Source organism: Nocardia sp. NPDC047038, assembly GCF_040644075.1.
GTDB classification, from domain to species: domain Bacteria; phylum Actinomycetota; class Actinomycetes; order Mycobacteriales; family Mycobacteriaceae; genus Nocardia; species Nocardia sichangensis.
On the sequence record NZ_JBEYVQ010000020.1, the window covers coordinates 1 to 101,965 of the forward strand.

General features: G+C 69.4%; 88 protein-coding genes and 1 riboswitch. Of the genes, 51 read left to right on the plus strand and 37 right to left on the minus strand.

Annotated features, from left to right (window positions below; genetic code table 11):
- Positions 1–15 precede the first annotated feature (15 nt).
- Together ABZ824_RS34750 and ABZ824_RS34755 are read left to right on the plus strand one after the other, a co-directional pair.
- Complete coding sequence (locus tag ABZ824_RS34750; RefSeq protein ID WP_356968644.1) at positions 16–10,308, plus strand: amino acid adenylation domain-containing protein; 10,293 nt, start codon at positions 16–18, stop codon at positions 10,306–10,308.
- Positions 10,305–10,982, plus strand: coding sequence for a DUF6875 domain-containing protein (locus tag ABZ824_RS34755; RefSeq protein ID WP_356968528.1), 678 nt, complete (start codon positions 10,305–10,307; stop codon positions 10,980–10,982). Before ABZ824_RS34750 ends, ABZ824_RS34755 begins: the two co-directional genes overlap by 4 nt.
- A gap of 70 nt (positions 10,983–11,052) precedes the next feature.
- Here ABZ824_RS34755 and ABZ824_RS34760 read toward each other — a convergent pair whose 3' ends face one another.
- The 5 genes from ABZ824_RS34760 to ABZ824_RS34780 all read right to left on the minus strand — a co-directional run bounded on the left by ABZ824_RS34760 (position 11,053) and on the right by ABZ824_RS34780 (position 16,998).
- Positions 11,053–11,955 carry a trypsin-like peptidase domain-containing protein gene (locus tag ABZ824_RS34760; RefSeq protein WP_355078544.1) on the minus strand — a complete coding sequence of 301 codons (903 nt, stop codon included), beginning with the start codon at positions 11,953–11,955 and terminating at the stop codon, positions 11,053–11,055.
- 167 nt (positions 11,956–12,122) lie between these two features.
- Positions 12,123–12,491: a nuclear transport factor 2 family protein gene (locus tag ABZ824_RS34765; protein WP_356968530.1), complete on the minus strand. Its 369-nt coding sequence runs from the start codon at positions 12,489–12,491 to the stop codon at positions 12,123–12,125.
- Between the two features lie 140 nt (positions 12,492–12,631).
- Positions 12,632–13,570: a CorA family divalent cation transporter gene (locus tag ABZ824_RS34770; protein ID WP_356968532.1), complete on the minus strand. Its 939-nt coding sequence runs from the start codon at positions 13,568–13,570 to the stop codon at positions 12,632–12,634.
- Between the two features lie 608 nt (positions 13,571–14,178).
- A complete protein-coding gene (locus ABZ824_RS34775; protein WP_356968534.1) occupies positions 14,179–15,975 on the minus strand; it encodes a TerD family protein in 1,797 nt (598 codons plus the stop codon).
- A 246-nt stretch (positions 15,976–16,221) separates the two neighbouring features.
- Positions 16,222–16,998: a helix-turn-helix domain-containing protein gene (locus ABZ824_RS34780; protein ID WP_356968536.1), complete on the minus strand. Its 777-nt coding sequence runs from the start codon at positions 16,996–16,998 to the stop codon at positions 16,222–16,224.
- Between the two features lie 587 nt (positions 16,999–17,585).
- Between ABZ824_RS34780 and ABZ824_RS34785 the strand changes: the two genes are divergently transcribed.
- The 6 genes from ABZ824_RS34785 (at position 17,586) to ABZ824_RS34810 (ending at position 23,528) form a co-directional block, all read left to right on the plus strand.
- Positions 17,586–18,074 carry a hypothetical protein gene (locus ABZ824_RS34785; protein ID WP_356968538.1) on the plus strand — a complete coding sequence of 163 codons (489 nt, stop codon included), beginning with the start codon at positions 17,586–17,588 and terminating at the stop codon, positions 18,072–18,074.
- Positions 18,071–18,469: a hypothetical protein gene (locus ABZ824_RS34790; protein WP_356968539.1), complete on the plus strand. Its 399-nt coding sequence runs from the start codon at positions 18,071–18,073 to the stop codon at positions 18,467–18,469. The genes ABZ824_RS34785 and ABZ824_RS34790 overlap by 4 nt, the downstream gene beginning before the upstream one ends.
- Positions 18,470–18,846: 377 nt before the next feature.
- Positions 18,847–20,151 carry a hypothetical protein gene (locus ABZ824_RS34795; protein WP_356968541.1) on the plus strand — a complete coding sequence of 435 codons (1,305 nt, stop codon included), beginning with the start codon at positions 18,847–18,849 and terminating at the stop codon, positions 20,149–20,151.
- 39 nt (positions 20,152–20,190) lie between these two features.
- Positions 20,191–20,640 (plus strand): helix-turn-helix transcriptional regulator, encoded by a 450-nt coding sequence (locus ABZ824_RS34800; protein WP_355078458.1) that lies wholly within the window; start codon positions 20,191–20,193, stop codon positions 20,638–20,640.
- Positions 20,641–20,645: 5 nt separating this feature from the next.
- Positions 20,646–21,056: a VOC family protein gene (locus ABZ824_RS34805; protein ID WP_355078459.1), complete on the plus strand. Its 411-nt coding sequence runs from the start codon at positions 20,646–20,648 to the stop codon at positions 21,054–21,056.
- A gap of 78 nt (positions 21,057–21,134) precedes the next feature.
- Complete coding sequence (locus ABZ824_RS34810; RefSeq protein ID WP_356968543.1) at positions 21,135–23,528, plus strand: excinuclease ABC subunit UvrA; 2,394 nt, start codon at positions 21,135–21,137, stop codon at positions 23,526–23,528.
- A 38-nt stretch (positions 23,529–23,566) separates the two neighbouring features.
- Here ABZ824_RS34810 and ABZ824_RS34815 read toward each other — a convergent pair whose 3' ends face one another.
- Entirely contained in the window at positions 23,567–24,094 is a 528-nt protein-coding gene (locus ABZ824_RS34815; protein WP_355078461.1) for a TetR/AcrR family transcriptional regulator, read from the minus strand.
- 93 nt (positions 24,095–24,187) lie between these two features.
- Between ABZ824_RS34815 and ABZ824_RS34820 the strand changes: the two genes are divergently transcribed.
- The gene (locus ABZ824_RS34820; protein WP_356968545.1) at positions 24,188–25,138 is read left to right on the plus strand and encodes a zinc-binding dehydrogenase; all 951 of its coding nucleotides are present in this window, start codon (positions 24,188–24,190) and stop codon (positions 25,136–25,138) included.
- Positions 25,139–25,285: 147 nt separating this feature from the next.
- Here the strand turns inward: ABZ824_RS34820 and ABZ824_RS34825 are convergent, their stop codons facing one another.
- Genes ABZ824_RS34825 through ABZ824_RS34835 form a run of 3 tightly spaced genes read right to left on the minus strand, consistent with a single transcriptional unit; the run spans position 25,286 to position 26,559 of the window.
- The gene (locus tag ABZ824_RS34825; protein ID WP_356968547.1) at positions 25,286–25,729 is read right to left on the minus strand and encodes an SRPBCC domain-containing protein; all 444 of its coding nucleotides are present in this window, start codon (positions 25,727–25,729) and stop codon (positions 25,286–25,288) included.
- 39 nt (positions 25,730–25,768) lie between these two features.
- Entirely contained in the window at positions 25,769–26,110 is a 342-nt protein-coding gene (locus ABZ824_RS34830; protein ID WP_356968549.1) for a metalloregulator ArsR/SmtB family transcription factor, read from the minus strand.
- The gene (locus ABZ824_RS34835) at positions 26,107–26,559 is read right to left on the minus strand and encodes an SRPBCC family protein (protein ID WP_356968646.1); all 453 of its coding nucleotides are present in this window, start codon (positions 26,557–26,559) and stop codon (positions 26,107–26,109) included. Before ABZ824_RS34835 ends, ABZ824_RS34830 begins: the two co-directional genes overlap by 4 nt.
- Positions 26,560–27,172: 613 nt before the next feature.
- Between ABZ824_RS34835 and ABZ824_RS34840 the strand changes: the two genes are divergently transcribed.
- Positions 27,173–28,765: a phosphatase PAP2 family protein gene (locus ABZ824_RS34840; RefSeq protein ID WP_356968551.1), complete on the plus strand. Its 1,593-nt coding sequence runs from the start codon at positions 27,173–27,175 to the stop codon at positions 28,763–28,765.
- 7 nt (positions 28,766–28,772) lie between these two features.
- Here the strand turns inward: ABZ824_RS34840 and ABZ824_RS34845 are convergent, their stop codons facing one another.
- Positions 28,773–29,339, minus strand: a complete 567-nt coding sequence (locus tag ABZ824_RS34845; RefSeq protein WP_356968554.1) for a hypothetical protein — start codon at positions 29,337–29,339, stop codon at positions 28,773–28,775.
- Positions 29,340–29,472: 133 nt separating this feature from the next.
- On the opposite strand from ABZ824_RS34845, the gene ABZ824_RS34850 reads away from it, so the two are divergent.
- Complete coding sequence (locus ABZ824_RS34850) at positions 29,473–30,015, plus strand: YaeQ family protein (protein WP_356968556.1); 543 nt, start codon at positions 29,473–29,475, stop codon at positions 30,013–30,015.
- 26 nt (positions 30,016–30,041) lie between these two features.
- Here ABZ824_RS34850 and ABZ824_RS34855 read toward each other — a convergent pair whose 3' ends face one another.
- The 6 genes from ABZ824_RS34855 to ABZ824_RS34880 all read right to left on the minus strand — a co-directional run bounded on the left by ABZ824_RS34855 (position 30,042) and on the right by ABZ824_RS34880 (position 34,656).
- Complete coding sequence (locus tag ABZ824_RS34855; protein ID WP_356968558.1) at positions 30,042–30,494, minus strand: hypothetical protein; 453 nt, start codon at positions 30,492–30,494, stop codon at positions 30,042–30,044.
- A gap of 289 nt (positions 30,495–30,783) precedes the next feature.
- On the minus strand, positions 30,784–32,505 hold the full coding sequence (locus tag ABZ824_RS34860; protein WP_356968560.1) for an urease subunit alpha: 1,722 nt from the start codon (positions 32,503–32,505) through the stop codon (positions 30,784–30,786).
- 59 nt (positions 32,506–32,564) lie between these two features.
- On the minus strand, positions 32,565–32,876 hold the full coding sequence (locus ABZ824_RS34865) for an urease subunit beta (RefSeq protein WP_355078470.1): 312 nt from the start codon (positions 32,874–32,876) through the stop codon (positions 32,565–32,567).
- 50 nt (positions 32,877–32,926) lie between these two features.
- Entirely contained in the window at positions 32,927–33,229 is a 303-nt protein-coding gene (locus ABZ824_RS34870) for an urease subunit gamma (RefSeq protein ID WP_039797870.1), read from the minus strand.
- Positions 33,230–33,305: 76 nt separating this feature from the next.
- On the minus strand, positions 33,306–33,695 hold the full coding sequence (locus ABZ824_RS34875; protein ID WP_355078546.1) for a PaaI family thioesterase: 390 nt from the start codon (positions 33,693–33,695) through the stop codon (positions 33,306–33,308).
- Between the two features lie 253 nt (positions 33,696–33,948).
- On the minus strand, positions 33,949–34,656 hold the full coding sequence (locus ABZ824_RS34880) for a hypothetical protein (RefSeq protein ID WP_356968562.1): 708 nt from the start codon (positions 34,654–34,656) through the stop codon (positions 33,949–33,951).
- Positions 34,657–34,805: 149 nt separating this feature from the next.
- On the opposite strand from ABZ824_RS34880, the gene ABZ824_RS34885 reads away from it, so the two are divergent.
- From ABZ824_RS34885 to ABZ824_RS34945, 13 genes are all read left to right on the plus strand, one after another.
- The gene (locus ABZ824_RS34885; protein ID WP_356968564.1) at positions 34,806–35,834 is read left to right on the plus strand and encodes an iron ABC transporter permease; all 1,029 of its coding nucleotides are present in this window, start codon (positions 34,806–34,808) and stop codon (positions 35,832–35,834) included.
- Entirely contained in the window at positions 35,831–36,922 is a 1,092-nt protein-coding gene (locus ABZ824_RS34890; RefSeq protein WP_356968566.1) for an iron chelate uptake ABC transporter family permease subunit, read from the plus strand. The genes ABZ824_RS34885 and ABZ824_RS34890 overlap by 4 nt, the downstream gene beginning before the upstream one ends.
- Complete coding sequence (locus ABZ824_RS34895; protein WP_356968568.1) at positions 36,919–37,818, plus strand: ABC transporter ATP-binding protein; 900 nt, start codon at positions 36,919–36,921, stop codon at positions 37,816–37,818. The genes ABZ824_RS34890 and ABZ824_RS34895 overlap by 4 nt, the downstream gene beginning before the upstream one ends.
- Before the next feature lie 71 nt (positions 37,819–37,889).
- Positions 37,890–38,282: a BlaI/MecI/CopY family transcriptional regulator gene (locus ABZ824_RS34900; protein WP_039797864.1), complete on the plus strand. Its 393-nt coding sequence runs from the start codon at positions 37,890–37,892 to the stop codon at positions 38,280–38,282.
- A gap of 43 nt (positions 38,283–38,325) precedes the next feature.
- On the plus strand, positions 38,326–39,264 hold the full coding sequence (locus ABZ824_RS34905) for a M56 family metallopeptidase (RefSeq protein WP_355078475.1): 939 nt from the start codon (positions 38,326–38,328) through the stop codon (positions 39,262–39,264).
- Between the two features lie 182 nt (positions 39,265–39,446).
- Positions 39,447–41,048 (plus strand): DEAD/DEAH box helicase, encoded by a 1,602-nt coding sequence (locus ABZ824_RS34910; RefSeq protein ID WP_356968570.1) that lies wholly within the window; start codon positions 39,447–39,449, stop codon positions 41,046–41,048.
- Between the two features lie 3 nt (positions 41,049–41,051).
- A complete protein-coding gene (locus ABZ824_RS34915) occupies positions 41,052–41,897 on the plus strand; it encodes a DMT family transporter (RefSeq protein ID WP_355078477.1) in 846 nt (281 codons plus the stop codon).
- 110 nt (positions 41,898–42,007) lie between these two features.
- Positions 42,008–43,444 carry a GuaB1 family IMP dehydrogenase-related protein gene (locus ABZ824_RS34920; protein WP_356968572.1) on the plus strand — a complete coding sequence of 479 codons (1,437 nt, stop codon included), beginning with the start codon at positions 42,008–42,010 and terminating at the stop codon, positions 43,442–43,444.
- A gap of 244 nt (positions 43,445–43,688) precedes the next feature.
- A complete protein-coding gene (locus tag ABZ824_RS34925) occupies positions 43,689–45,071 on the plus strand; it encodes a hemolysin family protein (RefSeq protein WP_356968648.1) in 1,383 nt (460 codons plus the stop codon).
- Positions 45,064–46,128: a hemolysin family protein gene (locus tag ABZ824_RS34930; protein ID WP_356968574.1), complete on the plus strand. Its 1,065-nt coding sequence runs from the start codon at positions 45,064–45,066 to the stop codon at positions 46,126–46,128. Before ABZ824_RS34925 ends, ABZ824_RS34930 begins: the two co-directional genes overlap by 8 nt.
- Before the next feature lie 37 nt (positions 46,129–46,165).
- A complete protein-coding gene (locus tag ABZ824_RS34935; RefSeq protein WP_356968650.1) occupies positions 46,166–47,080 on the plus strand; it encodes a 3-methyladenine DNA glycosylase in 915 nt (304 codons plus the stop codon).
- 153 nt (positions 47,081–47,233) lie between these two features.
- Positions 47,234–48,808: a hypothetical protein gene (locus ABZ824_RS34940; protein ID WP_356968576.1), complete on the plus strand. Its 1,575-nt coding sequence runs from the start codon at positions 47,234–47,236 to the stop codon at positions 48,806–48,808.
- Between the two features lie 14 nt (positions 48,809–48,822).
- Positions 48,823–49,452, plus strand: a complete 630-nt coding sequence (locus tag ABZ824_RS34945) for a DUF305 domain-containing protein (RefSeq protein WP_356968578.1) — start codon at positions 48,823–48,825, stop codon at positions 49,450–49,452.
- 12 nt (positions 49,453–49,464) lie between these two features.
- On the opposite strand, the gene ABZ824_RS34950 is transcribed toward ABZ824_RS34945, so the two are convergent.
- Positions 49,465–50,223, minus strand: a complete 759-nt coding sequence (locus ABZ824_RS34950) for an NAD(P)H-dependent oxidoreductase (RefSeq protein WP_356968580.1) — start codon at positions 50,221–50,223, stop codon at positions 49,465–49,467.
- Between the two features lie 165 nt (positions 50,224–50,388).
- Between ABZ824_RS34950 and ABZ824_RS34955 the strand changes: the two genes are divergently transcribed.
- Positions 50,389–51,123 carry a hypothetical protein gene (locus ABZ824_RS34955; RefSeq protein ID WP_356968582.1) on the plus strand — a complete coding sequence of 245 codons (735 nt, stop codon included), beginning with the start codon at positions 50,389–50,391 and terminating at the stop codon, positions 51,121–51,123.
- A gap of 27 nt (positions 51,124–51,150) precedes the next feature.
- Here the strand turns inward: ABZ824_RS34955 and ABZ824_RS34960 are convergent, their stop codons facing one another.
- Positions 51,151–51,666, minus strand: coding sequence for a hypothetical protein (locus ABZ824_RS34960; protein ID WP_355078484.1), 516 nt, complete (start codon positions 51,664–51,666; stop codon positions 51,151–51,153).
- A 620-nt stretch (positions 51,667–52,286) separates the two neighbouring features.
- Complete coding sequence (locus tag ABZ824_RS34965; RefSeq protein ID WP_356968584.1) at positions 52,287–54,467, minus strand: malate synthase G; 2,181 nt, start codon at positions 54,465–54,467, stop codon at positions 52,287–52,289.
- 242 nt (positions 54,468–54,709) lie between these two features.
- Between ABZ824_RS34965 and ABZ824_RS34970 the strand changes: the two genes are divergently transcribed.
- From ABZ824_RS34970 to ABZ824_RS34980, 3 genes are read left to right on the plus strand one after another with little or no spacing between them, the layout of a single operon-like run.
- Entirely contained in the window at positions 54,710–55,450 is a 741-nt protein-coding gene (locus ABZ824_RS34970; protein WP_356968586.1) for an SDR family oxidoreductase, read from the plus strand.
- Positions 55,447–56,496, plus strand: coding sequence for an alcohol dehydrogenase catalytic domain-containing protein (locus ABZ824_RS34975; protein ID WP_356968587.1), 1,050 nt, complete (start codon positions 55,447–55,449; stop codon positions 56,494–56,496). The genes ABZ824_RS34970 and ABZ824_RS34975 overlap by 4 nt, the downstream gene beginning before the upstream one ends.
- On the plus strand, positions 56,493–57,131 hold the full coding sequence (locus ABZ824_RS34980; RefSeq protein WP_355078488.1) for a TetR/AcrR family transcriptional regulator: 639 nt from the start codon (positions 56,493–56,495) through the stop codon (positions 57,129–57,131). Before ABZ824_RS34975 ends, ABZ824_RS34980 begins: the two co-directional genes overlap by 4 nt.
- Before the next feature lie 206 nt (positions 57,132–57,337).
- Here the strand turns inward: ABZ824_RS34980 and ABZ824_RS34985 are convergent, their stop codons facing one another.
- Positions 57,338–58,036 carry a helix-turn-helix domain-containing protein gene (locus ABZ824_RS34985; RefSeq protein WP_356968589.1) on the minus strand — a complete coding sequence of 233 codons (699 nt, stop codon included), beginning with the start codon at positions 58,034–58,036 and terminating at the stop codon, positions 57,338–57,340.
- An 89-nt stretch (positions 58,037–58,125) separates the two neighbouring features.
- On the opposite strand from ABZ824_RS34985, the gene ABZ824_RS34990 reads away from it, so the two are divergent.
- The 8 genes from ABZ824_RS34990 (at position 58,126) to ABZ824_RS35025 (ending at position 63,725) form a co-directional block, all read left to right on the plus strand.
- Positions 58,126–59,265 (plus strand): acyl-CoA dehydrogenase family protein, encoded by a 1,140-nt coding sequence (locus ABZ824_RS34990; RefSeq protein ID WP_356968591.1) that lies wholly within the window; start codon positions 58,126–58,128, stop codon positions 59,263–59,265.
- Positions 59,266–59,344: 79 nt separating this feature from the next.
- Positions 59,345–59,881 (plus strand): DM13 domain-containing protein, encoded by a 537-nt coding sequence (locus ABZ824_RS34995; protein WP_355078492.1) that lies wholly within the window; start codon positions 59,345–59,347, stop codon positions 59,879–59,881.
- Positions 59,882–59,915: 34 nt separating this feature from the next.
- A complete protein-coding gene (locus tag ABZ824_RS35000) occupies positions 59,916–60,143 on the plus strand; it encodes a hypothetical protein (RefSeq protein WP_355078493.1) in 228 nt (75 codons plus the stop codon).
- Positions 60,144–60,197: 54 nt separating this feature from the next.
- Positions 60,198–60,743: an HNH endonuclease gene (locus ABZ824_RS35005; protein WP_356968594.1), complete on the plus strand. Its 546-nt coding sequence runs from the start codon at positions 60,198–60,200 to the stop codon at positions 60,741–60,743.
- 28 nt (positions 60,744–60,771) lie between these two features.
- Positions 60,772–61,044, plus strand: coding sequence for a WhiB family transcriptional regulator (locus tag ABZ824_RS35010; protein ID WP_355078495.1), 273 nt, complete (start codon positions 60,772–60,774; stop codon positions 61,042–61,044).
- A 178-nt stretch (positions 61,045–61,222) separates the two neighbouring features.
- On the plus strand, positions 61,223–62,827 hold the full coding sequence (locus ABZ824_RS35015) for a VWA domain-containing protein (protein ID WP_356968596.1): 1,605 nt from the start codon (positions 61,223–61,225) through the stop codon (positions 62,825–62,827).
- Between the two features lie 77 nt (positions 62,828–62,904).
- Positions 62,905–63,246, plus strand: coding sequence for a metalloregulator ArsR/SmtB family transcription factor (locus tag ABZ824_RS35020; protein ID WP_356968598.1), 342 nt, complete (start codon positions 62,905–62,907; stop codon positions 63,244–63,246).
- Positions 63,243–63,725, plus strand: coding sequence for an SRPBCC family protein (locus ABZ824_RS35025; RefSeq protein WP_356968600.1), 483 nt, complete (start codon positions 63,243–63,245; stop codon positions 63,723–63,725). Before ABZ824_RS35020 ends, ABZ824_RS35025 begins: the two co-directional genes overlap by 4 nt.
- Before the next feature lie 25 nt (positions 63,726–63,750).
- Here ABZ824_RS35025 and gcvP read toward each other — a convergent pair whose 3' ends face one another.
- From gcvP to ABZ824_RS35065, 8 genes are all read right to left on the minus strand, one after another.
- Entirely contained in the window at positions 63,751–66,561 is a 2,811-nt protein-coding gene (gene gcvP / locus ABZ824_RS35030; RefSeq protein WP_356968602.1) for an aminomethyl-transferring glycine dehydrogenase, read from the minus strand.
- Between the two features lie 157 nt (positions 66,562–66,718).
- Positions 66,719–66,819, minus strand: a riboswitch (glycine riboswitch).
- Positions 66,820–66,921: 102 nt separating this feature from the next.
- The gene (locus ABZ824_RS35035) at positions 66,922–68,274 is read right to left on the minus strand and encodes a M14 family zinc carboxypeptidase (protein ID WP_356968604.1); all 1,353 of its coding nucleotides are present in this window, start codon (positions 68,272–68,274) and stop codon (positions 66,922–66,924) included.
- A 112-nt stretch (positions 68,275–68,386) separates the two neighbouring features.
- Entirely contained in the window at positions 68,387–68,944 is a 558-nt protein-coding gene (locus tag ABZ824_RS35040; RefSeq protein WP_067811025.1) for a MerR family transcriptional regulator, read from the minus strand.
- 187 nt (positions 68,945–69,131) lie between these two features.
- A complete protein-coding gene (locus ABZ824_RS35045) occupies positions 69,132–69,605 on the minus strand; it encodes a bifunctional nuclease family protein (protein WP_039797829.1) in 474 nt (157 codons plus the stop codon).
- A 159-nt stretch (positions 69,606–69,764) separates the two neighbouring features.
- A complete protein-coding gene (locus tag ABZ824_RS35050; RefSeq protein ID WP_356968651.1) occupies positions 69,765–70,568 on the minus strand; it encodes a MerR family transcriptional regulator in 804 nt (267 codons plus the stop codon).
- Between the two features lie 93 nt (positions 70,569–70,661).
- Positions 70,662–71,147: an FHA domain-containing protein gene (locus ABZ824_RS35055; protein ID WP_043690204.1), complete on the minus strand. Its 486-nt coding sequence runs from the start codon at positions 71,145–71,147 to the stop codon at positions 70,662–70,664.
- Positions 71,148–71,315: 168 nt separating this feature from the next.
- Positions 71,316–71,714 (minus strand): glycine cleavage system protein GcvH, encoded by a 399-nt coding sequence (gene gcvH / locus ABZ824_RS35060; protein WP_355078501.1) that lies wholly within the window; start codon positions 71,712–71,714, stop codon positions 71,316–71,318.
- A gap of 42 nt (positions 71,715–71,756) precedes the next feature.
- Positions 71,757–72,350 carry a CDP-alcohol phosphatidyltransferase family protein gene (locus tag ABZ824_RS35065; RefSeq protein WP_355078550.1) on the minus strand — a complete coding sequence of 198 codons (594 nt, stop codon included), beginning with the start codon at positions 72,348–72,350 and terminating at the stop codon, positions 71,757–71,759.
- 219 nt (positions 72,351–72,569) lie between these two features.
- Here ABZ824_RS35065 and ABZ824_RS35070 point away from each other — a divergent pair, with 219 nt between their 5' ends.
- From ABZ824_RS35070 to ABZ824_RS35080, 3 genes are all read left to right on the plus strand, one after another.
- The gene (locus ABZ824_RS35070; RefSeq protein ID WP_355078502.1) at positions 72,570–74,264 is read left to right on the plus strand and encodes a GMC family oxidoreductase; all 1,695 of its coding nucleotides are present in this window, start codon (positions 72,570–72,572) and stop codon (positions 74,262–74,264) included.
- A gap of 50 nt (positions 74,265–74,314) precedes the next feature.
- Positions 74,315–75,712, plus strand: coding sequence for a DUF2252 domain-containing protein (locus ABZ824_RS35075; protein WP_356968607.1), 1,398 nt, complete (start codon positions 74,315–74,317; stop codon positions 75,710–75,712).
- 108 nt (positions 75,713–75,820) lie between these two features.
- Complete coding sequence (locus ABZ824_RS35080) at positions 75,821–76,717, plus strand: nuclease-related domain-containing protein (protein ID WP_356968609.1); 897 nt, start codon at positions 75,821–75,823, stop codon at positions 76,715–76,717.
- A 31-nt stretch (positions 76,718–76,748) separates the two neighbouring features.
- Here the strand turns inward: ABZ824_RS35080 and ABZ824_RS35085 are convergent, their stop codons facing one another.
- Positions 76,749–78,701 carry an acyl-CoA dehydrogenase gene (locus ABZ824_RS35085; RefSeq protein WP_356968611.1) on the minus strand — a complete coding sequence of 651 codons (1,953 nt, stop codon included), beginning with the start codon at positions 78,699–78,701 and terminating at the stop codon, positions 76,749–76,751.
- Positions 78,702–78,803: 102 nt separating this feature from the next.
- On the opposite strand from ABZ824_RS35085, the gene ABZ824_RS35090 reads away from it, so the two are divergent.
- From ABZ824_RS35090 to ABZ824_RS35100, 3 genes are read left to right on the plus strand one after another with little or no spacing between them, the layout of a single operon-like run.
- Positions 78,804–79,457: a TetR family transcriptional regulator gene (locus tag ABZ824_RS35090; RefSeq protein ID WP_356968613.1), complete on the plus strand. Its 654-nt coding sequence runs from the start codon at positions 78,804–78,806 to the stop codon at positions 79,455–79,457.
- Complete coding sequence (locus tag ABZ824_RS35095; RefSeq protein ID WP_356968615.1) at positions 79,457–80,389, plus strand: ABC transporter ATP-binding protein; 933 nt, start codon at positions 79,457–79,459, stop codon at positions 80,387–80,389. Before ABZ824_RS35090 ends, ABZ824_RS35095 begins: the two co-directional genes overlap by 1 nt.
- Entirely contained in the window at positions 80,386–82,020 is a 1,635-nt protein-coding gene (locus ABZ824_RS35100) for an ABC transporter permease (RefSeq protein ID WP_356968617.1), read from the plus strand. The genes ABZ824_RS35095 and ABZ824_RS35100 overlap by 4 nt, the downstream gene beginning before the upstream one ends.
- 492 nt (positions 82,021–82,512) lie before the next feature.
- Here ABZ824_RS35100 and ABZ824_RS35105 read toward each other — a convergent pair whose 3' ends face one another.
- Positions 82,513–83,367, minus strand: coding sequence for an LLM class F420-dependent oxidoreductase (locus tag ABZ824_RS35105; RefSeq protein WP_355078551.1), 855 nt, complete (start codon positions 83,365–83,367; stop codon positions 82,513–82,515).
- Between the two features lie 260 nt (positions 83,368–83,627).
- Here ABZ824_RS35105 and ABZ824_RS35110 point away from each other — a divergent pair, with 260 nt between their 5' ends.
- The 4 genes from ABZ824_RS35110 (at position 83,628) to ABZ824_RS35125 (ending at position 89,903) form a co-directional block, all read left to right on the plus strand.
- Positions 83,628–85,025, plus strand: coding sequence for a threonine/serine exporter family protein (locus ABZ824_RS35110; RefSeq protein ID WP_356968654.1), 1,398 nt, complete (start codon positions 83,628–83,630; stop codon positions 85,023–85,025).
- 106 nt (positions 85,026–85,131) lie between these two features.
- A complete protein-coding gene (locus ABZ824_RS35115; protein ID WP_355078510.1) occupies positions 85,132–85,788 on the plus strand; it encodes a biliverdin-producing heme oxygenase in 657 nt (218 codons plus the stop codon).
- 85 nt (positions 85,789–85,873) lie between these two features.
- Positions 85,874–87,577: a 5'-nucleotidase C-terminal domain-containing protein gene (locus ABZ824_RS35120; RefSeq protein ID WP_356968620.1), complete on the plus strand. Its 1,704-nt coding sequence runs from the start codon at positions 85,874–85,876 to the stop codon at positions 87,575–87,577.
- Positions 87,578–87,878: 301 nt separating this feature from the next.
- Positions 87,879–89,903 (plus strand): SDR family oxidoreductase, encoded by a 2,025-nt coding sequence (locus tag ABZ824_RS35125; protein WP_355078512.1) that lies wholly within the window; start codon positions 87,879–87,881, stop codon positions 89,901–89,903.
- Positions 89,904–89,972: 69 nt separating this feature from the next.
- On the opposite strand, the gene ABZ824_RS35130 is transcribed toward ABZ824_RS35125, so the two are convergent.
- Both ABZ824_RS35130 and ABZ824_RS35135 read right to left on the minus strand, forming a co-directional pair.
- On the minus strand, positions 89,973–90,629 hold the full coding sequence (locus ABZ824_RS35130) for a cutinase family protein (RefSeq protein ID WP_356968622.1): 657 nt from the start codon (positions 90,627–90,629) through the stop codon (positions 89,973–89,975).
- A gap of 147 nt (positions 90,630–90,776) precedes the next feature.
- Positions 90,777–91,775 (minus strand): zinc-binding alcohol dehydrogenase family protein, encoded by a 999-nt coding sequence (locus ABZ824_RS35135; RefSeq protein WP_356968656.1) that lies wholly within the window; start codon positions 91,773–91,775, stop codon positions 90,777–90,779.
- Positions 91,776–91,972: 197 nt separating this feature from the next.
- On the opposite strand from ABZ824_RS35135, the gene ABZ824_RS35140 reads away from it, so the two are divergent.
- Both ABZ824_RS35140 and ABZ824_RS35145 read left to right on the plus strand, forming a co-directional pair.
- A complete protein-coding gene (locus ABZ824_RS35140) occupies positions 91,973–92,611 on the plus strand; it encodes a TetR family transcriptional regulator (protein WP_356968624.1) in 639 nt (212 codons plus the stop codon).
- Positions 92,608–94,287, plus strand: coding sequence for an FAD-binding dehydrogenase (locus ABZ824_RS35145; RefSeq protein WP_356968626.1), 1,680 nt, complete (start codon positions 92,608–92,610; stop codon positions 94,285–94,287). The genes ABZ824_RS35140 and ABZ824_RS35145 overlap by 4 nt, the downstream gene beginning before the upstream one ends.
- A gap of 3 nt (positions 94,288–94,290) precedes the next feature.
- Here the strand turns inward: ABZ824_RS35145 and ABZ824_RS35150 are convergent, their stop codons facing one another.
- The 3 genes from ABZ824_RS35150 to ABZ824_RS35160 all read right to left on the minus strand — a co-directional run bounded on the left by ABZ824_RS35150 (position 94,291) and on the right by ABZ824_RS35160 (position 96,524).
- Positions 94,291–95,157, minus strand: coding sequence for an expansin EXLX1 family cellulose-binding protein (locus ABZ824_RS35150; RefSeq protein WP_356968628.1), 867 nt, complete (start codon positions 95,155–95,157; stop codon positions 94,291–94,293).
- A 226-nt stretch (positions 95,158–95,383) separates the two neighbouring features.
- Complete coding sequence (locus ABZ824_RS35155) at positions 95,384–96,121, minus strand: IclR family transcriptional regulator (protein WP_356968630.1); 738 nt, start codon at positions 96,119–96,121, stop codon at positions 95,384–95,386.
- Between the two features lie 142 nt (positions 96,122–96,263).
- Positions 96,264–96,524, minus strand: a complete 261-nt coding sequence (locus tag ABZ824_RS35160) for a three-helix bundle dimerization domain-containing protein (RefSeq protein ID WP_356968632.1) — start codon at positions 96,522–96,524, stop codon at positions 96,264–96,266.
- A gap of 251 nt (positions 96,525–96,775) precedes the next feature.
- Here ABZ824_RS35160 and ABZ824_RS35165 point away from each other — a divergent pair, with 251 nt between their 5' ends.
- Positions 96,776–97,252 (plus strand): nuclear transport factor 2 family protein, encoded by a 477-nt coding sequence (locus ABZ824_RS35165; protein ID WP_356968634.1) that lies wholly within the window; start codon positions 96,776–96,778, stop codon positions 97,250–97,252.
- Positions 97,253–97,325: 73 nt separating this feature from the next.
- Positions 97,326–98,378, plus strand: a complete 1,053-nt coding sequence (locus ABZ824_RS35170; protein ID WP_356968636.1) for an aminotransferase class V-fold PLP-dependent enzyme — start codon at positions 97,326–97,328, stop codon at positions 98,376–98,378.
- Positions 98,379–99,019: 641 nt separating this feature from the next.
- Here the strand turns inward: ABZ824_RS35170 and ABZ824_RS35175 are convergent.
- Both ABZ824_RS35175 and ABZ824_RS35180 read right to left on the minus strand, forming a co-directional pair.
- Positions 99,020–100,093: a diacylglycerol kinase gene (locus ABZ824_RS35175; RefSeq protein WP_356968638.1), complete on the minus strand. Its 1,074-nt coding sequence runs from the start codon at positions 100,091–100,093 to the stop codon at positions 99,020–99,022.
- 1 nt (position 100,094) lies between these two features.
- Positions 100,095–100,886, minus strand: a complete 792-nt coding sequence (locus ABZ824_RS35180; protein WP_356968640.1) for an SDR family oxidoreductase — start codon at positions 100,884–100,886, stop codon at positions 100,095–100,097.
- Positions 100,887–100,984: 98 nt separating this feature from the next.
- On the opposite strand from ABZ824_RS35180, the gene ABZ824_RS35185 reads away from it, so the two are divergent.
- Positions 100,985–101,866 (plus strand): helix-turn-helix domain-containing protein, encoded by an 882-nt coding sequence (locus ABZ824_RS35185; protein ID WP_356968642.1) that lies wholly within the window; start codon positions 100,985–100,987, stop codon positions 101,864–101,866.
- The last annotated feature ends 99 nt before the right edge of the window (positions 101,867–101,965 follow it).

The window sequence follows — 101,965 nt, forward strand, 5'->3', positions numbered from 1 at the left end:
CCCCTCGAACACACCATCACCCAAGCATTCACCGACATACTCCACACCAACACCATCGGACTCGACGACTCCTTCTTCACCCTCGGCGGCGACAGCATCATGTCGATCCAGTTGGTCAATCGAGCCAGGGCGGCGGGTGTGGTGTTCACCCCGCGCGACGTGTTCGACCGCAAGACGGTCGCCGGGCTGGCCGAGGTCGCCGTCCGCGGCGGCACCGCGGCGACCGCGCTTGCGGCCGAACTGCCCGGCGGAGGCGTGGGGCCGGTGCCGGTCACGCCGATCGTCCGGTGGCTGCTCGAGCGGGCCGGGTCTGGGTTCGGCCGCTTCTCGCAGGCGGTGTTGCTCGGACTGCCGCCGGGGATCGACCGGCAGCAGCTGGTGGGCACGGTGCAGGCGGTACTCGATCGGCACGACATGCTGCGCGCACGGCTGCGCCCGACCGACGACGGAAGTTGGGCGTGGGAAGCCTTGCCCGCCGGGGCGATTCGAGCCGAGGACGTCATCCGTCGGGTGGCGATGCCGGAAGCCCCGGGAAGCGCCGAGTTCCGTGCTTCTGTGGCGGCGGAGTTGGACGCCGCCGCGGACCGGCTCGATCCGGGCGCCGGGGTCGTGCTGCAGGTGGTCTGGTTCGACCCGGTAGCCACGACGGAGCCGGGCCGGGCGCTGGTGGTGGCGCACCATACGGCCGTCGACGGAGTGTCCTGGCGGGTGCTGGTGCCGGATCTCGCGATCGCGTGGGCGCGGATCGAGTCCGGCGAACCACCCGAGCTGGCCCCGGTCGGGACGTCCATGCGCAGGTGGGCCCACGGGCTGGTCGAATCGGCCGGAAGCGCCGAGCGGCGCGCCGAATTCGGATTCTGGAAAGCGATGGCCGCCGGAGACGATCCGGTGATCGGATCCCGCTCCCTCGACCCCGCGATCGATGTCGCCGCCACTGCCCGCACGGTCGAGATCGATGTTCCCCCCGAGGTGACCGAGGCGTTGTTGACCACCGTGCCCGCGGCATTCCACGGCGAGGTGAGCGACGGGCTGCTGGCCGCGCTGGCGGTGGCGGTGACGAAGTGGCGGCGCGAGCGCGACACGGTAGCGTCCGGCGATCTCGCGGACGTCGTGATCGGTTTGGAAGGGCACGGCCGCGAGGAGCGCGCGGTCCCCGGCTCGGATCTGGCCCGGACGGTCGGCTGGTTCACCACGAGTTTCCCGATGCGCCTCGACCTGTCCGCCATCGATGTCGACGACGCGACCGCGGGCGGGCCCGCGCTGGGGGCAGCGGTCAAGTCGGTGAAGGAACAGTTGCGCAAGGTCCCGGACCACGGGATCGGCTACGGCTTGCTGCGGTATCTCAACACCGATACCGGACCGGAACTCGAGAGCATGCCGACACCGCAGATCGGATTCAACTACCTCGGCCGCGTCGCCACGAAGGTGCCCGGAGGAGCACCGTCGGCCGGATGGCTACCGGTGGACGACGGCGGGGACCTCTCGGGCGCCGAGTTCACCGGTGCGCTCGATCCGGACCTGCCGATGTCGGCGGTGCTCGACATCAACGCCCTCGTCCTGGACGACGGCGACCGGCGGCGGCTGCGGGCGAAGTGGTCGTATCCGGCCGGGGTGCTCACCGCCGACCAGGTGCACGAGGTGGCGGAGTCGTGGCGCCGGGTACTGACCGCGTTGGCGGCATACAGCCGCCGCGCCGGGACCGGCGGACGGACGCCGTCGGATCTGGACCTCGTCGATCTCACCCAGTCCGACATCGAGCGGCTCGAGACCGGATATCCGGCGCTGAGCGATGTTTGGCCGTTGACTCCGTTGCAGGAGGGATTGCTGTTCCATGCGGTGTTCGCCGAGGAGTCGGTGGACGCCTATGTGGTCCAGCTGGTCCTCGAACTGGGTGGGCGAGTCGATGCGCAGCGGCTGCGCCGAGCCGGGCAGGCGCTGCTGAACCGGCATGCGAATCTGCGCGCGGCGTTCGTCACCGACACCGGGCCGGTGCAGGTGGTCGACGAAGACGTCGAGGCGCCATGGACGGAGCTGGACCTGTCCGGGCTGGACGACGGGGAACGGGATCGAGAGTGGACTCGGTTGATGGCCGAGGACCGCGCGACCCGGTTCGACCCGTCGCGCGCCCCACTGCTGCGCTGGATGCTGGTCACCATCGGGCCGGAGCGCTTCCGGCTGGTGCTGACCAACCATCACCTGCTGCTGGACGGCTGGTCGATGCCGCTGCTCCTGAGGGAGTTGCTGGTGCTCTACGCCACCGACGGCGACGACGCGATGCTCCCTCGTGTCCGGCCCTATCGGGACTTCTTGGCGTGGCTGGTGCGGCAGGACCCGACCGCTTCGCTCGACGCCTGGGCCCGTGCGTTCGACGGCGCCGACGAGCCGACTCTGATGGCTCCGTCCGACCCCCGCCGCCGCTACACCGAATCACGTGATGTCCTCGGCGAATTGACCGAGGAACAGACCGCCGACTTGACGAACCTGGCGCGGGCACGCGGAGTCACCCTCAACACCGTGGTCCAGACGGCATGGGCGATTGTGTTGGGCGCCTTGACATCCCGGACGGATGTCACCTTCGGCACCACTGTCTCCGGACGGCCTCCGCAACTTTCGGACGTCGAATCGATGATCGGGCTGTTCGTCAACACGCTGCCGGTGCGTGTCCGGCTCGACCGCACCGAGAGTTTGGGGCAGCTGCTCGACCGGATCCAGGCCGAACAAGCCGCGCTGCTCGATCACCACTACGTGGGCCTGACCGACATCGAACGGGTGGCCGGGCCGGGAGCGGTGTTCGACACGATGACGGTGTTCGAGTCCTATCCGGTCGATCGTGGCGGGCTCACCGCGGACACCGACATCGCGGGCATGCGGCTGCTCGATGTGAGCGGCACCGACGCGGCGCACTATCCGATCGGCGTTGTCGCCCAGGTCGACACGCGATTGCGTCTCCACATCAAGTACCTGCCCGATCTCTTCGACCACGACATGATGGACGCGACGCTGCGTCGAGTTCTGCGCGTGCTGGGCGCGGTCGCCGCCGACCCGGATCTACCACTGTCCCGGCTGGATCTGCTGTCCTCCGCGGAATACCGCGAGTTGGCGCCCGTGTCGGGTCGTCCGACGGTATCGGCGCAGGTCTTGCCGGATCTGCTGGCCGCGGCGGTGGCGAACGATCCGGGTGCGGTCGCGGCGGTGTGCGGCGATCGCCGGTGGACTTACGGTGAACTTGATGCGGAGTCGAATCGACTGGCACGCATGCTGATCGGCCTGGGAGCGGGGCCGGAGACGAGCGTCGCGGTCGGATTGCCGCGGTCGGTCGAGTCGGTGCTGGCGGTCTGGGCCGTGGCGAAGTCCGGGGCGGCGTTCGCGCCGATGGATTCCGAGTATCCGGCCGGCCGCATCGCGGACATGCTCACCGATTCGGGTGTGGCGGTGGGGATCACGCTGTCGCGATGGCGGGATCGTTTCCCCGGATCGGTGCGATGGCTGGTGCTCGACGAACCGGCGGTCGAAGCGCAGCTGGCGGAATTCCCGGCAGCTCCGGTGCGCGACGAGGAGCGAACACGGCCGGTGCGGCCCGACCACGCGGCGTACGTGATCTACACGTCCGGGTCGACGGGAGAGCCGAAAGGCGTGGTGGTGTCGCACAGGGGGCTGGCGAATCTGGTGGATGATCAATGCACGCGTTTGGGTGTCGGGCCGGGCACGCGGGTGCTGCACGCCGCATCTCCGAGTTTCGACGCGGCGGTACTCGAATACCTCTGGGCGTTCGCGACGGGCGGACAACTGGTGATCGCGCCGCCGACTGTCTACGGCGGGGACGAGCTGGCGCAAATCCTGGCGCGGGAGCGGGTTTCGCACGCGGCGCTGACGCCGACGGCCTTGGCGACGGTCGATCCGGCCGGGCTCGGAGGCCTCGGGACGGTCGTGATCGGCGGCGAGGAGCCCCCACCGGAGTTGGTGTCGCGGTGGGCGCCGGGCCGCAGATTGTTCAACACCTACGGTCCTGCCGAGGCCACGATCCAGACCGACGCCGGGCGCCCGCTGGTGGCGGGTGAGGCCGTGACGACCGGCAGCCCGATCCGCGGGGTGCAGGAAATCGTGCTCGACACCTGGTTGCGGCCAGTACCGGTCGGAGTCGTCGGCGAGTTGTATCTGGCGGGGCCCGCTTTGGCGCGCGGCTATCGCAACCGGTTGGGCACGACCGCGTCTCGGTTCGTCGCCAATCCGTTCGCGGGGCCGGGGCAGCGCATGTACCGGACCGGTGACCTGGTGCGGTGGCTGCGGTCGCCGACCGGACATCTGACGCTGGACTACATGGGCCGGACGGATTCTCAGGTGAAGATCCGTGGTTTCCGCATCGAGCTCGGCGAGGTCGAATCGGCGCTGCTCGCGTACGCGGGTGTGGCGAACGCGGTGGCAGCCGTGCGCCGAGGCGCGGTCACCGGCGACCGGTTGATCGGGTACGTGGTCCCCGAGTCCGGCGCCGAACTCGACACGGACGCGGTCCGCGAGTTCGCCGCGGAGCGGTTGGCCTCGCACATGGTGCCCGCGACCGTCGTGGTGATCGACGCGCTACCGAGGACGGCGAACGGCAAGCTGGACCGCACCGCTCTGCCCGAGCCGGACTTCACCCCCCGTGCCGGATCCCGGGCACCGGCCACCGAGGTCGAGACGACGCTGGCCGGACTGTTCGCGGAGGTACTCGGACTCGACGAGGTCGGGGCGGACGATTCGTTCTTCGCCATGGGCGGCGACAGCATCATGGCGATTCAGCTGGTCGCGCGCGCCAAGGCGGCGGATCTGCTGTTCTCAGCGCGCGATGTGTTCGAGCACGGAACGGTCGCCGAACTGGCCCGGGTCGCCGTGCGCGACAGCACCGAGGCCGCCGCCCTGCCCGCCGAACTGCCCGGCGGAGGCGTGGGACAGATACCGCTGACGCCGATCATGTGCTGGATGTTCGAACGCGGTGGCTTCGACCGTTTCAGCCAGTGGGCGATGCTCACGCTGCCTGCCGGTATCGACAGCGCCGGAATCGGCGCCACCGTCCAAGCGGTGCTCGAACGCCACGACATGCTGCGGGCGCGGCTACGCCCGGACCCCGCGCACGCGTCCGGCTGGGCGCTGTACGTATCGCCGACCGCCGCACCCGCCGCGGGGCTGATCCGGCGCGTGCCGGTAACCGCGGCGCCGGACAGCAGCGACTTCGCCGCGATCGCCGACGCCGAGGCGAACGCCGCGGCCGAGCGCCTCGACCCCGCGGCAGGAGTCGTGCTGCAACTGGTCTGGTTCGAGTGGGCGCGACAGCCGGGACGGCTGCTGATCGTCGCGCATCACCTGGTCGTCGACGGCGTCTCGTGGCGCATCCTGGTTCCCGACCTCGCGATCGCGTGGGCGCAGATCAGCGCGGGGCAACCGCCGCGGCTCGCGCCTGTCGGTACCTCGATGCGACGCTGGGCGCATGCCCTGAACACCGCCGCCGCGCGCCGGGACGAACTCGACTCGTGGCGCTCCACACTCGACGCCGCGGACCCGCCGATCGGCGCACGCCCGATCGACCCGGCCGTGGACGTGCAGGCCACCGTCGCGACTGTCGAGGTGAAGCTGCCCATTGCGGCGACCCGCGCGGTGCTCACCACGCTGCCGGAGGCCTTCCGCGGCAACGTGGACGACGCGCTGATCGCGGGGCTCGCTCTGGCGCTGACCCGATGGCGGCGCGAGCACGGCGACACCGTGCCGGAAACGCTGCTCACCCTCGAAAGCCACGGCCGCCACGACACGGTGCTCCCGCACGCCGACCTCTCGCGCACCGTCGGATGGTTCACCACCACCTATCCGGTGCGACTCGACCTGTCCGGCATCGACATAGACGACGCGTTCGCAGCCGGACCCGCCGCCGGGGCTGTCGTCAAATCGGTGAAGGAACGTTTGCGGCAGGTCCCCGATCACGGGATCGGCTACGGACTGCTGCGATACCTCGACGCCGATACCGCCCGCATCCTGCGTGCGCTGCCCGCGCCGCAGGTGAGCTTCAACTATATGGGCAGATACGACACCATTCCCGCCGCGTTGCGCGAGGCAGGGTGGATGCCCGCCGGAGGCGGCGGCGTTCAGAACCCCGACGCGGCCGCCGCATCCGTGCTGGGTGTCAACGCGGTCGTCACCGACACCCCGGAAGGGCCGGCTCTCACCGCCGCCTGGGACTATCCGACCGGTCTGTTGACCTCCGACGAGGTGACCGGCCTCGCGGAACTGTGGCGCGACGCGGTGACCGCGCTGGCCGACTATGCGTCCCGGCCCGGCGCCGGCGGGCTCACCCCCTCCGACCTCGACCTCCTCGATCTGAGCCAGGACACGATCGACCGGCTGGAGCGCCTGCACCCGGCCCTGGACGACATCTGGCCGCTCACGCCGCTGCAGACCGGGTTGCTGTTCCACGCTCAGCTCGCGGACGGCGCCCTCGACGCCTATATCGTGCAACTCTGCATGGAACTCGGCGGGCACGTCGACGCCGAGCGGCTGCGCCGCGCCGCGCAGGCGCTCGTCGGACGGCACCCCAATCTGCGGACCGCGTTCGCGCGCGACGGCGCGGGTGAAGCGGTCCAGGTCGTGCATAAGCACGTCGACGTGCCGTTCACCCTCATCGACCTGGCCGAGCACGACGATTCCGCCGCCGCGCTGGATCAGCTCATGGCCGCCGACCGGCGCGCCAGCTTCGACGTGGCCGCGGCGCCGTTGCTGCGAATGACGTTGGTGCGCATCGCCCCCGAGCGATACCGGCTGGTGTGGAGCATGCATCACATCCTCATCGACGGCTGGTCCACGCCACTGCTCATCCGGGAGCTGCTGACCCTCTACGCCTGCGACGACGACGCCACGGCGCCCGCTCCGGGCCGTCCCTTCCGTGATTACCTGACGTGGCTGCACGCCCAAGACCGGAACGCGGCGGAAACCGCGTGGACGCGGGCACTCGACGGCGTGTCGGAGCCGACTCTGCTGGCGATCGCGGACCGCGGCCGCAGGCACACCACCGCCACGCGCGACGTACAAGTTCAGCTCGGCGAAGACCGCACCTCGGCGCTGGTCGCCACCGCCCACCGACAGGAGGTCACGCTCAACACCCTCGTTCAGGCCGCCTGGGGAATCGTGCTGGCCAACGCGACCGGCCGCGACGACGTGGTGTTCGGCACCACCGTCTCCGGGCGCCCGCCCCAGATCTCCGGCATCGAATCGATGATCGGGCTGTTCATCAACACGGTGCCGGTGCGGGTTCGGCTGGACCACCGCGAAACCCTCGCCCAACTGGTGCGGCGAATCCGGACCGAACAAGCCGCGCTGCTCGACCATCACCACCTGGGCTTGGCCCAGATCCAGCACATCGCCGGTCCTGGCGCGATGTTCGACACCGTGACGGCCTTCGAGTCCTACCCGATCGACTCGACCGGGTTGTCCGAAGACACCGACATCGCGGGAATGCGTGTCCTGGGTGTGCACGGACGCGATGCCGCGCACTACCCGCTCGGCCTGATCGTGCACCAGGACAATAGATTGCACCTGACCTTCAAATACTTGCCCGACCTGCTGACCCGGCAGCAGATCGACGCCATCGCCGACCGCGTGCTGCGCGTGCTCGACACCGTCGCGGACCACATCGACCTGCCGCTGACCCGGCTACAGCTGCTGTCGCAGGCCGAGCAAGCCGCGCTGGTGCCCGTTCGCGGGCCACACGGGGCGGTGATGTCGGTGCTGCCGCAGGTGCTGACCGCCGCGATGGAACCGGAGACCGAAGCGGTGGTCTGCGACGGCGCACGACTGTCCTACCGCGAACTCGACGAAACCTCGAACCGGTGGGCGCGGGTGTTGATCGACACCGGGATAGGACCGGAATCGTTCGTAGCCATAGCGCTACCTCGCTCCATCGACGCCATGATCGCCGTGTGGGCGGTCGCCAAGACCGGCGGCGCGTTCGTCCAGGTGGAACCCAGCCATCCGCGCGAACGCAGCACGACCATCCTGACGGATTCCGGTGCCATGGTCGGGCTTACTCGCGAGCCCTACCGAAATCAGTTGCCGGACACCATCGAATGGCTGACCGTCGACAGCCCCTCCTTCGCGGCGACGTCGGCAGAAGTTTCCTCCGCGGCGATCAGCGATGCCGACCGAACAGCCCCACTACGACCGCAGCACCCGGCCTACCTGGTCTACACCTCCGGCTCCACTGGAACCCCGAAGGGCGTCGTGGTCACACATACCGGGATAGCGAACCTGGCCGCGGACACGCGGCAACGGTTCGGCATCACTCCGTCCTCTCGGATACTGGCTGTCGCCTCGCCGAGCTTCGATGTCTCGATCCTCGAATGGATCAGCGCCGTCTGCGGCGGGGCCACGCTGATCCTCGCCCCCACACCGGTCGGCGCCGGGCTGTCCGAGCTGGTCCGGGCGGAACACGTCACCCATGCCGCGCTCACCCCGACGATGCTCGCCGCGATGAATCCCGACGGACTCGAAACCCTGGTCATCGGCGGTGAGCCGTGTCCGCCGGAGCTGGCGGCGCGGTGGACGCCGGGCCGCACGGTGCTCATCAGCTACGGGGCCACCGAGACCACGGTCGTGAGCTGCGCAGGCACTCCGCTGTCCACCACCGTCGACGGCCCGATCGCCATCGGCGGCCCGATCCGCGGATTCACCGCCGTCGTACTCGATCGCAAGCTCCGCCCCGTTCCGTTCGGAGTGGTCGGCGAACTCTATCTGTCCGGACCGGGCCTCGCCCGCGGCTACCACAAGCAACCCGCGACCACCGCGAGCCGATTCGTCCCCGCCCCGTACGGGCGACCCGGGACGCGGATGTATCGCACGGGCGACCTGGTGGCCTGGACCGCCGACCGAAGACTGCAATACAAGGGCCGCAGCGACCTGCAGTTGAAGGTCCAGGGCAACCGCGTCGAACCCGGCGAGGTCGAATCCGCGCTGAGCGGCTATCCCGACATCGCCTATGCCGCGGTCACCGTGCACACCCGCCCCGACGGCACCGGCCAACTCACCGGCTACGTCGTACCGACGCCGCACACCACACCCGACACCGGCGCCATGACCACCTACCTCGCAACCCGCCTGCCCACCCACATGATCCCCACCGCCATCGTCGTCCTCGACCGGATCCCGCTCACCAGCACCGGCAAATTCGACTACAAAGCCCTGCCCGCGCCGGACCGCCCCCCGTTCCGCGCGCCGTCCACGCCGCTGGAGGCCACCGTCTGCGCGGCGTTCGCGCGAACGCTCCAGCTCGAACGAGCCGGTTGCGACGACGGTTTCTTCGCGCTCGGCGGCAATTCGCTCGCCGCGACCCAACTGGTGGCGCGACTGGAGGAGTCGACCGGGGTACCCGTGCCGATTCAGTGGGTCTTCAGCGACCCGACACCGGAATCGCTGGCCCGCCGCATCGAGGCTCGGCTGCGCGGGTTCGAGGAACCCGACCCTCATGACGCGCTCGCGGTGCTGCTCCCCCTGCGCGCGACCGGCGTCGAACCGCCACTGTTCTGCGTCCACCCGGCCATCGGTTTGGCTTGGGGTTTCAGCGGACTCGTGCAGCACCTCGGCTCGCAGCGACCCGTCCACGGGCTGCAATCCCCGGCGCTGACCGACCCCACCACGCGGTTCGACACGCTCGACCAACTCGCCGCCCGCTACGTACAGGAGATCCGATCGGTCCAGCCGCACGGCCCCTATCACCTGCTCGGCTACTCGTTGGGCGGCACCATCGCGCACGCGATCGCCGTGCGACTTCGTCGCGAGGGCGAACCCGTCGCCACCTTGGCGATGATGGACACCCGCGTTGTCGACGCGGGCAGCGCGCAAGCTCCCCTACCCACCCTCCGCGACATGCTCACCGAGTTCGGCGGCGCGGCCGGTTCCCGAATTCCGGCCGACCTCACCGTCGAGGCCGCGACCGACTTGCTGCACCGGCAAGGCGGTCTCTTCACCGCCCTCACACCCGAGCATCTCGCGACCCTGCACGGCGACTACACCCGGCTCGTCGACCTCACCCGAGATCATCGACCGGCACTCTTCGACGGTGATCTGCTCTACTTCAGCGCCGTCGACGGCCACCCGGACGACGGCCCCTCTCCGTCTCTCGCGTGGCAGGAGTACCTCACCGGCAGCATCTTCGAACACCGTGTTGCCGTCGCGCACGAAAGGATGACCGACCCTGAGGCGCTACATGTTATCGGATCAACCCTGACCGAGCATTTCCGCCGCACCCCCGTCCCCTCACCGGAGCCTCCGATCTCAGCAAGGACCAGCCGATGATGAACACCGACCCCATAGTCGGGACACGCTCCGGCCTCCAGCCGGTCAACCTCTTCGCTCCCGACGCGGAAACAGGCCTCGCCGACCACCCCCGGTTCGCCGAACTCCGTCGGTGGACCCGCGAATACCTGTGCCATTCCCACCCGGATCTCGGCCGGCCCGGTCCTGTCTGCCCCTACACCAGCCACGCCATCACGCACAGGTACCTGTGGGCCGCCTACTTCGATGGGCACGACATCGATATCGGGCGCATCACCGCGATCGCCGACGATCTGTACGACCTTTTCCCGGCCCTGCCACCGCGGGAGGCGCCCGAGTCGCTGTTCAAAGCCGTTCTCGCGGTCTTTCCCGACCTCACCGACTACCCCTCGATCGACTCGGTGCAACGACAACAGAAAACCAAATTCGTCGACAAAGGCCTGATGATCGGGCAGTTCTATCCGGGCTGCACCTACCCCGGACTGCACAATCCGGCGTTCCCGGCGCTCGACGCGCCCCTGCCCATCCTCGCGGTACGCCACATGGCCCCTACCGACTATCCGTTCCTCGTCGCGCGCCACGAATGGATCGACACCTACCTCAGGCTCTTCGCCCCTACCATTCCCGGATTCGTCGCCACGGCCATGTCCGTCAGACTCGAACAGGCGATCGACGCCCAGAAAGACATTTCGTGAGTCGGTGGTGTGGGCGGTGCGGACCCGGTGACCACCGCCGAGCCGGTCCCGGCGACCGGCTGGACAGCGCTCAGTCCGCCACCAGTTCCACCGGGACCGCGAAGACGTCGACCATGGCTCCGTTGCGCAGCACGGTGACCGGCAGTTGCACGCCGATCGACTCGGCGAACAGCTGCCGCTGAATCCCCTGCGCGTCACGCACTTGCGACCGCGCCACGCTCAGCACCAGATCGCCGCGGCGCAGCCCGGCCAGCTCGGCGGGGCCGCCACGGACCACCTCCACGATGCGCACCCCGGCGGCCTGCCCGGTGCGCGCGGCGACCGGCTCGGGCAGCGGCGCGGGCACACCGACCAAGCCGAGGTATGCGCGCCGGACGCGCCCCTCGGTGTGCAGCGTGCCGATGATCCGGCGCGTCGTCGCGTTGATCGGGATGGCGAGGCCGAGCCCGATGCCCGCGACCGCGGTGTTGACGCCGACCACCCGGCCTGCCGAGTCCGACAGCGCGCCACCGGAATTTCCGGGGTTGAGCGCGGCGTCGGTCTGGATCACGTCCTCGATCACGCGGCCGGCGCGGCGGGATGCCACCGGAACCGCGCGCCCGAGCGCGCTCACCACGCCCGCGGTGACCGAACCCGCCAGGCCGAGCGGACTTCCGACCGCCACCACCAGCTGGCCGACCACCAACTGGTCGGCATCTCCGAGCGGCACCGCGTCCGGCGCGCCGCCGCGTGCGCGCAACACCGCGAGATCCGACAGGGGATCCACCCCGACGACGTGGAAGCGGGATTCCACCCCGTCGGCGAAGACCACCTCACCCTCGCGGGCCGCGCCGACGACGTGCGCGTTCGTCAACAGGAACCCGTCGTCGGTGAAGACCACCGCCGATCCGCTCCCCCGCCTGGTCCGCACGCTGGCCACGTGCGGCGTCACCGACGCCGCCACCGCGATCACCGTGCGGGAGTAGGCATCCATCGCGGCGTTGTCCACGCCGACCACCACCCTGTTTGCCGGAATTGCACTACTGCGTCCAGGATGCCCTCGCGCCGCGGACGACGCACGGTGTTCGCCGCAGGCGCAACCGGGCCGCGGGTGCGCCGGGCGTGTCGCCGGGATACGGATCGCAGGTCCGGCACCGGGCGCTATGCCGTGGGCACCCGGTCGAGGAAACCGTGCACACTCGTGATCCGGTCGTCGGCTCCGAGGGAGATCACGTCCGAACCCGCGACCGGGGCGCTGCCGTCGGTCGCGGAGACCAGCTCCCAGGAGAAGCGGGCGATGTCGTGGTGGCCGTCGACCGCGCCGAGGCGACGGAACTCGAACCCGGGGAACTGCGCCTGCACGCCCCCGATGGCCGCCGCCAGCTGGGCGTGCCCGCGCACCTCCGCGAGCGGATCGGTGTACGCGCCGTCCTCGGCCCACGCGGCCGCCACCGCCGCGGCCCTGGCGTCCTCGTCGGTGGCGTTCCACGCGGCGAAGTACCGATCGACCGCTTCCTCGTAGCGCGACATAATGAATCCTCCTGTGCGGTAATGATTTTCGGCAACCGTTCGGGTCTTCCGATCGGCTGTCTCCAACCTTGCCGCGCCGCGCGCCCAGAGTCGATTACGCGCGAGGTAATGATCGCCGGAAAAGGCGCGCGCCCGAGGGCTCAGCGCAGTAGCCCCCGCTTCTCGAGATAGGCCGATGGAATCACCGCCACCGCCAGAGCCAGCAGCACGGTGATCAAAAGGCTCAGCTGCCAAGGCAATTCGGCGATGTCGAGCAGACCTGCGGCGTAGCAGCCGACGACCAGAACGGGCGGCAGGACGACCGCGGTGGTGACGGTGAACACCTTGACGATCTCGCTCTGCCGCACATTCAGGCAGATCGTCACGGATTGCTGCAAGAAGCGGACGTTGTCGTACGCCGAGCCCGCATACTGCCCCACCCCGTCGATGTCGGCGAGCAGGATGCCGATCGCCTCGTCGAGTTCCGCCTTCCCTGACGACGTGTCGGCCATCAGATGCCGCGCGGCGCGGGCCAGCTGCCGCTGGGTCTCCTGAGTGCGCGAGACGATGCGTTCGGTCGCGTTCATCCGCGACATCACGCCGCGCAGGTCGGCGAGCTCGATCTCGCGCCGGTCCCGGCCCGTGATCGTCCGCTCGATCTCGTCGCGCAACGCCTCCATGGCGTCACCCGCATGATGTAGCACCCGCTCCGACGCCTCGTTCAGTGCCCACAGCAGCGCGTACATCACGCCGTGCGCGGAGCCGGCGAGCGCCGGGTCGCGCCGCATCTTCGCGACCGCCTTGTCGAAGGGGACGAAATGCTCGGACGGCTGCAGCGTCACGAGGAATTCACCGCCCAGGGCGAAGACGATCGTCTCCTGTTCGATGTTCTCGCCACGCTGGAATCCGGCCGTCACCGGAAAGTAGCGAAAGCTGTCGGTCTCCAGGACCTGATCGCGTGCGGACGTGAAGTCGATGCCGAGCCGTTCCCGCAGCACCGCCGCAGTGTCGGCGTCGTCGGCGGCGAGCGGAATCCAATGCTGCTGGAGCACCTCGGTATCGAAGTGGTCGGCGGTCACGGCACCGAGAAAGGTCGTCATCGACTACCGCTGCCCGCGGAAGGAGCGCACCGCGGATCCGGCCTGCTGTCGCCGTTCCGGATCTGTTGTGCGAGGCAATGTTTCGGCCTTCTCGGGCAATGTGGCCATAGTGGATGCTCCAATACTTGCTATCGTGCGGGGCTGGCGCGCTCCTCCGGTACCGAGGACGCACGCAGGGGCGAGCAGCGACGTGATCGGGCGGCGCCTCGGGTCGGGGGCCACGTATCGGCCGAACCCGGACGCGCCGCTCTTACGCGCCGGAGAGATGACGAAGGTTGCGGGTCCGTACCGCGTCGGCCGATGGGCGCCGTTGCCCGGCCGGGCGATCACGCACCCGGATCAACGACGCGTCGGCGCAACCTGTTTCGCGAGAGCGGCCCGGCTGTAGACGTCGATACTGTCATCCGGCATCTGCCGCTCACCTCGCTTCGTCGGTCGACCGGCGCACGAATTGCGCCATCCATCATTAGAAACCCGCCCATCGGGGTACGTCAATCAGTTGCGCAAGTGTTCGACAGCGCGCCACCCGATGGAAATCCAGCGACAGTGGCGAAGCCGGACGACAGCGGACGACAGCGGTTTTCGGCATGCTCGCCGCCACCGCGACGTCACTCCGCCACATCCACCCCGTACCGGCGCGCCAGCACCGCGAGATCCGTCGGATAACCCTGGCCCACCGCACGCAACCGCCAGACGTCGCCACGCAGGTAGACCTCGGCGAGCACCAACGTCCGTTCCTCGGTGGCCGCGTCCATCGTCGCGCGCGCGACAACGCCTGCCTCCGCGCCAGGCATCGCCTCGACCTCGATCGCGCCGACATCACCGAAGGTGGCCTCCGCGTCGTCCAACGCGGCGGCCAGCACGATCCGGCGGCAATATCGCGGCAGCTGATCCAGCCGTATCGCGACGGACTGCTCGTCGGGCCCCTCGGCGACGAGACGCACGCCCCGCGTCTCGGGCTGGTTGTAGAAGACGAAGTCGTCGTCGCCCGCCACCTGCTCGTCACCGTCGACGAGGAACGCGACCAGGTCAACCGCCCCGCTGCCGCTGTAGGCCCACGACGCCCGGATCGTCCAATCGATGCCGAAGTCGTCGATCGGTAGATCGATCACCTGACCACGAATCAGCGCAAGAGGCTCGGCGACCGCGCGACGCGATGCCGGCGACGCGTCGGAAGGCTGCGGCGCCGAGAGCAATTCGGCGCCGTGCACCGGGATGCCGAGTTCGGCGGCCCGTACGCAGCGCCGGTCGGCGTGGCCTCCGGTCAGCGCGAGCACGTCGGTTACCCGCCCGGACATGTTCACCGCCGCGGAGCCGCCGAGCTCGGCGATCCGTGAGCGGGCTGCGGCGGCACCGCCATGCGTTCCACCGAGCACCAGCACCCGGCGTCCAGCCAAGGGGCCACCGGGTGCAACCGGCACACGCGACGGTCGACGACGTGTCGAAGAAGTTCGCGCCACCTGATCGCCCTTGCGCTCACCCGGCTCGACACGCTCCAGCAACAACAGGAATCGGTTCTCGCTGACGATCGGGGTGCCGACCTCGACGGCTTTGCGAGCCTTGCCGCTGGTCGAATTCGGCGCGTTGGTGACGAGCACACTGGTGCGACCGCTCACCGCGCTGGTCACCTCTAGTCCGGCCGCTTCGGCACGGGCGACCAGGACGTCCCGATCGGTCGCGGTATCGCCGGTGAAGGCGACTTTCATTCCCTGGACGAGAGCGCCACCGGTCTCGTACCGGCCCGGATACGTATAGGGACACGGTGTTTTCGGGCCCGTCCGCTCGGTCGGCAGACCCCACGCGCTCTGGTAGTTCTCCTTCGGCGGGCAGCGCAGCAGAGGCGGCGTGATGCCGAGCCGCGCCGCATCGGCGATCAGCGCTCTGAGCACACCGGCCAGGACGCGGGTGTCGTCCAACGCGTCGTGCGCTTTCGAACGTGGAATACCGTAATAGGCCGCGAGCGTGCCGAGTTTGCAATCCGGCGTCGGCGGCGCGACCCGCCGCGCGAGGGCAAGCGTGCACAATCGGCGACCCACCGGCAGATCGGCGCCGGTCCTGCCGAATTCGCCGGCGAGGAACCGGTAGTCGAAGTGCGCGTTGTGCGCGACCATCACCCGGCCGGCCAGCAGGGCCGAAAGAGGTTCGCGCACATGCTCGAATCGCGGTGAGCCGCGCAGGATCTCGGCCGTCAGGCCATGGATGTGCACCGGCCCCGGGTCGCAGCCCGGATCGACCAGCGTATGGAATTCATGGACGACCTGGCCGTCGGCGTCCAGGACCAATGCCGCTACCGAAAGCACCCGATGCTCTTCGGCCCGCAGACCCGAGGTCTCCACGTCGACAACGGTGTAGGCGCCGAAACCCGCCGTTGAAGGCGCTTGGCGCACAATCGCATTCCCTTGCACGGCCAACTCATCGTGACCACGGTCCCGAACGTTGCATTTTCCGGATACGCCGCACTCACCATGAACGAGGTCGCCGCACGGGCCGGAACCGACACGAACGCCATCTGCCGACGCCGGCCCCATGGCCGGCCCTCCTGGGCCGCGCGATCGCCCGAGGTGAAGCCTTCCCCGAAGCCCTGCATCCCCGGGTGCCACCGTGGCCCTGGTCCTGCTCCGCAACGAGTTCGTGGTCCGCGGGGCGCCGCGCTACGGGTTCGCGGCGCCGCAGATCGGCAACTCCAGCAGCGCGCTGGGAGCGCGTTGTGGCACCGAGGTGCCCAGGTAGTACTGAATCCACCCCGGATAGTTGCCCGAGTCCAGACGGAAGACTTGAACATGCACCGCGTGCTGTGTTCCGGTCTCGTTATCACGGAAATGCATCGCGGACCGTTCTCTGCCGTAAACGGCTATTCCTTCCGCCCACATCCGGCGAAAGTCGGCGTACTCGGCGAGTTCGGCGAGCAGATCCGCAGGCCATTCCGATTCCGCTGCCGGTCCGATGAGGCCGCGCAGCCAGCGGACCATCAGACCGGCCTCCCGCTCCCATTCCACGATCACCCGGCGCGACAGCGGGTTGCCGAAAAACCATCGCAGGATGTTCATGTCGTCCACCAGGCCGGGAAACGCGCGCGCAAACGGCCTGTTACAGGCGAGAACATTCCATGGGGTATCGACGAAGCCCGCCAGGCCCGGCTCCTGCGCGACGAGCGCCTGCCGCATGTCCTCGGTGATCTCGGCGCACAACTCGGCTATCGACGGCGACCTGCTGATCGAGAGACCGGCCAACTCGTACAAGTGGCGGCGCTCCGCATCGGTCAGCGCTTTCACGCGTTTCAGATAACCGACCAACGCCTCCACGACGACCATGGTGGGACGGGCGCGCTCGCCGCTTTCCAGGTGCGCGACATAGCTCGCGCTCACTCCGGCCGCGAACGCGAGTTTCTCCCGCGACACCCGGCGTTCGTCACGTAGCCGGCGCAGCATACTTCCGAAGCTGGGCGGCTCGGGGCGGCCACTGTCGATTCTGCCCGATACTCGGTGCGTCACTGATCCACTCCTCTGACAACTGTGTTGAACGACGGGACACATCGAAGGAAAAGGTGATGCCGGCGAGGACGGCGACCGCAATCCCCTCCGGCGTCCGGATCGTTGAAAAAACAAGCCAGGGCGACATTGCCGCATCAACCCCCGGGAAGATCTTCTGCGCACCGATGTTAAATGCATTCGATCACGATATGAAACCAACTGGACCGGCATGTTAGACAGATCACACACCGCAAGTGCACTGCGGTAACAGGTTGGCCTACAGTACTTTTCATTCCTCCCGGCGACCGGCACCGCCGCAACTTCCGTTCCTCGCCGACCGGATCACCACTCGCCGAAGAAATCCTCGCCAGGGCGGACACTGCGCGGTATGTATCCGCAAAAGGGTGCGTCGGGAAGATGGACATACCCGAGCGGATTGCATTAGATCTTGGTCGAGAAATTCCCCGGAACGATCGACGATTTCATTTTCGAGCCGATCACCGGCGGATCGAACTCCGTCATCACTAGAACAGGAGCATTCCGACTTGTCCGCACACGCTCATCCCACGCCGCGCATCACACTGGCGGCCAGCGGCGACGACGAACGAAGAACATTCGCGGTGTGCGCCGCCGAAGGCAGGCCGCTGTGGTACGGCCCCCTCGAACCACCGCCGGACGACATGGTGGCAGGCAGGCCCGCCTCCGCCCCGACAACCGCCGCGGCGCGCGGCATCTGGCTCGCGGCCCAGGCGAAGACGCAGGCAGGTCTCGGCCATGCGCTGCTGCGCCTGATCGTCACCGACCGGCAGCTCGACATCAGGGCGCTGCAACGTACCGCCGTGCTCACCGGCCTCGCCCTCGAATTCATCGTCACCAAAGAGAATCCGGCGCGTGGCTGGTGCAGTACCTACGGATGGCTCGAGTGGAGCACCGCTTCGCTGGCCGGTCTCGTAGACCGCCGCTCCGGTTTCGGCGTACGCCCTTACGTGGCGTCGGCCCCTGTTCGCCAGAGTCCGAGGAGGACACGCCGATGATCGGCGACATCGCATCCACCGACACCGTCCGGCACATCGATGCGGGCGCGACGTTGCGCACCGCGCTGGAAGGGCTGTTGGTCCACGATGGCGGCGAACTCGACGCCCGGCTACGCCACGCCGTCGCCGCCGTCGTACACCTGGCGGTCGACGCCCGCCCTGGACCACCCGACAGCACCGACGAGTTCCTGGGCAGGCTGGACACGGCGTGGCTGCTTGCCGCGTGGGCGGGGCACGATGTCGAACTCTCGCTGATCGCGACCCTCGCCGGAGGGACCGTGCCCGCGCTGTCGTGGTGTGAGTTGATGTTCACGACGGCGCTGGCGCCGTGGTCGGCTACCGACTCCGCACGACATGCCCGACAGATCTTCACCGCCGACACTCCGGGTGCCTGACCGCACCGGAAGCCGGCCACAGTCCCCACCCGTTGCTGAAGTGGTCAGACGTCCAGCTCGAGCCGTCGCGGGTTCGGCCGCCTCGCCCCCTCCGGCGCCTTCCGCAGGTCGGCCGGACAGCGGGCGGCTCAGCCGTTCGCGCTGGACAGCGAAGGCGTCCGCGGCCGAACCCGCTCGCGCGGCGCATCGCCGGGTGCCGTGATCACCGAACCCGCCAGTAGGGTTGACCACGGCGTTGCCAGGCCGGATGCTCTTGGTTGGCCGAACAGCTCGAAACCGGACATTCGAACGATCTTCATCGTCGTAGCGCCGAGTTGTGGCGGCGACGACGCCGGTGCGGACCCGCCCCGGTGTCCGGTACTCGAGGGGAGATTCGCGTGACCTACCGCCTGACCGATATCGATTGCGTGAGTGCCCGTGGGCACTCCGCGCTAGGGGGAACCCTCGCGATACAGGCGGTCTGGCGCTACGACCGTGCGGTGGATCTGGCGGCGCTCGAGCATTTCCACGAGGCGTTGCGGCACGGCAGGCTGGGCAGAGCGGTCGCGCCCGCGATGATCCCCGCCGCCGGGGACCGGTGGACCACCCGAGTCGAATTCAGCCCGCTCGAGGTCGCCGACGAGCCCATTCCCTCGGGCGATCTGGAGGCCTGGATCGCCGAACAGGGAAATGCCGAGTTGCGTACCTTCGGCGGGCCCGCGTGGCGGTTGGCGGCGACCCACCTCGACAACGGGGAAAGCGTGGTGTCGCTGCTGGTTTCCCACACGCTCGCGGACGGCCACGCGTTCTGCACGGCGGTCACGGACGCCGTCGCGGACAAGCGACTCGACTTGTCCTACCGCACAGATGAATTCGGCCGGATGCGCCTGCTCGCCGGTGATCTCCGCGATGCCGCGCGGCGAGCCAGGTCGTTACCCTCCGCCGCCGGTCTGGCGCTGCGGTTGGCCGTCGCCGGGCGCGGCGGCGGGACCGGGCCCGCCGGCGACGCGCCGGACTTCCGGCTTCCGACCGTCACCGCGACGGTCCCGGCGCAGCTGTGGCATGCGGCGGCACGGGCCCGAGGCGGAACTGGCACCACCTTGGCGGTGGCGATGATGACCGCCATCGCGACGGAGGTCGGCCGCACCGACGAAGAGGGCCGGGTGCGCATGATGATGCCGGTCAGCACCCGCACCGCCGACGATCTTCGGGCGAACGCTCTGACCTCCATCGCCTTCGAAGTGGACGTGCACGACGGCGCACCGGCCGATCTCGCTCCGCTGCGCGCGGTGATGAAGGAAAAGCTCACCGCGGCCGCGGCCAGCGGGCAGGACGTCCCGCCGCTGATCCCGGTCGCGGTGGCGCTGCCGCGCGGACGGTATGCCCGGCTGGCCCGGCAAGCCGCCACCGACCCCGCCTCCACGGTGTGCTCCAGCCTCGGCAAGCTCGACCCCGAAATCCTGCGCATCGACGGCAGCCCGGCCTCGGCGATGATGATCGGCCTGGTCAATCAGAGCCTCGACGCGCGGAGCGTCGTGACCGAACGCGGCGGCAATCTGTACGTCGCGCTGGTCGAGGCCGCGGAGAAGATCACGATGCGCGTCATGGGGTTCCACCCGCCTGCCCTGCTGGACACCGAGCAGCTCACCGAGCTGGTGCGGTCCGCGCTCGCCGAGTACGAGCTCTCGGCGACCTTCTGGTAGCACCTCGGCTTGTCACCGCCATATGGCACGATCGCGTAAGTGACCAGCCGACCCGCCGCCACGCAGCACCTGCACGACCTCGCGCGGCTGCGCCGCGTTCGCGACCGCATCGATCGCGAGTACGCGCAGCCGCTGGACGTGGAGGCGCTCGCGCGCGACGCGCACATGTCGGCCGGGCACCTCAGCCGCCAGTTCCGGCTCGCCTACGGCGAGTCGCCGTACTCCTATCTGATGACGCGGCGCATCGAACGAGCGATGTCGCTGCTGCGGCGGGGCGACCTCAGCGTCACCGAGGTGTGCTTCGCGGTCGGCTGCTCGTCGCTGGGCACCTTCAGCACCCGCTTCACCGAGTTGGTCGGTGTGCCGCCGAGCGTCTACCGGCGCGAGGCGGCGCGCGCCACGGCGGGGATCCCCTCGTGCGTGTCGAAACAGGTGACCAGACCGATCAGGAATCGAGAAGCACCGGTTACCGAGCCGCAATTAGCCTGACTGCCATGGACATCACCATTCACGCGAGCTTCCTGCCGCACGACGACGCGGACGCGGCCCTCGCCTTCTACCGCGACATCCTCGGCTTCGAGGTCCGCAACGACGTCGGGTACGAAGGGATGCGCTGGCTCACGGTCGGCCCCGCCGGCCAGCCGGAAACATCCATCGTCCTGCATCCGCCGGGCGCGGATCCCGGCATCACCGACGACGAGCGCCGCACCATCACCGAGATGATGGCGAAGGGCACCTATGGCGGCATCCTGCTGGCAACCAAGGATCTGGATGGCGCTTTCGAACGGCTGGCGGCCAACGACGCGGAGATCGTCCAGGAGCCGACCGAGCAGCCGTACGGGGTGCGCGACTGCGCCGTCCGCGATCCCGCGGGCAACCTGATCCGCATCCAGCAGCTGCGCTGACCGCCCGGCGGGAACCGATCGAACCGAGCCCGGCGACGCCGACCGCGCAGGCGGCCCCGCCCGACAGATGGAGACACGATGAGCACGGCCACGACGACGGACACGCAGTCGCCCGCGCCGCACGCCGCGGACAGCCACGATTTGATCCGCGTGCACGGCGCGCGCGAGAACAACCTCAAGGATGTCAGCATCGAGATTCCGAAGCGAAGGCTGACGGTGTTCACCGGCGTCTCCGGCTCGGGCAAGAGCTCACTGGTGTTCAGCACGATCGCCGCGGAGTCACAGCGGCTGATCAACGAGACCTACAGCGCGTTCGTCCAGGGCTTCATGCCGACGCTGGCACGGCCCGAGGTCGACGTGCTCGAGGGGCTGACCACCGCGATCATCGTCGATCAGCAACGCATGGGTTCCGACCCGCGCTCCACGGTCGGCACCGCCACCGACGCCAATGCCATGCTGCGCATTCTCTTCAGCAGGCTCGGAAAGCCGCACATCGGCTCGCCCCAGGCTTTCTCCTTCAACGTCGCCTCGATCAGCGGGGCGGGCGCGGTCACGACCGAACGTTCCGGAAGGACCGTGAAGGAGCGCCGCAGCTTCAGCATCACCGGCGGGATGTGCCCGCGCTGCGAGGGCCGGGGCTCGGTGTCCGATATCGACCTCACCCAGCTCTACGACGATTCCAAGTCGCTCGCCGAAGGCGCGTTCACCATCCCGGGCTGGAAGTCGGACAGCTTCTGGACGGTGCGGGTCTACGCGGAGTCGGGTTTCGTCGATCCGAACAAGCCGATCCGCAAGTACACCAAGAGGGAGATGCAGGACTTCCTCTACAAAGAGCCCACCAAGGTGAAGATCGAGGGGGTCAATCTCACTTACGAGGGGCTGATCCCCAAGATCCAGAAGTCGTTCCTGTCCAAGGACCGGGAGGCGATGCAGCCGCACATCCGGGCGTTCGTGGACCGCGCGGTCACCTTCACGACCTGTCCCGAGTGCGACGGCACCCGGCTCACCGAGGCGGCGCGCTCATCGAAGATCGCGGGCATCAGCATCGCCGACGCCTGCGCGATGCAGATCAGCGACCTCGCCGAATGGGTCGGCGGCCTCAGCGAGCCGTCGGTAGCGCCGCTGCTGGGCGCGCTGCGGCACACTCTCGACTCGTTCGTGGAGATCGGGTTGGGCTACCTCTCGCTGGACCGGCCCTCCGGCACACTGTCGGGCGGTGAGGCCCAGCGCACCAAGATGATCCGCCACCTCGGCTCCTCGCTCACCGACGTCACCTACGTCTTCGACGAGCCGACCATCGGCCTGCATCCCCATGACATCCAGCGGATGAACAACCTGCTGCTGCGGCTGCGGGACAAGGGAAACACGGTGCTCGTCGTGGAGCACAAGCCGGAGACGATCGTGATCGCCGACCATGTCGTCGACCTCGGTCCGGGAGCGGGCACGGCGGGCGGCACCGTCTGCTTCGAGGGCAGCGTCGAGGGGCTACGGGCCAGCGGCACCGTCACCGGCCACCATTTCGACGACCGGGCCGCGCTCAAGGCCACCGTGCGCGAGCCGAGCGGCAAGCTCGAGATCCGCGGCGCGAAAGCGAACAACCTGCGCGATGTCGACGTCGACGTTCCGCTGGGTGTGCTCGTCGCCATCACCGGCGTGGCGGGGTCCGGCAAGAGCTCGCTGGTGCACGGGTCCATCCCCGCGAGCGAAGGCGTGGTCGCGGTGGATCAGGCGCCCATCCGCGGCTCGCGGCGCAGTAATCCGGCGACCTACACCGGATTGCTCGAGCCGATCCGCAAGGCGTTCGCCAAGGCCAACGGGGTGAAGCCCGCGCTGTTCAGCGCCAATTCCGAAGGAGCGTGCCCCACCTGCAACGGCGCGGGCGTCGTCTACACCGACTTGGGGATGATGGCAGGTGTCGCCACCACTTGCGAGGAGTGCGAGGGCAAGCGATACCAGGCGTCGGTGCTGGAATACCACCTCGGCGGCCGCGACATCAGCGAAGTGCTCGCGATGTCGGTGCTCGATGCCGAGGAGTTCTTCGGCACCGAGGCCGCCCGCACCCCGGCCGCGCACGCCATCCTGAGCAGGCTCGCCGACGTCGGGCTGGGCTATCTCAGCCTCGGTCAGCCGCTCACCACGCTGTCCGGCGGCGAGCGGCAACGGCTCAAGCTGGCCACGCACATGGCCGAGAAGGGCGGCGTCTACGTCCTCGACGAGCCGACCACCGGCCTGCATCTCGCCGATGTCGAGCAGTTGCTCGGCCTGCTCGACCGGCTCGTCGACTCCGGCAAGTCGGTCATCGTCATCGAGCACCACCAAGCGGTCATGGCGCATGCGGACTGGATCATCGACCTCGGTCCTGGGGCGGGACACGACGGCGGCCGGGTCGTCTTCCAGGGCACTCCCGCCGACCTCGTCGCCGCCCGCTCCACTCTCACCGGCGAACATCTCGCGGCCTACATCGGCGCCTGACCGGGCGCTCGCGAGCAGGGTGGCGGCGATCGACGCCGCTACCCTGACCCGAGAACGCGAGCCGTCAAGGCGAGCACGCCCTCCCGATGGCGTTGCGGGGAGGTCATGTCGGTGATCTCCGGACGCATGCTCGCGAAGATCGCCATGGCCAGGAACTCCGCGTCGGCATCCGGGACGACCTGGGCGATCAACTCCGCCAGCAGCGCCCGCCACGGCGCCCAGGTCTCGGACCGACAGCCGTCGGGCAGGGCGCGCGTCAACGGTTGCAACTCGACCACCGTGAGGTCGAACACCGTGGCGACGAAGGTCTGTATCCGCTCGTCCACCGGCACGGCGGGATCCGCGGCGAGGTCGCGGACGGCCGCCCAAGCCCGGCCGGTCCGGTCGTCGAACAGCGCGCGAATCAGCCCTTCGCGGTCGGTGAATCGGCGGAACAGCGTGCCCTTCCCGACTCCGGCGGCTGCCGCGATCTCGTCCATGCAGACGTTGTCGCGCTGCTCATCGCAGATCAGACGCCCGGCTACGGCGAGAATCGCGGCCCGGTTGCGTTCGGCGTCGGCGCGCATCGCTGACCTCCAGTTGACATAAGCGGACCCACAGTCCGTATCATAGCGGCACGCTAAACGGACCGATAGTCCGTATCCGGAAAGGTGAATCCCATGCGCGCAGTCCGCTATCACGAGTACGGCGGCCCGGAAGTGCTGCGAGTCGAGGAGGTCGACGATCCCACGCCGGGCGAGGGCGAGCTGCTCGTCCGGGCCACGGCCACCGGAGTCAACTACTTCGAGGTGCAGGTGCGCGCCGGGGTGACCCCGGATCCGCTCGGCCTGCCGCTGCCGCACACGCCCGGCATCGAAGTAGCCGGGACGGTGGCCGCGGTCGGTCCCGGCGTCGAGACCCGCCGCATCGGCGAAAGAGTGGTCGGCACGGTCGCCTCCGGCAGTTACGCGGAGCTGGTGCGCATTCCGGCAGCGGCGGCCGTACCGCTCGACGATCGCCTCGGCGAGCATCAAGCCCTCGCGCTGCTCGGCCAGGGCGCGACGGCCGTGGGATTGATCGAAGCCGCGGAGATCGGGCCCGAGGACACGGTTCTGGTGGAGGCGGCAGGCGGAGGAATCGGAACCCTGTTGATCCAGTTGGCCAAACGAGCCGGAGCCCGGGTCGTCGCCGGTGCGAGCGGGGCCGCGAAGCGGCAGCTGGCCGCCGACCTCGGCGCCGATGCCACCGTGGACTACACGCGACCGGGATGGACCGAGGAGGCCGGTCCGGTGTCGGTCGTGCTCGAGACCGTCGGCGGACAGACGGCTCGGGAGGCTTACAGCCTGCTCACGAAACCGCGCGCCCGCATGGTGGTCTTCGGCTCGGCCAGCGGCGTCGCGGTCGAGATCAGCTCGGAGCAACTCCTACCGGTCGGCGCCTCGCTGATTCCCTTCAGCCTCGGATATCGCCCGCAACGGTGGCCGGAGCTGGCCCGCCGAGCCGAGGACCTCACGGTGCGCGGTGAACTCACCCCCGTCATCGGCACGGTGCTGCCCCTGGCCGAAGCGGCGGCCGCCCATCGGGCGTTCGAAGACCGCACGGCCATCGGGAAGACCATCCTCACCCCCTGACCGCGCATCGGAAACGTGCGGCCATCGAGCTCGTACGGCTCACGGCAAGGTACGCCGACCGGCCGACGGGCGACAGCATCCGCACCGGTGGCGATGCCGCCGGTGCGAAATGCCGTCGCGGTGCCCCCGAACTTCCCGCGCGGCGCGTCAATCCCAGCTGTCGATCTTGACGTCGTGGGGATGCGGAGCGCCCTTCTCAGTTTCGATCAGCGATTTCAGGCTCAGCAGGTAGACCGCCCACTTGGTGCTGCAGTGGTGCATGAAGTCCACCGGCTCCTTCCACCCTCGGTGCGCGAAGAGCACGGTAGTGTAGTCGCCCGCCTGCTCGAGGCTCCAGTCCACCTGGGTCCCGATCCACTCATCAGGCCCGCCGACCACCTCCCACAGCACTCGCTTTCCCGGGTCGAGCTCGCGCACCCGCATGTCGAATCCACCTGCCGCGAAGCGGAATTCGAGCAAGCCGCCGAGCTCGCCGCCGTCCCCCTCGGTATCGGCCGTCCACCACCCGGCGAGCCCCTCGGTGGTGGTCAAGGCGGCGTAGACCTCGTCCACCGGCGACTTGATGCCCACTTTGTGCAGAATGTCCACCATTTCGATTCCTCTTTCCGTTCTTCTCGTAACCGCGTGATCTCACTGCTGGTCTTGTCTGCGCTGAATCGCCTCCGCGATGCGCTTGATACGCCGGAGCCTGGCGTCCCACGCCGCCCCGACCGCGGACAACTGAGCGACCGCGCGCGCGAGTTGCGCCTCGTCCACCCGGTACCGCCGCTCCCGCCCGGCGGGCGTGCCGTGCACCAAACCGACGCGGTCGAGCACGACGAGATGTTTGGCGACCGCCTGCCGCGTGACGGGCAGCCGCTCACTGAGGCTGGTGGCCGTGCCGTTCCCCTCCGCGAGGAGCAGATCGAGCATCCGCCTGCGCATCGGGTCCCCGATGGCGGACCACAGGTCGTCGTCGACTGCGGCGGTCACGGCGTCGACACCAGCCGCACGATGTACTCCCCGAGGCGAGGGACGAAGGTGTCCCATCCCACGCTGTGATCGCGGTACTGCTCCTCGAGTTTCGCCACCTCCCAACCCATTTCCCGGAACCCCGTCTCGGTGAGCCGGATCCTGGTGCCCGCGCCCGACGGGGTGAGTTCGAAAGTGACCAGCAGCGAGTCGGCGGAATCGTCGATCGCGCCGCCCGGATAGCACCAGCGGAACGAGAACAATCGCGGCGGCTCGGCCCGCACCACCCTGATCGGGACGACATCGACGCGGTCGCCCCAGACGAGTTCGCCGACCGCACCGGGCGCCGTATCGAACTCGGCGTCGTCGCTCCACCATTCCGAGATGTGCTCCGGGCTGCTGACGACCTCGAAGACCACCTCGGGCGAGGCGTCGACGTGTATCTCGCGTTCGATGCTGCCGTACTCCATATCCACGACCTCCATATGCAACGTTTGGTTGCGCTTGACGTTAGTCGACCACCGGGTATAGCGCAACCATTGGTTGCATATGCGCCGCCGTCGCCGATGCCGGACCTCGCCGCCACACACCTCGCGCCGACCGACGCCATGGCGGTATCCCCTGCCCGGCAACGTGGCTTCAGCAACTGAGACATGCCGCGCCCACTCGCCGATGCGGCGCATCAGCAACTTTTTAGCAATCTCGCATCGCTACGATAGCCGCGTGCTGCGCGGAGTGCGGACGAATCGGCGATCAGAAGATCCGGCGACCACAAATCGTCGCGACCGCGGGCGCCGCCGAGCTGCCATGCGGGAGCCGGGATCGACACATCGCCCTGTCAACCCGTAGCCGCCACGCTCACGGCGATCACTGTCACCGCCCGCACCGACGATCGTCTTCATCGGCGTCCCTTTCGAATTCCCGGCAACTGACAGTCGGCTTCTCGAGAATTCTTTTGCCACATCGGTTCTCGTGGCAGGTGTCGGCTCCACGACCTCTCGCCGAGCCCTGGGTCTCGCCGACACCGCGGGAGTCCGCTGTGCGTCCACGTTTGTGTGCGCGGTGATCGGTAATGTCGGACGAGTGAGTAGCTGGGTGCGCCGGAAGTTTCACGGCATCGGACGAATCGATCGAGCGATCGGCGGCGCGGTCGCCGAACTGCCTGCCTCGGTGGTCGACCACGGATTGCTGCGGCTCACCGGCAGCGCGAATTTCAGCGGACTCTGGCTGGTTCTCGCGACGCTGCTCGCCTCCCGCCAAGGCGCGCCGCGGCGGGCCGCGCTGCGCGGCGTCGTCTCCGTCGCCGGAGCCAGTCTCGTCGTCAACGTGGGCCTCAAGTCGCTGATCGCCCGGCGCAGGCCTGCCGCCGAACTCCTGCCGGTGCACCGGCGACTCGTTCCGACCCCGAGCTCCTCCTCCTTCCCCTCGGGACACAGCGCTTGCGCCGCGGCATTCGCCACCGCTGTCGCTCTGGAAAGTCCCCGTACCGCACTGGCTGTCGCCCCGCTGGCCGCCACCGTCGCCTACTCTCGGGTGCACACCGGTGTGCACTGGAGTTCCGATGTGCTCGTCGGAGCGGCCGTGGGTTCCGGTGTCGCCCTGGCCACGCGACGCTGGTGGCCGGTACGCGAATCCGATGAGGCGCAGGCCCGTCCGGTTCGTGAAGTGCCCGCGCTGGTGGAGGGCAAAGGCCTGGTGGTCATGGTGAATCCGGTGTCCGGTGACCCGAATTACGATCCCACCGACGACGTGGTCGCGGCCCTGCCCGCCGCCACCGTGCTGCGCACGCAGCCCGATCTGGACTGTGCCGACCAGCTCGAGCGGGCCATCGCCGAGCACGGTGAACCGGTGCTTGCGGTCGGCGTCGCCGGTGGTGACGGCACGGTGGCCGCGGTGGCCGCGGTCGCGTTGCGCCACGAGCTGCCGCTGGTCGTCATCCCCACCGGCACGCTCAACCACTTCGCCCGCGATCTCGGCGTCTACGACCTGCGCGAAGTAATCGATGCCACCGGTGTCGGCGAGGCGGTGGCGGTGGACATCGCCGGCGTCGAATGCGAGGACGACACCGGTTCCTGCACCCGGCATCTGATCAACACCGCCAGCCTCGGCGCCTATCCGGACCTGGTGCAGCTGCGCGAGAAGTGGCAGTCACGCTGGGGCAAATGGCCCGCCTTCGCCGCCGCGCTCGTGGTGACCCTGCACCGGGCCGAGCCGATCGAGATCTGCCTGGACGGACGCTGGCAGCGGGTGTGGTTCCTGTTCGTCGGCAACGGTCCCTACCACCCGCACGGCGCGGTGCCCGCCTTCCGTGACCGGCTCGACGCCGGACTACTCGATATCCGCTGGCTGCGCGCCGATCTGCGCTGGTCGCGCACCCGCGCCGTACTCGCGCTGTTGCTGGCGGCGATCGGCCACAGCAAGGTCTACGGCGAACGCCAGTTGCCCGAACTCTTCGTGCAGCTACCCACGCCGGAGGCGCTGGCGACCGATGGCGAGGTGGTCGGCAAGGCCACCCGACTGCACTTCCGCATCGCCGGGCAACTCGCGGTCTACCGCCGTGACGAATCCAATCCGCTCTGGGCCGACCGCAGCCGCCCGCATCACCGCCGAGCTCCCTGGCTGCGGGACGTCTTCCGAGCCGAGCTACCGTTTCAGCGGCGAGCGGGCGAAGACTGAGCGCGCGCTACTTCATCAAGCGCAGCAACCCGAGGTTCGGCTCGAGCGCGCCGTCCTGTCCCAGCGCCAGGAAGTCCGCCTCGACCGCCTCGCGCTCCAGCACCCCGGCCCGCACCGCGTGGTAACGCACCACCGACCAGAGGAAGACATCGAGGTCGTCGAAACGAGTACCCTCCTCGACCACTTCCTCCTCGTGGAACCAGATCGCGATCTGCCCGTTGCTGAGCACCACGTACAGGTTGCCGCCGCCGTCCGCGCCGATCGAGTACACGTCGCCGTCGGTGAGCTCGGTCTCGTAGTCGGAATCCAGTATGCCGCAGTTATTTCCGGCGAAGTCGAAACCGTAGGACCAGTCGTGGACATCCAGGAACTGCGGCATCCGCCCGGACCGCACCCGGCGATCGAAAGCCGCCAGCGCCGCCGCGGACGCGGGCGCCAGCCGTTCGAGGAAGGGCGCCACCGGCCGGGTCTCCTCCGGCACGGTGACCGGCGGCCGATCGGCGAACCATCTGGCCAGGTCGGCGTCGAGATCGCGCTCGACGTATCCGGCCAAGTCGTCACGAGTAAGTGTCACCGCCGAATCGTAAGCGTCGTCAATGACATTCACTGAACACCGGATCGTCCAGCCCATCGCCGACAGCTTGCGAAATCATCGCTGCCGCGCTGCCTCGGGGCTGATCGCCGGGCGGCGATAAGCTCTTGGAGCTATGGCACTCAGCGCGACATTGCACAACTTCGCCGTCCAGTTGGCCGACGTCGATCGGGGCGTCTACCAGGAGCTGGAGTTGCGGGTGGCGCGGCACCCGTCCGAATCCGCGGAGTTCATGCTGACCCGAGTGCTCGCCTATTGCCTCGAATACGAGGAGGGCATCGCCTTCAGTGACGGTGGGGTCTCCTCCACCGACGAGCCAGCGGTGCTGGTGCGCGACCTCACCGGCCGCCTCACCGCCTGGATCGAAGTCGGCGCTCCGGACGCGGAGCGGGTGCACCGAGGCAGCAAACTCGCCGACCGGGTCGCCGTCTACACTCACCGCGACCCGGCCAAGGTGCTGGCGCAACTCCCCGGCAAGCGCATCCATCGCGCCGAAGCGATACCGCTCTACAGCTTCGATCGCGACTTCATCGATTCCGCCGTCGCCGCGACCGAACGCCGCAACACCGTGACCGTGTCCGTCACCGAGCGCCTGCTGTACCTGGACCTCAACGGCACCGCGTTGAGCGCACCGATCCACGAGCACCGGCTCACCTAGTTCTCGGATCCGTTCCCAGGTGCCCCTCATCGGATCCGGCGTTCGCACTCCTCGAATTCGGCTCCGGTTCGAAGGCAGTCGTAGAGTCCGCTCTGCACGTCGCCATTGGTGGGCGGCTCGCCGCAGAGAACACCGCATCGCTGGTAGTTCGGGACGGCGCTGCCGTCGGGCCAGTGGCAGGCATCGCCGTCGCAGGTGTAGCCGCGCGTATTCGGGTCGCGAGGGATCGGATCCCGGCTGAAGGACCACACGAACGCGTCGGTGTTCTGTACCTGCGTGCAGTAGACGGTCCGGCCGTCGGCGAGGCGGCCCACCGCACCGGAATCCTGGCAGTAGTCGTTCAAGGTGACCGTGACACCGCCGTCGGACGGCAGCGGCGCGGCCGCGGAGGTCACGAACATCGCGGCCAGAAACGTCCCCGCGCCGACAACACCCGTCAGCGCCCGACGCGCCGCCTTACGCTCGCCCGGTCGAGGCATGCTTCCCTCCCTTGCTCCAGGTCCAGCGGACTATACGCCCGGCGTCCACGAGTGGCACACCATTGAGACGTCCTCGCGTACCTCGCCGCAGCCGTGTGCGACTCGCAGGGGGTTCAAGCGGGGGCGGCGGCGAAGGGCGGGTAGTTGTCGGCGGCCGTTCGCTCGGCGGCGTCGATGTAGTGGGCGAGAGCGTCGCGGGACACGGTGGGGAGCAGTATCCCGTGCTGATCGAGGAGTTCGGCAAGCCCGGCGAGGACCGACCGATCGGTCGAACCCGTACCCGCGCCGGTCAGAACAGGAAATAGCGCTGGGCCATGGGCAATTCGGTGGCGGGTTGTTCGCGCCAGACCTCGCCGTCGATGCGGACGGTGAAAGTGTCCGGCTCGACTTCGATGCGCGGCATGGCGTCGTTGTTCGGCAGATCCGTCTTCCGCACGCCACGGACGTCGCGGACCGGAACCAGCCTCCGCTGGACCCGCAACCGGTCGGCGAGGCCATCCTCGATCGCCTGCTCGGAGACGAAATGCAGTGAGGTCGCGGCGGCGGCCGCCGGGGCGGCGCCGAACATGGGGCGCGGCAGCACCGGCTGCGGCGTGGGGATGGAGGCGTTGGCGTCGCCCATCGCGGCCCAGGCGATCGCGCCGCCCTTGAGGACGGCATGCGGGCGGACACCGAAGAACGCCGGCTCCCACAGCACCAGATCGGCGAGCTTGCCCACCTCGACCGACCCGATCTCGTGGTCCAGGCCGTGCGCGACGGCCGGGCAGATGGTGTACTTCGCGATGTAGCGCTGGACCCGGGCGTTGTCGGCGGCGCCGTCGCCCGGCAGCGCGCCGCGGCGGCGCTTCATCACGTGCGCGGTCTGCCAGGTGCGCAGCACCACCTCCCCGATGCGGCCCATGGCCTGTGAATCGCTGCCGATCATCGAGATGGCGCCGAGATCGTGCAGCAGGTCCTCGGCCGCGATGGTGGAGGGGCGGATGCGGCTTTCGGCGAAGGCCAGATCCTCCGGGATCGACGCGCTCAGGTGGTGGCACACCATGAGCATGTCCAAGTGCTCGTCGAGGGTGTTGATCGTATGCGGACGAGTCGGGTTGGTGGAGCTGGGCAGTACGTTGGGATGGGCGGCGACGGTGATGATGTCGGGCGCGTGGCCGCCGCCCGCGCCCTCGGTGTGGTAGGCGTGGATGCCGCGGCCCGCGATCGCCGCGAGGGTGTCCTCGACGAAACCCGCCTCGTTCAACGTGTCCGAGTGCAGCGCCACCTGCACCCCCGCCGCCTCGGCCACGGTGAGGCAGGCATCGATCGCGGCGGGCGTTGAGCCCCAGTCCTCGTGCAGTTTGAAACCCGATGCGCCCGCGCGTAATTGCTCCCACATGGCCTCGGCGCTGACGGTGTTGCCCTTGCCGAGCAACACGATGTTCACCGGCCAGCCGTCGGTGGCCTCCAGCATGCGCGCAAGATGCCACGCGCCGGGCGTCACGGTGGTCGCCTTGCTGCCCTCGGCCGGGCCGGTGCCCCCGCCGATGAGGGTGGTGATGCCGCCGCCGAGCGCCTCCTCCAACAGCTGCGGGCAGATGAAATGCACGTGACAGTCGATCGCGCCCGCGGTGAGGATGCGGCCGTTGCCGGAGATCACCTCGGTGGACGGCCCGACGACCAGGTCCGGGTGCACCCCTGTCATGGTGTCGGGGTTGCCCGCCTTGCCGATCGCGCTGATCCGTCCGTCGCGAATACCGACGTCCGCTTTGATGATTCCCCAATGATCGATGATCACCACGCCCGTGATCACGGTGTCGGGAGCGCCGTCGGCGCGCGTCGCTCGGGACTGGCCCATGGATTCGCGCAGGACCTTGCCGCCGCCGAACACGGCTTCGTCGCCCGCGCGCCCCGGTCCCCCGCTGCGGTCCTCGGTGATCTCGATCAGCAGATCGGTGTCCGCCAGACGAATCCGGTCGCCCGTCGTCGGTCCGAACAGTTCGGCGTACCGCGCCCGGCTCAGCTCACTCATCGCGTCCTACCTCCTGAGCCCGCGTACTCCGCGCCGCCCGTTCCGGGTCCGCATACGCACTAGCCATCGAGACGGCCCGGTGGGGTCGGGCTGATCCCGTGCACCTCGCGGGCGCCGCCCAGCGGCACCAGCCCTACCCGTTGCCCGAGACCGGGTTCGAAGCGCACCGCGGTCCCGGCCGGGATGTCGAGGCGGTGGCCGTGCGCGGCCGCGCGGTCGAACTCCAGCGCCGTGTTCGCCTGCGGGAAATGCACATGGCTGCCGACCTGCACCGGCCGGTCTCCGGTGTTGACCACGTCGAGTTCGAGGCGCCGCGCGCCCACGTTCAGTTCGATGACGCCCTCGGCGCAAAGGTATTCGCCGGGGATCACGCCGGGCCTCGGTCCGGCTCGGGGGCGCTCGCAAACCGCATACCGCCCGCCTATCCGATCGGGTGGTGCACGGTGACGAGCTTGGTGCCGTCCGGGAAGGTCGCCTCGACCTGGACGTCGGGGATCATCTCCGGCACGCCTTCCATCACGTCGTCGCGGGTGAGGACGGTCCGTCCCGAGGACATCAGGTCCGCGACGGTGCGCCCGTCGCGCGCGCCTTCCAGCACGTGGTCGGTGATCAGCGCGACCGCCTCGGGATGGTTCAGCTTGAGTCCGCGCGCCTGCCTGCGCCGGGCCAGCTCGGCGGCGTAGCTGAGCAGCAGGCGCTCCTGCTCATGCGGTGACAGTCGCATCCGGGCTCCTCACCGGTTCACAGTGACGGGTGACGCACATTCTGGCACGCCCGTTCCGCCGTCGCCGGTCGAGCGGTCAGGACCGATGCGGCAGATTCTGCAGTCGCACCTGACCGCGCGCCACGGTGCGGCCCTGCTCATCGGTGATGACGACCTGCCACAGCTGCTGCAGCCTGCCCCGATGCAGCGGCGTCGCCTCGCCTGTCAGGGTGCCCTCGCGCACCGCCCGCAGGAAATCGGTGTTGTTGTTCACGCCGACGACCGTGCCCTGGTCGCCGAACCAGACGCCGCCGGCGATGCTGGCGAGCGTCTCGACGACGGTGCAGTACACGCCGCCGTTCTGGATGCCTGCGGGCTGGTAGAGATGCGGTTTCACGACCCACTCGCCGCGCACGCGATCGGGGCTCAGCTCGGTGTAGCGCAGGCCGATCAGGTCGGCGAAGGTGCCTTCGCTGTAAGCGTTCATCTGCTCGGGCGTGACGTCCGCCAGCGAGCCGACCTGGCGAGTCTCCTGCTGTGTCATGTATTCACTGTCGCACAGCACCCGGCGCGCAACGCCGCGGCCTCATCGCAGGCCAGGGCGGTGCCCCGCCGAAGAGATCGACAAAGAGCGGCGGGCCCCACCGGAAGTGGAGCCCGCCGCGGCACGGGATCGGGGGTCACCGCAGCCCTCGGGACTCTCACGCGATCCGTACGCCGGAGATGAGTATAGGTCAGGCTTACCTAACTAAGCAAGAACCCGACCGCCGCACGGGCAGCCCGCGCTCGGCCATCGCCGCCAAGAGCGCCTGGCCACGACGCGCGCCGGTGACGGAATCGGTCCGCGCCAGATCGGGCACGTAAGTCGAAGCGCCCGCGACGGATTCACCGACGAGGGACCAGAACCGCCCGGCGCTCAAACCGGAGCAGCGAGTCAGGTTCCGCTGGACGACGGTCAGCGCGGGCTCGCAGCGATGCGCGAGCCAGACGTACATCGCCTCCGGGCACGGCAAGGCGACCACACCGGGACCGCCCGCAAGCGGATCACCGTCGATCACGCGAATCGTGGTGTCCGACAAGCCCGCCCAGTCGATTCCGCCGTCGTTGTCGGTATGGATCCATAGGTTCTCCAAGCCCGGATCCCAGGCCCGCCCTTCCGCCACGAGCAGCGCGACCACCCGACCGGCTATCGCGTGGATCAGCGCCGTGGCAACCACTTCCGCCGCGATGCCGGCACTGATCATCTCCGCGGCATGCCGCCGGTACATGAGTTCGACGCGCCCCTCGCGCACTCCGTCCGCCAGCTGCCACCAGCGTCGTTTGCCCTGCTCGGCGATCGCGGCGACGGCATAGACCCGCGGGTGCTCCGGTTGCAGCGCGCGCAGCCGGGCACAGGCGCGTCCGAACGCCGTCGTCGAGCGATGTGGCGTGGTGATGAGCTCGGTCATCGAACCTCCTCGGGGATCGGCTCCGTCGCGCGGCGCGGCGGACATTCGGCCATGCCCGTCTGTCAGCGAAGATAGGTTAGGCTTACCAGACCTAGCAACCGTATCGCTGATTTCAGGAGCAGCTCGTCGCCGTGACTTCTCTTGCCACCGTGAGGCGGCGACGTCTTTCCGGACTTCTCGTCTCGACCGTCCTGCTGCTGCTCGCCGTGCTGGCCGGCGTGGCGGTGGGCGCCCGCTCGCTCGCGCCCGGGACCGTCTACGACGCCGTGCATCATGCGCTCACCTGCCCCGGCGGACCCTTCACCTGCGCAGCCGGTTCCACCGAGGAAGAGATCGTGCGGGGGCTGCGGCTGCCGCGCACCGCGTTGGCACTGGTCTGCGGGGCGGCGTTGGGGATCTCGGGCGCGCTCGTCCAGGGCTACACCCGCAATCCGCTCGCCGACGCCGGGTTGCTCGGACTGAACGCGGGTGCGGCGTTCCTCGCCGCGTTGAGCGTGTACCTGTTCGCCTTCGCCGCGCCGGAGCAATACATCTGGTTCGCGCTGGCCGGAGCGCTGATCGCGGGGGTGGCGGTGTTCGCGACCTCCTCCGTGGGCGGCGGCAAGGCGAGCCCGCTGACCCTCGTGCTCGCGGGTGCGGCGGTCACCGCGTTCCTGCAGGCCATGACCAACGCCGTCGTGCTGTTCGACGCCGCCGCGCTGGACACCTACCGGTTCTGGGTGATCGGCGCCGTCGCCGGCCGCGACGCCGCGGTGTTCTGGCAGGTACTGCCGTTCCTGGCCGTGGGCATGTTGCTGGCGGTGCTGGCGGCGCCCGGACTGAATCTGATCGGCCTCGGCGACGACGCCGCGCGTGGGCTCGGCGTGCATGTCGGCCGCAGCCGCGCGCTCGGCCTGGCGGCCGTCGTGCTCCTGGCGGGCGCGGCGACGGCGGCGGTCGGGCCGATCGCCTTCCTCGGCCTGGTCGTCCCGCATCTGGCGCGGACGATCACCGGGCCCGACCATCGCTGGCTGATTCCCTATTCCGGGCTGCTCGGCGCGTTGCTACTGCTGATCGCCGATGTGGCGGGCCGGGTGGTGGCTCGACCCGGCGAACTGGAGGTCGGCGTAGTGGTGGCCCTGCTCGGCGTGCCGTTCTTCCTCTCGTTCGTGCGCAGGCGAAAGCTGGTGAACCTGTGACGATCTCGCTGCGGGCCTCGAGTGCCCGCCCCACGCTGCGCGTCGGGCCGGTGTCGACGGTGCTGCGACCGCGGATGATCCTGATCGTCGCGGTCCTGATCGCGCTGGCGCTCGCGCTGTTGTGCCTGGACGTCGCGGTGGGCGAGTCCCGTCTACCGCTCGGGCGCGTGCTGGACGTCCTGACCGGCGGCGGCACCAGGGCTCAGCGGTTCATCGTGCTGGAGTCCCGGCTGCCGCGCGCGCTCACCGCGCTCGTGGTCGGCCTCGCGCTCGGGCTCGCGGGCGCTGTCACCCAGTCCATCCTGCACAACCCGCTGGCCGCGCCGGACATGCTCGGCATCACCTCGGGCGCGAGCCTGGGGGCGGTCGCGGTGCTGGTCGGCACCGGAGGCGCGAGCACCGGCCTGGCCGCTTCGGTCGGCGCGCCGGTGGCGGCCCTGGCAGGCGGGCTGCTCACCGCCGTCGCCATCTACCTGCTCGCCTGGGGACGCACCGCCACCGGCGCGTACGGCGCCACCGGGCTGCGGCTGGTGCTGATCGGCGTGGGCGTGAACGCCCTGCTGACCGCCGGGATCAGCTGGCTGCTCACCCGCGCCAGCCTGGCGGATGCCCAGCGCGTGCAGTTGTGGCTGAACGGATCGCTCAACGCGGCCGACAACGCGCGCCTGGGTCCCGCGGCGATCGCCGCGGGAATCGCCGCGCTCGTCGCGCTCGCCTCCGCCCGCACGCTCGCCGCACTGCGCCTCGGCTCCGACACCACGCGTGCGCTCGGGGTGCGCGTCCAGACCCAGCAGGCCGTCCTGATCGGAGCGGCGGTCGTGGCCGCCTCGGTGGCCACCGCCGCCGTCGGGCCGGTCGGTTTCGTCGCCCTCGCCGCGCCGCAGATCGCACGACGCCTGCTGCGCACACCGGGCGAGCCGCTGGTCGGCGCCGCGGTGACCGGCGCCATCCTGGTGGTCGGCGCGGATGTCGTGTCCCGCACGGCTTTTCCGGTCGACCTACCCCTCGGCGTCGTGACCGCGGCATTCGGCGGGCCGTTCCTGCTGTACCTGCTCGTGCGTATGAACCGGAAGGCCACGCTGTCATGACGATCGCGGACATCACCACCCCTGACGCCACGGAGCGAGCGAGCGCTCCTGCGCACCGGCTCGGCGCCGAGGCGGTCACACTCGGCTACGGCGACCGGGTGATCGTCGACGGGCTGAGCTTGACCGTCGCTCCCGGCGTCGTCACGACCGTCATCGGGCCCAACGGTTGCGGGAAGTCCACCCTGCTGCGTTCGCTCGGCCGCCTGCTGCGCCCGCGAGAAGGCCGAGTGTTGTTGGACGGCAAGGCTATTTCGACGATGAAGACCAAGGACGTCGCCCGCGTCGTCGGCATGCTGCCGCAGTCGCCGGTCGCCCCGGAAGGGCTCACCGTCGCCGATCTGGTCGCCCGCGGACGCCACCCGCACCAGTCCTGGTTCCGGCAGTGGTCGGGCACCGACGAATCCGAGGTGACGACCGCGCTGGACCAAACCGGGATCGCCGACCTCGCCGGCCGCCCGCTCGATGAGCTGTCCGGCGGCCAGCGCCAGCGCGCCTGGATCTCGATGGCGCTGGCCCAGGGCACCGACATCCTGCTGCTCGACGAGCCGACCACCTATCTGGACCTGGCGCACTCCATCGAGGTGCTCGACCTGGTGGACCGGTTGCACGCCGATCTCGGCCGCACCGTCGTGATGGTGCTGCACGATCTCAATCTCGCGATCCGCTACAGCGACCAGCTGGTCGTCATGCGCGACGGACGCGTGGTCGCCGCGGGCGCCCCCGGCGAGGTGGTGTCGGTCGAACTGCTGCGCGAAGTGTTCGACCTGGACGCGAAGGTGCTCGAGGACCCGGTGTCGGGCCGCCCGATGATCGTGCCGATCGGCGCCAGGCACGTGCGCGGAAAGGTGGGCGGACCGGCTGCCACAACGCCCGAGACCGCGCCGTATGAGAAATGACACACCAGCTATTCCATAGTTACGACACCCTGTAGTACGCATCCTCGTCGTTGAGTACCTAAAATTAGGGAATGGCAGGTCTTGGTGAACTCGAGAAAGCGGTCATGGACCAGTTGTGGTCGGCCGACGAACCACAAACGGTCCGGCAGGTGCACGAGGCGCTCGCCGCACGCCGTGAGCTCGCGTACACCACGGTGATGACCGTGCTGCAACGCCTCGCGAAGAAGAACCTCGTAGTCCAGCGGCGCGACGACCGCGCGCACCGCTACGCGCCGGTGCACACCCGCGACGAACTCGTGGCCAGCCTGATGGTCGACGCCCTGCAACAGGCCGACGCGGCGGGCAGCCGTGCCGCGGCCCTGGTGCACTTCGTCGAACAGGTCGGCAAGGACGAGGCTGCCGCTCTGCGCGAAGCACTCGCTAAGCTCGAAGCAACCGAGGACTCGGCGCCCCCGCCGCAGTAGACTCCTCGGGCGCCCTGGCCCCACAACGCAGTGAGCTGAGTCGATGAACGCAACCGCGCCGGTATTCGCCGGACTGGCATTGCTTCTCGCGGGGCCTGCCCCGGCCTTGCTCAGCCGGGCGACCTGGACTTACCGGACGCCCCGAGCAGCGCTGGTGCTCTGGCAGGCCATCGCGCTCGCAGCCGTGCTCAGCGCGTTCGGCTCCGGGTTGGCCATCGCCGCCGAGCTGCTCGTGCCCGGTCCCGACGGCCGCCCGACCACCGCGCCGACCAGGGAGATCGACGCGCTCGGCCTGCCGCTGTGGCTGGCGTACGTGTTCGTCTTCGCGCTCACGCTGCTGATCGGCGCCCGGTTGATCTACGCGATCATCCGGGTCGGCGTGCACACCCGCAGGCGGCGGTCGCGCCACCGCATGCTCGTCGACCTGCTGGACCAGAGCGGTCCGCACCGGCGCGCGGCCGACATCCGGGTGCTGGCCGCCACCGAGCCCATCGCCTACTGCCTGCCCGGCCTGCGCCAGCGCGTCGTGCTCAGCGAAGGCACCCTGACCAATCTCGCCGACGCCGAGGTCACCGCCATCGTCAGCCACGAACGTTCGCACCTGCGGGCCAGGCACGATCTCGTGCTGGAGGCGTTCACGGCCGTGCACGAGGCGTTCCCCCGGGTGGTGCGCAGCAAGGCGGCGCTCGGCTCGGTGAAACTGCTCATCGAGTTGCTCGCGGACGACTCGGCGGTCAAGGTCACCGGACCGAAGCCGCTGGCCCGCGCCCTCGTCGCCTGCGCGAAGTCCACCGCGCCGCAAGGCGCGCTCGCCGCGGGCGGCCCCACCACGCTCATCCGCATCCAGCGGCTGAGCGGCCGGATCGGGGACCTGCGCATCGCCACGGCCGCCTACCTCGGCTCGGCCGCCATCCTGGTGGTGCCGACGCAGGCCGTGGCCGTACCCTGGCTCGTGGAACTGAGTCGGCTGTTCCACGGCTGACTCCCCGGCACGTATCCTGGACCTTCGGCCCGCCTCCGGTCGGCCGCATCCTCTCGCTTTACCCGGCGCGCGTCATCGCCCGCGCCACCGCGCGGTGAAACCGCATCGCGCACCGTTCTCCATCCCACCGAACAGCGCGATCCGCGTGGAACGCGCCGTGCGACGAAAGGCACATCCTCCTCGTGACCCCCTCGACCACCGTCGCCGCGGCGCCCCCCGCGACCTTCGCGGGTCTGGGCCTGCCCGCCGTGCTCGTCCAGGCACTGCGACGCGACGGCATCGAGACGCCGTTTCCGATCCAGGCCGCCACGACGCCCGACGTCCTGGCAGGCAAGGACGTGCTCGGCCGCGGGCCGACCGGTTCCGGAAAGACCTTGGCCTTCGGCCTCCCGATGCTCACCCGGCTGGCCGGCGCCGCGGCCAAGCCGGGCCGCCCGCGCGGACTCGTCCTGGTGCCGACCCGCGAGCTGGCCGCACAGATCGAGCGGGCACTGGACGAACCGGCGCTTTCGCTCGGCCTGCGCGTGGCCTCGGTGGTCGGCGGCGCCCCGATCAAACGCCAAGCCGACCGGCTCGCCCGCGGCGTCGACCTGCTCATCGCCACGCCCGGACGGCTCGCCGACCTCCTCACCCAGGGATCGGCCGATCTGTCCGACGTGACGATCACCGCGCTCGACGAGGCCGACCACATGGCCGACATGGGATTCCTGCCGCAGGTGACCAAGCTGCTCGACCGCACGCCGCGCGACGGTCAGCGCCTGCTGTTCTCGGCCACGCTGGACGGCGAGGTCGACAAGCTGGTCAAGCGTTACCTGCGCTCCCCTGTCACGCATTCCACCGCGCCGCCGTCGGCCTCGGTCACCACGATGTCGCATCACCTGCTCTACGTCGGCGACAAGGTGACCAAGCGGGCGGTCGCCACCGAGATCGCCGCCCGCGACGGGCTGACCATCATGTTCGTCCGTACCAAGCACGGCGCCGACCGGCTCGCCAAACAGCTGCGCGGGGCGGGCATCGCCGCGGGCGCGCTGCACGGCGGCAAGGCGCAGAACAATCGCACCCGCACCCTCGCCGCGTTCGCCGACGGCTCGGTGCCGGTGCTGGTCACGACCGACGTCGCCGCGCGCGGCATCCACGTCGACGGGATCTCCCTCGTCGTGCATGTCGATCCGCCGCCGGAGCCGAAGGCCTATCTGCACCGGGCCGGGCGCACCGCCCGCGCGGGTGAGGACGGCGTGGTCGTCACGCTGGTGATGGACGAAGAGCGCCGCGACGTCGAGTCGATGGCCCGTAAGGCGGGTGTCGAAGTGGACGGAGTCGCGGTCCGTCCCGGCGACCGCACCCTGGTCGAGATCACCGGCGCCCGCCGCCCGTCCGGAACTCCGGTGGTTCCGGCTTCCGCCGCGCCCGCGACCGCCCCGGCGACGAAACCCGCACGGCGTCAAGCGAACCGGCGTGCGGAGACAGCTCAGGCCGGTGGTCGCGGCGCCGGTGCGGCGAAGCAGTCCAGGTCGGGCTCGGTGCCGAGCCGTGGTGGCGAATCGGTCACCGCGCCGGGGCGTCGTCGCGGCCAGGCGAAAGTCGCCGGGAAGCCCGCCACCGGCAGCTCCGCCGGGCACAGTGCGGGTTCGGGCGAGGGTGGGTCCCCCCGCCGTTCCGCTACGGCGGGCGGATTCTCCGGACGCGCCGCAGGGCACGCCTCCGGCGACACGCCGGGCCGGACACGGCGACGCGCCGTACGCGCGCAGCAGTCACCGCAGCGGAGCAATCGCGGAGCAAACTAGAACGTGTCGACTCACGCGGCTGCCGCCGTCCTCTGCGCCCTGCTCGCTGCGCTGCTGTTCGCGGTCGCCGCGGTCGCGCAACAGCACGCGGCGGCCGCGGTGCCGGAGGGCGCGTCTCTGATCCGCTCGCTGATGCGTACCCCGCGCTGGTGGGCGGGCGTCGTCGGCGACGCGGGCGGATACGCCATGCAGGTCGTCGCGCTCACCTTGGGCGCGGTGCTGCTGGTGCAGCCGATCCTGGTGAGCGCGCTGGTGTTCGCGCTACCGATGTCCGCCCGCCTCAACGACCGCCGCGTGGCGCCGCGCACCTGGGCGACCGCCCTCGCGCTGACCGCCGCGCTGGCCTGCTTCCTGCTCGTCGGCAATCCGACCGAGGGCAATACCGATGCGCCGCTGCGAGATTGGCTCGTGCCCCTGGGCATCCTGCTCGGCCTGATCGCCGCCGCCACCGCCGGTGGCATCGCCGCGCGCGACCCGGCGTGGCGCGCGCTGCTGATCGGCGCCGCGAGCGGCGCCCTCTACGGACTCGCCGCCGCGCTCACCGACTACGTCACCGACCTGTTCGAGCACGGTCTCGGGGATGTGCTCAGCGGCTGGCAGACCTGGGCACTCATCGGGGCCGGTGTCACCGGCGTCTACCTGCAGCAGCGCGCCTATCACGCGGGACCGCTGACCGCCTCCTTGCCCGCCGTCACGGTCGTCGAGCCACTGGCCGCCGCGTTCATCGGCATCGCCGTGCTGGACGAGCGGTTGCGGACGGACACCGCGGGACTGGTCATCACCGGAGGCGCGGTGCTCGTCATGGCCGCCGCGACGATCATGCTCTCCCGCTCGCAAGCCGCCGCCTGAGCCAACAGGCGAAGGAAGGCCGGCGGGACAGACGACGCACCGCATATCCGCACTGTCGAGCCCCGGGCAGAACGGCGCACACCGGTCGGCGCGCGGATATCATCGGTCGAGTGCGCTTTCTTCCCGGTCATCAGCCGCCGTACGACCTGACCTACGACGACATCTTCCTCGTCCCGAATCGGACGGACGTCGCGTCGCGCTTCGACGTCGATCTGTCGACGACCGACGGGTCGGGCACCACCATCCCCATCGTCGTGGCGAACATGACCGCCGTGGCCGGGCGCAGAATGGCCGAGACGGTGGCCCGCCGCGGCGGCATCGTCGTCCTCCCCCAGGACCTGCCGATCACCGCGGCCGCCGACACCATCGCCTTCGTCAAGAGCCGCTCGCTCACCGCCGACACCCCGGTCACCCTCGCCCCCGACCGTTCGGTCTCCGAGGCGGTCGCCCTGATGCACAAGCGCGCGCACGGCGCGGTCGTGGTGGTGGACGAAGGACGCCCGGTCGGCGTGGTGACCGAGGCCGCCTGCGCCGACGTCGACCGCTTCGCCCGGCTCCGCGAGGTCGCGGTCACCGATTTCGTGCGGGCCCCCGCGACCACCACCCCGCGTGACCTGTTCGACCTGCTGCACGCCGAGCACGCCGACTTCGCCGTGCTCACCGCCGAGGACGGCACCTTGGCAGGCGTGCTCACCCGCACCGGCGCCCTGCGCGCGGGCATCTACCAGCCCGCCGTCGACGCCGCGGGCAAGCTGCGCGTCGCGGCCGCGGTCGGCATCAACGGCGACGTGGCCGCCAAGGCCAAGTCCCTCGTGGATTCGGGCGCCGACCTGCTGGTCATCGACACCGCGCACGGACACCAGGCCAAGATGCTCGAAACGCTCACCGCCGTGCGCGATCTCGGGCTCGGAGTCCCGCTGGTCGCGGGCAACGTCGTCTCCGCCGATGGCACCAGGGATCTCGCGGCGGCGGGCGCCGACATCGTCAAGGTCGGTGTCGGCCCCGGCGCCATGTGCACCACCAGGATGATGACCGGCGTCGGCCGCCCGCAGTTCTCCGCGGTGGCCGAATGCGCCACCGCCGCCGCGGAACTCGGCGTGCACATCTGGGCCGACGGCGGCGTGCGCCATCCCCGCGACGTGGCGCTCGCGCTGGCCGCGGGCGCGTCCAACGTGATGATCGGCTCCTGGTTCGCCGGTACCTACGAGTCCCCCGGCGACCTGCGGGTCGATCGCGACGGCAACGCGTACAAGGAGAGCTTCGGCATGGCCTCCAAGCGGGCCGTCGCCGCCCGCACCGCCTCCGACAGCGAATTCGACCGAGCGCGCAAGGGACTGTTCGAAGAGGGCATCTCCAGCTCGCGGATGCGGCTGGACCCCGAGCGTCCCGGCGTCGAGGACCTCATCGACCACATCTGCTCCGGTGTGCGCAGCGCGTGCACCTACGCGGGAGCACGGACGCTCGCCGAGTTCCACGACAAGGCAGTGCTCGGCGTGCAATCCGCGGCCGGATTCGCCGAAGGCCGCCCGCTGCCCAGCGGTTGGTGAGCGCCGACACACGAATCGCACCGGCACCGGCCCACGCCACTCGGCACGTGGGCCGGTAGCATGGTGGTTGCCGGACACCGGCACCACGACTCGTTTGCGAAAGGATCCAGTTGTCACCCGCGTCCGAGGGCGCCGCACAGGAGGGCTCCTCTACCGAGCCGGGTGACCAACCCGGCGTCCTCCTCCCCGCAGTAGTCCCATTCCGCACAGGCCGTCACGCAGCACCGTTCGGGTGGTGCTGACCATGTCCGTCGCGCTCACCGCGCTCAGCCTGATCGGATTCATCGCACTCACCGTCGGCACGGCCCTGTTCGTCGCCGCGGAATTCTCCCTCACCGCCCTGGAGCGCAGCACCGTCGAGGCGCACGCCCGCACCGGTGACGTCCGCGCCCGCATGGTCCGCAAGGCACATCGGACGCTGTCGTTCCAGCTGTCCGGCGCCCAGCTCGGCATCACCATCACCACGCTGATCACCGGTTACATCGCCGAGCCGGTACTGGCCCGGCTGCTGCATCCGGTGTTCGCCGGCGTCGGGCTGAGCGAAGCCGCCGCGGGCGGCGTCGCGCTCACGCTCGCGCTGATCCTGGCCACCTCGCTGTCGATGATCTACGGCGAGCTGGTGCCCAAGAACATCGCCATCGCCAAGCCGCTGGCCACCGCCCGCGTCACGGCCGGACCGATGGTCAGCTTCTCGGTGGTGTTCAAGTGGATGATCCATTTCCTCAACAGCACCGCCAACTGGGTGGTTCGCAGGCTCGGCGTCGAGCCCGCCGAGGAGTTGCGCTCGGCCCGTTCGCCGCAGGAACTCGGCTCCCTGGTGCGCACGTCCGCGCTGCGCGGCGCGCTCGACCAGCCCACCGCCCAGGTGATGGACCGCTCGCTGCAGTTCGGCGAGCGCAGCGCCGAGGAACTGATGACTCCGCGGGTGAAGATCGAGGCACTCGACAAGGACGACACCATCGCCGATCTGATCGACGCGGCGGGCCGCACCGGTTACTCCCGATTCCCGGTGATCGACGGCGATCTCGACAACACCCTCGGCTTCGTGCACGTCAAGCAGGCTTTCACCCGCCCAGTGCACGCGCGCCGGACGACCCCCCTCTACCGGCTCGCCCAGCCGGTGCCGATCGTGCCCGCCAGCTTGGACGGCGACGAGGTGCTCGAACGGGTCCGCGCCGACGGCATGCAGGTCGCCCTCGTCGTGGACGAGTACGGCGGGACCGCGGGCCTGGTCACCATGGAGGACATCATCGAGGAGATCCTCGGCGACGTCCGCGACGAGCACGACGAGGAGGAGCGCGACGTACGGCGCGTCTCCGACGGCTGGGACTGCTCGGGCCTGCTGCGTATCGACGAGGTCTCCCGGGCGACCGGGTACGACGCGCCGGAGGGCGAGTACGAGACGCTGGGCGGCCTCGTGCTGACCCGGCTCGGCCGCATCCCGGTGCCCGGCGACGAAGTCGTGCTGCCCAACCCTCGCTCGCAGCAGTGGACGGCGCCGGAGAACCACGGCTCCGGCGGTTGGATCGCCCGGGTGGAGCGCATGGACGGACGGCGCATCGACCGGGTCCGGTTGATCCCGGTGGACGCCGACGCCCTCGCGACCAAGGAGCACAGCCATGGGTGACCTCTTCGGCGTCCTGCTCACCGTCGTGCTGCTGGCAGGCAACGCCTTTTTCGTCGCCGCCGAGTTCGCGCTCATCTCCGCCCGCCGCGACCGGCTGGAAGCGCTGGCCGCGCAGGGCAAGCGCAACGCGAACACCGTCATTCGAGCGGGCGAGAACCTTTCGATGATGCTCGCCGCCGCGCAGCTGGGCATCACCATCTGCTCGATCCTGCTCGGCCGCGTCGGCGAGCCCGCCGTCGCGCACCTGCTGGAAGGCCCGTTCGACCTACTCGGCCTGCCGCAGCAACTGCTGCACCCGGTGGCGTTCGCGCTGGCGCTGACCATCGTGGTGATCCTGCACATCCTGTTCGGCGAGATGATCCCGAAGAACATCGCGCTGGCCGGGCCGGAGCGCAGCGCGCTGCTGCTGGTGCCGGTGCACCTGATGTGGCTACGGCTGGCCCGCCCGCTCATCGCGCTGTACAACCTGGCCGCCAACCTGTCGCTGCGCCTGCTGCGGGTCGAGCCGAAGGACGAGCTGGAGGCCACCGTGTCGACGGTGGAACTGGCCGAGATGATCGGCGAGTCCCGCTCGGAGGGGCTGCTCGACGAGGAGGAGCACCGCCGCCTCACGCAGGCGCTCGGCACCAGCGACCGGGTGGTCGCCGACGTGATGGTGCCGCGGGACGCGACCCGATCGATTCCGCTGCGCGGCAACGGGACCACACTCGGCGACATCGAATCCGCAGTCGCCGAGACGGGTTTCTCCCGCTTCCCGGTGCGGGCGAACGACGGCTCGCTGGTCGGCTACCTGCACGTCAAGGACGTGCTCGACAAGGTCGCCGACGAGAGCGCCGGTCCAGGGACGCCGATCCCGCGCACCGATATCCGCCCGCTGCCGACGGTGGGCATGGGCGCCACGCTCTACGAGGCGCTGGCGCGGCTGCGGCGCACCAACAGCCATCTCGGCCGCGTGGTCGACGACCGGGGCAACACCACCGGCATCGTCGCCTTGGAGGACTTGGTGGAGGAATTCGTCGGCACCGTCCGAGACGGAACGCATCGGGTGGGCGAATGACGATTCGGGCAGCGTGCCCGCGCGGGGTGCGATGACCATGCGGGTGTTGTCCGGTGCGCGGTGGCGGGAGTCCGCCGCAGCGCACCGGGCCCGGCTGGACGACCTGGTCGGGCCCTATCTCGAGCGGCGGGCGCAAGGTTCGTCGCACCCGGTGATCGACTTCTTGTTCACCTACTACGGGCACAAACCCGCCCAGTTGCGGCGCTGGCATCCGGGATACGGCATCGGGATGGCCGATGCCGCCGAATACCGCGATGCGCGCGGGTATCACCACGTGGTCACCGATTCCGGCGCTTCGGGCTTCTGCACCGCCGATCCCGCATACCTGGACAAACGCCGCGATACCGTCGCGTTCGTCGCGGAGTTGCTGCGTGCCACCGCGTCCCGGCCCGCTCATCTGTCCTGCTTCGGGCTGCACGAATGGGCGATGGTGTATCGCACCGACGACATCCGCCACCAGAGGGTGCCGCTGCGGCTGGGACGCGCGGGCACCGACGGCGTGCTCGACTCGATGTCGCTGCGCTGTACGCATTTCGACGCCTACCGCTTCTTCACCCCGGACGCCGTCGGCCGCAACGCCGAGCCGCTCACCCGAGCCGACCAGCTGCGTCGCGAACAGCCGGGCTGTCTGCACGCGAATATGGATCTGTACAAGTGGGGCTTCAAGCTGGTCCCGCTGATCTCGTCGGAGCTGCTCCTGGATTGTTTCGAGTTGGCTTGCGCCGCAAGGGAACTGGACATGCGCGCCAGCCCGTACGACCTGTCCGGCCTCGGCTACCAGCCGGTTCGCATCGAGACACCCTCGGGGCGGGCGGAGTACGTCCGCGCCCAGGCCGAGTTGGCGGAACGCGCAGCCGGACTACGACGCGTCTTCCTGGGTGCCTGCGACGAACTCCTGTCGGAGCACCCGGATTCGGCCACGCTCGGCACCGGACCGACCCAGTCGCGCTGACCACGCGGACCGGAAAACTTCGCGAATCGTCTGCGATTCGACGAAACTCACCCTCGGGCCTACGGAAATCATTACCATTCAGTCAGTTCAGCGGTGACTGTCCCAGTCACCCTGGGTAGCCAATCTCGACGACGAAGTTGGGGGGTCGCGACGATGCGCCCGTTGGCCAGACTGTGCCGTAACAAACCGCTGGCTCTGCTCACCATCGGCATGGTTACGGCCGTGCTGCTGCCCATGAGCGCTTCGGCCGATCCGCCATCGGACGTTCGTAACGCGGTCGAGGAGTTCCTCGACGTCGGGCGCACCTCGGTTCCCCGCGCCGACTGCGGACCCGGCGCCGCCCCCGAGAGCGGACTGCAAGGCGATGTCACCGCCGCCGACCGCGACAGCGGGCGCAGCACGCAGGGCTACCGGTGCAACATCTCCTACGTCGGCGGCTACGCGGGCCGCGGCGCGGGCATCACCTCCACCAGCTTCGAGCATTGCGCCTATCTGGGCTCGTTCTTTCCCGGCGACCTGATCAGCGAGGGCCGTGGCGTCCAGGTGCTCGACGTGTCCGATCCGGCGAATCCGCGTCCGACGGCGACTTTGACCGAGCCCGCGATGCTCGCGGGCACCTGGGAGAGCCTCAAGGTCAACACCGAGCGCAAGTTGCTGGTCGGCACCGGCGTGCCGGTCGGCGAGGGTGTGGGCTACCTGTCGGTCTACGACATCTCCGATTGCGCGCATCCGCGGCTGCTCAATCCCGGTCCGGGGACGAATCTGGCGATGCCGCTGCCGATCACCACGCACGAGGGCGGCTTCTCCCCCGACGGCAACACCTATTGGGCCTCGGGAGTCGCGCCCGGCTTCATCAGCGCGGTGGACCTGAGCGACCCCGCCGACCCGCATGTGGTGTGGCAGGGCTTGACGGGCATCGAAGCGCACGGATTCGGCATCAGCCCGGACGGCGATCGGATGTACATCTCCGCGCTCGGCGGATTCACCGTCCTCGACATCAGCGCGGTGCAGCGCCGCGACCCCAACCCGCAGGTGCACCATCTGGGCCGGGTGTTCTGGACGGACGGCTGGGCGACCCAGCACAGCATCCCGGTCTTCTACGACGGCAAGCCCTACCTCTACACCGTCGACGAAGGCGGTTCCGGCGGCGTCAAACTCATCGATATCTCCGACGAGACGGCGCCCAGGGTGGCCAACAAGATCAAGCTCGAGATCAACCTGCCGCAGCACATCGACAGCAATATCGGTTCGTCGATGGGTGGTTCCGCCTTCGCCTACGAATCGCACTACTGCGCCGCCGACCGGCAGGACAACCCGACCGCCTTGGCCTGCGGATGGATCTCCTCCGGCATCCGGGTGTTCGACATCCGCGACCCCTACGCCATCCGCGAGATCGCCTACTACAACCCGCCCGCCCGCACCGGGCAGAACATGCGCCTGTGGAACTCGCCGCACGCGCTCGCCTCGCTCATCGGCGTTCCGCTCATGAGCACCCCTCCGGCGGTGCGCGCCGTACTGGAGGGACAGTTCAACCCCTTGGATGCCACCACCCCGCGCACCGGCCGCCTCGCCTTCGGCGATGTGTCCACCGACTGGTGCTTCTCACCACCGGAATGGCGCGGATCACAGCTGTACGTCGCGTGCTCGGACAACGGGTTCATGGTGCTGCGACTGGACGACGACGTGTACTCGCCACCGGCGGACCAGCGGTCGATCGTCGGGTCGTAGCGATGCGGCGCTGGATGTCGACCGCCGCCCTGGTCTCGGCGGCCTTCGCGCTGCTCGTGCTCGGCGCCGCTCTGCGGCCGCTGGTGTTTCCGGAAAGTCGTTCCGCCGCACCGGCGCTCACCGATGTCGAGATCGGCTTCGTCCAGGACATGACCACCCATCACCAGCAAGCGCTGCTGATGGTGCAGCGGCTGGATCGCTCGGTCGATCCGGCGGTCGCCCGGCTGGCCGAACAACTCGATCGCACACAGCGCCTGGAGATCGGCACCATGCTCGGCTGGCTGCGCCTGGCGGACGCGCCGCCCAGCTCCGTACACCCGATGGCGTGGATGCACGGCGCGGACGCGTCGGCGCATGGCCATCAGGCGACGGCCGCGCAGACGGCACCCCTGATGCCCGGGATGGCGAGCACGGCGGAACTGGACAATCTGGCAGCGGCACATGGCCGGAACGCGGAGATATTGTTCCTTCAACTGATGTTTCGCCACCACCAAGGCGGTATCGCGATGGCCGAGGCCGCCGACAGTCTCCTGGGCTCCGGGCCGGTCAAAGAGATCGCGCGTTCCATGATCCATGGGCAAGGCCAAGAGGCGGGGGTGATGGGCATGCTGCTCACCCAGCGCGGAGCGACCCCACTGCCCTGATCACCCGGGCGGCTACGACGCCACGTGCAACCCGAAGCCGGTCGCTCCCCGCGCTTCGCGACCAGCCACGAGACGCAGAGTCCGGTCGTAGTCGCCGCCGCCCTGCGGGCGGTACCGGATCGGCTCCAGTTCGGCCAGCTCCGACATCCGCCGCCGCAGGTCGTACGCGACGTCGTCGAAGCGCGTGGCGTCGAGGCGGATCGTGTCGTGCACCACGAACGGCGGCAGCACGTCCATGCCGGTGTAGTAGAGGATGCCGTGGTGGATCGGGAACAGCAGATCCTCGACGGGGCCGTTGATCCCGCGATCGGAGTAGGACGGCTGCCTGCCCCCGACCGAGACCACCAGCATCGCGCGCCGCCCGGCCAGGACGCCCGCCCCATACCTGGGCAACGCCTTACCCCCGGCTCCATAGGCGAAATCGCAGGTGAGAACCCGGTCCACCCAGCCCTTCATGATCGCGGGCATGCCGAACCACCAGAGTGGGAAATGCAGGACGACGGCGTCGGCCCACAGCAGTTTCTCCTGCTCGGCGCGGATGTCGGGACTGAGCGTCCCGTCGCGGTAGGCCACACCCGAGGCCAGCATGAAGTTGGGCTCCTCGACCGCGCCGAAATCGTCGGTGTCGGCGGCGGCCTTCCACCCCATCGCGTAGAGGTCGGTGATCCGCACCTCGTGCCCGTCCGCCCGCAACTGGCGCACGGCAACGTCTTTCAGAGCGCCGGTGAGTGAGTCCGGCTTCGGGTGGGCGTACACGATCAGTACGTTCATTCCAGCGTTCGTCACATGTCGGCGCAACAGCGTGCGGAGCGTCGGATATTCCGTCGTCCCCTCGACCTGCGTCGACAGGTGGCCCGGCGACGGCCCGGCGACACCGCGACGGTATCGTCGGCTGAACCGGGTCATGATCGTCGGCCGGGAGAGGTTGGGCAACAGATGATTCGGACCGATGCGATCAAGGTGCCCGCGCACGTGCGCGGTTACCCGGGTGTGGCGTTCGGCGGGTATGTAGCGGGACTACTCGCCGCCGCGAGCGGCGCCACGCAGGTGCGCGTCGACTTCCGCCGCGGCGTGTCCGTGGACACTCCGCTGGTACTGGCGGCCGACGGCTCCGGCGGCGCGTCACTCACCGACCTCGACGGTGCGGTACTCGCCGAAGCGTCCCCATCGACGGTCACGGTCACGCCGCGGCCCGCGCCCAGCTGGGAACAGGCTCGAGCGGCGAGCGCGACCGCAGGCGCGCTGCGCAAGATGAGCCACTGCTACGGCTGCGGTGCGGCCTGCGCGCCCGGACGTGGATTGCGCTTGTCGCCTTGGGCCATGTCCACGCACGACATGGTCATCGCCGCCTGGACACCGGATCCCGCGCTCGCCGGACCCGATGGGTTCCTCTCCACCGAGAACGTCTGGTCCGCTCTGGATTGCCCCGGCGGCTGGGCCGCGATGGCGCTGCGCGACCTGCGCCCCGGAGCGGTCACCGCCGCTCTCACCGCCACGCAGCTCGAACCGGTCCGCGCCGGCGACCCCTACCTGTCCTACGGGTGGCCGATCTCATCGGACGGCCGCAAGCACACGGTCGGCGTGGCCTTGTCACGAAGCGACGGAACGCTGTGCGCCCTCGCCGAAGCGCTCTGGATCGAGCCCCGCCGACCGCTCCCGTTCGAATGGTGATCGGTCCCCCGAATCTGCCGACCGCGCTCAGTGAGTGTCGACGAAGCGGTACCACTGGCCGTCGAAAGCGGCGTATTCGATGCCGTTGGTGGCGGGTGGGCCGAGGTGCGGTGGGGTGGCCGGGTCGCGGAAGAAGGCGAAGCCCTCCGAATTCGAGTCACCCGTTTGGGTGTAGAACAGGCAGCCGCCGTCGCGGGGCGTGATGAAGGTGATCGTGTAGACGCCGAGGCGGCTGCGGTGGCCGGAGTGCGCGCAGTCGACGGCTTGATCTTCGAGGATCCCGCGGGAGAGGCGCCAGCCGGTGTCCTCCGGGACGTCGTAGAGGGCCGACGCCACGAGGGCCGCGATGAGCACGGGCGAGGCGAGACTGTGGAACACGGCACGGTAGCGCAGCAGCCCGAGCAGTCCGAACAGGACGGCGATCCCACCGAGCACACCGAGCACCGCCCAGAGCACGACGAGGGTCGGGAACGTGCCCTCCGCGGCGAGTTGCCAGAACAGCGCCGCGCAGCAGAGCGCGACCAGGGCGGTCAGGAGCCCCATCCACAGAACGAACCAACGAGGAATACGCGACCGTGTGCGCACGGACCCTGCGGAGTTCACGTGTTCAAGATACGAGGGGCAGGAGCTTCGCGCGCGGGATCGGCGGCGAAATCCCCCGGGGCACTGGCGATCACAGCGACGCGGGAAGCGGGCGGAAAGCCCGCGCGGTCCAATTCCGGAGACCGCGCCCGAGTTCGCATGGTCCAGATGTCCGGCGAATTCCGGCACCGATGACTACGCACTTCACCAGGCAGCGAGATCCATCAGTGTGAAAACAAACAATTCGGAACGTTTCCCGATTCCGGCCGGAATAGAAAATCCCCCGGCCAGCACACCTGACCAGGGGATTTCACTACTCGCAGCAGATCGTGGACCGCACGTTCACAGCGGAGGGAAGCCCGCCGATCCGGTGGCCATCCAATTCCAGAACATCGCCGCGCGATTAACGACCAATGCCACGATGTCGAGCACAACGCTTCCCATGAATCTTCCTCACAAATCGACGATCTCGTGCGGCCCCCAGAGTAACGGACCGATATACAGGAGTCGAAACTCCTGGTCGCCCGAGAAAGCGCGAATCCCCCGGCCGACGGGACCGGGGGATTCGCGACACGCGGAGACTAGACGCAGGCCAGCGCCTTCGCCTCACGGCGACGGCGGTGCAGGATCGGCTCGGTGTACCCGTTGGGCTGCTTGGTGCCCTCCAGGATCAGTTCCTTGGCCGCCTGGAACGCGATGCTGCCCGCGAAGTCCGGCGCCATCGGCCGGTAGTTCCGGTCGCCCGCGTTCTGCCGGTCGACGACGGGGGCCATCCGCTCCAGGCTGGCCACCACCTCATCGGCGCTGACGATGCCGTGGCGCAGCCAGTTGGCCATCAGCTGGCTGGAGATGCGCAGCGTCGCACGGTCTTCCATGAGCGCGACGTCCTTGATGTCGGGCACCTTGGAGCAGCCGACGCCCTGGTCGATCCAACGCACCACGTAGCCGAGGATGGACTGCGAGTTGTTGTCCAGCTCCTGGCGCTTCTCCTCGTCGGTCCAGTTCGGCGCGGCGGCCAGCGGGATCTCCAGGATCTCGTCGACGGTGGCGCGGCGACCGCCCTTGGCGATCTCCTGCTGCCGCTTGAACACGTCGACCAGGTGGTAGTGCGTCGCGTGCAAGGTCGCGGCGGTGGGCGAGGGCACCCACGCGGTGTTCGCGCCCGCGCGCGGGTGACCGATCTTCTGGGTGAGCATGTCGGCCATCAGGTCCGGCATGGCCCACATGCCCTTGCCGATCTGCGCCTTGCCGGGCAGGCCGGCGGCGAGACCGGTGTCGACGTTCCAGTCCTCGTAGGACAGGATCCACTGCTGGGACTTCATGTCCGCCTTGCGGACCATCGGCCCGGCCTCCATGGAGGTGTGGATCTCGTCGCCGGTGCGGTCCAGGAAGCCGGTGTTGATGAACACCACACGTTCGGCGGCGGCCTGGATGCAGGCCGCGAGGTTCACCGTGGTGCGGCGCTCCTCGTCCATGATGCCGACCTTGAGCGTGTTGCGGCTCAGCCCGAGCACGTCCTCGATCCGGCCGAACAGCTCGTCGGTGAACGCGACCTCGTCCGGGCCGTGCATCTTCGGCTTCACGATGTAGACCGAGCCGGTGCGGCTGTTCTTCAGCTGCACGTCGTCGGCCAGGCTGTGCTTGGCGATCAGCGAGGTGATCAGCCCGTCCATGATGCCCTCGGGCACCTCGTTGCCCTCGGCGTCCAGGATGGCGTCGGAGGTCATCAGGTGACCGACGTTGCGCACGAACAGCAGCGAACGGCCGTGCAGCGTGAGTTCGCCGCCGTCCAGCGCCGTGTACACGCGGTCGGGGTTCATGGTGCGGGTGAAGGCCTTCTCGCCCTTGGTGACCTTCTCCGCGAGGTCGCCCTTCATCAGGCCGAGCCAGTTGTGGTAGCAGAGCACCTTGTCCTCGGCGTCCACGGCGGCGACCGAGTCCTCGAAGTCCATGATCGTGGTGACCGCGGACTCCAGCACGACGTCCTTGACGCCCGCGGTGTCGGTGCTGCCGATCGGGGACTGCGGGTCGATCTGGATCTCGATGTGCAGACCGTTGTGCTTCAGCAGCACCGAACTCGGCGCCTCCGGATCACCGAGGTAGCCGACCAGCTGGGAGGCGTCGGCCAGACCGATGCTGGTGCCGTCCTCGAGGCCGACCTCGAGCTCGCCGTCGACGATCTTGTAGGACGTCGAGCCGATGTGCGAACCGGTGATCAGGGTGACCGAGTCGTCGAGGAAGTTGCGCGCCCACTCGATGACCTTGTCGCCGCGCACCTTGTTGTAGCCGGTGCCCTTCTCCGCGCCGCCCGCCTCGGAGATGGCGTCGGTGCCGTAGAGCGCGTCGTAGAGCGAGCCCCAACGCGCGTTGGCGGCGTTGATCGCGAAACGGGCGTTCATCACCGGCACCACGAGCTGCGGGCCCGCGGTCGCGGCGATCTCCTCGTCGACGTTCTGGGTGGTGATCTGGAACTCGGCGGGCGCGGGCCGCAGGTAGCCGATGTCGGTCAGGAAGTTCTTGTAGGCGGTCTTGTCGTAGTTCGCGCCGGGGTGCTCCGCGTGCCAGGCGTCGACCTTGCCCTGGATCTCGTCGCGTTCGGCCAGCAGAGCGCGGTTGCGCGGAGCGAGATCATTGATGACCTGCTCGGCGCCGGCCCAGAACGCGGCGGAATCCACGCCGGAACCGGGGAGCGCCTCGTTCTCGACGAACTCGTGGAGAACGCGTGCCACCTGGAGCCCGCCGACCTGAATCCGCTCTGTCATCTACTGCCTCACTTCCGAGAAAACCGAGTGGGAAAACAGTGTCATGTTACCCGTGGGTAGCGGTGTAACCGCGCGCCGGGTCGCCCATGCCTGTGCCCGAATCCGTCGCCACGCCGAGGTGAGCTGTTCGTTGCGCCCGGCGGGTCGTGAGCCGTCGGCGGTCGGCCGGACAGCCCCTTGATCGTAACGCGCGCCGGATTTAATGTACTGATCGGAACATTTTCGGAGATGCAGGAGTCAAGGTGCCACTCACCGACAAGGTCGTTGTCGTCACCGGTGGAAGCCGGGGGCTGGGCAAACAGATGGTGCTCGCGTTCGCCGAAGCGGGCGCGGACGTGGTGATCGCAAGCCGCAAGCTGGACGGCTGCGCCGCGCTGGCGGATGAGGTGACCGAGCGGTTCGGCCGCCGCGCCCTGCCGGTGGCCTGCAACGTCAGCGACTGGTCGCAGTGCGACACCCTGGTGCATGCCGTCTACGACACGTTCGGCCGGGTGGACGTGCTGGTCAACAACGCGGGCCTCTCGCCGCTGTACCCCAGCCTGGACCAGGTCACCGAGGCGCTGTTCGACAAGGTCATCGGCGTGAACCTCAAAGGACCGTTCCGGTTGTCCGCTCTGATCGGCAGCCGGATGGCGGCCGACGGCGGCGGCTCGATCATCAACGTCTCCTCGATCGAGGCGATCCGGCCGGAACCCTTCGCGGTCCCCTATTCGGCGGCCAAGGCCGGTCTCAACGCCCTGACCGGAGGGCTGGCCCAGACGTTCGCGCCGAACGTGCGGGTCAACACCATCCAGTGCGGGCCTTTCGAAACCGACATCGCCACGGCGTGGCCGGACGAGTTGCGCGCGGAACTCACCGAACACAATGCCCTGCGCCGGGTCGGCAGGCCGGAGGAGATCGTCGGTGCGGCGCTGTTCTTCGCCACCGAGGCCTCGGCGTTCTGCACCGGCGCCACCCTCCCGATCGACGGAGGATGGCGATGAAGGCGCTGGCTTATGACGGACCGCGACAGATCTCCTACGGCGACCGGCCCGATCCCGTGCTGCCCGGCCCCGACGGCGCGATCGTCCGGGTCACCGCGGCGGGCATCTGCGGCAGCGATCTGCACATCTACGCCGGACACGGATTCGTTCCGGGCGCCGGTTACGGCGTCGGGCACGAAGCGGTCGGCGAGATCGTGGAAGTGGGGCCGTACACCCGAGGATTCTCCGTCGGCGACCGCGTGCTGGTCGCCGCCTCTGCCGGTTGCGACAGCTGCGCGCAGTGCCGAGCCGGGATCGTCACCGCGTGCGCTCGCCACCCGTTGCCGGTGGATGCCTGCTACGGGCTCGGCGGCGCACTGGCCGGATGCCAGGCCGAGTTGCTCGCCGTCCCGCACGCCGCGGGCAATCTGGCGAAGTTGCCCGACGAGGTGAGCGACACCGCCGCCGTCGTGCTCACCGACAACGCGCCCACCGCGTGGTACGGAGCCCGGCGCGCCCGGATCGCGCCGGGCGACACCGTGGTGGTGATCGGGCTCGGCCCGGTCGGTCTCATGGCGGTCCAGTCCGCGTTCGCGATGGGCGCGGCGCGGGTACTCGGCGTCGACCTGCTGGCCGAACGCCGCAAGCGCGCCGCCGACCTCGGCGCTGAGCCGGTCGAATCGGACGATCCGAAGCAGGCGATCCGCGAAACGCTGCGCGGCGGAGCGGATGTCGCGATCGAGGCGGTCGGGGCCGACGAAACCATCAAGCTGGCGATCAGCGCCGTCGGGCACGGCGGCCGGGTCAGTGTGATCGGCGTGAGCCACAACCGCGCCTACCCGTTCCACATGATGGCGGCGCAGGTGAAGGACCTCGAATTCCACATCGGGCTGTGTTCGATCCAGTACGAACTGCCCGCGCTGCTGAAGCTCACCGCGGGCGGCAGGCTGCGGCCCGAGGCGGTGGTCACCCACCACCTTCCGATGTCCGACGGGCCCGCCGCCTACCGGATGTTCGCCGAGCGGGCCGACGGGGTGGGCAAGATCGTGCTGGACCCGTCGAAATGACCGCACCGTCCCGTAGGCGGGGCCGTCCACCCGCGGCCGAATCGACCGCGAGCGACACCAGGGCGCGGATCGTGCGGGCCGCGATCGACCTGTTCGCCGAACGGGGCTTCCACGGCACCGGTGTGGCCGAGGTCGGCGAGCGCGCCGACGTGCAGCGCGGCGCGCTGTACTACCACATCGGTTCCAAAGAAGAGCTGCTCTGGCAGATCCTGCGCGACTACACGCAGCTCATGTTGACCGAGGCCGAACAGATCGCCGACGGGCCCGGCGATCCGGTCGCCAAGCTGCGCAAGCTGATCGACAGTCACGTGCGGCTGATCGTGCGGCATCAGCGCGAGGTGGCCATCCAGCTACGCGACGTCGGCGCGCTCACCGGCGAGCGCGCCGCGCAACTGCAAGACCTGCGCGACCGGGTGCAGCAGTGCTGGCAACGCGTCATCGACGCCGGTCACGCCGAGGGGCTGTTGCGCACCGACGACCACGTGGTCACCAACAGCGTGCTCGGCATGTTGAACACGGTGTCGTTCTGGTACCGCCCGCACGGCGGCCGCTCTCCCGGCGAGATAGCCGACATCCTCGCGACCACTTTGCTCGACGGCGTGGTGACCGGCACCGCGCGGGACACGAAAGGCTGACCGGGGCTTGGGATTTCGAGGCCGACCCGGAGCACCGGCGGAAGCTGGACTCGGCCGCGGAGTTCGTCCGCACCGAAGAAGAACTACGCCCCGGGCGACCCGGTGTATCCGAGCGGGTACCGGCCGCGCTGCGCGAGAAGGCCCGCGAACTGGTGGCCCAGCGCCTCGAGCGCATCGGCGGGAATCTCTGAGCAGCCCGCCGGAGTTCAGGATGCGCGCTGAGTGGTGGCGTCCGGGTGCGACGTGTCCGCGTACCCGGCGACGGGGCTGAGCCGCAGCACCGAGGGCATCCGGCGGGTGAGCGCGGGCGTGCCGGTGAACGCCACCCGGCCCGTCCGCAGCGCGTGCGCCAGCGGCAGCCGCCCCAGCCACACCTGGTACAGCGAGGCGACATCGGAGCTGATCGCGACGTCAACGGGATAGCCGGGATCGGATTCGCACACCGAGGGCACCCCCGCCTCGATCACGATCCAGAATCGGCGCAGGTCGTCGGTGAAACGCACGTGCAGCACGTGGCGACGGCCCGGGAACGACGAGGTGTCGACCCTGGTGTGCATCCACCACACCAGCAGAGCGGGGTCACGCTCGTCCTCGCGCGGCGTGCCGAAGGTCCAGCGCGCACCCCATTCGCCGAGGCCGAACAGGATGGGCTCCAGTTCCCGCCCGGCGTCGGTGAGCAGGTACTCGCCGACCAGTTTCTCCACGAGCCCGGCGCGCTCGAACTGCCGCAGGCGTTTGGCCAGCAGGCTGCGCGACAGGCCGGGCAGGCCGCGCGCGAGGTCGTTGAACCGGGTGGTGCCCAGCAGCAGGTCGCGCAGGATCAGCAGTGACCAGCGCTCGCCCACCACGTCGAGTGCCCGGGAGATCGGGCAGTACTGGCCGTAACTCGGCGTCGAAATCGTCATGGCACCTCGCGAACGCGGTCTCGGTTCTGGACCGGGGCGGTCCACTTTCTGCACTATCCGGTTATCGCGGCCGTTCCTAACTTCGAAACATGACCACTACAGCTCCTGCCCCCACCGACACCACAACCGACTGGATCGCCAGCGCACGCCGCGTCGGCGAGGCTCTTCATCCCGAGGTCGCCGCCCGCGACCACTCCGGCGAGATCTCTCTCGCCGCGTTCGATCTCCTGCGCGAGAGCGGACTGTCCGCGGCGCTCGTCCCCGCCGAGTTCGGCGGCGGCGGGGTCACCCACCGCGAGATGGGCGCGATCCTGCGCGAGCTGGGCCGCCACGACCCCTCCACCGCGGTCGCCTTCGCGATGCACACCCACCTGGTCGCCGCCCAGGTGTGGCGGCACAACCACGGCATCGATGCCGCACCACTGTTCGCCAAGGTGGTCGCGGGTGCGATCCTGGTCAGCACCGGAGCATCGGACTGGGTCGGCTCCAACGGCCGCGCCGAGCGGGTCGACGGCGGCTACCGGGTGCACGCGCGCAAAGCGCCTGCCAGCGGATGCGAGGCGGGCACCGTCCTGGTGACCAGCGTGCGCTGGGATGACGCACCCGACGGCCCGCAGGTGCTGCACTGCGCCATCCCGTTCACCGCCGACGGCGTACGGATCGAGAAGACTTGGGACACTTTGGGTTTACGGGCGAGCGGTTCGCACACCGTGGTGCTCGAGGATGTGTTCGTGCCCGACGCGGCCGTATCGCTGACCCGCCCGGCATCGGTGTGGCCGCCGTTGCTGAACGTCGTGATCGGCGCGGCGATGCCGCTGGTCATGGCGGCCTACCTCGGTATCGCCGACGGCGCGGTCGATATCGCGACCACGCTCGCCGCCGGGCGGGCCGACGCGCCGACCGTCCAATCGGCCGGCGAGATGGCCACCGCGCACACCACCGCGGGCGACCTCGTCGACGCCATGTTCACCGGATCGGAGAACCTGCACTTCGCCAACACCGATCAGTACGCGAGCCGGACGCTCAGCCGTAAGACCGCCGCGGCGGACGCACTCGTGCACACCGTGCGCCTCGCCATCGAAACCGTTGGCGGACTCGGCTATTCGCGCGACTGCGAGCTGGAGATGCGCTACCGCGACGTGCACGGCTGCCTGTTCCACCCGCTGCCGCGGGCCAAGCAGACCCACTTCACGGGCCACGTCCTGCTCGGACACTCCCCGATCGGATGACGTTCTTCCGTCGACGCCCCCCCCGCTCGCCCCCATAATCGGATGGGGGCGAGTTTCCCTGACACTCCGAGGAGAATCCATGGCGTCCGCACGGGGCATCGCTCGATCGCCGATCACCTGGGCCGTCGTGGCGTTGCTGATCGTGGGTCTGGGCGCGGGACTGGCCGTTTTCCAGCCATGGCGGCTGTTCACCGACACCACTGTGCAGGAGGCCGCGCCGTCGGCATCCCCGGCGCCCGGTCCGGGCGGGACCGAAGCCCAGCCGCGCACCATCGCCCGGGGCAGGTTCATCTCGCACGAGCACGCCACCGCGGGCACCGTCGCGGTCCTGCGACTGGCCGACGGCAGCAGAGTGCTGAGACTGGAAGACCTCGACACCTCCGACGGCCCCGACCTGCACGTCTGGCTCACCGACGCGCCGGTGCGCGAAGGCCGCGACGGGTGGTTCGTCTTCGACGACGGCAGTCACACCGACCTGGGCAGGCTCAAAGGCAACCAGGGCAACCAGAACTACCCCATCCCCGCCGACGCCGACCTGGCCCGGTTGACCAGCGTCGCGATCTGGTGCGACCGGTTCAACGTCTCCTTCGGCGCCGCCGAACTGCGACCGGCCTGACCGCCGGGATCACCCTCCGTAGCACCCCCGAAAAATGACCCGACAACGGCGGGTGCGCTGTGCCACCATGTGTTTCGACACCGGCCACCACCTCGAGGTGGCCGCCGAGCAGTGGAGAGGAGGGGCGGCAGTGATTCCGGAGACGACGAAGCGAATGAATACCCTCGCGGCGCGATCGTCGGCCGCGGGCGACGCGATCGGCAGGCCGTTGCGCGCACGGCGCGGCGAACCGGTCGACAGCCGCCTCCAGATCCTCGGCTGATCGCCGCATCGCTCTCCTCCTTCGCTCGCATTCGCACGAAACATGGTGATTCCCATGACATTCCGCCGTGCCGCCGATCAGGCGGCGACAACCGCAGACAACTGGATACACAGCGGGGTACTCGTCCTGAACGCCTCCTACGAGGCGCTCGACGAGATCAAAGCCGACCGGGCCGTCGTGCTGCTGGTCGCCGGCGCCGCGGAGACCGTGGCCGACCGCAGGCCGCACTTCCCGATCCGGTCACGGCACGTGGAAATCGCTCTGCCACAGACCATTCGGTTGCTGCGCTACGTCTACCTCGAGCACGCCGTGCTGGTGCACGACGAGAGCAGGGCAACCCTGGCGGGCGTGCTGCGTCGCGACCGGAACCGGTGCGGCTACTGCGCCGGGTGGGCGCGCACCGTGGACCACATCCGGCCGCGGTCGAGGGGCGGCCCGAACACCTGGGGCAACCTCGTGGCCTGCTGCGCGCCGTGCAACACGGCCAAGGCGGACCGCACCCCGGAGGAGGCCGGCATGCGCCTGCTCTGGGAGCCGAAGGCCCCTACCCATCGGATCCGGCAGCAGCGCCGGATCTGGAAGCAACTCGCCGCGACCTGACCACGACCCGAGAAAGGAGAAGATCGCGATGACGAGCGCCGAGACCACCGCCGTCGCGGAGCCGACCCTGGCCGACCTGCTCCCGCTCTCGGATTCCCGAGGGTGGCACCGGGCGGCCTGCCGCGGCGATCCGAACCACGAAGCCTGGTTCCCGTACCCGTCACAGGACTTCGACTACGCCCGGGAAGTCTGCGCGCGCTGCCCGATCCGGGATGCCTGCGGTGACTTCGCCGCGCGCACCGGGCAATCCGGCGTCTGGGGCGGGCACGAGTTCGACCGCGGACGGGTGATCCGCCACTGAGCGGTCCCGCCGTCGTGCCGTGCGGCACGGCGGCGGGCCAACACGACCGCGCGCACCCGCGCCGGTATCGGGGAGCCTCGCCGACTTCGTTCGGCGCCGCTGACCATACACTGACCGCGTGGGCACTCATCGCAGCGCAACCAGATCCCGGGGCGTCAGCAAAGGTCCGGTTATCGCAGTGGTCGTCGTTGCGTTACTGGCCGCGATCGTCGTCGTCTGGTTCCAGTTGCGCGATCGCGCGGCGCACCAGGACAGTGCGGCGGCGGCCGAATGCGTCGAGGGGCCCGCGACACTCTCCGTGACGACCGATCCCGGCATCGCCGCGCAGGTGCGGGCCGCCGCGGACAGCTACAACGCCACCCGGCCGAAAGTACGCGACCACTGCGCGCGGGTCGAGGTGACCGCACAGCCGTCCGCGGCCGTCGTCGCCGCGTTCACCAGCGGCAAGCCATGGGACAAGGCGCTCGGCCCGCAGCCGGCGCTGTGGATCGCCGATTCGACCCGTTCCATCGAGTCCATGCGGGTGCCCGGCCTGATCGAGGGCACGCCGGTACCCATCGCCACCAGCCCGATCGTGCTCGCGGTGCCCGAGGACCTGCGTCGCGCGCTGGAGCAGGCCGACGTGTCCTGGGCCGACCTGCCGCGGCTGCAGCAGGGCTCGCTCGCCGATGTCGGCCTGAACGGATGGGGCGGGCTACGGATGGCCCTGCCCGCGGGTGACGCCACGCTCGCCGCGGCCACGGCGGTCGGCTCCGCGGTCTCGGGCGCGGAACCGCTCAGCGAGCAGGCGGCGCAGTCCGGTCAGGTGGTCGCCGCGATCTCCGGGCTCGCCGCCGACGCTCCCGAGGCGTCCGACACCACGGCCGCGCTGACCGAGCTCACGGCGCAGGACGCGCCCATGCACGCGATAGCCGCTACCGAGCAGCAACTGAAGGGTCTGCCCGGCGTCGTGGCGTTCCGCCCCGCCGGGTCCGCGCTCGTGGCCGATTACCCGGCCGCGTTGATGTCCGGCGCGTGGGTGGACAAGACGCAGAATCTCATCGCCGGACGGTTCACCGACTATCTACGCAAGCCCGAGCAGGCGCAGGCCTTCGTCACGGCGGGATTCGCCGCCGCGCCGCAGACCGCGGCCGCCGTCCCGCCCCGTGGCGCGCTCGACAAGGTTCGCGCCACGCTGGCGAATCCGGTACTCGGCGTGCGCTCCACCGTCCTGGTCGACGTGTCGGCGTCGATGGGGACGGCGGAGGGCGCCACGACGCGTCTGGCGAACGTTCTGGCCGCGCTGAATTCCACGATGACGGTCATGCCGCCGGACTTCGGACTCGGCGTGTGGACCTTCGGCAAGAACCTCGACGGCACCACTCCGTACCGGGTGGCCGCCGCCACCGCCCCGCTGACCACCGACCAACGCACGAAGATCGGCACCGCGCTGACCGCGGTGCGCCCGAGCGAGAGCCGGTCGGATCAGGCTTACCCGTCCCTGATCGCGGCGTACAAGAGCGCCGTCGCCGGGTACACGCCGGGCCGCACCAATTCGGTGCTGCTGATCACCGACGGACCCGACGACGATTCCACGGTCACCGGCACCCAACTGGCCGCGGACATCGCCGCGGCGACCGACCGCACCCGGCCGGTGCGCGTCGACGTCATCGTGGTCGGCGGCGGCGGCACCCAGACTCTCCAGGCCCTGGCGCGGCAGACCGGCGGGAACTACACCCGCCTGGCCACCTCCGACGACATCGGCTTCGGCTCCGCGGTCGTCCAGGCGCTCACCACGCCGTAGCGCGCCGCCCGCGCGAAGACAGAACTCCCGTCTCGCGCTATAGACAGCCGCTATTGGTAAGTCTAAACTTACGGTTCGTGGGGACTTACCGAGATGCGGCGCTGGCCGCGCTGGGTGACCCGACGAGGCGGGCGATCTTCGAGCGCCTCGGCGAGGGCCCGTGCGCGGTAGGGCAGCTGGCCGCGGATCTGCCGGTGAGCAGGCCCGCGGTATCGCAGCACCTCAGGGTGCTGGAACAGGCCGGATTGGTGACCCACGAGGCGGTCGGCACCCGCCGGGTGTACCGCTTGAATCCCACCGGTATCGACGCGCTGCGCGTGTACTTCACGCGGTTCTGGACCACCGCGATGTCGGCTTTCCAGGACGAAGCAGGCCGGAGGGCCGCCGAAGAACGAGCTACCGACCAGGAGCAGTCATGACACAGCAGGCCAGCGACAAGGACGTACGCGTCGAACTCGTCGTCGACGCACCCATCGAGACCGCCTACGACGTGTTCACCACCGGCATCGACAGCTGGTGGCCGCGCGAGCACCATATCGGCGCGGGCCGGCTCGCCGAGGAGGTGATCGAGCCGCGCGTGGGCGGCCGTTGCCTCGGTCGCGAGGACGACGGCACCGAATGTCCATGGGGCACCGTGCTGGTGTGGCAGCCGCCGACCCACTTCGCGTTCTCCTGGGCGATCGGCCTGGACTGGAAGCACGAAACCGATCCGGAGCGGGCCAGCCGCGTGGACGTCACCTTCTCGGCGGTCGCTCCCGACCGCACCGCCGTCACGCTGGTGCACTCCGGTTTCGATAAGCACGGACCGGGCTGGGAGTCCATGCACGACGCCGTGGGCAGTCCGGGTGGTTGGCCGGACCTGGCGAACACCTATGCAAAAGTGGCCGCCACGCGGTGAGGTCGATACGCGACCGGACCGGCGGTCAGTCCGCGTACGCCTCCAGCGGTGGACAGGCGCAAACCAGATTCCGGTCGCCATAGGCGCCGTCGATCCGGCGCACCGGCGGCCACACCTTCGCCCTGGCATGCCCGAGACCTCGGGGATACACGGCGACTTCCCGGCTGTAGGGGTGTTCCCACTCCCCCACCAGCGACGCCGCGGTGTGCGGCGCCCCACGCAGCGGGTTGTCGGCCACCGGCCACACACCCGCGGCGACCTGGTCGATCTCCGCGCGGATCGCGATCATCGCCTCGATGAAATCGTCCAGCTCGGCGAGGTTCTCGCTCTCGGTGGGCTCCACCATCAACGTACCGGCCACCGGAAAGCTCATGGTCGGCGCGTGGAACCCATAGTCCGCCAGACGTTTTGCCACATCGTCGACGGTGACGCCGGTTCGCTTGGTGATCTCGCGCAGGTCCAGGATGCACTCGTGCGCCACCATGCCGCGCTCGCCGGTGTAGAGCACCGGGAAGTACTCGTCCAGCCGCCGCGCGATGTAGTTGGCCGAAGCGATCGCCGACAGCGTGGCGCGGCGCAGCCCATCGGCGCCCATCATGCGGATGTAGGCCCAGGTGATCGGCAGAATGGAGGCGGAGCCGTACTTCGCGGCCGACACCGCGTGCGACCCCGCTTCCAGCGGGTCGCCGGGCAGATACCGCGCCAGGTGCGCGCGCACCGCGACCGGACCGACGCCGGGACCGCCGCCGCCGTGCGGGATGCAGAACGTCTTGTGCAGATTCAGGTGGCTCACGTCGCCGCCGAACCGGCCCGGCCGGGCGAGGCCGACCAGGGCGTTCAGGTTCGCGCCGTCCACGTAGACCTGACCGCCCGCGTCGTGCACCAGCGCGCACAAGTCGGCGACCTCGTGTTCGTAGACGCCGTGCGTGGACGGGTAGGTGATCATGATGCAGGCCAGGCGATCGGCGTGATCGGCGATCTTGGCGCGCAGGTCGTCGAGGTCGACGTCGCCGTTGGCGCGACACTTCACCACCTCCACGCGCAGCCCGGCCATGGCCGCCGACGCCGCGTTGGTGCCGTGCGCGCTGGACGGGATGAGACAGGTGTCGCGGTGGGTGTCGCCGCGATCGAGGTGGTAGCGCCGGATCGCCAGCAGCCCCGCGTACTCGCCCTGGCTGCCCGCGTTCGGCTGCAAGCTCACCGAGTCGTAGCCGGTGATGTCCGACAGCCACCGTTCCAGGTCCGCCACCACCCGCAGCAGGCCGGGCGCGTCCTCGACCGGCGCGTAGGGATGCACGCGCGCGAAACCGGGCCAGGTGATGGCCTCCATCTCCGCGGTGGCGTTGAGCTTCATGGTGCAGGAGCCGAGCGGAATCATGCTGCGGTCCAACGCGATGTCCTTGTCGGACAGTGCGCGCAGATACCGCAGCATCGCGGTCTCGGTCCGGTACTTCGTGAACGCGGCGTGCGCCAGGAACTCCGAGGTCCGGCTCTCGATCGCCGCGACCGGCGCGGGCGCCCCCGGCTCGGACGACACCGCGGTGCCGAAGGACTCGAGCACGGCCGCGACATGCGCGTCGGTGGTCGCCTCGTCGCAGGCGATGCCGACGTGGTCGGCGTCCACCAGGCGCAGATTGATGCCGCGCGACTTCGCTTTCGCCACAACGGCTTCCGCGCCGCCGGGCACGTGCGCGAGCACCGTGTCGAAGAAGCTGTCGTGCACCACCGCGCCGTCCAGCCCGGCCGCGATCGCCGCGGCGTGCGCGTGCACCCGGCGGGCGATCGCCCGCAGCCCTTCGGCACCGTGGTAGGAGGCGTACATCGCGGCCACGACGGCCAGCAGCACCTGCGCTGTGCAGATGTTGGAGGTCGCCTTCTCCCGGCGGATGTGCTGCTCGCGGGTCTGCAAGGCGAGCCGATAGGCGACGGCGCCGTCCGCGTCCACCGAGACGCCGACCAGGCGGCCGGGCAGCTGGCGGGCCTGCGCTTGCCGCACCGCGAGGTATCCGGCGTGCGGGCCGCCGAAACCGAGCGGGACACCGAAGCGCTGGGTGGTGCCGAAGCACACGTCGGCGCCCTGCTCACCGGGCGGCGTGATCAGCGTCATCGCCAGCAGATCGGCCCCGACCGCGACCAACGCGCCCCGATCGTGTGCCGCGGCGATCAACTCGGTCAGGTCCACGACGCGACCGGAAGCCCCGGGAGTCTGCGCCAGCACACCGAAGAACTCTCCGTCGGGCAGCTCTCCGGCGGACAGGTCCGCCTCCACGATCTCCAGGCCCAGCGGCTCGGCCCGGGTGTAGAGCACCGTTCTGGTCTGCGGGAACAGGTCGCGGTCGATGATCAGGCGTGCAGACTTCGATCGGCCCGCCCGGCGCAGCAGCGTCATGGCCTCGGCGGCCGCGGTGGCCTCGTCCAGCATCGACGCGTTGGCGACGTCCATGCCGGTCAGCTCCGACACCATGGTCTGGAAGTTGAGCAGCGCCTCGAGCCTGCCCTGGCTGATCTCGGGTTGATAGGGCGTGTAGGCGGTGTACCAGGCCGGATTCTCCAGCAGATTGCGCACCAGCACCGGCGGGGTCAGCGTGTCGTAGTAACCCAGCCCGATCATCGAGGTGGCCACGGTGTTGGTCCCGGCGAGTTCGGCGAGTTCGGCGAGCACCTCGTGCTCGGAGCCCGCCGCGGGCAGCCCGGCCAGGCCGTCGCCGTCCAGGATGCTCGCGGGCAGCGCGACGGCAGCCAGCTCGTCCAGCGACGACACGCCGACGACGTCCAAGATCCGGGCCAGTTCCTCCCGGTCGGGTCCGATATGGCGGTCGGCGAACGAGCGAGTCACAACAGCTCCCAAGGTCGGGCGGGGTCGACCAGGCGGTCGACGGGTACCGGCCCTCCCCCTCTGTCGTGGCGCCTGAGAGATTCGGGTCCCGCGACCGGTGGCCGAGACCCTTTCCCCATGGGCGGGCGGCTCGAAGCCGCCGCTTTCCAGAGGCGTCGAAGCCCGCACGGTCCTTTTTGCCTGAGAGATTGACGGGGAGGTGCTGCTCCTTCGGCGCTCGGACTCGTTTCCGGACCGAGGCTCTCCCGCACGGCGGCGACGCACCGTCAGTCTAAGCCGACGACACGCCGGAGCGCGCCACCGGACCCCGCGCGCACCGTGTCGTTCTGGTCACTCGGGGGACCGAGCGGGCATCACCCGTCAGATGGCGAGTCCGGCGCGCAGTCGCGCAGCCGCCAGCACGATCGACTCCGCTTGGACGCCCACCAGACGAGCCAGCGGCACCGCGACACCGGGTGCGTTCTGCTCCACGTCGGTGCACCATTGATCGAATACCGCGGCGAACCGGTCGCGCTCGGCCGCCAGCGCCGTACCGCCGCCGAGCGCGTATTCGTCCTCCAGCAGGCGCAGTAGCATGCCGCCCAGCCGCAGGCGCAGCATCGCGGTCCAGTCGTACTGCTCGACGAAGATCTCGCCCCGGGTCGCGATCCGATTTCGTTGCGGCACCGACTGTCTGCTCACGGCGAGACCCGGCAGCCCGGCGACCAGCGCACGCACCGACCGCTCGAACGGACTGCGACCGCTCAATGTGCCGTCGACGCGAGCGAGCACCTCGGAGGCGACCTCGGCCATGGCCCGGTAGTCGGCGGCGGTAGCGTCGAGCAGGTCGCCCAGCACTCGGTCGCCCGCCGAACCGTCGCCGATCCGCGAGTCCACCCAGAGCGGCAATTCGCAGACCAGGATCGCCGTGCCGTAGCGCGCCGCGTAGTCCCGGCAGCCGCCCCCGCCCAGCGCGGTGACCGAGTCGAGGCCTTGGGCCGCGAGCAGATCCGCCATCGCCTCGAACAGCGGCAGCTCGAAGACTCCCGGAGCGAGCGTGCGGGCGCCCGGCGCGTCGGGTTCGCCCTGGTAGATCGGCACGCCGGTGGCGGAGAGGCCTGCGGTCAACGCCGACCAGTACCCGGGATCACCGCCAGAGGTGTAGAAGAAGCCGCCGCCGAACTCCGCGTTGTGCAGGGAGGCGATCAGCGCGGGCCGCGTGCGGTCGATCAGCGCCATCATCGCCTTCGTCTCCGGAAGCGGCACCCCGACGCGCCGGCCGCGCCATTCGGTGGGGAAACACCATTCCGGTTGTTCGGCCGCGGGCGGCCGGTAGAAGCCGCGGGCGACGCCGGTTCTGGTGTGCGGTCCGGCGAACCACCCCTCGTTCAACCGCGTTCCGTCCGGATCTACGCACAGCAGGAAATGCCACGTGGCGCCTAGGGTCACCGTCTCGTCCGCGGCCATCCGGCCGAGCAGATGGCGAATCGTGGCCATGCCGATGGGCTCGTTCGGATGCGGATTGCCGAAGACCAAGATATGCCGGTCGCCGGATCCGACCGTCACCTCCCGAATCGGGTCACCGCCGCGCGAACGTCCTAGCTCGGTGATCGAGATTCGGTCCGGGTGCCCGGCCGCGAGAGCGTCGGCGAAGGCATTCAGTGCGTCGACGGTCGGAAACGCGTCGATCCGCTCGATCGGCCCGACGAGCCCGGTGATATCGCGTGCCTGCACCGCGCCCCCTCTCGCTGCCGCCCCGGCCCTTGCCCGCCGCCGACGGCGCTGTCACGCACCACGGCCGGGGAGGCTGCACGCCTTGCCCGGCCGTGAAAGCGTTGTGCGAATCCTAGCCCGTCTTGCGGTTCATCCGCGCCTTACGACGGAACGACAGCTCGTCCTCCGGACGCTCGGTGATCGCCGACGCGCGCTCCGCAGGGAAGTTCGCGATGGCGCCGGTCAGCTCGCGCATGGCGCCGCTCACGGCGATCCCGAACACACCCTGCCCGCCCTGCAGTAAATCGACGACCTCCTCGGCCGACGTGCACTCGTACACCGAGGTGCCGTCGGAGAAGAGGGTGATTCCCGCCAGGTCCTGCACGCCGCGGCTGCGCAGATGATCGACGGCGATCCGGATGTTCTGCAGCGAGATGCCCGCGTCGAGCAGCCGCTTGACGATCTTCAGGACCAGGATGTCCTTGAACGAGTACAGCCGCTGGCTGCCCGAACCCGCGGCGCTCCGGATGGAAGGCACCACCAAACCGGTGCGCGCCCAGTAGTCGAGCTGCCGGTAGGTGATTCCGGCTACCTGACACGCACTGGGAACGCGATAGCCGACCATGTCGTCAGGTACCGAGTCGTCGGGGAACAGTCCTGGCTGTACCACATCCTGCGATTGCTCTGCCACTGACCACTCCCTTGCTTCGCCGACGCATTCCCAGCCTCATCGATGACCCGGCGCCGTCACCGACCGAATCGGTGCGGATTCGGCCGAAACGGTCGTGGCCCAACTGTCGAGATTACTCCCCACGATTGTCCAGCCCGCGGCGTCATCGAGCCAAACGCGACGCGCGGGGAAAGTCTCGACCTCTACTTCAGCTATCGGTCGCCTTGAAGTCGTCGGGAGAGACCGACTCCAGGAATTCCTTGAACTTCTCCACCTCGTCCTCGCGCTCGTCCGGCATGACGAGACCGGCTTCCTCGAGAACCGACTCCTCGGCATGGATCGGGCAACCCACCCGCAAGGCGATCGCAATCGAATCCGATGGCCGCGCCGAAATCCGCAGATCGTTCTCGAAGACGAGATCCGCGTAGAAGGTGCCCTCCTGCAGATCGACGATCCGCACTTCCTTCAATGTGTGCCCCAGCTCGGTGATCAGGATCTTGATCAGGTCGTGGGTCAGCGGACGGATCGGGGTCACCCCCTCCTGCTCGAGGACGATCGCCGTCGCCTCGGCTTGCCCGATCCAGATCGGCAGATACCGGTCGCCCGCCACTTCGCGGAGCAACAGCACGGGCTGGTTCTGTGGCTGCTCGACACGGATGCCGATCACGCGCATTTCGCTCATCGCACTGCCTCCCATACTCGCCGCCGGCCCGGCATGACCGCCGCAGAGCTCGCCGTACCACGAGTCTAGGCGAACCCGCACCGGTCCAGCGATCCGTCTGCACAGCAGAAATCAGGGTGTCCGTTCACCGGAACCTACGGACCGTGGCCCCTCGGGGGGTCAGCCCCCGAGCGAGCCCCGGACCGAGGACTTGACCAGACAGGTGTGCAGGGTCAGCGACAGCGCGGCCAGTTCACGCACCGTCTCCTCCGCGCGGGCGCGCGCACCCGCGTCCCGGCTCTTCGCGATCGGGGCGACGATCTGCGCCACGAGCGCGGCCTCCCGGTCGGCGGCAAGCTTGAACGCACGCAGATGCCGTGCCTCCAAACCGAATTCGGCCATCGCCCGCGCGGTCTTGGCCAGCGTGACCGCGTCCGCGTCGAAGTACCCCGCCGGGCCGGGTGTGATCAGATTGGCCCGGATGAGGTCGCCCAGGAACTTCTCCTCGATCCCGGCCTGGTCGAGCAGATCGGCCCGGGTGACCCGGATTTCGTGATCGAACCGCAGATCATCCGGGGAGATCTCGCTCGGCACGACGCCGAGCCTACGAGGCGCGGCCACCGGGCGCACGCCACGTTCGGAAGCCGGCACGGCCGGTTCCGCATCGGGCGTGCCGCGCCCGGACTCCGGCGCACCGGGCCGGACGGAGTGCGCTCGGGCGCGGGCTTCCCGCACGCCGAGCGTCGCCGCACCGCTATCGATTGCCTCGAGCTGCTCCTTGATCACCTTCAGCGGGAGGTATTGATCACGCTGCGCGGTCAATACGAACCGGAGCCGTTCCACATCCGCCACGGAGAACCTGCGGTAGCCCGAAGGCGTCCGCTCCGGCCGGATCAGGCCCTCCGCTTCCAGGAAGCGGATCTTGGAGATGGTGACGTCGGGAAAGTCGGGGCGCAGCAGGTCGAGCACGGAGCCGATCGACATCCCTCCGCGTGCCCACTGCGCCGCACCGGTCACAGCGCCAGGTCCTTCATGACTCCGAGCCTTTCATGAGTGCGCGACCCGGCACCGACGCCGTCATAGACTCCCCGCGCCCGCCGACGAGTCGGTCACCTGGGCGCGCGGTCCGGTGAGGAACACCAGCCGGAACTTGCCGATCTGGACCTCGTCACCGTTCTGCAGTTCGGAGGAGTCCACCGGCTCCCGGTTCACATACGTGCCGTTCAGGCTGCCCACGTCGACGACCTGGAAGGAATCGTCGTCCTGACGGAACTCGGCGTGCCGACGGCTGACGGTGACGTCGTCGAGAAAGATGTCACTGTCGGGGTGGCGCCCCGCCGACGTGGTCGGCTGATCCAGCAGGAACCGCGAGCCCGCGTTCGGGCCGCGCTTGACGACCAGAAGGGCCGCGCCCACAGGCAGACCCTCGACCCCTTGGACCGGCTGTTCGCCGGTCGGCTCTCCGGAGCGCGACGCGTCGACCTCGTTCAGGAAATCCGCGCGGAAGACCGACGTCGTCTCGGCCGCGGTCTCCCCGTAACCCGGGTCTTTGTTCTCGCTCACCGTTTCTCTCCTCCTCGAACCTGATTATCCCTGCAAGCAGGTGATACCTCTGGTACCACGACCTGCCGTCGAGTCACTAGATTCCCGGCACAGCCGCCGGGTGCATCTGTTGGCATTGACCGTACCCTGCCGGGCCGCACCCGTGCAGGTAGAACTGGGAAGGCTGCTTCAGCCCCCGATAACTCCTTGATAACCTGCGGCATCCAGCAGTTCACCGAGCGTCGCGTCGAGACTCGCCGCATCGCCCACCTCCAACTCGAACAGCCATCCGTCACCGTAGGGATCGGCGTTCAACGTCTCCGGCTCCGAGTTCAGCAAGTCGTTCACCGCAACGACTTTCGCGCTCAGCGGCGCGTAGATGTCGGACACGCTCTTGGTCGACTCCACCTCCGCGATGCTGTCCGCGGCGACCACCTCCGCGTCCGCCTCGGGCAGCTGCACGAACACAACGTCACCGAGTTGAGACTGGGCGTAGTCGGTGATGCCCACCCGCACCCGGGTCGGGGCGATCCGGCGTACCCACTCGTGCTCCTCGGTGTAGCGCAGATCCTCGGGGGTCTGGGTCACAGGCCGTCCTTTCGTTTGAACGTTGCACGCAAACTCTATCGGCTACGCCGTCCGATGCCCCACAGCCGGTATCGCTCTTGCGACCGCGATGGCTTTGCCGGTGTACAGCACGCCGGTCCAGACGTAGACCGCGGTGCCCCAGATCAGTAGTGCCCCGCCGAAGGCGCGCCCGAAACCGGCGGCAGCCCAGTCCATCTGCCCCGCCAGCAGCCAGGGCAGCGCGGACATCAGCGCGAAGGTGGCCGCCTTGCCCAGGTAGATCACCTCCGGCGGGGGCAGGTCGCGGCGCTTGTACACCGACAACGTCGCGGTCAGCACGAGGTCGCGGCCGACCAGGATCGCCGCGACCCACCACGGGATCAGGCCGCGGATCACGAAAGCCGCCAGCGTGGCGACCAGATAGAGCCGGTCGACGAACGGATCCAGCAGTGCTCCCAGCCGTGAGGACTGCCCCAGCAGCCGGGCGAGTTTGCCGTCCAGGAAGTCGGTGACGCCGCTGACGACCAGCAGGGCGAACGCCCAGCCATCGGCCCGCTCGATCAGCAGCAACCACAGGAACAGCGGGACGCCGAGCAGGCGCAGCACGCTCAGCACGTTCGGCACGGTCAGGATGCGGTCGGCGAAGACTCCCCGCACTCCGCCGTCGGCGGCGCGTTCCTCCGGTTGGGCTGTGCCCGATTCGGTTGTCACGCCCCGTGCATACCCCACCGACCCCGTTCCTCGCCATCTTCGCGGGCCGAATTTTCCGGATATCGACGCGGCATGCCCGTGCGAGGATGGTTTCCGCCACAGCGCGACGGTGACAGAATGATTTGGAATATTTCTCACTATGTGGCCGGTGAGCGAGAGGAAGTCATGTCCGCATTCGACTACGACGTGGTGGTGATCGGCTCCGGCTTCGGCGGCAGCGTCAGCGCCCTGCGGCTCACCGAGAAGGGTTACCGGGTCGGGGTGCTCGAGGCAGGCCGCCGATGGAACGCCGAGGACATCCCGCGCACGAATTGGAATGTGCGCAAATCGATCTGGGCGCCGCGCCTGGGCCTCACCGGTCCGCAGCGGATCAGTCTGCTCGGCAAGTGCGCCGTGTTCTCCGGCGCCGGGGTCGGCGGCGGCTCGCTGATCTACGGGAACACGCTGTACGAGCCCCTGCCGAACTTCTACACCGACCGGCAGTGGGCGCACATCACCGACTGGCGCGCGGAACTGGCGCCGTACTACGACCAGGCCAAGCGCATGCTCGGCGTCGCGCCCAACCCGCGCACGACCCCGGCCGACGAGGTGATCCGGGAGATCGCCGAGGACCTCGGTGTGGCCGACACCTACCATCCGACCGATGTCGGCGTGTTCTTCAACGAGAGCGATCCGGGCACGGAGGTCGACGATCCCTACTTCGGCGGCGCGGGTCCCCGCCGCAACGGCTGCGTGCACTGCGCGCGCTGCTTCACGGGGTGCCCGCACAACGCCAAGAACACCACCACCACGAACTATCTCTATCTGGCCGAACAGGCCGGTGCGCAGGTTCACCCGCTGACCACGGCCACCGCCGTGCGGCCGCTGCCCGGCGGCGGATACGCCGTCGACACCGAGCGGTCCGGCCGCTGGATCCGCAAGCAGCGCAGAACCTTCACCGCCGAGCAGGTGGTGTTCGCCGGCGCCGCGCTCGGCACCCAGAAGCTGCTGCTCGAGATGCGGGACGACGGCGTGCTGCCGCACCTGTCGCCCCGGCTCGGCGAACTGACCCGGAGCAACTCCGAGGCCATCCTCAACGTGGTCAGCCGCGCCCGCCGCGACTTCGCCGAGGGCATCGCGATCACCTCATCGATCCACCCGGAGCCCGACACCCACGTCGAGGTGTGTCACTACGGCAAGGGCCAGAACGCGCTGTTTCCGATGTCGGTGCCGATCGTGGACGGCGGCGCGTTCCGCTTCCTGCGCTTCCTGCTGGCGATCCTGCTGCACCCGCTGGTGTTCCTGCGCAGCCTGAACGCACGGCACGCCTCGGAGAAGTCGGTGATCCTGCTGATCATGCAGTCGCTGGACAACTCGCTGACCTCGTTCCGCAGGCGCGGGCGGCTGCGCACCAGGCAGGGCACCGGCGAGCCGAACCCGACCTGGATCCCCCTGGCCCACGACATCGGCAGACGGTTCGGCGCCAAGGTCGACGGCGACACCCACGGGCTGATCATGGACGTGTTCGACATCCCGGCCACGGCCCACTACATCGGCGGATGCGTGATCGGCGAGAGCCCGCGCAGCGGCGTGGTCGACCCGTACCAGCGGGTCTACGGTCATCCCGGCCTGCACGTTGCGGACGGCTCGGCGGTGACCGCCAATCTCGGCGTGAACCCGTCGCTGACGATCACCGCGCAAGCCGAGCGCGCGATGGCGTTCTGGCCCAACCGCGACGAACCCGACCCGCGGCCGGAACTGGGGTCGGCCTACCGGCGCATCGCTCCGGTGCCGCCGGCGCGACCGGCGGTGCCCGCCGAGGCGCCGGGCGCGCTGCGGTTGCCGATCGAGCCCGCGTCGCCCCGTACCCAGGTGAAGTGAGGCCGACACCACGCGGCATGAACGGTCGCCTGCGGCTAGCGTGATCCGTTGTGTCAGACAGTGGTATCGACCTGCGCTCCTACGTGCCCGCGGAGGAGGTGCGCGCCCGCGGACGCGCGTTGCGTGAGCGGGTTCCGGTCAGCGCAAGGGATCGGGCGGCCACCGGAGTACGGCGTCCGAGCGTGCTCGATTTCGTCGAGATGAGCAATGCGGGCAGGCTGGAGCACCTGATACCGCTGCGGATCGGGCGGATGATCGCCTCGCCGTTCACCTTCTATCGGGGCGCGGCGGGGTTGATGGCGGCCGATCTGGCAGGTGGCCCGGACAGTGGGCTCACCGCCCAGCTGTGCGGTGACGCGCACGCGGCCAACTTCGGCCTGTACGGCACCGCGCGCGGCGAGATCATCATGGACATCAATGATTTCGACGAGACCGTGCCCGGTCCGTGGGAGTGGGATCTGGAGCGCCTCGCGGCCAGCCTGGTACTGGCCGGGCGGGAGGCGGGCGCCGACGAGGACGAGTGCCGCACCGCCGCGCGCGACGCCGCCCGTTCTTACCGCCTGGCCGTGGCGGATCTGGCCGCGATGCCGTTCATGGCGTCCTGGTCCGCGCTGCCCGACGAGTCGGTGCTCGCCAGGGCCGAGGCCGACGACCTGCTCGACGACTTCAAGAAGGCGGCCAAGAAGGCGCGCAAGAACACCAGCGCCAAGGTGGTGGCCAAGTGGACCGAGCACCTCGAGGATCACCAGACCGGTATCCGCAAGCACCGCTTCGTCAGCGATCCGCCGATTCTGACCGCGGTGGACGAGCGCGTCGCGGAGGCGGTGATCGGCGGGCTGGAGCGCTATGCCGATACCTTGCCCGAGTCTCGGCGCAATCTCCTGGCCCGGTTCGCCGTGTCCGACATCGCGTTCCGGATCGTCGGGACCGGCAGCGTCGGGCTGCGCAGCTATCTCGCGCTGCTGCACGGCAACGACGGCGAGGCGCTGGTCCTGCAAGTGAAGCAGGCCGCGGCAGCGGCGCTCGCCCCGTTCCTGCCGACGGCCGCCGTACGGCACGAGGGTGAGCGAATCGTGCGAGGCGCCAGGCTTGTTCAGTCCGAGTCGGATCTCCTGCTCGGGTGGACGTCCCTCGACCCGGTCGGCGACGGCGTCGAAATGCCTTTCATCGTCCGGCAATTTCGCAATATGAAGGGCGGCATCGATCCCGCCGAGTTGCCCGCGGACGACCTCGACGACTACGGGCGGCTGGCGGGCGCGCTGCTGGCCAGGGCCCATTCCCGGTCGCTGGATCCGCGCTTGCTGTCGGGATATCTGGACGGCGACGAACGCTTCGACGACGCGGTCGCCGCGTTCGCGGTGCGTTACGCCGACCGCACCGAAGCCGACCACGCCGAACTGGCCGGGGCCGTGCGGGCGGGCCGGATCGCCGCCGAGGAACCGGAGTAGCCCGGCCGCAGTGCCTCGCGCCCGACACGCCGTCCGTCGGCACGGGCGCGGCGAATCCGTTGCGGCACCTCGTATCCTGTCGAGTGTCGACGTGAAGGGTGGCCGCCAATGCTCGTGCGAGTCCAGAACGCCGCAGGTACCAATGCCGAGCGGGTGCTGATCGATTGGCTGCGCACCTGGAAGGACCCCGGGAGTCCGCACGGTGTCGCGACGATCACCTGCAGCTTGTTCCACAAGGATCGGCTGCACCAATTCGACGCCGTGGTCTGGACCCCGACCAGCTGCGTGGTGATCGAGGCCGATGCACTGGTCGCCCGCCAGGATGGCGTGCTGGAGGTCCCGCTCAACGGCGAGTGGACGATCAACGGCGAGCCGGTGGCGATGGAGAGCCGCGACCGCAGCACGCCGCTGGACAAATCCCGCGAGCACACTTTCGCGTTGCAGGAATGGCTGGCCGCCCGCGGCCTCGGGCAGCGGGTCGTGCACGGCGTCGCGCTGGTCGTCCCGCTGTCGGGCGCCCAGTTGCGACTCGAACAGCGGTGGGCCGATCCGAGTTTCGACGTGATCATCGGCGACGACCCGGGCCGGCTGCGGCACTACTTCGACTCGCTCGCCACGGAGGAGAAGTTCCTCTGGACGGCCAACGACGTCGCCGTCGCGTTCCGCGGTCTCGGCATCCTGCCCTACCTGCCCGCGCCGCAGGAACTGCTCAACGAGGGCTTTCTCGGCCCGATCGACATCACGCTCTGGCACGGTGGGCCCAACCAGGCGCAGGCCGAGGCCTACGCGGAGGAACTCGCGCAGGCCGAGCGGGAAGCGCAGGCGTCCGCCTTCGTCATCCGGGCGCCCTGGTACAGCCCGTGGAAGCTGTATCCACGCGAGTCCGGCGACCTCGACTTCGGGCGCGCGGTGATGCGCACCGTCCTGGCCATCGGCATGATCGTCGCCTTCGTCTGGGTCGTGTGGTTCGTGGTCACCGCGCTCACGGCGTACGGACCGGGCTGAGCGGCCGCCGACGGGTGCGACCGCCCGGCCGCTAGGACGACGCCGAGATCGGCTGGTCCCGCTGGAAGACGCTCGCGTCGTCGAGCATGGCCGCGCGCAGCATCCGCTCCGGCACGCCCATGGCCTCGACCAGGGTCGAAGCGTGCGGACGCAGCCGGTCGACCAGTTCGTTGACGCCGCGGCGCACCGCCTTCGCCCGGTCCACCGACATGAACCGGTGCATGATGTACCAGGCCTGGTTCTCCTCGATGGTGGAGTAGACGAACAGGTCGCACATCCAGTCGGCGAGTTCACGCGCGGCCGGGTCCTCGATGTCGGAGATCCCCTCGATGAACGCCTCGAGCACCAGCCGGTCGATGTGCGCCGAGCCCGCTGCCAGGATGTGGTCTTGGGCATTGTTGAACGCCTCGAACGGGCCGGTCTCCTCGGCCCTGGCGCGCAGCCGGTGCGCCGCGGTGCGGACCAGGTAGTCCTCGCGGTCGGCGAACAATTGCAGTTGCACCGCCCGGCGGGACAGATCGCCCTCATCGATGGAATCGTCGCCGCGGTCACGGAGGGTCTGGATCAGCTGGCGCACGCCCGAACGCTTGCGCACCACGTCACCGGCCATGGTCGCGGCGAAGCGCACCCAGCCCAGGGCGTCCAGGTCGCGCACCTCGTCGGCGTAGGCGGTGAGCAGTTCCTTGGCCACCAACTGGGTGAGCACCACGTTGTCACCTTCGAAGGTGGTGAACACGTCGGTGTCGGCCTTCAAGGTCACCAGCCGATTCTCCGTGAGATAACCCGCGCCGCCGCACGCTTCGCGGCACTCCTGGATGGCGCGGGTGGCGTGGTTGGTCTGCGCGACCTTGAGGCCTGCCGCGCGCTTCTCCAGTGCGCGCTGTGCGCCCGGCTCGAGATTCTGGCCGGTCTGCACCAGGTGCATCCGCCGCACCAGGTCGTTCTGCGCGAACGCGAGCGCATACGACTTCGCGACCAGCGGCAGCAGACGGCGCTGGTGGCTGCGGTAGTCCAGCAGCACGGTTTCCACCCCGGTGTCCGGGTCGGAGAACTGGCGGCGCAGCAGCGCGTAGCGCACCGCGATGCTCAAGGCGACGCGCGCGCCCGCCGCCGCGGCGCCGCCGACGCTCACCCGGCCGCGCACCAGGGTGCCGAGCGTGGTGAAGAACCGGCGGCTGGGGTTGTCGATTTCGGAGCTGTAGGTGCCGTCGGGGGCGACGTCGGCGTAGCGGTTGAGCAGGTTCTCCCGGGGCACGCGCACGTGGTCGAAGACGATGCGCCCGTTGTCCACGCCGGGCAGGCCGCCCTTGAGGCCGTCGTCATAGGTGGTCACGCCGGGCAGGTCGGCGCCGTTCTCGTCGCGGATGGGCACCAGCAGGCAATGCACGCCCTTGTTCTCGCCCTGCGTGATCAGCTGCGCGAACACCGCGGCCATCCTGGCGTGTTCGGCCGCGCCCCCGATGTAGTCCTTGCGCGCCGACGGCGTCGGCGAGTGCACCACGAACTCTTGGGTCTGCGGGTCGTAGGTCGCCGTGGTCTCCAGGTTCGCGACGTCGCTGCCGTGCCCGGACTCGGTCATCGCGAAGCAGCCGAGCAGATCCAGCGAGATCAAGCGCTCGATGAACTCCCGGTGCCGTTCGGTGCCGAGATTCTCCACGGCGCCGCCGAAAAGACCCCACTGCACGCCCGATTTCACCCACAACGACAGATCCGCGTACGCGAGCATCTCCAGGCCGACCACCGCCGCGCCCGGCTCACTGGTACCGCCGTTCTCCCTGCGGAAGCCGCGCTCGGCGAACCCCATCGTGGAGATCGCCTTCATCTGCTCGAGCACGCGCGCCCGGGCGGCCTTGTAGTCCTGGTAGGGATCGGCGGTGAACTCCTCCCCGGCCAGCAAGGTCCTGGCTTCGTCCCGGACGGCCGCCCAAGGGCCGTCGAGTGCCGCGCGTAGGTGGTCCGCCGTCGTTGCCGTGCCGCTAGTCATGTCTCGACGATAGCCCCGTACACGGGCGGCAAACCGTGATGCGCGACAAGTCGGCGACAGGTCTTGCTAGACCGTTGAACGACTGTTTAATATACTGAACATGTGTTTAACCAACAGCCCGTTCCGCAAGGATCCGCCGACGATCTGAGCACCGCGGCGCGCATTCGCGATACCGCGATCGAGGTGTTCGGCGAACACGGATTCCAGGTCGGAGTCCGCAAGATCGCCGCCGCCGCCGGCGTCTCCCCCGGCCTGGTCAACCATCACTTCGGGTCCAAGGACGGCCTGCGCGCCGCCTGCGACGACCGGGTGCTGCAGTTGATCCGCGACGAGAAGGTCAAGGCGATCACCGCGTCGTCGGTGAAGGCGGGCATGCTCGACGCCCTGGCCGAGATCGAGTCGTACGCGCCGCTGGTCGCCTACATGGTGCGTAGCCTGCAGGCAGGCGGACCGATGGCGGAATCACTGTTCGAGCACATGGCCGCAGATGCCGAGGGATACCTCGAGAAGGCGGTCGAGGCGGGCAGGATCAAACCCAGCCGCGACCCGGCGGCGCGCGCCCGATACCTGATGATGCTGAACGTCGGCGCAACCATGCTGTACATGCAGATGCGCCAGCACCGCGACGAGACGATCGACTACCGCAAGGCGATTCGCGAACTCAGCGAAGAACTCACCCCACCGGCCCTGGAGTTCTACACCCAAGGGCTGCTCACCGATCCCACGATCTTGGACACATTCACCAAGGAGAAGTGATGTCCGACATCATCGAAGTCCGCGATCTGCGCAAGACTTTCGGTCACGTCACCGCGCTCGACGGCCTCGACCTCACCGTCACCGAGGGCGAGATCCACGGCTTTCTCGGCCCCAACGGCGCGGGCAAGTCCACCACCATCCGGGTACTGCTCGGCATCCTGCGCGCCACCGGCGGGCAGGCTCGACTGTTCGGCCGCGACCCGTGGGCCGACGCGGTCGCATTGCACCGCGAATTGGCTTATGTGCCAGGCGATGTCACGTTGTGGCCGTCGCTGTCGGGCGGGGAGACCATCGATCTGCTCTCCCGGATGCGGGGCGGTCTCGACGAGAAGCGGCGCGATGAGCTGATCGAGCGCTTCGATCTCGACCCTCGCAAGAAGGCGCGCACCTATTCCAAGGGCAACCGCCAAAAGGTCTCGCTGGTCGCCGCGCTGGCCTCCGACGCGCCGCTGCTGCTGCTCGACGAGCCGACCTCGGGGCTGGATCCGTTGATGGAGCAGGTCTTCCGGGAGTGTGTGCACGAGGCGCGAGAGCGCGGCGCGACCGTCCTGTTGTCCAGCCACATCCTGTCCGAGGTCGAAGCGCTCTGCGATCGGGTCACCATCATCCGCGCCGGGCGCACGGTGGAGAGCGGGTCACTGTCGGATCTGCGCCACCTGTCGCGCACGTCGATCACCGCCGAATTGACCGGCGACGCGGGCGATCTGAGCCGCATCCCGGGCGTGGAGGACATCGAACTCGATAACCACACGCTGCGCTGCCAGGTCGACAACGAGCACCTCGGCGAGCTCATCCGGGTGCTCGGCGACGCGGGCGTGCGCAGCCTGACCAGCACGCCGCCCACGCTCGAAGAGCTGTTCCTGCGGCACTACCACGTCGACGGCCACGGCGCCGAGTCCAGCGCGGCCACCGGGGAGAAGGTGCGAGCATGACCACCGCCATCGCCGGCCGCGCCACGGCGGCGCGGGCATTCGGCGTATCCGGCGACTTCGTGGGCACCGGGCGATTGCTGCGGCTGTACCTGCGGCGCGACCGAATCGTGCTGCCGCTGTGGACGCTGCTCATCGGCCTGATGCCCGCGTTCCAGGTCGCCGGCATCAAGGGTCTGTACGACAACCAAGCGTCCCTGGACAGCTTCGCGCGGACCACGGCCGACAGTCCCGCGCTGATCGCCATGTACGGCCCGGTGTTCAGCTCCGCGCTCGGGTCGATCGGCACCTGGAAAGCAGGCGCCATGTACACCATGATCGCCATCGCCACGGTGCTCACGGTGATCCGGCACACCCGGGTCGAGGAGGAGACCGGCCGCGCGGAACTGGTGGGCGCCACCAGCATCGGACGCTACGCCGGTCTCACCGCCACCCTGCTCATGACCTATTCGGGAGCGTTGCTCGCCGGCATCGTGTGCGCCCTGTCGCTCTACGGCACCGACCTGCCCGGCGCGGGATCGGTGGCCTTCGGCGCCGCACTGGCCGCGTCCGGCATCGTCTGGGCGGCCGTCGCGGCGGTCGCCGCCCAGGTCAGCGCCGGTGCGCGGGTGGCGCGCGGAGTGGCCTTCGGCGCCCTCGGCGCGGCGTTCGCGCTACGGGCGGTCGGTGACGCCGGAAACGGTGTGCTGTCGTGGTTGTCGCCGATCGGCTGGTCGCTGCAGATCCGCCCGTACGCCGAGGAACGCTGGTGGGTGCTGCTGCTCTTCGCCGCTCTCGCGGTGCTGGGCACCGGCGTCGCGTACGCGTTGCTCGGCAACCGCGACGTCGGTTCCGGGCTCATCGCCGAGCGTCCGGGGCCGTCCGCGGCGGCGGCGATCCTGTCCGGTCCGTTCGGGCTGGCCTGGCGGCTGCAGCGCGGCACCCTGCTGGCGTGGACGGTGGGCTTCGCGCTCTACGGCCTGCTGATCGGCGGCGCGGTGAACAGCGTCGGCGACATGCTCGACGGCAGCGCGTCCATCCGGGACATGGTCACCCGGATGGGCGGCTCACAGCAGCTGCAGCAGTCCTTCATCACCTACGCGCTCACGATGCTCGCCGCGGCCGCGTCCGCCTACTCGATCTCCGCAGCCCTGCGGTTGCACGACGAGGAGACCAGCGCCCGGGTCGAGGCCACTCTGTCCGGCGCCGTCGGCCGCGTCCGCTACGCGTTGAGCCACATCGGCTTCGCGCTGCTCGGCCCCGCCGCCGCATTGCTGGTCTCGGGCGTGGCGATCGGCATCGTCTACGGCGCGGCGGACGGCGACCTCGGGACGAAACTTTCCCAATCGCTGGCCGCCGCCGCCGTGCAGGTGCCCGCGGTGTGGGTCGTCACGGGCATCGCGGTCGCGCTCTACGGTCTCGCACCGCGGTTCGCCCCGGTCGCGTGGGGCGTGCTCAGCGCCATGGTGGTGATCTTCTTCGTCGGCTCGCTCGACGGCCTGCCGCACTGGATGCTCGATCTCGTGCCGTTCGTCCACCCGCCGAAGGTGCCCGGCGCCGAATTCCAGGCGCAGCCGCTGCTGTGGCTGCTCGCGACCGCCGCGGCGCTGCTCGCCGTCGGCATCACCGCCTTCCGCAGCCGCGACCTGCGCTGACGGCGTTCTCCGTGGCCCGCGCGAACCCGTTCGCGCGGGCCACTTCTCGTCAGCGGGCCGTTCGGCTCGCCGCCTGCCTGAGGCGGCGCTCGCTGCGCCCGGCGCGTGGGCACAGCCCGGCCGCACCGAACGGCCGACAGGATATTTGCCGTGACCGACGGTGGGTCGCCGAACGTGGTCGCGCCGCTCCCTGGCGGTGGCCGCTACACCGGCGCCGACGCCCCGTTCTGCCGACGAAAGACGCGCGCAGCCAGTGCCGATCCGGCTGGGCCTGACGGTCGTCAGCGACCGGAGGGCGGGCCGGTCTACGAGGATGGCGTTTGCGGACGGTGTCTTCGGCGCGCGCACCACCCCGCACCGGCGGCCGTCGCCGACGCGGGCGCGGAGCCGGGACGACGATGGCTGCTGGTCGCGGCGGGCGCTATCGTCGTGGCCGGTGCCCTGGTGAGCCCTTGTTGTGATCCGCGGACGCGATTGGTCACGCCGCGCGTGTCACCCGGCGTGCTCGATTCCCAGTTTTCCCGCCAGGCGCGTGAGGTAGGCCCGGACGTCCTCCGCGGAACGGTCGGGCAGTCCGAAAACGGCTTCGGTGACCCCGGATTCGGCCCAGCGCGCCAGCTGCTGCGCGTCGTGCCGCCCGGCGAGCGCGATGACCTCAGGATTGTCGGCACGCCCCTGCTCGCGCCAGATCCGGCGCAGCAGAGCGATCTTGGGGTCCAGGTCGTCCTCGGTGGGCGTGGTGATCCATCCGTCGGCGTACTTCGCCAGCCAGGTGAAGTTCTTCTCGGTACCCGCCGCGCCGAGCAGGACCGGAATGCGCTTCTGCACCGGCTTCGGCCAAGACCAGCTGGCGCCGAAGGTGACGAACTCGCCGTCGAAGCCGGCTTCCTCTTCGGTCCACAGCACACGCATGGCCTCCAGATGCTCCCGCAGCACCGTTCTGCGTTTGCCCGCGGGCACGCCGTGGTGGGCCAGTTCGTCGGTGTTCCAGCCGAATCCGACGCCGAGGCTGACCCGGCCGCCGGACAGGTGATCCAGCGAGGCGATGGTCTTGGCCAGCGTGATCGGATGGTGTTCGGCGGGCAGCGCCACCGCGGTGGACAAGCCGATGCGCTCGGTCACGGACGCGGCGGTGCCGAGCGCGACCCACGGGTCAAGAGTCCGCAGATAACGGTCGTCGGGCAGGCTCGCATCGCCGGTGCGCGGGTGCGCCGCGGCCCGGACCACCGGAATGTGCGTGTGCTCGGGCACATAGAACGTGTCGAATCCGGCACGCTCGGCGGCCAGCGCCGCATCCGCGGGGGTGATGCCCCGATCGCTGGTGAACAACACGATTCCGTACCGCACCGTACGCGCTCCCATCGCCGAAATTAGAACAAGTTCTACCACGAACCTGCGGTCCGACCAAGGGGTGATCGCGACCGGCGCGCCCGCCGCGACCCGCACGGATGCCGAGAAGACATCGGATGACTAGGTTCGCCTCCATGAGTCCTGAGGCAACTTCCGTAGGCGATGTCACCACCGGACGGGTGGATCACCTCGGCTGGCGTCGCGGGCTTCGCCTGCGGCGTGCCCGGCCGATTCCGGTCGTCACCCAGGCCGTCGGCATGCTGGTCGCGGACCGGCAGGCGACCGCGGACACCATCGTCACCGCGCCCACGCCGTTGCAGCCGATCGACCTCACCGACGACGCCAGAGTCGCCGAAGTCCTCGACCTCGCGGTCCGGGTCGGCGAAGTGGTGCTGGCCTCCGGCACCGGCGTGGTGGACACCACCACGACGGTGCGGTTCATCGCCGCCACCTACGGGCTGTCCCGGTGCAGCATCGACGTCACCTACGACGCCATCCGCATCTGGGCCGACCGCGGCGCCGCGCTGCCACCGGCCAGCACGATGCGGATCGTGCACTACCGCGCCCTGGATTTCACCCGGCTCGCCGCCGTCGACCGGCTGACCCGCCGGATCCGCCACGAAGTGGTCCCTCCGGTTCAGGCCCGCGCCGCACTCGACGCGATCACCTCGGCGCCGCACCCGTACCACCGCTGGACCGCCACCGCGGCGTGGTCGCTGATGGCGGCGGCGATCGCCGCGTTGCTCGGCGGCGGCGCCCTCGTGGCCGCGGTCAGTTTCGCGACCACCGCGGCGATCGACCGCACCAATCGCGTCCTCAATCGCTACGGGCTGCCGTTCTTCTTCCAGCACATGGTGGGCGGCGCCATCGCGGCGATCCCGGCCATCGTGCTGGCGAGCCTCGCCGCGCGCTTGCGGATCGACGTCGACCCGACCCTGATCATCGCAGCCGGTATCACCGTGTTGCTGAGCGGATTGCAACTGGTCGGCTCGGTGCAGGACGCGATCACTGGCGCGCCCATCACGGCCACGGCCCGCATGCTCGAGGTGATGATGATGACCGGCGGCATCATCGCGGGTATCGCGCTCACCCTGCGCATCGCCGATCTCGTCGACGCCACCGTGCCCCCGGTGTACCTGACCTCCACCCGCGACATCACCGACCTGCCGGTGAAGATCGTGGCCGGTGCGGTGGCGGCCCTGGCGTTCGCGCTCGCCTGTTACGCCGAACGCCGGGCGCTGGCCGCGGCCGCGGGTAGCGGCGCCGCGGGCATCATTTGCTTCATGCTCATCCAGGAGGCGGGTTTCGGCCCGGTGATCTCCTCCGGCGTCGCCGCGACGCTGGTCGGCCTGGCCGGTGGCCTGATGGCCCGCCGCGCGCTGACTCCGCCGCTGGTCGTCGCCGTCGCGGGCATCACTCCGCTGCTTCCCGGCCTCAAGGTCTACCGCGGCCTCTACGCCCTGCTCAACGACGAACTGCTGATCGGAGGCAACCAGCTGCTCGCGGCCGTCGGCATCGGCTGCGCACTGGCGGCGGGCGTGACTCTCGGCGAATGGTGCGACCGCACCGTGCGCAGGCCGCGGATACTGCGCCGGTTCGGCTCGCTGCGCCGCCCGATCGTCCGGCGCCGCCGCCGATCGACGCCCGTGCACTGAGCCACGAGGTGCATGCGCGCGCAACTTCCGACCGGTAATCTCTTATCGAACTGGTCAGGGCCCGCGATTCGGTGGCGGCCCCGCTGTGAGGTGAGGTGGTCCGGACATGTCGGAGGCAGTACCGTTCTCGGCGCAGATCCGCACCGCCACCGCGCAACAGCATGCGGAGGCGGAGAACTCCCGCTTCATGAGCGACATGCTCGGCGGATCGCTCGGCGTCGACTCGTATCACCGCTACACCGGCCAGCTCTGGTTCATCTACCGCGCGCTCGAACAGCGGTGGGCGGCGCTGGCCGACGACCCGGTGGCCGGGCCGTTCATCCGGCCCGAGCTGGCCCGCACCGCGGAACTCGAGCGCGACCTCACACATCTGCTCGGCTCCGGCTGGCGAACCGGCTTGGAGCCGCTGCCCGCCACCGCCGCCTACGCCGAACGCATCGACGAGTGCGCGCGCGACTGGCCCGCCGGGTACATCGCCCACCACTACACCCGCTACCTCGGCGACCTGTCCGGCGGACAGGTCATCCGCGGCACCGCGGAGAAGCTGTGGGACCTACCGCATCGCGGCGACGGCGTCCGCTTCTACGTCTTCGACGGAGTCGGCAATCCCGCCGCGTTCAAGCGGGAATACCGCGCCCTGCTCGACCGGCTGCCGCTCGACGACCTGGAGCGCCGCCGCGTGCTCGACGAGGGCAGGCGCGCCTTCGCGATGAACACCGCGGTCTTCGAGGAACTCGCCGAGGAATTCCCGGCCGCGCAGTAGCGGGATCGGGCGCGGCGCATCGCCGTGCGGCAGGCGGCATTTCGGCTGTCGTGCGCGAACGTCGCCGACGTGGGACAGTCGTGATATGAGAGCGCGTCGCCGCATCGCCGTGGTTCTTGCCGGTCTTGCCGGTGTCGGTCTGGTGGGGGGTTGCGGCACGACGTCCGACCCCGGCGCCGGTCCCGGCTCCTCGACGGCGGCCGGGATCGTGCCGTTGATCTCGACGAACGACCTGCGTGCGGCGCAACCGGACGAGGTGCACCTGTTCGGCTTCAACGATCTCCACGGCAATCTGCAGCCGCCGAGCGGGTCCAACGGCAGGATCGCGCAATACGACGCGGGCGGAGCCGCGTATCTCGCCACTCATCTCGCCCGGCTGAAGGCCGCCTATCCGTCCAGCGCGGTGGTGGCGGCCGGGGACAACATCGGGGCCAGCCCGCTGATCTCCAGCCTGTTCCACGACGAACCGACGATCGACTTCCTCGACAACGTGGGAGTGGCCGCGTCCGCGGTCGGCAACCACGAATTCGACGACGGCGTGCTGGAATTGGCGCGCTTGCAACAAGGCGGGTGTGCCTTCGACGGATGTTCTCCCGGCGCTCCGTTCACCGGCGCGAAATTTCCCTATCTCGCGGCGAACGTCATCGATGCGCAGGGCAACCCACCGCCCGCGCTGCGCCCGTGGACCATGCTGGAGGTGGGCGGCCATCGGATCGGCGTAGTCGGCACGGTCACGCCCGAAACCGCGAGCATCGTTCTGCCCGAAGGCATCCGGGGCTTCCACTTCGGCGACGAAGCCGCCGCGATCAATCGCTACGTGCCGGAGTTGAAGGCGGCGGGCGCCGAAGCGATCGTGGCGCTGGTGCACGACGGCGGTTCCCAGCGGCCGGAGCGGAACGCGGCCCTGGACTACAACGGCTGTGCGAACGTCACCCCGAACGTGACGGGACTGGCCGAGCGGATCGACCCCGCGGTCCGGGCGGTGTTCACCGCCCACAGCCACCAGCCCTACGTGTGCACCATCGGCGGCAAGGTGATCACCCAGGCCGCCTCGTACGGGCGGCTCGTCACCGACGTCACGCTGCGTTTCGGCGGCGACGGCGTGCAGGCCTCGGCGGTCAACCGCGTGGTGACCCGCGAGGTGACACCCGACGCTCAGACGACCGCGCTGATCGATTTCTATACCGAGCAGTCCCGGCCGCGCGCGGGCCGCGTCGTCGGCGCGGCCGCGAACGCCCTCCCGCACGACCCGGGACCGGCGGGCACCTCGCCCCTGGGCGACGTGATCGCCGATTCCATGCTGTCGGCCACGGCGGGCCCGGCCGCCGCCGTCGCCGCCTTCATGAACCCCGGTGGCGTGCGCGCCGATCTGAAGCAGGGGCCGGTCACTTATGGCGACCTCTACACCGTCCAACCGTTCGGCAACCAGGTCGTCACGCTCACGCTGACCGGCAGCCAGATCCTGCGCCTGCTGGAACAGCAGTGGAACAACACCGGCAAATCGACCATTCTGTCTCCGGCGGGGTTCAGCTATACCTATTCCGACACCGCCCCCACAGGCGCGAAGGTGATCGCCGACAGCGTCCGCATCGCAGGTCAGCCACTGAATCCCGTCGCGACTTATCGCATCACGACCAACAACTTCCTGGCTTCGGGAGGCGACGGATTCACCGTCTTCACCGAGGGAGCCGATACCGCGGTGGGCCCGACCGACTTGGACGCCTTCGAGACGTTCCTGCGCGACAAGCCTCCGCTGCAGACGCCACCCGCCCGCGTCGAGAAGAAGTAGCGAGACCGGACGCTGCCCAGTTGCTGGACACTCGACCAGAACTCGGGTAACTGGAAATCTTTGTAACACATACCGTTTGACCTGCGCCGACGGTGACCAGTCCCACAGGGTGAACGGCTCATGATCGCTTGCCGGGGCCGCACGCGGTCGATTACTGTTGAGTAATAAGTCAGGACGAAGGTGTTCCTACTTTCGGCCCGACGTCTGTCGCTGGGGGCCGAATCGACGCTGTCCGCATCCATTGCCGCATGCCGGATGAATTGTGCGACAACAAGGTTCGACTGAACAGCAGGAGAGTGCGATGGCCACTTACATCGTGACGGGCGGGACCGGTTTCCTGGGCAGGCGGGTTGTGCAAGACCTGCTGGACAACGACGCCGAGGCGATCGTCCACGTGCTGGTGCGTGAGACGTCACTGGGCAAGTTCACCGACATCGCGGCGGGCTGGCGCGGCGCCGAGCGGGTCTACGCGCTGATCGGCGATCTCACCGCCGAAGGGCTCGGTTTGGCGTGCGAAGCGCCACGGGCCGACCACATCGTTCATCTGGGCGCGGTCTACGACATGACGGCCGACGAGGACACCGCGCACGCGGCGAACGTCACCGGCACGCGCTCGGTGCTGGCCCTGGCTCGCGAGCTGGGCGCGGTGCTGCACCACGTGTCTTCTGTGGCGGTGGCGGGCGACCACAAAGGCAAGTTCTTCGAGGAGGACTTCGACCTCGGACAGCAGCTGACCTCGCCGTATCACCGCACCAAGTTCGCCGCCGAGAAACTCGTCCGCCAGGCGCGCGGCGTGCGCTGGCGGGTCTATCGGCCCGCGATCGTCGTGGGCGATTCCCGCACCGGCGAGATGGACAAGATCGACGGCCCCTACTACTTCTTCGGCGCGATCGCGCGGCTGGCCACGCTGCCGTCCGATCTGCCGTTGCCGCTGCCCGATCTCGGCGCGACGAATATCGTTCCGGTCGACTATGTCTCGGCCGCCATGAGCGAACTGATCCGTCGCCCCGGCCTGGACGGACGCACCTTCCACCTGGTCAACCCCGAGCCGCAGCCCTTCGGGGAGGTGTATCGCGCGCTCGCCGCCGCGGCGGGCGCCCCGACCGGTGTGGGAACGGTGCCGGGCAGCGGTTTGGCGCTCAGCGGCCTCGCGCACATCCCCGGCGTCACCACCGTGCGCGATTTCCTGCTCGAGCAGGTGGGCATCCCGGCCGAAGTCGCTCCGCACACCTCGTTCTCCGCGGAGTTCATCAGCGATTCGACCCGCGCCCAGCTGCGCGGCTCCGGTCTGACCGTCCCGTCGTTCGACAGCTACGCCGAGCGGTTGTGGCAGTACTGGCGCGACCACCTCGACCCGCAGCGCGGCCGCGTGTCGGTCACCGGTGACCCGCTCGCCGGGCGGGTCGTGCTCATCACCGGAGCGTCCTCCGGTATCGGACTGGCCACCGCGCACGCCGTCGCCCGGCGCGGCGCCACGGTCCTCATGGTCGCCCGCGGTCACGACGACCTGGCGGCCGCCGCCGAGGCGGTGCGCGCGGAGGGCGGTGTCGCGCATACCTACCCGTGCGACATCACCGACTCCGAAGCGGTCGAGAAGCTCGTGCAGTGCGTCCTCGACGACCACGGCCACGTCGACTACCTGGTGAACAACGCGGGCCGTTCGATCCGCCGCTCCGTGCTCAACTCCACCGACCGGATGCACGATTTCGAGCGCACCATGGCGGTGAACTACTTCGGCGCCGTGCGGCTCATCCTGGGACTGCTGCCGTCGATGCGAGCGCGGCGCTTCGGGCACGTGGTCAACATCTCCTCGATCGCGGTGCAGACCAAGGTGCCCCGGTTCGCCGCCTACGTGGCGAGCAAGTCGGCGCTGGACAACTTCAGCGACATCGCGGCGGTGGAGAACCGGGATGCCGGTATCACGTTCACCTCGGTGCGGATGCCGCTGGTGCGGACCCCGATGATCGCCCCGACCGACCTGTACCGCTCGCTTCCGGTGCCGGATCCGGATCAGGCCGCGGCGATCGTGGTGCGCGCGCTCGAGGACCGGCCGCATCGCATCGACACGCCCGTCGGCACCTTCGCCCAGGCGGTCGAGTTGCTGATGCCGTCGGTGAAGCGTCAGATCATGCACCAGGGCTTCCGGCTGTTCGGGGAGTCCCGCGCGGCGCGGGGCGGCTCGGACCGCCGTCCGGCCGATCCGTCGCCCGCTGCCGAAGCGCCCGGCGGCGCGCTGTCCGCGCTGGCGCCGGTGATCATGCCGCTCATGGCGCTGCCCTCCCCCGCGGCGCGCGTCGCGCGCGTGGTTCCGGGCTTGCAGTGGTGACTGTGCAGGACTGAGGGGTGGGACCGACCTCGGGTCGGTCCCACCCCGCGGATTTCCCGTCTCGGGATGTCACATCCGGTCTACCGCGAACTCCACGGCGGGCCACATGGCCCACCGGTAGTCCGTGTGCGCGGCCGGACGGATGCCGCCTTCACACACCGGATCACCGCTCGCGCAGTAGTTTCCGGTCCGCCCGGCGTATCGGTCCGGCACGTTCCAGCCGATCAGCCGGATCGGGTCGCCGAACAGCAGCACCGCCGCCACCCGGGATTCCAGATCTCCGGGCAGCGAGTAGATGCCACCGAGCACGGTGACGATGCCGGTGCCGAGCACCCCGTGGGTGACGACGGCTCCTTGCGAGAAGCCCACCAGGATGAACCGCTGGTCCGGGCAGTTCTCCGCTTGCCACATCAGGTGCGCGGTCATGTCCTGCGTGCCGCGGCTGATCGAAGACGGTGCGAGCAGGTCGGCGGGGTAGTCCACCCGATAGGCCTGCGAATCGACCGGAAGTGCTTGCCACAGTGCGTCGTACAGCGGATCGCCCACCACCGAACCCAGATACCCGGGTTCATGGGTGCCTCTGGCGACGACGACGTCGACCGCCGCACAGGACGCGGCCCACGCGTGCATTCCCGTCGCAGCCCCGAAACCCGCGACGAGCAGTAGCACGGCGAATGCCCTTACTACACGCCACTTCTCGAACTGGATTACCTTCCGGTTGGCCATCGTACTCACCTACTCACGCCGTTGTGAGACAGCCGAGCGACACTTGTCAGTGATAATTACTCGGCTATATCCGCGAAGGTAAGAACGGCTGAGGAGGCGGTCAAGGAACTCCATCCGACCGATACGGAGTCAGCGCCGAATCGTGTTCTACGGCAGGAGAACCGCCGCACCGGCAAATCGTCCGTGCGCGAGATCGGCCAGCGCCCGATCGGCCATGTCCAGGGAATACCCGTGCGTGGTCAGATGTATCCGGTGTTCGCCGGCGAAAGCCAGGAATTCGCGGGCATCCGCGCGGGTGTTCGCGGTCACCGAGCGAATCTCTCGTTCCTGGAACAGATGCCGCTGGTAGTTCAAGGCGGGAATGTCGCTGAGGTGAATACCGGCGACGGCGAGGATCCCGCCGCGATCGAGCGCCGCCAGCGCGGGCGGCACCAGCTCACCGACGGGCGCGAACAGGATCGCCGAATCCAGCAGCACCGGAGGCGGATCCGCCGCGCCCCGCACCGAGGCGGCGCCCAGCGCGGCGGCGAGCTCCCGCGCCGCCGGATCCCGCGTCATCACGTGCACCTCCGCTCCGCGCGCGGCGGCTACCTGAGCGGCGATGTGGGCGCTGCCGCCGAAACCGTAGATCCCCAGCCGCCCGCCCTGCGGCACGGCGGCCCGCAGCAGCGCCCGGTACCCGATGATGCCGGCGCACAACAGCGGGGCGGTATCGGCATCGGAGTAGCCCGGGGGCAGCCGCAGCGCGTAAGTCGCGGGCACACAGGCGAATTCGGCGTAGCCGCCGTCGGCATCCCAGCCGGTGTAGGCCGAATGCGGACAGAGGTTCTCCGCCCCGCGCAGGCAGAACTTGCACTCGCCGCACGTGTGCCGCAGCCAGGCGATGCCCACCCGGTCCCCCACCGCGAAACCCTCCGCGGCCCTGCCGACCGCGACGACCTCGCCGACGACCTCGTGCCCCGGCACCACCCCCGCGCGGTGCGCCGGAAGGTCGCCTTCGGCCACGTGCAAGTCGGTCCGGCACACGCCGCAGGCCAGCACACGCACCAGTAGTTCGCCGGGACCGGGTTCGGGGACGGGTGTTCGCTCCGCGTCCAACGGTCCGCTCTCGATCGGACCCGGCCTGCGCACCCGCCAGCAACGCATCGCGGACGTACCGCTGCGAACCTCGCTCATCGGATCACCTCGCACCGATCGGATCGACACGGATGGACACCTCGACCGCGTCGGCCGGGCCGGAATCACCCTACTCGGCGAATACGGCCACGCGGTCCGGCGAATTCTGATACGTTTCTGTATCGAGTACATTCCTGTATCCAACGCCTCGACCGAGGAGGTGCCCGATGACGTCCGATGCCGCGCAGGCCGCGCCCGCCCGGGTCACCCGCCGCCGCGCCGAAACCAGGAACCGGCTGCTGACCGCCGCCTACGAGGCGTTCGCCGAGGAGGGTTTCGGCCGCGCCACCGTGGAGCGGGTCTGCGAGCGCGCCGGATTCACCCGCGGGGCGTTCTACTCGAACTTCAGCTCGCTGGACGAGCTCTTCCTGGCCATGTGGGAGCAGCGCTCCACGGCGATGCTCACCGAGGCGAGCGCCATCCTGGACGAGATCGCGGCCGAGGGCACCGATGACGTACGCGCCGCCGTCCAGCGACTGGAACGGGCGGTCCCGGTCGACGAGGGCTGGTACCGGATCACCGCCGAATTCACCGCGCACGCCCTGCGCACCCCCGCGCTGCGCCGGGTGATGGCCGCTCGTGAGGAGGCCATCGTCGCGGCGCTCATGCCCACGATCGTCGCGGCGCTCGCCCGCAGCGGCCGCACCGTGCCCGATCCGGAGGCATTCGGGCAAGCGCTCATCGCCGTCCACGACGGCACCAGCGTGCAGGTACTGATGGAGCCGGACAGCCGCGCCGTGCGCGAGCGCCGCACCGAACTCTTCCACCACGTCGTGCTGGCCTACAGCACCGCAACCGAAGGATGAACATGTCCCACAGCAGCCCCGAGGCGGACGTCCTCGTCGTCGGCGCCGGGCTGGCCGGCCTGGTCGCCACGCACGAACTGGTCAAGGCCGGTCGCACGGTGCACGTGCTCGATCAGGAGAACCGCAACAACCTCGGCGGCCAGGCGTTCTGGTCGCTGGGCGGGCTCTTCTTCGTCGACAGCCCAGAGCAGCGGCGTCTCGGCATCGAGGACTCCTACGATCTCGCTCTGCAGGACTGGCTCGGCTCGGCCGGCTTCGACCGCGACGACGAGGACAAATGGGCCCGGCAGTGGGCGCAGGCGTACGTACGGTTCGCGGCCACCGAGAAGCGGGACTACCTGCGCGACCTCGGCCTGCGCGTGACGCCGCTGGTCGGCTGGGCCGAACGCGGCGGCGCTACCGCTGACGGGCACGGCAACTCGGTGCCGCGCTTCCACCTCACCTGGGGCACGGGCCCCGAGGTGGTCCGGGTCTTCGCCGAGCCCGTGCTCGAAGGCGAGCGGCGCGGGCTGGTCCGCTTCGGCTTCCGTCACCGGGTGGACGAATTGATCGTGGAGGACGGCGCGGTGGTCGGTGTGCGTGGCGCCGTGCTCGAGGACACCGATCTGGAGCGCGGTCGCGCCTCGTCCCGCACCGAAGTCGGCGGGTTCGAACTGCGCGCCAAGGCCGTGATCGTGGCTTCCGGCGGGATCGGCCACAACCACGAGCTGATCCGGCGCAACTGGCCCACCGAACGACTGGGCCCGTGCCCGGAGACCATGATCTCCGGCGTGCCCGCGCACGTCGACGGCCGAATGCTGGCCATCACCGAGACAGCGGGCGGCGCCATCGTCAACCGCGACCGCATGTGGCATTACACCGAGGGCATCGTCAACTGGGATCCGATCTGGCCCGACCACGCCATCCGGATCATTCCGGGGCCGTCCTCGCTGTGGTTCGACGCCAACGGAAAGCGGCTGCCCGCACCGTGTTTCCCCGGATTCGATACGAACACGACGATGAAGGCGATCCTGAAGACCGGCTACGACTACTCCTGGTTCGTGCTCACCCAGTCGATCATCGAGAAGGAGTTCGCGCTGTCGGGCTCCGAGCAGAACCCGGACATCACCGGCAAGGACCTCAAACTCACTTTGAAGAGCCGCGTGGCCAAGGGCGCGCCGGGCCCGGTCGAGGCGTTCAAGCAGCACGGCGTCGATTTCGTCGTCGCAGACACGCTGCGCGAGCTGGTCGAGGGCATGAACAAGATCGCGCGCGGCCCCCAGTTGGATTACGACGACCTGGAACGCCAGATCGTCGCGCGCGACCGGGAACTGGCGAACAAGTACGGCAAGGACAGCCAGCTGATGGCGATCGCCAACGCGCGCCGCTACTTCGGCGACAAGGCGGGCCGGGTCGCCAAACCCCACCGGATCCTCGATCCCGCCGCGGGCCCGCTGATCGCCGTCCGGCTCAACATCCTCACCCGGAAGACCTTGGGCGGTCTGCAGACCGACCTGAGTTCCCAGGTGATCAGGCCGGACGGCACGGCGTTCCCGGGTCTGTACGCCGCGGGTGAGGTCGCCGGATTCGGCGGCGGCGGTGTGCACGGCTACAACGCGCTCGAGGGCACCTTCCTCGGCGGGTGCATCTTCTCCGGCCGGGCCGCTGGGCGTGCGCTGGCCGCGAGGCTCACCTGAGCGCTACCGTCGACAGCCGGACGCGACCGTGACGGGCCCTGTCGCGGTCGCCAGCGACGGCGACGACGTGAACGACGGCGCGCCGGAATAGAGCCGGGTGCCCGCCGAGTATCGCCCCGGTTCCACCCGCACATCGGTGATCTCGGCCTCGTTGCCGAAGACGTCCGTCACGCGCGCGGTGAACGGGCCCAGCCCGGCGCCGGAAAGGGTCCAGTAGTTGTCGGCCCGTCGGCTGAGCTGTCGCCACGGCCCACCCTCCGCCGGACGAACAGCCGCCTCGCGCAATGGGTTTCCGGTGCCGCCGAACAGGATGCCGAACCAGGACGCGGACGAATCCGGCTTCACCTCGTAGGTCAGCTCCTGCGCCGGTTGCGGATCGCGGACCAGACGGTAGCCGACCCGCGCCACTCCGTCGCGGGGATCGGCGATCCGCTCGAACGCCGCAGCGCTGAGATCCAATTGTCCCGGAGCGCATGCCGGGCAGTGGTCGACCACCAGCGCGCGGACCGACCCCCGTGGGCCCGCGATGTCCAGCAATGCCCCGCAGAGATCGGCGCGCCCGTAGTCGCGGGTCGAAAGCCCGGCATAGTAGCCGTCCGGCGGCAGCTCGCGGAAGGAACACGATGTCCGCGTGCCGAAGACGTAGTAGCGCACCTCGGCGGACATGTCCGGCCCGATCGGCGCGAAAGTCACGGCGGACACGGGAAATCGGGACGGCGAGGACACCTCGTCGAGCGGATGCGCCGCGGCGCAGGTCGGCGCCGACGGCCGCACCAGCCAGACGACCACCGCGACGGTGGCCAGCGCGCCCGCCGCAAACCATAGCCATTCGGAACGGAATGGCCGCTCTTGGATCGGTACCCGGTGCATCGCTTCCCCGACTCCGGCTCGGCTCCTCGCGGACTGTCCATCCTGACTTCACCAGGAAAGCAGCCCGGCCGCTCGCGCGCACAGCGAACGAAAATTCTTCACAGTGAAAGGCGGGCAATTCAGCAAGCGCACCGCTAATTTCGGCCATTCCGCCCGGGGACGGCCACGGCCGATCGGAAATGATCCGGCGGAGCCGGGCGCACCGATGCCGGGCCGCGCGGTGCAGCTAGAGCCTACGCGCGTGCCGAGGACACAGGGTTCGCCCCGCCTCACGGGCGATCTCGGCCAGCGCCATGGCCAGCCGCGCGGTGTCCGGCGCCACCGCGTCGGCACCGATCAGGCCCGACAGCGACACCGCGGCCACCGCCGCGCCGCGACCGCGAATCGGCACTGCCACGCACGTGATTCCGGGCACGGACTCCTCGTTGTCGACGGCGACACCCTGACGGTTGCGGATGCGGCCGAGTTCGCGATGCAGTTCGGCGCGGTCGGCGAGGGTGCGAGCGGTCAGTTGCGGCAGGCGATCCCGGAAGGACGCCTCCACGATGCTCGGGTCCAGCGTCGCCAGCAGCGCCTTGCCGAGCGCGGTGCTGTGCGCGGGCATCCGGCCGCCGAGCCGGGTGGGCACGCCGGCGGCGATCCGGCCGCCGATCTTGTCCAGGTACAGCACATCGCGCCCGTCCAGAACGCCGAGATGGCCCACCATTCCGGTCTGCTGGCAGACGTCGTGCAGCAGTGGGCTCACCACATCGCGGATCTCGTTTTGGTCGGCGGCCAGGCCACCCAACTCCAGAGTGCGCAAGCCGAGCCGATAGCCGCCGGGCGCGTGCGCCAGCCAGCGCAGCCGGATCAGCTGGTCGAGGATGCGATGCACGGTAGAGCGCGGCAGTCCGGTGCGCTCGGCCAGTTCGACGAGGGTGAGCGTCGGCGTCGCGCCGTCGAACGCCTCCAATATCAACGTCATCCGCTCGATCATCGATGCCGGGGGCTGGCTCGGTCGTGCTGCCTGTCCGGATCCGGTCGGCAAATCCCCCGTCTCGGAATCGGTCATCACCTCGACCGTCATTGCCAACCTCCACGCGTGCTCGCGTAGAGCTTAGAGGCCGCTAAGCGGACCCGTGCGCGGAATCCTCGAGGGCGAAAAGCCACTCGCGGGTGTACCGCTCGGCCAGCAGGGGCAGGAAGTTGAAGATGGTGGCGTGGTGTGCGACATGGTCGTAGGAGGCCTGGAGATGGTCCTCGATCGCGGCTTCGCTGGCGACGCCGTCGAATTCGTTCTCCAAGCGCCGCGCGGCCGCCTCGAGGGCGAGTTCTTGGTCGAGAGGGATCTGCTGGTTCGAGTCGTGGGTGGCATGGCGGTCGGTCATCGCAAGATTCCCCTGGTCGTGACGGATCGGTACCCAGGACGCTGTCGTGGCGCACGATAACGCCCGTCATATGGGTACCCGCCCCCGGTCGGTTCGACACCCTCGCCTGCGGCCGAGGTCCCCGATCCGGCCTCCGCTCCGGACGACACGGTTGATCCTCGCGGATCTCGATCCGTCCCTTCGCGACGCCGACTCGCACCAAAATAGAACACGTTCTTGTCTGCGGGGGCTGCGCGTGCCAGGCTCGACAGATGGATCTCGACGCCATCGAAGCCGTCCGCCAGTTGAAATACCGCTACTTCCGTGCCCTCGACCTCAAAGAGTGGGACGAGTTCGCCGACACCCTCGCGGTCGACGCGAAAGGGCGCTACGGCACCCACGCCATGGGCGAGCCGCTGAACCTCGACGGACGTGACGCCATCACCGCGTTCATGCGGGAGAATCTCGGCCCCTCGGTGGTCACCGTCCACATCGCCAACCACCCGGAGATCGGCGTCGACGGCGCGACGGCCACGGGATCCTGGGCCTTCGAGGACACCGTGCTCGCCACCGAGTACGGGGTGCTGATCCGGGGAGCCGGCTACTACACCGACACCTACCGCCGCGACGACGACGGCAACTGGCGCATCGCCTCCACGGCCTACCGGCGCATCTACGAATCCATGCAGTCGCTGTCGGACACACCCAGCTTCCAGTTGCTGTCCAACATGTGGGCGCCCGGTAAGTGACGGGCGGGAAAACGGTCCACTATCCGCCCGGTGGCGCTGGACGGTCCCGCGCCGCCCGGCGGATGCTGCGAACATGCCCTCGCTAGCGCCTGACGAGTTCACTCCCGAGATCACCTACCTGAACACCGCCTCCTTCGGTCTGCCGTCCGCCCGCGCCCTGACCGCGGTGCGCGAGGCGAGCACGAGCTGGGCCACCGGCCGCAGTGGCCCGACATCCCAAGTGGACCTCCTGGTACCCGACCTGCGCGCGGGCTTCGCCCGGCTGCTCGATGGTGCCACCGCCGATGACATAGCGCTCGGCAGCGGTGTCGCGGGCCTGATCGCACCCGTGGCCGCCGCACTGCCACCGGGCGCGGAGGTCCTCCTGCCGGAAGGCGAATTCGCCTCGGTCTCGATGCCTTTCGTGTATCGGGACGATCTCGTCGTGCGCTTCGTCCCTTTGGCGGAGCTGGCCGCGCAGGTCCGTCCGGAGACGGAGTTGGTGGCGGTGAGCGTGGTCCAATCCGCGGACGGCCGCGTCGCCGATCTCCCCGAGCTGCGCGCGGTCACCCGGGCCAACAACGCGCGTTTGCTCGTGGACGCCACCCAGGCCGCGGGCTGGCTGCCGCTGCGCTTCGCCGACGCGGACTACTGGGTCTGCGCCAGCTTCAAATGGCTGATCGGCGCGCGCAGCGTCGCGTTCCTCGCCACGCCGCCCGAGTTCGTCCCGCAGCTGCGTCCGATCGGCTCGAGTTGGTACGCCGCCGAGGACCGCTGGGCGGAGCTGTACCGCCCGGCCGCGCTGCCCGCGACGGCACGGCGATTCGACACGACGCCCGATTGGCTCGGCGTCGTGGCGGCGCTGGCGGGACTGTCGCTGATCGAGGAACTCACCGTCGACAAGATCGGCGCGCACGACCTCGAACTCGCCGGCCATTTCCGTGCCGGACTGCGCGAACTGGGTTTCGAGCCCGTCGAGGCGCCCTCGCCGATCGTCTCCGTCCCTGGCGCGGGCGACCTCGCGGCCCGGCTCGAGCAGGCCGAGGTGGTCGCCTCAGCGCGAGGCGGCGGCTTGCGATTCGCCTTCCACCTCTACAACAGCGCCGACGACATCGAGCGGGCACTGTCCGCGCTGCGAGCCGGGTAGTCCCCGCCGCGGCCGCCTACCTGCCCGACCAGTCGAAACGGGCGAGCCCGAAGTGCTGGCCGAGCAACAGCGCCGACGACATCGAGCGGGCACTGTCCGCGCTGCGAGCCCGGTAGTCCCCACTGCAGGTCGCCTACCTGCCCGACCAGTCGAAACGGGCGAGCCCGAAGTGTTGGCCGAGCAACCGCGCCGACGACATCGAGCGGGCACTGTCCGCGCTGCGAGCCCGGTAGTCCCCACTGCAGGTCGCCTACCTGCCCGACCGGTCGAAACGGGCGAGCCCGAAGCGTGGCCGAGCAACAGCGCCAACACTTCCGGTCGGCTGTTTGCGTCCGAGTTCGCGACGACGGGGCACTGTCGCCTGCGGGCCGGGTAGCTCCGCGTGCTACCGAGCCGGTCACACGACCGGGCGGGGCCAATAGCGTGACACGCTGTCGCCGACCGACCGGCACGCCGTGCAGCCGGTCGGTCGGTAGGCCGGTCGCCCGGTCGGTCGGCAAGCCGCAGCTCATCGATGACCTCGACCGCGCACAGTCCGCGCGGTACGCCGAATTGCCTCGGCCGGGGCCGCCGTGCGATCGGCCTGTAGCTCCGCAGGCCTTCTACCTCCTACCTCCGCGTACCGTGGGCCGGGTGGTGGGTCAGCGACCGGGACGCTGCGCGGGAGCGGTGATCAGCGGGAGATCGAGCGCGGTGAGAATTCCGGCGGGCGCCGCGACCACGGCTGGAATCGCATTGACGATGCGCAGGCCGGTCGCCAGCACGGTCGCGTAGTTGTGATCCCCGTTGCGGCTCGAGGTCACCAAGTCCAACGCGTAATTGGGCTCGCCGGTGATCTCGACCCGGTAGGAGCCCTCCGGGTCCGCCGGTTGGGGCCAGTCCGGACACAGGTCGGGGCGCAGCCTGGTCACGTGCTCGAGGACCGTGACGGGCACATCTCCGACCATGCCCCGCACTTCGAAACGCAGTGCCGCCGCGGTTCCTTCGGCGATGTGCCCGGTCGCGATGTCGAACGACTCCGGCGCCGCGATCCGCTCGTAGGATTGCGTGACGGCGTCGAGGGTGACCCCGATCCCGGCCGCGAGCTGGCGAACCGTGCTGCCCCAGGCGAGCGACAGCACGCCGGGCTGCAACAGCATGGGGATCTCGTCGAGTGGCTTGCCGAAGCCCATGATGTCGAACATGACCGCGCGGTTGTCGTAGCTGGCGTAGTCCACGATCTCCAGACAGCGCAGCTGATCGATGCGCAGACAGGTCCCCGCGAGCGCGAGCGGCAGCAGGTCGTTGGCGAAACCGGGGTCGATGCCGTTCACCCACAGCGACGAATTGCCCTGCGCGGCCGCCTCCTGCACCGGCTTCAGCAACTCGTCGGGCAGCACGCCGTAGGGGTACTGGAAGAACACGGGTGCGCACGCGACGACATTGATCCCGGCGGCCAGGATGCGTTGCAGATCCTGTACGGCTTCGAACAGCCGGTTGTCGGTCATGCAGCAGTAGACGACGCAGTCCGGACGCGACGCGAGCAATGCCTCCGCGTCGGTCGTCGCGGCGACGCCGACGGGCTGATCGAGCCCCGCGAGCGTCCCCGCGTCCGCTCCGCTCTTGGCACCGGACACCCACACGCCGGTCAATTCCAGTTCAGGATGGGCGATTACGCCGGCCAAGGCATGCTTGCCCACATTGCCGGTGCCCCATTGCACTACGCGATATGTCATGTCACAGGTCCGGGATCGGAAGGTCGAGGTTGGGAACGATCAAACCGCCGTCGGGCTCGAGAATCTTGCCGGTGAGATACTTCCCCGCAGGGGACACCAGGTATAGCGCGGCCGCTGCGATGTCCTCCGGTTCGCCGATGCGATGCAGCGGTGTCTTCGACTCCAATTCGGTACGCATGGCGTCGTTTCCGGCGACGACCTCCAGTGCGGAGGTCAGGATCGAGCCCGGCGCGATGGCGTTGACCCGGATACGCGGATTGAGGTCGAGAGCGGCGAGCTTGGTGTAATGGGCCAGAGCCGCCTTGGCGGTGCCGTATGCCGCGAACGCACGTCCGGGAAGCCGCCCCATCGTGGACGTGATGTTGAGAATCGAGCCGCCGCCCGCTGTTTCGAGTATGCGCGGCACCGCGGCGCGTACCAAGGCGTGCGCGTTCGAGACATTGAAGTCGAACGCGTCCCGCAGCGCCTGCGGCGTCGTGTCCAGCAGCGGGCACGGCAGTGCGCCGCCCACGTTGTTCACCACGATGTCCAATCGCCCGAAGCGTTCGACCGCGGCTTCGGCGAGTGCCGCTGTGGCCTCGGCGTCGCTCAGATCTGCGGGCACCACGTGGGCCTGTCGCCCGGTGGCGGAAACCCGCTCGGCTACCTCATCGAGCTGGCTTTTGGTTCGTGCGGCGATGACGACATTCGCACCCGCCTCCGCGAACGCGACCGCTATAGCCGCGCCCAGGCCACGTCCTGCGCCGGTGACTATCGCGACCTGATCATCGATTCGGAACCGTTCCAGAATCATTCACGCTCCTAAGCGCCGACTGACGAATATTCGACAGCATGTGATCTAATATTCGTCATCGTAAGTCGCTCACCGAGCCGGGACAAGGGGTTGCCATCATGCCGGACCGATCTGCGTCGCCGCCCACGCGGCGCGTCGTCGACATCGTGTCGCTACTGGCGACCTCCGGGGAGCCGATCAGCGTCGCGGGCATCGCCGAACGGCTGGGCATCGCGCGCGCGACCGCGACCGCAATCCTGGTCGAGTTGGACGCGGCCGGTTGGGTCGTGCGCGACCCGGCTCGTGGTTACGGCATCGGCCCGGCGCTGGTGGGATTGCACGGCGCCGCGCTTCCACAGGACGTGGGCGAGCTCCTCGCCGGTCTCGCTGCCCGGACCGGCTATGGCGCCACGTTCAGCCGCATCGAGCCGGACCAGCTCACCGTGCTCGACGTCCGGCACGGCGTCGACCGGGTGGTGCCGGGAATCCCAGTGGGACATCGCATTCCGCTCCAATTCCCGGCCGGCGCGAGTGTGATGCCGTGGCGTCCGGCAAAGGAGCAGAATACGTGGCTGAACACCGCCGACGAGGCGGATCAACGCATCGTCGGCGCGCTGCTGGCACTGGTGCGTGAACGCGGGGTCGCGGTGTTCCGGCCGCGCGCCGACGACGCGGGCCTGGTCGACCTGCTCGCCGATCTGCTCGGCGCGGTCGGATCCGAATTGCTGCGACCGCATCTGCGTACTCGCGCGCTACGCCAGCTCGCCGCGCTCACGTCCCGGCCTTTCACGCGGGCGGAGCTGGATTCGGATGAGATATTGCCGCTGAGTTATCTCGCGGCCCCGGTTTTCGATGCGAGCGGCACCGCGGCCTACGAAGTTCAGCTGGGGCCATTGCAGGTGGCGACGACGCGCGTGGAACGCGATGAATTCGTCGATGCGACCCGCAGCGCGGCAGCCGAATTGACGAACGCGCTCACCGCCGGTCGGCATGGAAAGTAATTCTCCGCATGAACGACGAAAGGCCCTCGACGGTGTCGAGGGCCTTTCGTGAAAGGATGTTCCGGCGGTGTCCTACTCTCCCACACCCTGTCGAGTGCA

What these genes read in the sequence shown, in the direction of transcription:
- ABZ824_RS34755 (WP_356968528.1), top strand. Translation starts at nt 10,305, where the DNA reads ATGATGAACACCGACCCCATAGTCGGGACACGCTCCGGCCTCCAGCCG.
- ABZ824_RS34760 (WP_355078544.1), bottom strand. Translation starts at nt 11,955, where the DNA reads ATGGATGCCTACTCCCGCACGGTGATCGCGGTGGCGGCGTCGGTGACG.
- ABZ824_RS34765 (WP_356968530.1), bottom strand. Translation starts at nt 12,491, where the DNA reads ATGTCGCGCTACGAGGAAGCGGTCGATCGGTACTTCGCCGCGTGGAAC.
- ABZ824_RS34770 (WP_356968532.1), bottom strand. Translation starts at nt 13,570, where the DNA reads ATGACGACCTTTCTCGGTGCCGTGACCGCCGACCACTTCGATACCGAG.
- ABZ824_RS34780 (WP_356968536.1), bottom strand. Translation starts at nt 16,998, where the DNA reads ATGCTGCGCCGGCTACGTGACGAACGCCGGGTGTCGCGGGAGAAACTC.
- ABZ824_RS34790 (WP_356968539.1), top strand. Translation starts at nt 18,071, where the DNA reads ATGATCGGCGACATCGCATCCACCGACACCGTCCGGCACATCGATGCG.
- ABZ824_RS34805 (WP_355078459.1), top strand. Translation starts at nt 20,646, where the DNA reads ATGGACATCACCATTCACGCGAGCTTCCTGCCGCACGACGACGCGGAC.
- ABZ824_RS34810 (WP_356968543.1), top strand. Translation starts at nt 21,135, where the DNA reads ATGAGCACGGCCACGACGACGGACACGCAGTCGCCCGCGCCGCACGCC.
- ABZ824_RS34815 (WP_355078461.1), bottom strand. Translation starts at nt 24,094, where the DNA reads ATGCGCGCCGACGCCGAACGCAACCGGGCCGCGATTCTCGCCGTAGCC.
- ABZ824_RS34820 (WP_356968545.1), top strand. Translation starts at nt 24,188, where the DNA reads ATGCGCGCAGTCCGCTATCACGAGTACGGCGGCCCGGAAGTGCTGCGA.
- ABZ824_RS34825 (WP_356968547.1), bottom strand. Translation starts at nt 25,729, where the DNA reads ATGGTGGACATTCTGCACAAAGTGGGCATCAAGTCGCCGGTGGACGAG.
- ABZ824_RS34835 (WP_356968646.1), bottom strand. Translation starts at nt 26,559, where the DNA reads ATGGAGTACGGCAGCATCGAACGCGAGATACACGTCGACGCCTCGCCC.
- ABZ824_RS34850 (WP_356968556.1), top strand. Translation starts at nt 29,473, where the DNA reads ATGGCACTCAGCGCGACATTGCACAACTTCGCCGTCCAGTTGGCCGAC.
- ABZ824_RS34855 (WP_356968558.1), bottom strand. Translation starts at nt 30,494, where the DNA reads ATGCCTCGACCGGGCGAGCGTAAGGCGGCGCGTCGGGCGCTGACGGGT.
- ABZ824_RS34860 (WP_356968560.1), bottom strand. Translation starts at nt 32,505, where the DNA reads ATGAGTGAGCTGAGCCGGGCGCGGTACGCCGAACTGTTCGGACCGACG.
- ABZ824_RS34870 (WP_039797870.1), bottom strand. Translation starts at nt 33,229, where the DNA reads ATGCGACTGTCACCGCATGAGCAGGAGCGCCTGCTGCTCAGCTACGCC.
- ABZ824_RS34875 (WP_355078546.1), bottom strand. Translation starts at nt 33,695, where the DNA reads ATGAACGCTTACAGCGAAGGCACCTTCGCCGACCTGATCGGCCTGCGC.
- ABZ824_RS34880 (WP_356968562.1), bottom strand. Translation starts at nt 34,656, where the DNA reads ATGACCGAGCTCATCACCACGCCACATCGCTCGACGACGGCGTTCGGA.
- ABZ824_RS34895 (WP_356968568.1), top strand. Translation starts at nt 36,919, where the DNA reads ATGACGATCGCGGACATCACCACCCCTGACGCCACGGAGCGAGCGAGC.
- ABZ824_RS34900 (WP_039797864.1), top strand. Translation starts at nt 37,890, where the DNA reads ATGGCAGGTCTTGGTGAACTCGAGAAAGCGGTCATGGACCAGTTGTGG.
- ABZ824_RS34905 (WP_355078475.1), top strand. Translation starts at nt 38,326, where the DNA reads ATGAACGCAACCGCGCCGGTATTCGCCGGACTGGCATTGCTTCTCGCG.
- ABZ824_RS34925 (WP_356968648.1), top strand. Translation starts at nt 43,689, where the DNA reads ATGTCCGTCGCGCTCACCGCGCTCAGCCTGATCGGATTCATCGCACTC.
- ABZ824_RS34930 (WP_356968574.1), top strand. Translation starts at nt 45,064, where the DNA reads ATGGGTGACCTCTTCGGCGTCCTGCTCACCGTCGTGCTGCTGGCAGGC.
- ABZ824_RS34935 (WP_356968650.1), top strand. Translation starts at nt 46,166, where the DNA reads ATGCGGGTGTTGTCCGGTGCGCGGTGGCGGGAGTCCGCCGCAGCGCAC.
- ABZ824_RS34940 (WP_356968576.1), top strand. Translation starts at nt 47,234, where the DNA reads ATGCGCCCGTTGGCCAGACTGTGCCGTAACAAACCGCTGGCTCTGCTC.
- ABZ824_RS34945 (WP_356968578.1), top strand. Translation starts at nt 48,823, where the DNA reads ATGTCGACCGCCGCCCTGGTCTCGGCGGCCTTCGCGCTGCTCGTGCTC.
- ABZ824_RS34950 (WP_356968580.1), bottom strand. Translation starts at nt 50,223, where the DNA reads ATGAACGTACTGATCGTGTACGCCCACCCGAAGCCGGACTCACTCACC.
- ABZ824_RS34955 (WP_356968582.1), top strand. Translation starts at nt 50,389, where the DNA reads ATGATTCGGACCGATGCGATCAAGGTGCCCGCGCACGTGCGCGGTTAC.
- ABZ824_RS34960 (WP_355078484.1), bottom strand. Translation starts at nt 51,666, where the DNA reads ATGGGGCTCCTGACCGCCCTGGTCGCGCTCTGCTGCGCGGCGCTGTTC.
- ABZ824_RS34965 (WP_356968584.1), bottom strand. Translation starts at nt 54,467, where the DNA reads ATGACAGAGCGGATTCAGGTCGGCGGGCTCCAGGTGGCACGCGTTCTC.
- ABZ824_RS34975 (WP_356968587.1), top strand. Translation starts at nt 55,447, where the DNA reads ATGAAGGCGCTGGCTTATGACGGACCGCGACAGATCTCCTACGGCGAC.
- ABZ824_RS34980 (WP_355078488.1), top strand. Translation starts at nt 56,493, where the DNA reads ATGACCGCACCGTCCCGTAGGCGGGGCCGTCCACCCGCGGCCGAATCG.
- ABZ824_RS34985 (WP_356968589.1), bottom strand. Translation starts at nt 58,036, where the DNA reads ATGACGATTTCGACGCCGAGTTACGGCCAGTACTGCCCGATCTCCCGG.
- ABZ824_RS34990 (WP_356968591.1), top strand. Translation starts at nt 58,126, where the DNA reads ATGACCACTACAGCTCCTGCCCCCACCGACACCACAACCGACTGGATC.
- ABZ824_RS34995 (WP_355078492.1), top strand. Translation starts at nt 59,345, where the DNA reads ATGGCGTCCGCACGGGGCATCGCTCGATCGCCGATCACCTGGGCCGTC.
- ABZ824_RS35000 (WP_355078493.1), top strand. Translation starts at nt 59,916, where the DNA reads ATGACCCGACAACGGCGGGTGCGCTGTGCCACCATGTGTTTCGACACC.
- ABZ824_RS35005 (WP_356968594.1), top strand. Translation starts at nt 60,198, where the DNA reads ATGACATTCCGCCGTGCCGCCGATCAGGCGGCGACAACCGCAGACAAC.
- ABZ824_RS35010 (WP_355078495.1), top strand. Translation starts at nt 60,772, where the DNA reads ATGACGAGCGCCGAGACCACCGCCGTCGCGGAGCCGACCCTGGCCGAC.
- ABZ824_RS35025 (WP_356968600.1), top strand. Translation starts at nt 63,243, where the DNA reads ATGACACAGCAGGCCAGCGACAAGGACGTACGCGTCGAACTCGTCGTC.
- ABZ824_RS35045 (WP_039797829.1), bottom strand. Translation starts at nt 69,605, where the DNA reads ATGAGCGAAATGCGCGTGATCGGCATCCGTGTCGAGCAGCCACAGAAC.
- ABZ824_RS35050 (WP_356968651.1), bottom strand. Translation starts at nt 70,568, where the DNA reads ATGTCGATCGGCTCCGTGCTCGACCTGCTGCGCCCCGACTTTCCCGAC.
- ABZ824_RS35070 (WP_355078502.1), top strand. Translation starts at nt 72,570, where the DNA reads ATGTCCGCATTCGACTACGACGTGGTGGTGATCGGCTCCGGCTTCGGC.
- ABZ824_RS35080 (WP_356968609.1), top strand. Translation starts at nt 75,821, where the DNA reads ATGCTCGTGCGAGTCCAGAACGCCGCAGGTACCAATGCCGAGCGGGTG.
- ABZ824_RS35085 (WP_356968611.1), bottom strand. Translation starts at nt 78,701, where the DNA reads ATGACTAGCGGCACGGCAACGACGGCGGACCACCTACGCGCGGCACTC.
- ABZ824_RS35095 (WP_356968615.1), top strand. Translation starts at nt 79,457, where the DNA reads ATGTCCGACATCATCGAAGTCCGCGATCTGCGCAAGACTTTCGGTCAC.
- ABZ824_RS35100 (WP_356968617.1), top strand. Translation starts at nt 80,386, where the DNA reads ATGACCACCGCCATCGCCGGCCGCGCCACGGCGGCGCGGGCATTCGGC.
- ABZ824_RS35110 (WP_356968654.1), top strand. Translation starts at nt 83,628, where the DNA reads ATGCTGGTCGCGGACCGGCAGGCGACCGCGGACACCATCGTCACCGCG.
- ABZ824_RS35115 (WP_355078510.1), top strand. Translation starts at nt 85,132, where the DNA reads ATGTCGGAGGCAGTACCGTTCTCGGCGCAGATCCGCACCGCCACCGCG.
- ABZ824_RS35120 (WP_356968620.1), top strand. Translation starts at nt 85,874, where the DNA reads ATGAGAGCGCGTCGCCGCATCGCCGTGGTTCTTGCCGGTCTTGCCGGT.
- ABZ824_RS35125 (WP_355078512.1), top strand. Translation starts at nt 87,879, where the DNA reads ATGGCCACTTACATCGTGACGGGCGGGACCGGTTTCCTGGGCAGGCGG.
- ABZ824_RS35130 (WP_356968622.1), bottom strand. Translation starts at nt 90,629, where the DNA reads ATGGCCAACCGGAAGGTAATCCAGTTCGAGAAGTGGCGTGTAGTAAGG.
- ABZ824_RS35135 (WP_356968656.1), bottom strand. Translation starts at nt 91,775, where the DNA reads ATGCGTTGCTGGCGGGTGCGCAGGCCGGGTCCGATCGAGAGCGGACCG.
- ABZ824_RS35140 (WP_356968624.1), top strand. Translation starts at nt 91,973, where the DNA reads ATGACGTCCGATGCCGCGCAGGCCGCGCCCGCCCGGGTCACCCGCCGC.
- ABZ824_RS35145 (WP_356968626.1), top strand. Translation starts at nt 92,608, where the DNA reads ATGAACATGTCCCACAGCAGCCCCGAGGCGGACGTCCTCGTCGTCGGC.
- ABZ824_RS35150 (WP_356968628.1), bottom strand. Translation starts at nt 95,157, where the DNA reads ATGCACCGGGTACCGATCCAAGAGCGGCCATTCCGTTCCGAATGGCTA.
- ABZ824_RS35155 (WP_356968630.1), bottom strand. Translation starts at nt 96,121, where the DNA reads ATGACGTTGATATTGGAGGCGTTCGACGGCGCGACGCCGACGCTCACC.
- ABZ824_RS35160 (WP_356968632.1), bottom strand. Translation starts at nt 96,524, where the DNA reads ATGACCGACCGCCATGCCACCCACGACTCGAACCAGCAGATCCCTCTC.
- ABZ824_RS35165 (WP_356968634.1), top strand. Translation starts at nt 96,776, where the DNA reads ATGGATCTCGACGCCATCGAAGCCGTCCGCCAGTTGAAATACCGCTAC.
- ABZ824_RS35170 (WP_356968636.1), top strand. Translation starts at nt 97,326, where the DNA reads ATGCCCTCGCTAGCGCCTGACGAGTTCACTCCCGAGATCACCTACCTG.
- ABZ824_RS35175 (WP_356968638.1), bottom strand. Translation starts at nt 100,093, where the DNA reads ATGACATATCGCGTAGTGCAATGGGGCACCGGCAATGTGGGCAAGCAT.
- ABZ824_RS35180 (WP_356968640.1), bottom strand. Translation starts at nt 100,886, where the DNA reads ATGATTCTGGAACGGTTCCGAATCGATGATCAGGTCGCGATAGTCACC.
- ABZ824_RS35185 (WP_356968642.1), top strand. Translation starts at nt 100,985, where the DNA reads ATGCCGGACCGATCTGCGTCGCCGCCCACGCGGCGCGTCGTCGACATC.